Below are 113983 nucleotides of genomic sequence, written 5' to 3'. Positions count from 1 at the left end.
CGAGCTCGGCCTTGTTGAACGGCACCAGCTCCTCGGGCTTCATCGCGCGTTGCTCGACGCCCTGGTCGCGAAGGCGGGTCACGAGCTCGGGCTGCGCGAGCGCGGCCGCGGTGGCGCTGCGCAGGCGCGCGAGCGTGGCGGGCGGCGTCGCGGCCGGCGCGTAGAGCATGAACCACGCGACCAGATCGAAGTCGGCGATGCCCTGCTCCATCAGCGTCGGCACGTCGGGCGCGGCAGTGCTGCGCACCGACCCGCTGCAGGCGAGCGCGCGCAGCTTGCCGGCCTTGATCTGCGGCATCACCGCAGCCGGGTGATAGAACATGAAGTCGACCTGCGACGACATCACGCTGGTCAGAGCGACCGCGCCTTCCTTGTAGGGCACGTGGATCATGCGGCCGCCGAGGCGCTGCGCGAGCAGCTCGCCGGCCAGATGGCCCGAGGTGCCGTTGCCGGCCGAGCCGAAGGTCAGGCCTTCGGGGCGCGCCGCGAGCGCGGCGAGGTCCTTCAACGACTTCGCGGGTGAATTGGCGGCGACCACCAGCAGGGTCGGCGTGTAGCCGACGAAGGCGATCGGCGCGAAATCGCGCAGCGTGTCGTAGGGCAGCTTGCGGAACAGCGCCTGGTTGATCGCGTGGGTGCCCACCGTCCCCATCACCAGCGTGCGACCGTCGGGCGCCGACTTGGCGACCTGGTCCGAGCCGGTCGAGCCTCCCGCGCCGGCGCGGTTGTCGACGATGACGGTCTGGCCGAGGTTCCTGCCGAGCGCGTCGGCGACGATGCGCCCGATCGTGTCGGTGGTGGTTCCCGGACCGAACGGTACGACCATTTTCAGGGTGGCGTCCTGCGCGAGCGCGCGAGCGCCGTGCGCGAGGACGATGGCACCGGCGAACCCGGAGAGGAGATGACGTCGTTGCATGGCTTTCAGGCTCAGGGCGCCGCCGCGTCGGGCTTCTTCTTCAGCGCCGCGCGAATCTCGTCGTTGTGCTCGCCGAGCGTCGGCGGCGGCCGCACGTCGAGCGCGCGCTCGCCGTCGAACGAGACCGGCGAGCGCACCGTGCGGAAGAGGCCCATCGTCGGGTGCACCGCCTGCGTGGTCAGCTGCAGGTGCACGGCCTGCGGGTCGAGCAGCGCCTCGCTGGTGTCGTACATCGGCGCGTTCGGAACGTCCTCGGCCTGCAGGCGCGCGCACCACTCGTCGCGGGTGCGGCGCTTGAACACGTCGCCGAGCAGGTCGATCAGCGCCTCCTGGTTCGCGATGCGCGCCTCGCGCGTGGCGAAGCGCGCATCGCTGAAAAGGTTCGGCTGCTCGATGGCGTTGGCGAGCCCCTGCCAGAACTTCTCGGGCGACGACATGTGCAGCGCGATCCACTTGCCGTCGGCGCATTCGAGCACGTACGACTGCGAGACGCTCGGCCGGCTGTATGGGCCCATCACCTCGTCGACCTGGAAGAAGTGGGTGAACGCATCGAGGTTGAAGTGCGTCATCGCCTCAAGCATCGAGACCTCGACGGTGCGGCCGACGCCGGTGCGGCCGCGTTCGATCAATGCGCCCATCACGCCGTAGGCGGCGTAGAAGCCGGTCAGCGAGTCGGCGATCGCCGGCCCGACGACGCGCGGGTTCTCGGGGTTGACGAGCAGGTTGAGAAAGCCGCTCGCAGCCTGCGCGACGGTGTCGTAGGCCGGGCGATTGGCGGCCGGGCCGGTGGCGCCGAAGCCGCTGATCGCGCAATAGACGAGCTTCGGGTTGAGCGCGCGCAGGCGCTGCTCGCCGGCGCCGAGCCGCTCGGCGACGCCGGGGCGGAAGTTCTGGACGTAGACGTCGGCATCGGCGATCAGCGCATCGAACACCTCGCGGTCGTCGGCGCTCCGGGTGTCGAGGGTGATGCTCCGCTTGTTGCGGTTGTAGGTCTGGTAGTGCGGGCTGTAGAGGCCGTTCTTGAACGCGCGGAACGGATCGCCGGTCTTGGGTGCCTCGACCTTGATGACGTCGGCGCCGAGATCGCCGAGCAGCATGCCGCAGGCCGGGCCGGTGATGAAGGTGCCCTGCTCGATCACCTTGATGCCCTGCAGCACCTTGCTCATCGCTGCACCCCGGTGCGACTGCGAACGCGCGTCACGCGCCGAACCCTTCCGGCAGTTCGCCGTCGTAGACCATCTCGCGCGTCGCCTGGTACGACAGCGCGAAGCCGATCGGCTGCGTCATCTCCTCGTACAGATGGGCGATGAGGCTCGCGGTGCGCGCGAGGATCGGCACGCCCTTCAGCGCGGCCACCGGAAAGCCCGCGCCGAGCAGCACCGACGGGATCGCGCCCGACACGTTGAGCTTGAGCGTCTTGCCGATCACCTGCGGGATCAGCGCCTCGACCGCTTCGGCGATCTTGACGAAGCGCAGATCCGTGCCGGCCGCGCGCGCGACGTCGAACAGCGCATCGACGCGCGCGTCGCGCTCCTTGTGCAACGGGTGGCCGTAGCCGGGGATCGACTTGCCGACTGCACGCCAGTCCTGCATCACCGCCAGCGAGGCGGCCTCGATCGGCTCGCCCCCGGCGATGCGCGTGTCGATCTCGCTGTAGAGACGGCCCGCCGTCTCCGACGCGCCGAGGATCACCGAGCCGCAGCCCAGGATGCCGGCCGCGACCGCACCCTGCATCGCGTCGGGTGCCGCGGCGAAGGTCATGCGCGCGGCCTGGTTGCTCGGCACCAGACCATGCTCGGCGATCGCGACCAGCGTGGCGTTCAGCACCCGGGCCTGCCCTTCGCTCGGCAACGCGCCGGTCAGCAGCAGGAAGAAGTGGTCGACGAAGCCGATCTTGCCGATCAGCTCTTTCGAGAGATCGCGGCCACGCACGACGATGGTGTGTTCATCCGACGTCGAGATCGCGGTGCGCGGAACGGTGACCTTGCCGATCTTCATGAGTAGGCGCGAGCGAAGTGTTGGGGGAATGGCATGCGGCTCAGGCACGCGCCGGCGCAAGCCGGAAGTCGTAGCTCGCCGAGTAGTACGGCACCTTCATCTCGCGGCCGTCGACCGCCTTGCCCGGCGGGTGGCGGTCGAAGTCGACCACCAGGCTGTCGCGCTTGCCGAACACCGCGTCCTGGTCGATGTACTCGCTGCCGGCGACGAAGATGTGCGTCGTCAGCGTCACGTGCCCTGGCGCCGAGACCTGCATGTGGATGTGGCCGGGGCGATAGATGCTGCGGTTGGTCGCCCGCATCATGTCGCCGACCGGACCGTCGTCGGGAATCGGGTAGTAGGCCGGGCGGATCGACCAGAACCAGTAGCGCCCTTCGGCGTCGGTGCGGAAGCGCCCGCGCGCCTTCATCACCGGCTCGGCCGCGAGTTGCACGTCGTACTTGCCGTGCCCGTCGCCCGACCAGACGTCGAGCAGCGCGCCGGCGAGCGGCTGGCCTTCGGTGTCGGTGACGCGGCCCATGTAGAACGTCGGCTCGCCCGGCACGCCTTCGCCGATGTCGCCGCCGAGCGGCATCTCGGGTGCGCCGGGCCAGTAGAACGGGCCTTCGACCGTCGCTTCGGTCGCCTCGGTCGCGCCCTTGGCGGTGCCGCCCGCGCGCGCCTGCGCCAGCGAGACCACCATCATCGAGAGTCCGAGGGTGTCGGACAGCAGGATGAACTCGGGACGCCGCTCGGTCGAGATGTGCCCGACCGCCTCGAGGAACTTGATGCCGGCGAGCCACTCCTCGGGCGTCAGGTCGACCTCTCGGGCGTACGCGTGGATGTGCTTGACGAGGCCGGTCATCAGCTCGCGCAGACGCGGCTCGGGCGTTCCTGCGAATGCCGCGAGCACGTCCTGCGTGAGCTTTTCCTGGTTGTATTCGGACATGGGGTTCCTCGGAGTGCCCTGGCGGACACGGCTCGCGTGGCGGCCGGCGGCACAACGAACGATGGACGGCAGCGATGGAAGGGTTTCCCCTGCCATTCGGCGGCGACGCCATCTGCCGCCCGCCACACGCGAATTCACCGGGCATAGCGCCGACGCGGACGCAACGTTACGCGAAGCCGACTCATTGCGGAAATGACCAATTGCCATTGTTATGATCGATGGCATCGATTCGGCGTCGGGGTTTCCATGGGTCGTGTGCGTTGGAGCTGAGACACCTGCGCTACTTCAAGGCGCTCGCGGACTCGTTGAGCTTCACGAAGGCCGCGAGCCGCGTGCACGTCACGCAGTCGACGCTGTCGCACCAGATCCGACAGCTCGAGGACGAGCTCGGCCAGCAACTGTTCGATCGGATTGGCAAGAAGGTGGTCACCACCGAGGCCGGCGAACTGTTCCTCGCCTTCGCGACGCGGGCATTGAAGGAAGTCGACTACGGCATCGCGATGCTGAAGCCGACCGGCAGCGGTCTCACCGGCAAGGTCAGGATCGGCGCCACCCACACCTTCAACATCGGGCTGATTCCCGAGTGCGTCGCGCACTTCCTGGCCAAGCACCCGACCGTGCAGGTGCGCGTCGAGGAACTCGCCGCCGATCAGATCGCGGCCAAGCTGCATGCCGGCGAGCTCGACCTCGGCATCTCGTATCGCCCGATCGGTCCGACGCCGCTCTGGTTCGAGCCGCTCTACAACGAGGAAATGGTGCTGGTGGTGTCGGCGTCGCACCCGCTCGCCGGCCGACGCCGCATCCGCATGGTCGAGCTGCACCAGCAACGCCTGGTGCTGCTTCCCGAGTACTTCGCCACGCGCACCCTGCTCGACGACTGCTTCAAGGCGAGCGGCGCCGAGCCGGTGGTGGTCGCCGAGATGTCGACCATCGCCCCGATGCTGGGACTGGTGCTGCGCATGCAGATCGCGGCCATCGCTGCCATCAATGCCGTGCCGCCGGAGATGACCGGGCTGCGGATGATCCCGATCGAGAGTCCGACGCCGATCCGCACGCCCGGCATCCTGTGGCGCACCGAGGGCGAAAAGGCCGCTGCGGTCCAGTCGTTCGCGGTCATCGTGCGCAAGACCGCGCTCGGCAACAGTCTTCGCCAGGCCGGTCCGGCCTGATCTGCGGCAGATGGCGCCGCAGCGTTCGCGTGCGGCATTCCCGTGAAGATGCGAGATCGCCAGTCGGGTCGACGCGCGACTCGTGAACCGCGCTCGCCAGCCGCGGCGACACGTCTCGTCATCGACGCGGTGAATCGTTTCGATCGAAATTCTTCGTTGGAGTGCGCTCCTGCCCGCTGCTAGTCTGGTTCGGCGCCACTGCCCGGGTCGCTCTCCGCGGCAGGCGAGCGACTCGATTCCAACAAGGGGAGGAGACATTCCATGGACCGACGCATCTTCATCCGCGCGGCTGCCGCCGGCGCGGCCGCCGTCTCGACATTGAACCTCGCGAGTTGCGGGGGTGGCGACCACGACGATTCCGACGAGGGCACCGGGCCCGACCTGCTGCTGGTCAACGGCCGGATCCACACGATGGACGACCAGAACAGCGTCATCGCGTCGATCGGCATCCACGAGGGTCGCTTCGTGGCCGTGGGCGACATCGATCGCAGCCGGGCCAAGGTCATCGACCTGGGCGGGCGGACGGTGATCCCGGGCCTCGTCGAAAGCCACACGCACTTCGTGAGCCTCGCCAACCGGCCCGGCTATCACGTCGCCGAGTGGGAGCTCGCCAACGACGTTGCCGGGGTGCTCGAGGCGCTGCGTGTACGCCGCCAGCGCGGCGTGCCCGAGGGCCAGTTCATCACCGCGATGGGCGGCGGAACGCCCGGCATGTTCGCCGAGCGGCGCCTGCCGACGCTGGCCGAGATCGACAGCGTGGTGCCGGACCGTCCGGTGTTCCTGTATCAGGGCGGCGGCGGCCCGGCGCGCACCAACACGCTCGGCAAGCAGTTCTTCGGGACCGCGACCGGGCCGCTCGCCGGTCCGGTGACGGTCGGCGCCGACGGCACGGTGGCCGGCGGCAATCCGAACATGGCCAACCGCGCGCTCTACCACCTGCGCATCCGCCAGACCTTCGACGACAAGAAGCGCAGCGCGATCGATGCGATGACCTACGCGGCGTCGCGCGGCATCACGGCCAACCTCGACCAGGTGCTGCCGGCCAAGACCACCGGCACGCTCGACCCGGCGTCGCTCGAGCCGCAGCCGACCGATGCGCTGTTCAACCTGAACCACTTCCGCATGTACGACGCGCTGCTCGCGCTGCATCAGGAAAAGCGCGTCTTCGTGCGTCTGCAGATGAACTTCCTGCACAACCAGGGCTTCATCCCCGAGCTCGGGGACCTGAGCAAGCAGTTGCCGGAGCTGCGCGAGCGCCTGCGCAACAGCCAGCCCTTCTTCGGCGACGACATGGTGCGCACCGGCGCGATCGGCGAATGGGGCGCGCCGTTCGCGCTGCCGACCAACGCCAACGGCTACGCGGTCTGGTACGAATCGCAGCGCCTGATCGCCCGCGCGCGCTGGAGCAACGAGAACGCGCAGGCCAACAACCCGGGCATCGAGCAGGTGATCGCGACCTACGAGGCGATGGACGCCGAGTTCGGCATCAAGGACCTGCGCTGGGGACTGCACCACGTCGAGCAGGTGACGCCGGCGCAGCTCGTGCGGCTGAAGGCACTCAACTGCAGGGTCTCGATGTCGGGCTTCAAGTGGCTCGGCAGCGTGCCGCGCGCCGACGGCGCGCCGATCGGCCCTCCGTTCGCCGACATCGTCGCGAGCGGCATCCACGCGGGGCTGCACGAGGACGGCGTGCACATCGCGCCGCTCAACCCGTGGTTCGCGCTCCACTACGCGACCACCGGGCTCAACGTGTCGGGGCAGCAGATCAACCCGGGCCAGCAGATCACGCGCGTGCAGGCGCTGAAGGCGTACACCCGCGACAACGCCTGGTTCCTCAAGCGCGAGAACGATCTCGGTTCGATCGAGGTCGGCAAGCTCGGCGACTTCGTCGTGCTCGACCGCGACTACTTCACCGTCAGCGATGCCGACATGAGGAGGACCAACCCCGTCCTCACGGTGGTCGGGGGCAAGGTCGCCTACACGACAGGGGTGCTGGCCTAGGCACCGGCTCTCATCTTGTTCCGGGCTTCGGGTCTGCCGCGATCCAAGCTCGGCGGAATGACTCCGCGCGCGCGGCACCACGCGAAACCCTGCGCGGGCGCGCGGGGTCGACCCCTTTGCCCCGGGGGCAGAAGCTCCGATGACTCGGTGGTCGAGGCGGACGGCACGTTGGCTCGCACGGGTCGTTAACGCGTCGCGCCGTGCACGCTTGTCCGCGACCTCGATTCCGGGTCGCGGCTTGCCCTTCGGATCGGCGCGCCGCCTGCTCCGGCCTGGCGCCGGTCGCGACGCCGGCATCGCCGACGCCGCGAGCGCGCCACTCGAATGTCGCCTTTTGTGAAGCAGGCGCAATCGATTGAAAAGCCCGTCGCCCGCGACGACACCCTGCCCTACCCTCGTGGGCTCGCCCGCTGTCGGGCGGCGCCGGGGCCGCACGTCAGCCCCGTGGTTCGGCCGGTTTGTGCGGGGGAAAACATGGATGTGCTGCGGGACCTTGGCATCGCTGGCCTGCTCGCGCTGTCGGTCACGACGTGCGCCGTGGCAGCACCCGCCGTGAAGACGCGAGCGGCTCCGCTGCGCATCGAGGCCGCCGATGTCGAGCAGGTTGGGCGGCTGACCCCCGGCGCCGCGCTGAACTTCAGCGTCTTCGGCGCGCCCGGCGCCAGCGCACAGCTGCAGATCGAGGGCGCCGCCCGGCCGCTCGCGCTGCGCGAGGTCCAGCCCGGGATCTACGAAGGGACCTACACCGTCGGGCATGCCGACCGCATCCGGCCGAGCAGCCCGGTGGTCGCGACGCTTCGGCGCGGCAGCGAGGTGGCCCGGATCGCACTCGCAGAGCCACTGCAGCTCGGCGCGCCCCGTCCGGCGGCCGGCGCGAAGCCAGCGGTCCCCGCGTCCGTGCGTGTCGCGGCGGCCGGGGCCACCGCCGCGGCGCCGCGCGCAGCCGCGGCGAAGGGCGCACGCAAGACCGAGACGGCGGCGAAGCCGCCGCCGGCACTGCGTCGCGCCGATCCCGCACGCACCACGCCGGCCGCGCCGGCAATCGACGACGAACGGCAGCTCGCGGCCCGTCCGCCCGTGCCCGCCACGAGCACGGCGCCGGCAGCGGCACCGGGGCCTGGATCTTCGGCCCTGCCGCCGGGGCAGGAGCGCACCGCCGCTGCGGCGGCTGCGGTGGCATCGCCCCCGCGCGGCGCCGATCACGCGCCGCGCGCTGCACTGCACGCCGGCGCGAAGCTGCCCACCGGCACGGCCCCAAGTGCAGGCGCACCTCCGGCGCCACCGACGCCATCCGCCCGAGCCGAGACGCCGCGCGAGTCCACGGGGATAGCCGCGGCATCCGCGGTGCGCCGCGACGGCCCGAGCATCACCGACGACACCCGGATTTCGCGTGCCGACGCCGCCGGTGTGGCACGCCCGGTCGGCGCATGGGACGACGCGGGTCCGCGCAGCGCCGGCGCGCCGGTGGCGCGTGCGCCCGAGCGCATCGACCTGCCGCCCGCGGTACCCGACGTCGACGCACAGCCGCCTGCGTACGCCGCGCGCCGGAGTGCAGCGGTGCCGCCGCGCGACCGCTGCGCCGACTGCGACGATGCAGAACCCGTTCGCCGCGCGCCCCTCTGTATGGACTGCGCCGTGGTCGAGTCGATCCGCGTCGTCCGCTCGGCAGCCGACCCGCGGCCGGGCGGGTTGCGCGGCTTTCTCGAGCGCCGCATGCAGCACCATCGCGAGATGTTTGGCCGGCTGACCGGCCGCCCCGTGCCGAGCGAGCCCGAACTCGTCGACGCAGCGCCGGGCGTCGCCTACGACGTCGTGTTCCGGCTGCCCGACGGTACCCGCCGCCTGATGCGCTTCGACGAGGCCCCTCCGTTCGGCGTGGGGCAGTCGGTGCGCCTGCTCGAGCGATTGCCGGCGCCACGACCGCGCACGCTGGCTGCGTTCTGAGCGAGGCGCTCACCCGCAGCCCATGATGAACGTTGCCCGTGCCGGCGACGCCTTGCCGCGCGCTGCCGGCGCCTCGCTGCGCCGCGTGCTGCCGGGCTTGATGGAGCTCGCGCTCGTGCTCGCTGCGTTGGCACTGCTGCTGCCGCGCTTCGGCGAACTTGCGGCGCTCGGCGCGGGGCGCGATGGCCGCTTTCTCGACAACGACATGGCGGTCGACGGCCTGCCGGCGCCGCTGCTGCCTGCCGTCTGTGCCGCGCACGGAGCGCTTGCCGAGCCGCTGCTGCACGAGCGCCTTTGCCCACGTGGCGCAGCGGCCGACTCGACCGCAGCGCCTGCCTCGCTGCCCCCGGCGATGGCTGCGGCCCTGGGCCAGGTCGCACGCGCCTTCGCAGCGCCGCTGCGCCGCGCCGACGCGGAGCTGGTTGTTCTCGGCTTGCGGCAACAGGACGACGGCGACTGGCGCGGCAGCAGCAGCGCCCGCGCCGCCATTGAGGCCGCGCTGGAGCCCTACCGGGCGCGCTATGCGCTGGCTGGAGGCGACCTGCCGCGGCCGGTGCGCTGCGCCGCAGCCTGGGCCGAGTCGGTGCTCGGCGCCTCTGCGGTTTCATCGGGGCGGCACGACGCTGCAGCGCGCGCCACAGCGGTGGGCCCGGCGCCGGCGCAGCACGCGCCGGCGTCCGCTCGGGCCGACGCTCTGCTGCTGCTCGCGGGGGCGCTCGATGGCCACGCCGCGGCCGCGGTGGCGGCCGACGCGTCGCTGCTGGCGCGGCCGACGCCACGACCAACCGCGGCACCGGCCGACGCAAACCGCGCGGCGGAAGACTGCAGCGAAGCGCCCGCCACGACGCTCGGCGCCGCCGCGAGCCTGATGGACAGCGCCCGCCAGTCGCTGCCGCGCGCGCGCAAGAACGCCGCGATGCGCGACCTGCTCGAGTCGGCTGGTGCGCAGTGGGCGGGCGCCATGGCGCTCGGCTACGCCGCGGTCGTCGCCAGCCGGCGCCGGATCGCGCCGCTGCTCGGCGCCAGTGCAGCGCTCGCGCTGTGGACGATCGGTGCCTGGGCGGCACGGGTACCGTGGCCCTTCGCAGCCGAGCGCGCCTACGAGCCGGCTCGGCTGGAGCACGCCTTCGACAGCGCGCCGGCGACCTGGGCGCTCGGGCTGCTCGGCGTGGCCGCGCTCGGCATGCTGGTGGCGATGGGGCGCCGAGGCCTCGCGCCCGACCGGCTCGCCGTTCCTGCGCAGACCATGAGCACCCGCATCGGCTACGCCGGCCTCGTCGTCGCCACGGGCGTCGGCTGGCTGGTGCTGCTCGACCTCTCGGCCAACGGCCACCCCGCCAACCGCTATCTGGCGCTCTACCACCAGGGGCATCTCTGGTTCGGCATGACGCTGTTCTCGGTGCTGCTGTTCGCCCGGCGCGGTGTCGCGCGCGCGCTCGGCGCGCTGCTCTCGTGGGCGGGCGAACTCTCGTTCCGCGTGGCGCGCCGCGTCGGCCGCGCCGGCGCCGGGCTCGTGCTGGGCCTGCTCACCGGGGCCGCGCTGCTGGCGTTCGCCCTCGGCCTCGCGCACCAGCGCCAGCTCACGTCCGAGCTCGGTCGCATCTGGCTGATCGTGGGGGCCGCGTGGTTCTTCTTCCTGCGCGGCAGCCCGCTGGCCGAACGGCTGGCGCACGGCCGGTTCGGCGGCTCCTTCGTCCGCTACCTGCGGCCGCTGCTGTTCGTGGTGGCCGTCCTGCTCGCGGCGATGCTGCTGACGCGCGACATGGGCCCCCTGCTGATCGCCGGCTACGCCGGCGGCGCCTTCCTCGCCGCATCGATCGCGATGTGGTGGCAGCGCCGCGGCGCCCGGCTGGCGCCGGCGCTCGGCCTCGCGGTGCTGCTGTTCGCCGGCTGGATCGGCCTGCTCACCGAGGCCCTGTTCGCCGCCGGATCGCTCGACGGCGTCGCCGCCGGGCGGCTCGAAAGCGTCGCCGCTCCGTTCGCGTCGAACAACGACCAGCTGGCCCTCGTCACCTGGTTCCAGCAGGCCGCACCGCCCGGGGGCTTCGGCGTCGGCAGCACGCCGTGGTGCGGGTACGCGCCGGCGCTGGCGTGCAGCGGCGTGCCCGCGCAGATCCACAGCGACTACACGTTCACCGCGATCGCCGGCCTGTTCGGCAGCACCTCCGCGTGGCTGGCCGCGCTCGGCTGTGCGCTCTGGCTGCACCGGCTGATCCGCCACCACGGCCGGGTGACGCGGGGTGAACCGCGCCTCGTCGCGACACGGGCCGCGATCGCCAGCGACGGGCAGGCGCTGCTCAGCTGGGTCGCCCTCACCTGGGTCGTGCTGACCTCGTGCCAGCTCGCGGTGACCGTGGCCGGCAACGTCGCGGTGCTGCCGCTGACCGGCGTGACCTTCCCGTTCGTCAGCTTCGGGATGACCTCGCTGAGCGTCAACCTCGCGTTCCTCGCGCTCTGCCTGAACCTCGACCTGCCGGGAGCGCGCGATGGGTGAGCCGCGCGGTGCGACGCTGCTCGACTTCGCGATCGGCGCCAGCGTGGCGGTGGTGCCGGTGATGTTCGCGATCGTGCTCGGCGTCAGCCTGTTCAAGCCGGCCGATCCCGACGCCGGGACGGCCATCGCCGACGGCCACGTCAGCGTGCGCCAGCTCGCCGCGCTGAAGACCTTCGAGGTGGCGGTAGTCGCGCGCTCCGCCGGCGCAGCGCCGTCGCCGAGCGCGCGCGACGTGCTCGATGGCGTGCCCGCCTGCCGCGCCGAGTGGCGCAACGCGGGCGAGTGGCGCGCATGGGCCGAGCGTCTCGGCCTGGCACGGCCCGTGCCGCGCCCGCCGTCGCCGGCCGACCGCATCGCCGCGCACCTGCAAGCACTCGACGCCGCACTGCGGCGCCTCGTGGCGCGACCCGGCGCACCTACCGCACGACCGGTCGGTCTCGATGCGGCGCGCTGGTTCGCCGCCGCGCGCGACGCACTCGCCGCTCCGGTGCAGAGCGCCAGCTACCCCGGGCAGCCCTTCCGGCTCGGCTGCGCCGACCTCGCGGCAGCGCTGGGTCGCCTGGTACGCGGTGAGGCACGGATGCTGGAGAGCCTTCCCTGGCGCGGCCGGGAGGGACCCCGCGCGCTGGCGACCTGGGGTGCCGAGCAACAGATGCAGGTCCGGGCCCAGCACCTGATGCGGCGCAATCCGTGGCGCGGCATCGCCGGCTGCATCTACTTCGGGCGGCACGATGCGACGGGCGTTCCGGCCTACTACGTCGCCGGCGTGCGCAGCGTGCAGCGGCGGATCTGCGGCATGCCGGCCCTTGCCGCGGCCGGCGCGCTGCCGGGCGAAGGCACGGGCGGGCTCCGGCTCGCGGCGGCCACGCTCGATGCACCCGGCGGCTCGACGGGGCGCTGGGCGGCGATCGATGCGACGACAGCCGAACAGTCCTCGCGTGCCCCGCAACCGATCGCCGGCGCCCCCGACGCCACGACCCCGCCCGGCGACCCGCGCTGGGCGGTGCCGCCGTCTCTCGACGCGATGCTGCAGCCGCTGGAGGCACTGCGTCAGCCGTCGGGACCGCTCTACCGGCTCGCCACCGATCGGGACGCGCCCGCCAGCGGGGCGTCCGACCTGACGCAGCGCGCGCCCGCCCGCCCCAACCGCATCCAGCTCGACGGCGCACCGGTCGACGTCGGGTTCTCGATCGACGTCACGATCGAGCCGCGCCTGCAGGCGCTCGCGCAGCAGACCGCCGCCTGCTACACGGGTCGTCACGACGTGTGCGAGGCGCTCGGGCTGCGCCGTTCCGAGGACGCCGGTCGGCCGCTCGGCGACGCGCTGCTCGAGGGGGCGATGGTGCGCATGGCGGCGATCGCGATCGTCGACGTCGCGAGCGGACGCATCGAGGCGCTCGCCGGTGCACGGTCGCCCTGCGCCCAGGCCGAGGTCGAGGGCCGCGTGCGCGAACCCGGCTGCGACGGGCGGGTGCCGCACGCGGCGCGCACTCCCCCCGACGGGCTGCTGAACCCGGCGCTGTTCCACGACGCGATGCCGGCGTCGACGATCAAGCCGATCATGGCGGCGGCGTTCCTCGGCGCCCCCGACGTAGGGGCGCGCTGGCTCGCGGTCGAGACCGCCGCCATGCAGCGCGACGGCGCCCCGGCGCGCGACAGCCTGCGCGGCCAGCTGCTGCGTTCCGATTCGGCGCGCTTCCTCGATCGCATGTTCTGCCTCGAGAGCGGGTTGTCGAACTGCGCGCGTGCGGCGCACATTCAGGCGGCGGCGAGCGCGTTCGGCTGGAACGCCGGCTGTGTCGACGCGCGGGGTGTGTGCGGCACCCGCGACCTGCTGTTCGGCAGCGCCCCCGGGGCGGCGGCAGGTGCCGGCGCCCTGATGCGCCCGATCGCCTACGGGCGCCTGCTCAGCGAGCCTGCAGGCGGGCGCCCGGGTGCGCCGATGCGCCTGATGGCGCTGCCCGAGCCCGATCGCGGCCGCGTCGCGCGCTGCGCCGCCGGGGCCGATGGCCGCCGTGGCAGCGACGACGATTGGGAGAAATGCCGCGGTGGTGCGCTCGTCGACGTGGTTGCCGAAGGCTGGGGCCAGGGCCACGCCCGCGCCAGCGCGCTCGGCGTCGCCGGGATGATGGCGACGCTGGCGAGCGCGGCGAACGGCGCGCCGACGACGATCCGGCCGCACCTGGTCGACGCGGTGCGCGGCGTCGCCCCGGGGCGTGACGTCGAGCCCGGCGCGCCGTTGGCGAAGGTCGCCGCGTCGCCGGGCGGCGCCGCGGCCGAGCCGCACGGGCTGTCGGCCGAAGCGGCGCGGGTGATCGTCAGCGGCCTTTCGTACAGCCACCGGATCGGCACCGCGCGCAGCGCCTGCCTGCAGGTGCTCGACGCGCCGGCCTGCCAGTCGCTCGACAGCGTCGCCGGCAAGACCGGAACGCCGAGCTTCCCCGCCGACGGCATGACGCTCGACGAGCTGGGCCGCCTCTGCGCGGCAGTGCCCGACGGCCCCGGCGCCGCGCGACCGGCGGCGTGCGGCGGTCTGCGGCCCTACAAGTGGTACGTGGCCGCCTACCGGCAAGGCGCCCCGGGCGCGCCGTGGACCAAGGCGATCGCCGTGCTGACCGAGCGCAACTGGCTGCGGCGCAGCGGCCAGGTCCACGGCACCGGCGACCACGGCCCGAACCCCGCCGCCGAGATCGCGCTGCAGATCGTCGCCCGGCAGATCGGGCTGATCGGACGCACCGCGCCATGACCCACCCGAAACCATTGCGCTCGACACAGCGCCCCGGCCGCGGCGACGAGCCGCTGCCGGCGCCGCTGACCTGGACCTTCGACGGCTCGATCGAGACCTGCCTCGCCGACCTCGAAGACACGCTGCGGCGCGCCATCGTGATGGTCGGCGACGTCGCCCGCATCGCGCTGCAGATCGACCTGTCGCTGCCTGCACTGCAGCGTCGCGTCGTGGCCGGCGACGCCCTGCAACCGGCCTGGGGCGAGTTCCTGGAGCGGCTCGCGGCCTACGGCTTGCCCGCAGCTCCCCGGGTGCGCCCGCTGCGCACCGAAGGCCCCCTGGCCACACTGGTCGTCGCCTACCGCAACTGAACCGGACACGCACACACCATGTCGCTCAAATCGTGGGTTCTCGATCGGCTGCACGGCATCGCGGGAGCGGTCGGCAGGCCCGACCTGCCGCCACGCGAGCCGACCGCCAGCACCTCGTTCGACGAGCTGTCGCAGGGGCCGGCCCCGCGCAGCCGCCGGGCAACGCCGGCCGCCGAGCCGGTGCTTGCGGGCGCCGAGGCGCTCGGCGCCTACGCCTCGCTGATCGCGGCGCTCCGCGACGAACTCGAGCACTTCGTGGCGAGCCAGGTGCGCCAGCACGTCGTCATCGCCGACCGCGACCGCTTCATGCTGACGTCGCTCGGGGTGCGCGCCGCAGGCGAGCCCGCTGCCCGGCAGCTGCTCCACCAGTTCATGCGCGAGTTCAAGCCCGAGCAGATCAAGCGCTACCTGGCGCGCGAGGTGATCGGCGGACTGCCGAACGCCGCCGCGATCGACCTCGCGCAGTTCGCGGGGCTCTTCGATGCCGACGCGATGGAGGCCATCGCCGACCCCGACGACTACGGCGAGCTGATCGCTGCCTTGCGCAGCACGCCGACCGCCGCGCTGCGCCCCTACGAGGTGACGGTGCTCGGACGATGGATCGAGCCTGAGCCGGCCCGCACGCCGGCGAGCCCCGTCAAGGCGGTCGCAGGCACGCCGGCCACCCCGCTCGCCGCCCCGCGCTGCGAGTTCGACGTCGAGGACGCCGGCGGGCCGCGTCGCATCGCGCTGCAGGCGGTGGTTCCAGGCCGCCGCTACGTCATTGGCAAGGGCGACGCTGCCGACCTGCGCGTCGACGGCACCTACACAAGCCGGCGCCACGCCGAGGTCTGGTCGGAGCACGGCGCCTGGTGGGTCGTGGATGCCGGCTCGACCAACGGCACGCGGGTCGAGCCCGCGGGCGCGCACGCCGGCGCGCGGGTGGTCACCGCCAACCAGCCGGTCGAGCTCGCCGAAGGCGCGCGGATCGTGCTGTCGGCGCGCGCCGAAGGTCCCGCGGCCGACTATCCGAGGCTCGCGCTTCGCGTCGCCGCGCGGGCGGCGGCGCCGCTGACCCCGATCGCGCGGCCGTCGCTGCGCACGCCGATGACCGAGGTGCTGCCGCCGCGCGTGGTCGAGCCGCGCTACGAGCTCACCGCCCTGCAGGCGTCCGGTACGCAGTCGCTCGAAGTCGGGCCGAGCGCGCTGCCGCTCTCGGTGGGGCGCTCGCGCAACCAGACGCTGGTGGTCGACCGCCGCCACGAGGGTGTCTCGGGGCATCACCTCGACATCGTGGCGTTCGACGACAGCGGCGCCGAGGCCATCGTGCACGGCGACAACGGCGTCCGGGTCGACGGCGTCGAGCATGCGCCCGGCACGCGCTTCCACTGGCGCTTCGGCGACACCCTGGTGCTCGGCGCCGCGCCTACCGACGCTCCACCCTGCTGGCTGACGCTGATGCGCAGCGAGCCCGTGAGCACGTCGCCGCGATGACGACGCCGCATCCATCCGGCGGGCGCCTGACGACCCCCATCGAGCCGGGTCCGGGCGGCGGGCTGGCGGCGCTCGCAAGCCACGCCGTCCACGCGTCGGCGTTCCGGCGCCTCGAAGCCGCGGTGGTGTCGACCTGCGGCAGCCAGCACGCCGCCAACGAGGACGCCCACAGCGAGCCCGGGGGCGCCGGACAGCTCTTCGTCGTCGCCGACGGGGTGGGCGGCGGCGCGATGGCCGGGACCGCGAGTCGCCTCCTCGTCGCCGAGCTGCATCGCGCGCTCGACGCCGGCTCCATCGACGCGGGCACGGTTCGCGACGCCGTGCTCGCCGCCGACCACACGATCCGCGACGCGATCGCCCGGGTGACGCCACGGCCCGGTGCGGCGACGCTGGTGCTCGCGGCACCCCTCGACGCGTTCGGCGCGCGCTGGCTCGTCGCCTGGGTCGGCGACTGCCGCGCGTATCGTCTCGCCGCCGCGCATCCGCGCCTCGATCTGATCACGCGCGACGAGACCTTCCGCCACCTGGGCGAAGCGCCGCCGGCGGGTGGCTCGCCCGACGATCCGGCGCGGATGGTCGGCAACGGCGCGACCGACGGCCCGAGCGTCGCGACCGTCGATCTCGACGTCGGCGACGTCCTGCTGCTGTGCAGCGACGGCGTTCACAAGTCGGTCGGCGCCGCCGCGATGGTGCAGCTGCTGAGCCGGCCCCTGCCGTTGGCGCGCCAGGGCGAGGCGCTGGTGGCCCTGGCGCGCCGCAACGGCAGCGTCGACGACGCGACCGCGCTGCTGGTGCGGCGCTGCGGCTTCGGCGCGGCAGCGCCGCCCGGCACCCCAAGCCACCGATTCGACGGGAGCCCCCGATGAACCCCGCCGACATCGATCGCGTGTTCGGACGCGGGCGCCTGCGGATGGCGACCGGCGAGCATGTCGAAGTGTTCCGCGAGGCCGCTGCGCCCGGCGAACGGCGCCGCTACACCAAGCGCTTCCTGGCCACGCCGAACGGCGACTTCCGCCCCTGGACCGAGCGCGAGTGGCGCATCCTGGCCCGCCTCGTCGGCCACGGCGTCGCTCCGGCACCGGAGGTGGTGCAGTTCGACCGTGGCGGTCCCGACCGACCGGCCCTGGTGCAGACCTACGACGCCGGCATCACGGTCGACCACTGGGTCACGCTGCTGCCGGTGGAGCGCGGCGGTCGCTCGTTCCCGCATGTCTTCGAGGACTGCGCGCACTGGTGGGCGCTCGCGCGCCACGTGCTGGTCGCGCTCGACGCGATCCACCAGCTGAACCTGGTCCACCTCGACCTCAAGGCCGACAACGTCTGCATCCCCTACGCCCCGGCCGACTTCGATCCGCGGCGCCCGGGGCAGGTACTCGTACCCCGCTTCGACGCGCTGACGCTGATCGATTTCGCGTTCTCGCTGGTGTCCGGCGAGCCGCTGACGAGCCCGTTGCCGATCGCGCGCCAGGTGGATTACGAGTACCAGTCGCCGCGCCTGCTGCAGGCGCTCGCTGCCGGCAGCGCCGGTGACCTGGGGCCGACGCGCGAGCTCGACTGGCGCTGCGACTTCTTCAGCCTGGCGGCGATGCTGCGTCGCCTGCTGCCACCGTCCGGCGGCGCGGGCTGGAACCCGGACCGGAGGGCGCGCGCCGATGGCCTGCTGCAGCGCCTGCTCGAGGTCCACGACGCACCGCGGCAGCCCGAGCGTCCCCATGCCGAGCTGATCGCCGTGGCGACGCGGACGCTGGCCGACGCGGACCTCGCGGAGTCGCTGCCACGCGGCTGGAGCCTTGCCACGCGCGAGGACGCCGGGCCGCTGGCGACCGCGCCGACGCCGATCACGCGGATCGCGCTGCCGCTGCGGCGCCACGAAGCGCGGGCGACTGCCCCTGAATGGTCTGACCACGGCGAAGCGGTTGCCACTGCAGCTGAATGGTCTGGCCATGGAGCGCGCGCGACCGGGCCGGAACGGTCCGAGCGCAGAGAGCCGGCCGCGCCGGCGGCCGGCGACATCGTGACTGGCGGCCGCGCCGCGGAGGTGGCAGCGAGCGCCGGTTCGACGGCGCTGCCGGCTGGCGGCAGTGCGGAATCATCTCGCGGGGCCGCTGGCGCGGAACCGGAACCTGCGGGCGACCGAGGCAGCGGCGCGCCAGCCGATGCCGAGCCGCACGCTGCAACGGCAGCAAGAGAGGTCGATGCGGGCGGCAACCCGCCTGACGCAATCCCGGCGGCGGGTGCCGAGTCCTCGGCCGACGAAAACGATCGGGCTGCCACGCCATGGCGGCAGCCGATGGCGATCGACCCGCTCGTCGCGGCCGGACGCCTCGACGAACTCGATCGCTCGCGCGGCGAGCAGCAGCGCCGGCGGGCCCGGACCTGGCGCATCGCCGCTGCCCTGGCGATCGGCTCCCCGCTCAGCGCCGCTGCGTGGTTCGCCTGGCACGCGGCCGAGCGTCCCGGGGCCGACCGCAATGTCGCGTCGGTCTCGGCGAAGCGGGTCGACGCCGCCCGCGCGCCGGCGGACACCCGGCCGGGCCCGGAGCGCCAAACCCCCGGACCGGAGCGCCAGAGGCCCACAGCGGAGCGCCGAACGCCCGAGCCAGTGACGAACGTGCCCACGGCGAGTGCGGTGACCGCGGCAGCGTCGACGCCCTCGCACATCGGCGCGACAGCGCCGACCTCATCGCACATCGGCGTGGCAGCGTCGACGCCATCGCACCTCGAGACGGCAGACGTCCGCCGCGTCGAGCCGCGTACGGCGGACGCGGCGGCAGCCGACGCCAGCCGGCACGTCGATGCAGGAGCACCCGCCCGTGGCCTGGGTCGCGAGGCGGGGCCCGACGCCGCGCCGCCGACGCGTGCGCCAAGCGCCGCGACGCCCGGCTCCAGCGCATCGATCTCACCCGGAGCGCCGGCAGCAGCCGTTGTGACGAGCCGCTCCAAGGTCGGGCCAGCCGACACCTCGGAAGCGCGTGAAGCACCTGTTCCCGAAGCAGCGCCGCGCGGCGCCGCCCCAGCGCCGCCGCCGGCCGCTGACTTCGCTGCACGCGGCAACGAGCTGCTCGCGCGCGAGATTCCGCGCATCGCGCAGCGCGCCGAGCGCGCCGTGCTGCGCGTGCTGTTCGTCGCCGGGCAGTCCGGCGACGACAGTGACGGCACGGCTGCGATCCGCGCCGCCGCGCGGGCGCTGCCGCGCGCCCATGATCTCGACGGTCGCCTGGAGCGGGCGCCGCGCGAGGCGCGCGCACTCAACGAGGCTGCGCGGCTCGCACTCAACCGCAACGGCGACCCTCAACAGGCGCTGCGGATGCAGCTCGGTGCGTTCGGTGCCAATCCGCTCGATCCCGAGGTCGTCGGCAATACCGCATTCCTGCTGCTGCGGCAGCCGAAGCCCGACCCGGAGCGGGCCCGCGAGCTCGCCCTGCATGCGCTGACGTTGCGCGAACCCCGGTTCCCAGCCGGGCGCCTGGAGGACTGGACGACCTTCGCGATCGCCAGCGCGCTCACCGGGCGCGAGCGCGACGCGCGCAACGCGTGGTTCGTCACCCTCGCGCTCACCCCCGATCTGGAGCGGCATTGCCGCGGCGCGATCCATGCCCGGTCGATCTACGGCGATCGCCTGCGCACCTCGGTCGCCGCCATGCTCGATCGCGCGCAGGGCGCGGCTCGTGCGCGCAATGCGCCGTCGTGCGAAGACTCGCCGCCCCGGGTCGCAAGCAGCCGGTCGCGCTGAGGGGCAGTCGCTCGCGACGTCCTCAACGCGGCGCTGGGCGTGGTCCCGAAGGTGACTGCAAGCCGAGCAAGTCGTGCGCTGGATCTGGAGTCCGGGCGACGGAGCGGGCCAAGGAAGTCGCGGCGGGCTCTTTCCGCACAGGTACGCGACTCACGTGTCGGGTATGAAGGCGGGCCGCGACCTGATCACCGTCGCAGACGTCACGGACCCGCAGGGCGACGAGGTCGCAGCCGCGAAGTTTGCTGTCGATCCCGAGACCGGCACCGAGCGGTGAAGGTCAGCTCTCCGGTACAAGGGCAGACGATCACCGTCGGCCGGAAGCGGCCAGCCACGCGGCACGGCTCTGGGGACGTCAATCGACTCAGGGTTCCAGCTTCGCCGCCGCAGGTCTCGAGCATCCGGACCCAACGGCAGCGAGCCACTGTGTAGGGCGTCGTCTGCGTAAGATCCGCCTCAGCAACGCGTACCGCCGCCCGCGTCCTTCCAGCGATTCATTCCCGTCGTGCCATGCAAGAACCCGACGCTCGAGCGAGTGACCACGCCCTCGGCGCTCTCCTTTCTGGTTCTCGTGTCGCCCGTGGTCTGACCTCGCGAATGTCGGGGCGCGCGTGGATGCTGGAGAGCCTCGCCTCCGGCATCCTCTCGACCGCGCTGCTCGGGCTGCTCGGCCGCCGCGAGAACGGCAGCCTTGCCTCGGCCATCAACGCGCCGAGCCACATCGTGTGGGGCGACGAGGCGCTGAGGTCAGATCGTGCGGACCTCAAGCACACGTTCGTCGGTCAGGCGCTTCATCACAGCTCGGCGTTTTTCTGGGGCGCTCTGTTCGAGGCGCTGCAGGCCCGGCGGCGTCGGCACGGCGTTGGCGCGCTCGTGACCGACGCGGTGATCACCACGGCGGTCGCTGCGGTGGTCGACCTGAAGCTGGTGCCCGAGCGTCTCACGCCCGGTTTCGAGAAGCGGCTCAGTCGGGAAAGCCTTGCGATGGTGTACGCCGGCATTGCAGTGGGGCTGGTGCTCGGGCGGCTTGCGACGCTGCGGCGCCGCTGAGCGTCGCTACTCGCGGATCGTCCGCGTCCGGAGTCGGAATCGCGCGTGCGTTCTGCCCTCCACCGGCTGCTCGGGCGCTCGATCGTCGGCTTGGTGCTCGCGGGCCTCGCTGCCGCATTCTGGTGGGGTCGGCAGCCCTCCGACGAGGTCGCCGCCCTCGCCAGCCGCAACCCAGAGTGGTCCGTCGACAGCCATCTGGGCTGGGTGGTGCTGACCGAGCAGGCGACTCGGAAGCGGGTGGTGATCGCGCCAGAGCAGGTCGGTCCGCACCGCGTGCGCCGCGTGACCTGCGCCGAGGTGGAGCGTGCATTCCCGCGCTGGTTTCGGCTTCCCGCAGACAGTGGCCAGCACGAGCCGCTCGGCTGCGTCCGCGTGTCGGGACCGGCCGAGGATTCGTACGTCATCAACGTGCTTACCGCGCTCGAGATTCCAAAGCTCTGGGACGATCTGTACGGGCCCGTGTTGGACACGGCCGGGCTGCCGTACGCTGGAGGGCACTCGGCACATGGTCGGCGCGGGCGCAAGCTCGATCGCGAGGTAATCGGTGCTGAGGCACGGCCACAGCTCTCTGGCGCGAGCCCGCCGCGAGGCAGCGCCACTCTCGCCTACGTCGTCGACCCGGAGCCAGGCTCCGACGCGTTCGAGACGCGAATCACCGCCGTGCACGTCGGCGACGAGACGCTGCTGATCGCTACGTTTCGCAGGCTCGCATCAGCGCCCGGCCGGATGCCGTGACGAGACAAAGCGAGCGGCAGGTCGTCGGGGAACTCGTCGACGGTGGGGCACGGTCACCGTTGGCCCATACACGTATCCAGTTCGCTGCCGGCGGAACGACTCGGCACGGCAAGCACGCTCCGAACCTCCTTGTGAGCAAACCCGCAGCGGGTTGCTGCCGATCTCGAGAATGCGGGTGGCGAGCCGCGGCCTTGCTTCTGAGTCTTCGTCGGCGCTCAACTACGACCGGCGGCGGGTCGCAAGCCAATACAGCAAGGCTGCGAAGGCGATGAGGACAGCTCCCGAGACACCGGTGGCAAAGGGAACGATGCCCGCCATCTCGTCAAAAGCGAGGCGGCCAGAGGCTGTGCTGAGCCCCCAGTAGGCGAAGGCTTCACAGGCGATCCCGACGACGGCGAACAGAAGGGCAACGGCTTGCATGTGCTTCAAGGATATTCCAGCCATCCTGGTGCGCGAGTGCCCCGATCGCGCATGTGGTTCGGGCTGCGCCGCCGGCCATTCGCGCGGAACGAACAGTCGCAGGTGCGTTTCTTCAACTCGCTTGTGTGTCGATTGCATCCCCTATGCTTTCGCGGGCGATGAGTCCGCTGTACGTTCTGGTGCCCCTGGCCGCGCTGGCCGCCGTCGCGCTGGGCCGCGCCATAGGGGTGTTGGTGCGGCGCGCCAGGCTCGACGTCGCTGCGAGGCTGCCGGTCGTGCCGGAACAATTCGTCGCCCTGCCCGCCGGCAGCCTGGTCCTGCACCTCGACGGTCGGCAGGGGAGCACGCGCTTCGCCGGGCTCTCGTTCGCGTTGGCCGACGCGGCCGACACGCCGGTCCAGGCCATACCGCTGGTGTTCCGCAGCAGGCGGACATCGCTGAGGGGACGGGTGCTGCTCGCCGTGGTGCGCTTCGAAGTTCCGGTAGCCGGCCGCTACCGTTGCGGGTGGCAGGCCTGGACCCTGCGCGCGATGTCAGCGACTGCGGGCTCGTGCTTGCGCAGCCACGGGATGGCGGTCTGGTCCTCGCGATCATCGCCGTCGTCGCTGCGGCGGTGGTAATGGTCGCGTGCACGGTGCTGAGCCTGCTCCTCTGGCTGCCGGCTCGGGCGATGGCATCACCGGCATCCCCGCCCCGGCCGATGAGTCGAGCAGTCGACACTCCCGCTGCCGCGGGAGTTCGGAGGCTCGATGAGCTCGAGCGCCGCGCGCTGCTCGAGACCTTGCGCACGATGCCGCACTCGGACCCCGCGACCGGAGCCGCAATGGTGCCGAGCAGCTGAACGGCTTGCGCAAGAGCAGCTGATTGCCGGCGGTGCCTAGGAACTCATGAACACGTCTCGTTCCGGGTCGTGTCCGAACCGCTCGGTCAAGGCGGTCATCAGCGCACGCAGGCGCGCCGGATGGGTTCGGCGATGCGGGTAGAGAACGAAGATCTTCAGCGCGCCCAGCGAGGCTGAGGACATCACCTGCTGCAGCCGCCCGGAAACCAGATCGGCGCCGACAAGGAACGTCGGCAGCAACGCGATGCCGGCGCCGGCGAGCGCCGCCGTCCGGACAGCCTCTGAACTGCTGGACAGCAACTTGGGGCGGACCTGGATCACGCGCTTGCCGGCCTGCCCGCCGAACGTCCATTCGGGTCCCATGCTCAGCGAGAAGCTGAGGGTGTCATGCGCGATCAGATCGTCGGGCGTGTTTGGTGGCGTGCGCGTGGCGAGGTAGCTCGGTGACGCGACGAGCACGAGACGCGACGAGGTCAGCTGCCGTCCTCTGAGGCTGGTGTCGAGCACCTCTGCAACCCGGATCGCCGCATCGAAGCCTTCCTCGACCAGATCGACCACCCGATTGGAGAACTCGAGCGCGACCGAGAGCCCCGGGTGTCGCTGCATCAGGGGCGGCAGCAACGGCGCGATATGCCCGTTGCCGAGCTCGACCGGCGCCGTGATGCGTAGGCAGCCCACCGGCTCGCGTCCTTCCTCGCCGGCCTCCCGCTCCGCTTCGTCGACGGCCTGAAGGATCTCCTGGCAGCGCCCGTGGAAGCGCCGGCCCGCGTCGGTCGCCGACACGTTGCGCGTGGTGCGAGTGAGCAGGGCCGTACCCAAACGCGCTTCGAGCGCCGCCACGTGCTTGCTGACCATCGTGGTCGACAGCCCGAACGCGCGCGCGGCCGCGGCAAAGCCGCCGAGGTCCACCACCTTCACGAACGCCCGCATGCTCGTAAGTTGATCCATGATCTCGCACCAGTGGTTGATGGTCATTTAAGCGTTTCGAGGATTATCAAGCGATGGTGTTCAACCTACGCTGTCGATCTCAACTACGTGGAGCACACCATGACCCTTGCCTTGCTTCAGATCGACTTCGTCTTCGACGGCCCGTGGGGCGATGCACTCGCGGACGTGTGCCGCGAGCTTGCCGATGACATCGCCCAGGAGCCCGGGTTGCGCTGGAAGCTGTGGACCGAAGACCCGGAGAGCGCGCGTGCCGGGGGCGTCTACCTGTTCGACGACAGGGCAGCCGCGGCGGCTTACCTGACGAAGCACCGGGCACGTCTTGCCGCCTTCGGCGTCAAGGACTCGGACATCGTCGCGCGGGTGCTGGACGTCAACCCGGCGCTGAGCACGCGCACGCGCGGACCCGTCGGTGGCGCAGCGGATTCGTTCACGACGCTCGCGCGCGTGCAGGTCGCCGACACGAAGACATTCCTCGACGTCTTCGCGAGCGCCGGCTTGGCGGCGCGGTCAGCCCATGGAAGCAAGGGCGCACAGGTTTTCGCCGGCGACGAGAACACCGTGCACGTGCTGATCGACTGGGCAGACGAGGCCGCCTTCGACGCCTTCAGAACGGCCCCGGACGTCGCCGCGACCATGAAGCGAGGAGGCGCGGTCGCGCGGCCGGTCTTCCAGTCGGTGCGACGGCTGGGTCAGTTCACGGCGTAAGGGGGGCGGAGCCGGACCAACGCGAATGGCGCGGCTGGCCTGAAGCGAGACGCCATGGAGGTGCTCGCCCGAGCGCATCGCGGCGCTGACACACGGCTGCCCGATGATGGTCAGACCATCGGCTCACTTCGTCAACCGAGACGAAGTGAGCCGCGGCCGACCCAGCCTAGTGGATCATGACCGGTCGACCGGTCCCCACAGTCGAGTTCCTGGCGCGCTGGATGATCTCCTCGCCGTCTTCCTTGAGCAGGAAGCCATCGCGCACGTTGCGGCGCACCGACTGCGTGACGGCACGTTCATACGAACGTTCTGTCGGGTAGAGCTGCGAAAGCTTCGCCTCGCTGAACGGAATGTGCATCCCGTAGTTGCCGGGGCACCCTGGCGTCATGTTGATCTGGATCCCCATGTTGGTCGCGGTCGGTGCCTCGACCTCGGGTTGCCGGATCCCGCCGAGGGCAATGCCGTTCTCGTCACGCGCCAGCACCACCGGGCTCAGCGAGGTGGTCACGAGGTCGGGCGCGCGCGGCGGCTGCTCGTTTCGAAGAACCCAGCGCGCCAGGTGGTGATATCCCGCATTGAGAACGTACCGCAGCGGAACGTGGCTCGCCGGCTCCGGTTGGCACGCCAGGCTCGGGGGAGTGAGTCCGTCCCGCACCGCCAGCGCTTGGCGATACATCACCCACCAGTAGTCCACGTGAGCCGCCCCGGCGACTTCCCAGCGCCGATACGTGCCGCTGTCCGGCTGCCGACGGTTCGCATAACCCCCGGTCTGCACCTCGTTCTCGCTGAGAACCTGGATCAGCGGCGCGTTGATGTCGGTGCGGAACGGACCGCCGGACACCTGCAGCAGGAATCCGTCCACCACCTTGTGGATTGGCTGGATCGAGTTGTAGTACAGCGTCAGACGGCTTGCCGACTGTGATTGGCCGACGGCGAGGAACGCCTTCGGCCGCAGATTGCCGAGCAACTGCGACTGCCCGAAGCCCTTCAGGGCGACCACGACCTGCGAGAACACGTCGTACGACAACGAGTCGTCGAGGATGGTGCCGCCGGCAGTCAGATCCAGACTCGCGTACCGCGTGGGGCTCCACTCCTTGAGCCCGCTGCGGGCCTGATGGACGCCGACGCGCTGCGCCTGCACACGCACATGGACGTAGCCCTCCCGAGTCAGGTACTCGCGCGAGTACTCCCAATGCAGATCGATGCCATAGCCAGAGGTGACGTTGTCCCACTCCACGAGGACAATGCCGTTGAACTTCGCCGGATCGACCGGCCGATGCACGACGATGCGGGTCTTGTAGGGGTGGCCTGTCGAAAGCGCCACGCCGCGCGCAAGCGCCGGCGTTTCGTACCGGGTGGCGAAGCCCTGCACGAAGAACTCTTCCTCGGTATAGCCGACGAGCTTGAGGTCGAAGTACGGCTCCGTGGCCAGTTGCGGGTAGTCGCGCGTCAGACCCGCCCCCGGCGTCGAGTTGAACGGAAGCGGTCCGATCACCGTCGGCGCTGCGGGTGGGGCCGCGTGCGCGATCGACAGGGCGGCGAGGGTCGTCATTGTCGCCAGGGCGATCTGGCGCACGAGACGGAACTCTTTCAGCGATGCGAGCATTGTCTTCCTCTGATGGTGGTTGAACGTCATTCGCTCTCTGCTGCCCCTTGCACCTGGTACAGACGGGACGGAGCGTTGAGGTATTGCTTCTTGGCGCGTCAGCGCTGACGGCATCACGTGGCCGTCACTTCATCTCCTTTCCCGACTCCGACGGAGTCGAAACTCGTTGGCGATGGCGCGGATGTCGGAGCGCAACGTAGGCCCGCCGAGACATCCTCAATAGAGTCTTTCGGGGCGAGGCTTTCCCCGCCGCGCGCTTGCGCAGCGCCGGCCACTGACGGGAGTGGTGGCGGGCCGCTGCCGCCGGCCGATGCCGAGGCTACGAAGCCCCGCGCGATCGATCGGTCATCGGCTCAGGCTGAACATCCAGTCCCGAGCCGACTTGTCGGCGTATCCTGCGATCCACGAGAAGTGCGCATCCGGATAGATGAACGTCCCCGACGGGTAGACCTTCGACTGGAAAGAGATGCCGTTCGCGTTCAGCTGGTTGACGATGTTCTGGTAGTTCTTGAAGAGCACTTGCGGGTCGTCTTCGGCCTGCACCAGGCGGATCCTTCCGCTGAGGTACTGTCTAAGCCCCGCCCAGTTGTAGTTCGTGCCGAGAACCGTGTCGCTGTTGGGCGCGCCGGCCCATGCTGCGTGGATGAAGAGCGCCGCGAACGTCTGCGGGTACTTCTGTGCCATCACCAGCGAGCCGTTTCCCCCGAGTGAAAGACCGGTCAGGTAGACCCGGTTGCGGTTGACGCGTTCTCTCGCGAGAACGTCCTGCAGGAGCTCGTAGGCGGCCTGTCCGTCCGCCGACAGGGTGCCCGCGTTGTCGCCGGCCGCCCACGCCGTGTTGGCTTGCGGCGCGATGACGATCGCCTCCTTCGCCGAGTCCTGTTCCGAATCCTGCGCCCAGATCGTCGCCTGCTTGGTCCGCTTGAGCACCATGTCGGAAGGCTGCCCTCCCGCGGCACGCTGGCCGACGCCGTGCAACGCGAGGACGACCGGATACGTCTTCGTGCTTGCGGTGTAGTTCGGCGGAAAGTAGATGCGGTACTTGATGCTGGCGCCGGCCGCGCTGGTGAACACCTTCTCGGCACCGAACTTCGCGCGGATCGCCGAGTCGTTGTCCCGCACGATGTTGACCGTGTAGCTGGAGCTCGCGCCGGTTCGCGTGTCGGTCAGCACGATCGTCGCCATCTGCGTGTACGCGACGTCGTAGGCGGCGTAGCTCTGGGAGAGCTTGACGAGGTGACCCGACTGCCCGTACACCGTGCCCAGGGGCACCGCTTCGGGCTGGTTCACGTCGGTGTTGGCAATCGTGGTGCTGTACGCTCCTGCCGTGGTCGAAGCCGTCACGGTCACCTGCACGCCGGGGTCGCTTGCCTTGGGCTGCAGCAGCACGCCATAGATGTCGCTCTGCACGTGCAGCGTGTACGAGCGTCGGCCGGCATCGAAGCCGGGCTCGAGGCTCTCACCGCTGTGGGCGCTGGTCTGCACCCCGAGGCTCGACAAGGTCGGACCGTCATCGCCGTCATCGCCGCCGCCACCGCAGCCTTCGAGAGAGGCAGCAGCGAGGGTGATGGACAAGGCCAGCAGGTGGCGGCGCTTCATGTGATCTCCTGACGTTGCAAAGGTGGACGTCGGCGCTGGTTTGCCGGACGCGTGAGAGAGAGCGGTGGTCAGCCCAACCAGCCGCGGATACGCTGGGCCAGCGCCTCGCGGCTGATGCCGTAGCGGTCGTGCAGGGTGGGCAGCGCCCCGGCGTCGAGAAAGGCGTCGGGGAGACCCGCGAACTCGAACCGAGCCGGCTGCACGCGATGCCGCAGCAGCGTGCCGGCGATCGCCTCGCCGAGCCCACCAATCACCGAGTGGTTCTCGGCGACCACCACCAGCCGACTCTTGTAGCGAACGGCTTCGAGGATGGTCAGCTCGTCGAGCGGCTTGATCGTCGGGCAATGGAGCACCGCCACGCCGACGCCATCGGCCTGCAGCGTCTCGGCCGCTTCGAGTGCGCGCATCGTCATGAGCCCGCTGGAGATCACCAGCACCTCATTGCCGTCGCGCAGCAGCTTCGCCTTGCCGAGTTCGAATTCGTAGCCGTACTCGTCCAGGACCAACGGCACCTGCCCACGCAGCAGACGCATGTAGACCGGGCCCTTGTGCGCAGCGATCTGCGGAACCGCCTGCTCGATGTCGAGCGCGTCGCAGGGATCGACGATGGTCAGCCCGGGGACGCCCCGCATCATGGCGAGGTCCTCGGTCGCCTGATGGCTCGGGCCGTAGCCGGTCGTCAGCCCCGGAAGCGCGCAGCAGATCTTGACGTTGAGGCCTTCCTCGGCGATCACCTGGTGGATGAAGTCGTAGGCGCGCCGGGTGCCGAACACCGCGTACGTCGTCGCGAACGGGACGAGCCCCTCCTTGGCCATGCCGCCGGCTGCGCCCATCAGCAGCTGCTCGGCCATGCCCATCTGATAGAAGCGCTCGGGATATGCCTGCGCGAACAGATGGAGGTCGGTGTACTTCGCGAGGTCGGCGGTGAGCCCGACGATCTCCGGGCGATCGGCCGCGTACTCGACGAGCGCCTTGCCGAACGGCGCAGCCTTGACGCGCTGGCCCTCCGAGGCGATCGACGCGATCATGGCAGAGGTGGTCAGACGCGGCTTCTTCTCCACCGCCTTGGCTTCTGCTGAGTTGCCGCTCATGCCGGCGCTCCTTCGTTGGTCGTCTTCGAACGTCGCGCATCGAGTGCATCGAGCGCCTGTTGCCACTCGGGCAAGTCCACGCGGATGAAGTGGTTCTTGTCGCGTTGCTCGAGAAACGGCACGCCCCTGCCCATCTGCGTGTCGAACAGGATGACCCGCGGCTTTGGCTCGGCGAGTGCGCGAGCATGGTCGAACGCCGCCAAGACTCGAGGCAGGTCGTTGCCGTCGACGCGCTGCACGTGCCAGCCGAATGCCGCCCACTTGTCGGCGAGTGGCTCGAAGCCCAGTACCTTGCTCGACGGCCCGTCGGCCTGCTGGTTGTTGATGTCCACCAGGCAGATCAGGTTGTCGAGCCGATGGTGCGCGGCGGCCATCGCGGCCTCCCACGTCGAACCCTCGTCGAGTTCGCCATCCGACATCGAGTTGTAGACAAACGCGGGGTTCTTCTTGTGCTTGAGGCCGAGCGCCACGCCGACGCCGATCACGAGGCCCTGTCCCAGCGAGCCGCCGGAGATCTCCATGCCGGGGGTGTAGGTGGCCATTCCCGACATCGGCAGACGGCTGTCGTCGCTGCCATAGGTTTCGAGCTCGGCCTCGGCGATGACGCCGGCCTCGATCAGCGCCGCGTAGTGCGCGATCGCGTAGTGGCCGTGCGACAGCAGGAAACGGTCGCGGCCTTCCCATTCGGGCTCGGGGGGGCGAAGCCGCAGCGCGTGGCAGTAGGCGACTGCGAGCACGTCGGCCCAACCGAGCGCCTGCCCGACGTAGCCCTGGCCCTGGACTTCGCCCATCCGCACGGCGAAGCGTCGGATGCGATACGCGCTCTCGCGCAAGCGTTGCAGAGTGTCCATGTGTGAAGTCCGGAAGATCAGTGCAGCGTGAGCCACGGCAGGTACGCGAAGCCGAGCAGCAGGCCCACGGCAACCACGTAGAAGGGGATGAGTTCGACCACGACGTCGCCGATGCGCACCTTGGCGATCGAGCTCGTGATGAACAGGGTGGTGCCGATCGGCGGGTGGTAGAGCCCGATCGACAGGTTGACGATCATCATGATCCCGAGCTGGACCGTGTCCATGCCGACCGCCGCGGCGAGCGGAACGAACATCGGCGTCAGCAGCAGCACCGCCGCCGGCAGATCGATGAACATGCCGGTGGCCAGCATGATCAGGTTCATCGCCAGGATGATCAGCCAGGGGGACTGCAAGGTCTCGGTGGCGAAGCGGGTGAACGCCGCAGGCAGCTGCTCGTAGGTGACGATCCAGCCGACGATGCTCGAGGCCATGATGATCAGGAGGACCACGCCGGTCGAGATCCCCGCCTCGACGGCGGCGTGACGCAGCTTGGCGATGGTGAGATCGCGGTAGACCAGTCCCGAGACGACCAGCGCGTAGAGGGTCGACATCACGCTCACTTCGGTGGGCGTCGCGATGCCGAAGCGCAGGAAGACGATGATCAGCACCGGCATCGCGAGCGCGGGCCCGGCGAGCACGAGCTGACGGCCGAAGGCGTTCCAGCGGAACGGCGTGGTGTCGCGCGGAAAGCCCCGGCGACGGCCCTGCACGTAGCACACCAGCATGAAGCCGCCGCACATCAAGAGGCCCGGCAGGATGCCGGCGACGAAGAGCGCGCCGATCGATGCGCCCGACACCAGCGCATAGACGATCATCGGAATCGACGGCGGTATGAGGATGTCGATGGTCGCCGCCGCGGCCAGCGTGCCCGCGGCGAACGGCGCGGGGTAGCCGAGCTTCTTGAGCCACGGGATCAGCATCGATCCGATCGCCGACGCGTCCGCCACGGCCGACCCCGAGACACCGCCGAAGATGGTCGACGACAGCACGCCCACCTGCGCCGGGCCGCCGTGAACGCGTCCGATCATCATCGACAGCAGGTTCACGAGGCTCTGGCCGAGCCTGCCGCTGACCATCAACGCCCCCGTCAACATGAAGAACGGGATCGCGATGAGCGGGAAGCTCTGCATCTGCGAGATCATCTGTTGCACCGCCAAGTCGACCGGCACCCGGCCGAGCGCGAGCAGGCCGCCGACCGACGCGAGCACCAGTGCGTGGGCGATCGGGATCGACGCCAGCGCGGCGACGATGAAGAGACCGATGATGAGAATGGTCATGCCGATGCTCCCGCATGCGCTTCAGGCCCGGGCACCACCTGCGCCTCGGTGTTCAGCATCGAAGGAATGCGGATGAGCGTCGTGATCGCCAGCAGCACGAAGCCACCCACCAGGCAGCCCACGGTCACCGAGCCCGGCACGCGCAGGATCGGGCTGTACTCGTCGGCAGCGATTTCCATCAGCGGAAGCGCGGCCCAGCCCAGGCCGAGATAGAGCCCCGCGACGATCAACGCGCCGGCCGCCAGCACCCAGCGACGCGATGCGCCCAGGCGCTGCGTCAGGATCACGACGGCGATGTGCGATCCGCTCTGCGCCGCGATCACCACGCCGGCCATGATCATCCAGGGGAAAAGCAGTTCCGGAAGCTCCGACGCCCACGTCAGGCTGCTACCCATCGCATAGCGCAGTCCGACGTTCGCGCTCAGGATGAGGAAGGTGACGGCCAGCGTCACGTAAAGGATCGCGCGGCAGAAGTAGCCGATGCCGCGCTCTACCCAGGCGATGAAGGTATCCAAGGTGAACTCCTGCCGACGCCATGACGGCGCCGGCTGCGAGGGGCGGAAGCGCTCAGCGCGCGGCGGCGACGACCTTCTTGAGGTACGGTCCGATGGGCCCGTTGAGCCACTTCTCCGTGACCTTCTCGGTGGCCTTCGCGAAAGCGTTCTTGTCCACCGTCGTCACCTGCACGCCCTGCGCCTTGAGGTCGGCGAGCAGCTTCTCGTCGGCTTCGGCCGAGAGCCGCCGCTGCAGCGTGGTTGCTTCGGACGCCGCGTCCTGCACCGCCTTGCGGTCGGCGGCGGACAGGCGATCCCAGGTGCGCTTGCTCATCAGCAGTGGCGTCATCTGGAACTGGTGGTTGGTCATCGCGAGGTGCTTCTGCACCTCGTAGAGCTTGCTGGCGTGGATGTTCGCGAGGGGGTTCTCCTGGCCGTCGACGACGCCCTGCTGAAGCGCCACGTAGAGCTCGGAGAACTTGATCTGCTGTGCGTCGGCGCCCAGCGCCTGCATGATGTCCACCAGCGTCGCATCGGGCGGCGTCCGCATCTTGAGACCCTTCAGGTCCTCGGCCTTGACGATCGGTCGCTTGCTGTTGGTCATCTGGCGGATGCCGTTGTCCCAGTAGCCGAGCACCACCATGCCCTTCTCGGCCGAGCGGTCGGCGAGCTCCTTGCCCACCGGGCCGTCGAGCACCTTGAACGCCTGAGCGGCGCTCGAGAACATGAACGGCATGCCGAACGCGGCGTACTCGGGAACTGCATTGGCCACCGCGCCTTGCGAGTTGGCCGACATGTCGAGCGCGCCGGTCCGCAAGGCCGTCACCATGGCCGCGTCGTCGCCGAGCTGCGCCGAGTGCGCGACCTGGACTTCGATGCGCCCGCCGGTCTTCGCCTTGAGCAGCTCTGCGAAGCGGACCGACGCCTCATGACGCGGATTGCCGGGAGCGGCGCCATGGCCGAGGGTCAACTTGGTCGTCTGGGCACTGGCACCGAGCGGCACGAGCAGGGTACATGCTGCAGCAAGCAGTGACAGCTGGAGGGTCCTTCGGTTCATCGCGTTTGTCTCCTGAAATGAATGTTCGCGCGTCAGTGGATGAGCATTCCGCCGTTGACGTCGAGCGTGATGCCGGTGCAATACACGGAGAGGTCGCTCGCCAGGAACACGCAGGCGCCGGCCACGTCGTCGGCCCTCCCGAGCCGGTTGAGTGGAATGGTTTCGGTGATCGCGTCCTTGCGCTCCGGGCTGAGCTTGCCCTGCGTGATGTCGGTCTCTATCAGTCCGGGGGTGATGCAATTGACCCGGATCCCCTCGATCCCGAACTCGCGTGCCATGGCGCGTGCCAGGCCGAGCACGCCGGCCTTTGCCGCGGAGTAGTGCGGACCACCGAAGATGCCGCCGCCCCGCTGGGCCGACACCGACGAGATGCAGACGATCGAACCCGCCTGCTGCCGTCGCATCGCGGGCAGCACCGACTGCGACATGTGCAGCGTGCCGCGCAGGCTGACGTCGAGGATGCGGTCGTAGTCGGCGCGGGTGATCTCGAGCGTCTTCACCGGCTGCGTGATGCCCGCGTTGTTCACGAGCACGTCGATTCGCCCGTAAGCCTTCAGCGCCTGCTCGATCGCAGCGTCACACGCAGCCTTGTCGGTGACGTCGCCGACGACGCCGAGATGACCGTCGCCGAGGCGGGACGCCGCCGACGCGGGATCGGCACGTTCGAGATCGACGATCACTACGCGCGCGCCGTGAGCAGCCATCTGCCGCGCCGTGGCGAAGCCGAGCCCGTTGAGCCCTGCCCCACCGGTGATCACCGCGACCTTGTCTCTTAGCAGCATGAAGTCCGTCTCCAGCAAGAAGTACTAATCGGAGCGGACCTTGCGCACTCTCGCGCGCGGCACCCGTTGCGCGACCGCCGAGACATCGACGACCTGCTTGCTCCGTGTTTCTGGTGCGCATCGTCCTGCGGGGACCGGTTGACATCAAGCGATCATTTTTCAAGGTAAGCTGACAAGGCTTCACGTTACGTGGGGGAGAACCCGATGCCTGCATTGCCCTCGGTCGCGAACCTTCTGGCCTTTGAAGCAGTGGCACGTAGACGCAGCTTTGCGCTTGCCGCAGCCGAGTTGCATCTCACGGCATCCGCCATCAGTCATCAGGTCGCGAGACTCGAAGCGGACGTCGGAGTGCGCCTGTTCGAGCGAAGTGCGCACGGCGTGCGCCTCAGCGCAGCCGGCGAGCGATATCTCGAGCGCGTCGCCGGCGCAGTGGGCGCGATTTCCGCGGCCACCGAGGACCTCCGCAAGGGAGTCGGCAACAGCCTCTACGTCCACTCGGCCCCGAGCATCGCGAGCCTGTGGCTGATGCCGCGGCTACGCGGGTTCGCTCAGGCCCATCCCGACATCTCGCTCAACCTTTCGGCCGCGCACACGCAAAGCGACTTCGCGCTGGGCCAGGCCGACGTCGACATCCGCTACGGCGTGCCGCAATGGAGCGACCTCGTCGTCGAGCCGTTGTTCGAAGAACCGATCCTGCCGCTTGCAAGCCCTGCGTTCATTCGAGAGCATCGGCTCAAGCGAATCGAGCAGTTGCTCGAGGTGCCGCTGATTCAGAGCAACGTCAGCGTCGTGCAATGGTCTGACTGGCTGCAACGGTACTCGACGCTTCGGTCCCCGGAACGCTTTGCGCTGCGCTTCGATCGTGCCCAGATGTCCCTTGATGCCGCCGTTCAGGGCTTGGGCGTAGCGCTGGAAAGTGCTGTAAACGCCGAATCGCACCTGGCCCGTGGGTCGCTCAAGCCGGTGTTCAGCCCTGAGAAGGCAATTCGCATCAAGGCCCACTTCGCGGTGTATCCCTCACGGCATTCGACGCGACCGCCCGTCGAGGCATTCCTGGCGTGGATTCACAGCGAAGCTGCAGCTACTACGGCGGCGATGCAGCAGCGGGCGAACCGTGCGACAACCAGGAGAGCCTAGGCGCTTTGCGTCAGGTGAAACACTCGCCGCACGCCTTGGTCCCGCCAAGGCCTGACCTCAGGTTGGGCCGAGATGCACCGACGTCAGGCGGCGACCACGGCTTCGTTCGCCTCGCGGTCCGCCTTCCGCGACAAGCAGATGCAATGGCAGAGGGTTGAAAGCGAAGGCCTCGACCTGGATCCTTGCACGCGGGGTGCCGACCAGCAAGAGTGGCTTGGGGGCAGCGCGCAATTGCACGTCAACGCCGCGACTGAGAGCTGTTGCTGACCTTCCTCGCACGGAGGGAGTCACGGTCCGGCCGGCGGCGACCGGGTGCGGCCGAGCTGATGCGCGTGCGCATCGGTCACCATAATGAGCGGCATGTTCTTTTCTTCTTTCGCGCGCGCGATGCTGCCGTGGCTCCTGATCGCGACCGGTGCGGCCGCGAGCACGCTCGAGGCGCAGGTCACGGCGCCCCGCTGCGGGGCGACGGCCGTCGATGCGCAGACTCCGCCTGCCGCTGCTGCGCAGCGCATCCCCGACAGTCAAGCGGTGAGCGGCTCGCGCAACATCGCCTGGGCGTGGCTGGGAACGCCGAGCAGCCACTATGCGCACGCGGCGCTCGGCTCCACCCTGCACGCGCGCAGCCTGCATGCGTTGGTGACGCACCCCGGCCGCATCCAGCGGCAGCTGACGGTCACTCTACCGGCCGACCGCGTGTTCGAAGACCGAACGCTGCGACTGGCCGACTTGGAGGGGGATGGCGGCGATCAGATCATCGTCGTCGAATCGGACCCGCAGCTCGGCTCGGCTCTGGTCGTCTACGGCCTGCGCACGGGTGCCGGCGCGCGCGAGCCGGTGCTGGCGTCGATGGCGCGCGGCCCCTTCGCCGGCAAGCCCATGCGCTGGCTCAACCCGGTGGGTGCGGCGGATTTCGACGGCGATGGCCGATTGGACCTCGCTGCAGTGACGACACCGCACATGGGCGGTGTACTGACGCTGTACCGCTACGAGCCCCCACGGCTGCAACCCGTCGCAACCCTGCCGGGAGTGTCCAACCACCGCAACGGAACCGTGGAGCAGCAACTGGCGGCGATCGTTCAAAGGCCGGGGCGTCGCCCGGCGCTGATCATTCCGGGCAACGACCTGCGTCGGCTCCATGCGGTGCGCTTGGACGACGCGGGGCAGTGGAAGCAACAGGCCGAGCCGCTGGTGCTGCCCTCGCCGGTGCAGCGCCTGACGCCGCTGCCTTCCGGCGCTTGCGTGCTGATGACCGACGGCATCACCGTGCAGGTGCGCTTCAGCGATTAGGGGAGCCCGCCTGACGTCAAGAGCCGCCATGCCCGCAGAAGCGGCTCGCGAAGCGCGGCCCATTCGGCCAACGGCATCAGCGCGGTGCCGCATCTCGGCCGCCCATTCTCAGCCTCCGCCTGCATGGCCGGAGGTCTCGCCGCGGCATCAAGCCTTGCGTTGCCCGTGTTCGCCGCGTTGGCGAACAAAGCTGACGCATGACAACTCGTCTCGCACGCTGCGAAAGTGGATGTCAGCGCCCTGTGCGCCGCCGCGATCGCCGCGGGGCAGCCGCAGGTTCGACAGTGACGCGCAAGCTATCTACGAGGAACTCTCCAAACGCGTCTGCCGCGGGCGGCAGCGATCGAGTGAGTGAGCGATAGACGCATACCTGCCGGATCGTCTCAGGGTTGACCACGCGGCGCATGACCAACCCGAACTTGTCGGCAAGAACGCTGATGTAGGCAGGGGCGAGTGTGGCCGCGAGCCCCTCTGCCGCCATCCCGAGCGCCGTCGTCACGTTGTCAACCACGGCGACCGCTGACGCCGGACTTCGCCGTCACCGACGCACCCGCTGCTCGGGGGCAAGGCCCGGGCGGACGCCCGCTCCTCGCACCTCGAAGCCGACGCTTTGAATGGTTCGTCCGTCCTCCGCGACGAGCTCGAGCCGGTGCCGCCCGGGCCACGGCGCCCAGCGGACCCGCGCGCCGCGGCCAAGCGGCCGGCCATCGAGCCGCCAGACGCCGCGCTCGCCTTCGAATGTGATGCGCTGGGCCACGGGCGGGATGTCGGGATCGATCGCGAAGATGCTGCCGTCTCGCGGGCTGACGATGCCGTAGCGCCGGTCGCGCGCCACCTCGGCGCTGGCACGGGCGTCGATCGGCTCGGTGCCCCTGACGAACAGCTCGTCTCGCGCCGGCTCGCGACGTTCATCGAACTCGACATGGCGCAGAACCACGCCGGGCGGCTGCCGCGGCGCCTGCGATGGCGCGCCGGCGTGCAGATAGCCGACGATCGAGTGCCAGATCGGCGCCGCGCCGCTGGTCCCGCTGACGTCGTGCATGGGCTCGCCGCTGGCATTGCCGACCCACACGCCAACCGTGTAGCGATCCGTGAAGCCGATGCACCAGTTGTCGCGCAGGTCCTTGCTGGTGCCGGTCTTGACCGCCGCGAAGCCGCGCGTGGCGAGCGCGCTCGACCAGCCGAAGGTGCCGACGCGCGCGTTGTCGTCGGCGAGGATGTTCGAGACGAGGAAGGCCGCGGCCGGGTCGAAGACCGGCCGAGCCGGGGCGCGGGCTGCGCCTACCTTGACGGCAACTGCGGCGTGCCGGCCGCCGTTGGCGAGCGTCCGGTAGGCATTGGTCAGACCGAGCAGCGTCACGTCGGCGCTGCCGAGCGCGAGCGAGGCGCCGTACCAGCCGGCGCTCTGCGACAGCTCGAGGCCGAGCGCGTTGAGGCGGGCGAGCAGCGCGTCGCCGCCGATCATCGTGCCAACCCGCACCGCCGGCACGTTGAGGCTCGAACCCAGCGCGGTGCGCGCGCTCACGAAGCCGCGCCAGCTGCGGTCGTAGTTCTGCGGCAGGTAGAGGCCGGCCGCGGTCGCGATCTGTGCCGGCGAATCGTCGATCAGCGTGGCGGGCGTGATCAGCCGCCGCTCGAACGCCAGCGCGTAGACGAACGGCTTGAGCGCCGAGCCCGGCTGCCGCCGCGCGAGCACCCCGTCGACGTCGGCGGCGCCGGAGAGCGGGCCGCTCGATCCGACCCAGGCGAGCACCTCGCCGGTGGCGTTGTCGAGGACGACCAGCGCGCCGTCGGCGACGTTGCGGCCCGTGAGCTCGGCCAGGTGACGGCGCAGCGTCTGCACCGCGAAGCGCTGCAGGCGGGCATCGAGCGGGGTCGCCTGCACGGCGCCGCCGCGCGGGTCGACGACACGGCGCGCGTAGTGCGGCGCGAGCTGCTCGCCGAGCGGCACGCGGCCGCCGCGCGTCAGCGCGCCGTGCACCAGCGCCTCGACGCCGCTGCAGTCGAGCCGCTGCAGCCCCAGCACGCCGCACGCGCGATCGGTCACCACCGCCGCCGGCGCGTTCGGGCTGCGCACCAGCGCGACGGCGATCGCCGCCTCGTGGGCGTCGAGACCGCTCGGGTGCTTGCCGAACAGCGTCTGCGCGAGCGCGCCGATGCCGACGATCTCGCCGCGCCACGGCACCGCGTTGAGGTACGCCTCCAGGATCTCGCTCTTCCGCCAGCCCTGCTCCAGGCGTGTCGCCGTGACCGCCTGCCCGAGCTTCTGACCAATGCTGCGCCCGGCGCCCGGCCGCGCCAGGCCGGCGTCGAGCAGACCGGCGAGCTGCATCGTCAGCGTCGACGCACCGCGCGTGCGCGTGTTCCAGAGGTTGCCCCACGCGCTCGCCGCCGCTGCCTGCCAGTCGACCCCGGCGTGGGCCCAGAAGCGGCGATCCTCGCTGAGGACGATGGCGGTCAGCAGCGCCGGCGACATCTCCGCGAGCGGCGTCCAGGCAAGACGGCGAACGCTGGGGTCGGCCCGCACCGTCTGCAATGGCGCGCCGCGGCGGTCGACCAGCGTCACGTCCGAAGGCCGGTGCGCCGCCTTCACCTCGGCGAAGGTCGGCAGCGCCTGCGCCGCCGCACCGACGAGGGTCAGCACCAAGGCCGCGGCGGCACGCCTCATGGCGCGATCTCGACCGGCGCGTTCGGCGCCTCGCCGAAGGTCTCGGGCGCGTACATCGCCTCGACGCGCGTCGGCGGCAAGGCGAAGCGCCCGGGGTTGTTGAGGCGCACGGTGTACTCGACGACATGCCGACCACGCGGCAGCTGCTCGTAGTACGCGCGGAACGCCTCGAAGCCGCGCTCCTCGAAGGCCGGCGCCGCGCCGCCCGAACGCTGCTCGCCACGGGTCGCGATCTGCGAGTCACGCCCGAGCCCGCTGCCGAGGATCGTCGCGCCGCCCGGCACCGGGTCGCTGACGACGACCCACGTCATGTCGGCCTGCGCGTCGATCTCGAGCCGCACCTTGACGATGTCGCCGCGCGACCATGCCTGCGGGTTGCGGCGCTCGACCGCGCTGACGCTGCGCGTCACCGCGTAGCCGGCGCGCAGCGGCGCCTGCAGCGGGATCGCCGCGATGCTCTGCACCGTGAGCCACGGCTTGCCGGTCCCGTCCTGCGCGACCGCCAGGGTCGCCGGGCGCTCGGGCCACGCCAGCCGGACCGCGCCACCCGCCGGGCGGGTCGCCCAGTCGGCGACCGGCCGCGCCGCCGTCGTCGCGGCGGCTGCGGACGCCGGCAGCGCGCCCGGCAGCGCGGCACTCGCGGCCGTCGTCGAGCCGGCGCTGAACGAGGCGACCGTGCGGCCCGCGACCTTCTGCAACTCGAACCGGGCCGAGAACTTGTCGAGGGCGAGCGAGCCCCAGAGGTTGGCGGTCGTGGTGAGCCAGGCGCCCCCCTTCTGCCGCGCCAGGCTGCCGACCACCAGGCGCGGCAGCTCGTCCTTCCACGCCGGATCGTCGAGCACCGCCAGCACGAGGCGCGCGGCGTTGGCGTCGGCACTGTCCATCAGCCACCACCAGAAGTCGCTCTCCTCGGTGCTGAAGCGCAGCGTCGTGCCGGCATACGTGAGCCGCGCCCGCACGATCTGCTGCGCCTCCTCCAGGCGCGCCGCGCGGTCGGGAACGCCGTCGACGCGCTTGAGGATGTTCAGCCAGTCGATCAGCGCCGCGGTCGGCCAGGTGTTGGGCGCGAGCGCGATCGAGCCGAGCATCCTGGCGTGCGCCCGCCCGTGCCGCGACAGCGCCTCGATCGCCGCGAGCTTGCGCACGTCGAGGTCGGCGCGCGGCGCCCAGAAACGGCGCTCGATGCGGCCCTCGACGAACGCGGCGAGCCCGCCGAGCATCGCCTCGCGGGCCGGCGCCGGCAGCTCGAAGCCGCTCTCGTGCGCGGCCGCCAGCACATAGGCGGTGAGGCGGTCGCTGCCATGCGGCGGGTCGTCGGCACGCGGCGGGAAGTAGCTCGCGAGGCCGTCGCTGTCGAGGTAGGTGGGCAAGGCGTTGGCGACCCCGGCCCAGAGCGAGGCATCGCGAAGGCCGATCGCCTTCGAGGCCTTCTGCTCGAGGCACGCGAACGGATAGGTCTCGAAGTAGCGCCGGATGCCGGGCAGCGCACCGGTGAGCTTCGGCTGCACCGCGACGTCGACGCCGCCGCGCTTGGTGCCCGTCGCCGGCAGCGCGTCGACCGGCGCTGCCACCGGCAGCGTGAGGCGGCCGTCGAGCTGCGCGATCGTGGCCTGCAGCACGCGCAGCGGCACCGCCGCCGCGACCAGCTGCGTGACCTTGAGCCGGTCGCTGGCGTTCGCCGCGTCGGCCGAGGCCTCCCAGACGATGCTGTAGGCGTCGGCCGGCACGTCGACCGGCCACACGACCTCCTTGGCCTGGCCGGCCGCCAGCGCGACGTCCTGCGGCGCCAGCGCGATCGGGACGCGCACGACGTCGCCAGTCGCGGGGCCCGGCAGGTTGGCGGTGCCGCGCAGCGCGGCCCGCACCGTCATCTCGCGCGCGGTGGTGTTGCGCAGGGTCAGCAAGGCCGCGAAGCGGTCGCCGTCGCGCACCAGCGGCGGCAGCCCGGCGAGCACCTGCAGGTCCTGGCTGACCTTGATGCGGGTGCTGCCGGTGCCGAACTTCTGCACGTCGGCATCCGCCACCGCGACCAGCCGGAAGCTCGTCAGCGCGTCGTTGAGCGGCACCTCGACCCGGGCTTCGCCGTTGGCGTCGAGCACGACGCTCGGCTTCCAGACGAGCAGCGTGTCGAACAGCTCGCGGGTGGCGCCGCGGCCGCCGCCGCCGCCCGGCGCCACCGCCTTCCGGCCGTAGTGCCGGCGCCCGATGATCTCGCTCTGCGCGGTGCTCGTCTCGACGCTCCAGGCGCGCTCGCGCATCATCGCCTCGAGCAGCGCCCACGAGTCGTTGCCACGCAGCGCGAGCAGCCCCTCGTCGACCGCCGCGAAAGCCACCTCGACGCCGGCGAGCGGCTTGCCGGCATGGGTCACCTTCACCGTCGCGATCGCCTTCTGGCGGATCGTGTACTGCGGCTTGTCGGTGGTCACGCTCACCGCCAGCTGGTGCGCCGCGAGCCCGACCTTGAGGTTCGCGACGCCGAGCTTGAACGACGGCTTGGCGAGGTCGACCATCGCCGTCGGCGCCTGGTAGTCCCTGCCTTCGTGCCAGAAGCTCTGCCACCACGCGAGCGGCGCCTTCCAGCCCCAGGTGAAGAACGAGTACCAGCGGGTCTCGTGGATGCGGCCGCGCAGGGCGAGCACGCTGACGTACACGTTCGGCCCCCAGGTCGGCTCGATCTTCAGCGCGATGGTGGGGTCGTCGCCGCGCAGCGCGACCACCTGGGTCGCCAGCACGCCTTCGCGCTCGACCGCCACCAGCGCGGTCGCCTCGCGGAACGGCATGCGCACCTGCAGGCGCGCGGTCTCGCCCGGCTCGTAGCGCTGCTTCTCCGGCAGGACGTCGATGCGGTCGTCGTTGTCCTGCGCGAACCAGAGCTCGCCCTGGCGCGTGATCCAAACACTGGCGGCCGCCTCCGCCGGGTGGCCCTGGGCGTCGGCGGCCTGGGCGATGAGCTCGACCTGACCGGCGCTGTCCAGCCGAGCGTCGCACAGGAGGAGCCCGCGCTCGTCGGTGCTGCCCGAGCAGAGCTTGCCGAGCTCCTTCACCTCGCTGCGGTTGTCGTAGCCGTAAAGGCCGCCGACCAGGCGCTTGCGCGTGGTGACGACCTCGCTGATGCGCCCGTTGACGACGACCTTCTGCCCCCTGATCGGCTTGCCTGCCAAATCGAGCGCGAGCGCGCTGAACTGGACCCGCCCGCGGTTGCTGACCCAGCGGCTCGCCTTGACGCCGAGCACCACCGCGCTCGGCCAGAGGTCGACCCGCGTCGCGGCGGTCTGGGTCTCCCCGTTGGGATCGTTGAAGGTCACCTCGGCCTCGATCTGCGACGGCCGCGTCGTCTTCGGCAGGTCCTTCAGGCGGAACGTCGCGACGCCGTTACGGTCGGTGACGAGCGCCACCTTGTCGGCGATCAGCTTGGCGTCGTTCGCGGGTCGCTCGGCGTCGTCGCCGCCCTCGCCCTCGGCCGCCGCGGCGTTGCGCGGGGGCTCGAAGCTGAACTCGTCGTAGCCGGCGAACGCCAGCGAGCGCGGCTTCAACAGGGCCGATGCGCGCAGCGGCGCTCCGGCCATCGCCCCACCCGCGAGATAGCTCATCTGCACGTCGACGGCGACGCTCGACGCGGCGACCGGCGGCGCCTTCGGGCCGCCGAGGCGCGCGTCGATCAGCGGCACGCGGAACTCCTCGACGCGGAAGCTTCCGCTGGTCCAGCGCCGCTCGCCGGCCTCGCTGTCGAGCGTCGAGGCACTTGCCGGCGCCTCGCGCTCGAGCACCACGTCGTAGACGCCGAGCTTGGCAGCCGGCGGGATGTTCCAGGTGCTGAGTGCGCTGCGACCGCCGGCTGACCACGCGAGCGGCATCACCACCTCCTGGCCGCTGCCCTGGTGCACGATCTTCACCCGCGTCGGCACCCGGTCGGCGCCGGCTGGCGCGAGGCCCGACGACGTTTCGCGACGCACGAAGTGCTTCATCGAGACGGTCTCGCCGGCGCGGAACAGCGTGCGGTCGAACACCGTCGCCGCGCGCAGCTGCGGCTCGCGGCCCTCCCCGGTCGGCACGTGGAAGCGCCATGCCTCGATGCCCTTCTGCCAGCCGCTGAACACGAACGCGACGTCGCCCGACGCGGCGCTGCGCGCGCTGACGAAGTAGCCCGCATCGGCCTCGCAGCGGCTCGGGTTGGCGTCGAGCGGACGCGGCACGACCGCGAGGCCCGCGGCATCGCTGCGACCGCTCCAGAGCAGGCGCCCGTTGCAGTCGCGCACCGCGATGTCGGCGCCGGCGACCGGCTTGCCGCGATCGAGCGTCGTCACCCACACCACGCTGTTCTCGCGCCCTTGCTTGAAGTGAACGCCGAGGTTGGTCACCAGCACGCCGGTGCGGACGTACATCGGCGCGCGCTTGTCGAGCAGCGCCTGGCCGAGCCGCAGCGACTCGATCTCGACGACGTGATAGCCGGGCTCCGCGAGCGGGATGCCGACCACCTCGAACGGCCGCGGGTCGCCGCCGGCCAGCATCGGCAGGTCGAGGCGGCGCGCCCCCGGGTCCCTGGCGAGCAGCGAGACCTCGCGCGTCCCGACCATCCGATCGACGCGCCGCTTGACCACGCGGCCCTCGGCGTCCGACTCCTCGACCAGCGTCGTCCACTCGCGCTGCGGGAAACCCAGCTCGCGCGCCGTCAGCTCGGTCTCGTGGTATTTCTGGACGCGCGCGTACCAGGCCAGGATGTCGAGGTCGCTGACGAGCCGCTTGACGCGCACCTGGCCCGCGGGCCGCGGGGCCGCCGGCGAGCCCGGGCGCAGGTCGGCCTGCACGTGTCGCAGCGTCACCGGCAGCGCGGCTTCCGCCGCGCGCTCGACGATGCCGAACGGCGCGGCGGCGAACTTGGCGATCGGCGGCGTGCTGGCGGTCTGCACCTTCAGCGGGAACGCCGAGGCGTTGGCGAGCGGGCGCCCCGCCACGTCCTTGACGCCCGCCGGCATCTCGATGCTGAAGCTGGCGTTCTCGGGCAGCGGTGTCGGGAACTGCAGTTCGCTGAGCTCGCGCGCCCTGTCGTCGGTGTCCAGCCGGGGCGCGAGCGCGTCGCCGGCGGCCGGGCGCAGGCGCACGCGCGCCGCGAGGTCGCGCGGCACCGGCGCGCTGAAGCGCACCGTCATCGGCCGGATCGGCATGCAGCCGGCATTGGCGCGCTCGCGCTCGCAGCTGAAGTCGGCGGTGAAGGCCGCCCGCACGGTGTACCGGAACGCCTGCTCGACGGTGGTCGGCAGCTTCGGGTTGCCCGGCGCGGCGATGCCCTTGCCCCAGACCAGGCGCATCGCCGCCTCGTTGGGCAGCGGCCGCTCGCACCGCGCCAGCAGCGTGCGGTCGTGCGCGGCCGGCGCGATGCCGCGTGCCTTCAGCACCTGCGCACGGGCGTCGCCGCCGACGATCACCAGCCGCACGCGGTCGCCGAGGCCCTCGACCTCGCACCAGGCATTGCCGGCGACCGTCGCCGCGTCGGCCGCCCCGTTGAGGCGCAGCAGGAAATGCTGGTCCTCCTCGATCTCGGAACCCTCGCCCGGGTCGACCCGCACCACGGCCGGACCGCCAGTGCGGAACGCGAAGCGCGTCGTGCCGGTCACCGCGGCGCCGCCGGTTGCACTGGCTGCCGGATCGGTCGCAGCGGGCTTGACCGCAGAACGCCAGCCCGGCCGCAGGGTTGCCGTGCACGCGATGCCGGGCCCGAGCGGCTCGCGGAAGTCGTAGAGCCAGGTGCGCGGGTCGGCCCAGCGGCCGCTGCCTTCCGGCACGCGCCCCTGGCACGCGATCGCGAACGGGTCCGGGAGCCGCAGGTCCCCGAGCGGGACCACCGCGTCCGAGAACTTGACCGTCACCTGGCGTACCTGCGCCACCTCGCCCTGCGGCGTGGCCGCGACCACTGCGATCGCGTGGGCGGCGCTCGCGAATCCGGCCAGCACGAGGCCGAGGAATGCTCGTCGTCGAGGTGTCATCAAATCTGCGCTCCAGCGCGTGCATGGGTTGGCGCGCAGGGTACCGGCGAATGACGGCGCCACCGCGTCGTCGGCAGCGCCGGGCCGACCAACGGCAGCCTCGTACGGCAGCGGCGGCTCGTGCGGCCAGCGACCGCGAGCGGGCACGGCCGTGGCGCCGCGGCGGCCGCACTGCCGAGACGCCGTCGCGGCAGAAGGGGCTCGGGCGGCACGGGTGACCCGCGGGGAAGCCAGGTCGCTGGGGGCCGGTGCGGCGCGGCGCCGAAGAGCCCTGGCGCCGCAGAACCGCGCACCGGGGGGCGTGAAGCCGAGCGGCGTACGGTGCGCTTGCGCGACGCGCCCATACCCGGCAGGCTCCAGCCATGACCACGCCAGTCAACGTCAGCATCCCCCATCAGCTTGGACGAGCGGAGGCGCGGCGCCGCATCGAACGCGGCTTCGCCAGGATCGTCGACGTCGTACCCGGGAGCGGCACCTGCGACGAACGCTGGGACGGCGACCGGCTCACCTTCCGCGTCGCGGCAATGGGTCAGACCGTTAGCGGCGTGGTCGACGTGCGCGAGACCGTGGTCTTGATGGAGGTGCAGCTGCCCGGTGTGCTCGGCATGGTCGCCGGGAGGCTCAAGGACCACGTCGAGAAGGCGGGACAACGGCTGCTGACCAAGGAGTAGCTGCGGCCGGTAGCTCTTGCGGGCGTGCCGATGTCGGACAGCGAAGGCGTCCATACCTGCTGCACCGCAACGGGTGATTCAAGCTCGCGCTGTGTCGGCTGTTGGCCCTGTGTCCTTCGTCGGCTCTTGGCCGACAGCGCTCGCCGGCGTCATCAGCAGACCCGCAGTCTGGGCCGTGCCCCCTCAGTCACGCCTGCACCAGCCCTGCAGACCACCCTTGACCGAGCGCGGCTGACGCATCCAGGCGGGATCGAGAACAGGACCGTGACGGGACAAGGCCAGCCGGACGAACTCCGGCACGGCGCCGTCGCATGCCGTCTTCGCGGCGCCGCTCGTTCCCGCGGGGTACGCCGCTTGCTGCGACTTCCCACCCGCACAGGAGAAATCGTCATGCAACGTTTTGTCGGAAAGACGGTCGTCGTCACCGGCGCCGGCTCGGGCATCGGGCGCGGCATTGCCGAGCGGTTCGCGGCCGAGGGCGCGAACGTCGTGCTCGCCGGGCGGACGCGATCGAAGCTCGAGGACGTCGCGCGCGGACTCGACGGCGCCCGCACGCTCGTGATCCGTGTGACGTCGCCGACGCCGATGCGGTCGAGCGGCTCGTGCAGGCCGCGGTCGAGCGCTTCGGTGGCCTCGACGTGATGGTCAACAACGCTGGCGTCGCGCCCGAGGGAACGGCGACCGAGACGAGCCTCAGCGACTGGCAGCAGGCGCTCGACGTGGATCTGAGCGGCACGTTCTACGGCTGCCGCGCCGCGCTGCCCCACTTGCTGAAGACACGAGGCTCGATCGTCAACGTCGCTTCGGTCTCGGGACTGGGCGCCGACTGGGCCTTGACGCCGTACAACGCCGCCAAGGGTGGCGTCGTCAATCTCACGCGGGCGCTCGCCCTCGACTACGCGCGCCAAGGCGTGCGCATCAACGCGGTGTGCCCGTCACTCACGCGCAGCAACATGACCGAGGACATGCTGAAGGACGACGAGCTGATGGCTCGCTTCATGGAGCGGCTGCCGCTCGGCCGCCCGGCCGAGCCGGCCGACATCGCCGGCGTGGTCGCGTTCCTCGCGAGCGATGACGCCGTGTTCGTCAACGGGGTCAATCTGCCCGTCGATGGCGGGCTCACCGCGTCCAACGGGCAGCCGCGCATGTGAGCGGCCCCAGAGTCAGTGGCGACCGTCGCCGCGACCCAGAGCAGAGTTCCGAGGATCTCTTCGAGCCCGAGAGCGCCGTTCCTGGGCACGAACACGCTGACGCGATGCCGGGGCGTCAGAGCGCCAGATGGAGGCAAACGCCTTCGGTTCGCCGACGTGCCCGAAGCCGATATGACGCATGCGCGCCGTACCCGCGTCACGATGTGCCCCAGCGAGCGCGCCTCTTGCCAGGCCGCGGGCCCTCCCTAGGCTCGGTCGCCGCGGTGCGGACCTTCGCCGATGGCTGCTCGTGGGCGTCCAGCGCCTCTCATCAGCGACCGCTCCGAGGTCGCTAGCAGTTCGGAGGCCGCCGCACCGCCGAGACCGCGTCGCCAAAGGATGCGCGAACCTCGCGTCGCTTGCCCGCCGCCACGAAGCTTGCTTGCGCTCAGATCAGCCCGAAGATTTTGGGTTGCTGGGCGGCGGAGGATGGAGCCCCAACCCGTCGCGGTACGCGATCAGCATGGCCCTGAAGCGAATCGCCGTCTCCGGCTCGGCGACGGAGCGGGATGCGAGCGCAATGGCGATCGTTGTTCGTTCTCGTGGCGAGCTGAGGCGCTTGAACACCACGTGCCGCGTTGCGTGCCGCGTACAGACCGAGGGCACCAGCGCGACCCCCAGGCCGCTCTCCACGAGGCTGACGATCGTCTGGATCTGAACAGCTTCCTGAACCACGCGCGGCACGAAGCCAGCTGTCTGGCACGCCACCATGACAAGGCCCCTCAGATTCGGTGCAGCGCTCGAGGAATACATGATGAAGGGCTCCTCCCGGAGCTGGGAGAGGCTCACCTTGCCTCGCCCTGCGATCGGGTGAGACGCGGGAACTGCGACAACGAGCTCGTCGAACTCGACCGGCTCGATCCGCGCCGTAGTCGCTTCCAGCACGGGGTGTCGGATCAAGCCCACGTCGAGGTCGCCACTTTCGACCTCTCGAAGGACGTTCGTGGTCGTTCGCTCGCGCATGTCAAGCGTGATCGAGGGGTAAGCCTTCCGAAACTCCGGCAGCACCTTGGGAAACAACGTGTACGTGGCGGAGCCAATGAACCCGATTCGCAGAGTGCCGCCGATTCCGGCGGCCGCATGCGTGGCGGCCGCGCGCACCTGTTCGGCATGGAACACGGCGCGTCGCGCATCCGGCAGGACCGCCTCGCCCATCGCCGTGAGCTGAACGCCTTGACGGCTGCGCACGAAAAGAGGTCCGCCCAGGCTTTCCTCCAGCCGCTTTATGGCGACGGTCAATGGGGGCTGAGCCATGTGCAGGCTCAGGGACGCCTTGCGAAAGCTGCGCGCGTCGGCGACCGCGACGAACTGCTTCAGATGACGAACGTTCATGAGCTTCTGTTGAGCGCCGTGCGACCCGAGGCAGGTTAACAAGAGCGTATCACCTCCGCCGAAATCGGTATTGGACCTGTATCTCTCCGGTGTCTACGATGACCAGACACCAGCCCACATGGACCGGATCCAGATGACTGAACGCGAAGAGACCCTCGAACTGCTCGTCCACGCGGTCCGCCGGTTCACCCGAGAGGTGCTGTTGCCGGCCGAAACCGAAGTGGAAGAGACCGAACAGATTCCCGACCGGGTCATCGAAGGTTTGAAGGAACTCGGCCTCTTCGGCATGACGATCCCGGAAAGCTACGGCGGGCTCGGCCTCAGCATGTTCGAAGAGGCCTCGCTGGTCTTCGAAGTCGCATACGCACAGCCTGCCTTCCGCTCCTACTTCGGAACGACGAACGGAGTGGGGACACTGGGCATCATCAATTTCGGCTCGGAAGAGCAGCGCCAGCGCTACCTGCCCCGGCTCGCTACCGGCGACATGATGGCGTCGTTCTGCCTGACCGAGCCCGATGCGGGCTCGGATGCAGCATCGCTCAGCACCAGAGCCGTGCGCGACGGCGACCACTGGGTCATCAACGGCACCAAGCGCTTCATCACGAACGCCATCCACGCGGGCGTGTTCACGGTGTTTGCCCGCACCGGCCTCAAGGAGGCAGGAGCCGGCGGCATCTCCGCGTTTCTCGTCGATCGCGACACACCGGGACTGACGGTGGCCAAGCCTTATCGCAAGATGGGCTTCGCCGGCTCGCACGAGTCGGACGTCATTTTCGAGAACTGCCGCGTTCCCGCCAGCGCGCTGCTTGGCGCCGAAGGGACCGGATTCAAGAATGCGATGCGATCGCTCGATCATGCGCGTCTGCACATGGCGGCGGTAGCGACAGGCATGTGCCAACGGTTGCTTGACGAGGGGCTGCGCTACGCCACGGAGCGGCGTCAGTTCGGCCAGCCCATCGCCAACTTCCAGCTGATCCAGGCAATGCTGGCCGACAGCCAGGCCGAGGCCTTTGCCGCCCGCGCGATGGTCGAAAAGGCGGCCCGCGCCAAGGATGCGGGGCTGAAGACGACCAAAGAGGCAGCCTGCTGCAAGTACTACGCGACCGAGGCGGCCGGTCGCATAGCCGATCGAATGCTGCAGATCCACGGCGGAAACGGCTACATCAAAGAGTACGCCATCGAGCGGCTCTACCGCGATGCCCGACTGCTCCGCATCTACGAAGGATCGAGCCAGATCATGCAGATCATCACGGCTCGCGAGATGGTCCGGGAAGCCACCAACTGAGCAGGAGACATCGATGAAGTGGTTCGCAGTGTTCGGCCTGGCCGCTGCCGCGTTGTTTTCTTCGCCCGTCGCGCAGGCTCAATCGTGGCCGCAGAAGCCGATCCGGATGATCGTGCCCTTCTCGGCAGGAGGCCCGAGTGACGCGATCGCCCGAGCGCTGGCGAACGCCCTCACGGAGAGCCTTGGTCAGCAGGTCGTCGTCGACAACCGAACGGGTGCCGGCGGCAGCCTCGGCATCGACCTCGTGGTCAAGTCCCCGCCCGACGGCTACACGCTCGGCTTCGCCCATACGGGTTCGATGGCCGTCAACCCTCATCTTTATCGCAAGCATCCTTTCGATCCTCTGACGCAACTGACCGCGATCACACCGGTGGTGGCCTACACGAACGTGCTCGTCGTCAACCCCTCGATACCCGTCAAGAACGTTCGGGAGTTCGTGGCCTGGGCGAAGGCCAATCCCGTCAAAGCCACGATCGCCTCGGGTGGCAACGGTGCCACGAACCATCTGGCGGCCGAACTGCTGAAATCGCTTACCGGTGCGCCGCTCACGCACATACCGTACAAGGGCAATGCGCCCGCCATGAACGATGTCATCGGTGGCTCGGTGGCAGCGATGTTCGATATCCCGACCACCGCCATTCCGCAGATCAACGGCGGAAAGGTGCGTGCGCTCGCGACCGTCTCCGCCAAGCGAAGCGCTTTCCTGCCCGACGTTCCGACCATGGACGAGGCGGGCGTCGCCGGCTATGCCGACGCCGGAAGCGACCTCTGGTTCGGACTGGTCGCGCCACATGCAGTGCCCCAGCCAATCGTCGACCGGATCTACACCGAGGTGGTCCGGGCGTTGAAGACCCCGGCTCTCCGGCAAACGGTGCGGCAGATGGCCTACGAGGTCTGGACCATGCCGCCCGGACAGTTCAAGGCTTTTCTCGAGGCTGACTACGTGAAGTGGGGCAAGGTCGTGCGCCTGTCCGGCGCGACGCTCGAGTGAGCGCGCGGCGATGAGCGGGCCGCTCGAAGGGACACGGGTACTCGACCTGACCAGCGTGGTCATGGGCCCGTATGCGACCCAACTGCTCGCCGACTACGGCGCCGACGTGATCAAGATCGAGCCGCCGGAAGGTGACGTGATGCGGCAGTCCGGCCCCATGCGCAACCCGGGCATGGGTCACTTCTATCTCACGACCAACCGCAACAAGCGGTCCGTCGTGCTCGACCTGAAGAAGCCGGACCAGCGTGATGCCCTGCTGCGCATGGCCGAGCAGGCCGACGTCCTGGTCTACAACATTCGTCCGAAGGCGATGGCGCGGCTGGGACTCTCGTACGAAGAGGTGAGCGCGGCTGCCCCGCGCATCGTCTACGCCGGCGCCTACGGCTTCGGGCGCCACGGCCCGTACGCGGCGCGGCCGGCCTACGACGACCTGATCCAGGGCATGTGCGGAATCCCGTGGCTTTCGCGTGCGGCTGGCGCCGAGCCGCCGCGCTACGCGCCGATGGTGCTGGTCGACCGGATCGTCGGCCTGCAACTCTGCGCAGCGATCAGCAGCGCTCTGGTCTACCGGGAGCGCACCGGGCACGGCCAGCGCCTCGATGTGCCGATGTTCGAAGGCATGCTGTCGCTGGTGCTCGGCGAACACCTCGCCGGCCGTCTCTACGAGCCCGCGGAAGGAGCGGCGGGATACCAGCGCAGCCTCGCGCACGACCGCCGGCCCTATCCGACGAGCGACGGCTACGTGTGCGTGCTCGTCTACAACGACAAGCACTGGCGCAGTTTCCTGACCGCGATCGGACAGGGCGCTCTGTTCGAGACGGACGCGCGCTTCTCCAGCCAGAACGCTCGCTTGGCCGCGATCAGCCATGTCTACGGCTTCCTGGCTGCAACTCTGGCGCAACGGACGACCTCCGAATGGCTCGAGCTGTTCGAGCGCGCCGACATCCCCGCCGCCCGGATGTACAGCATCGAGGACATCGTGGCCGACGAGCATGTCCAGGCGACGGGGTTCCTCCGCAAGGTCCGCCATCCATCTGAAGGCGATATTCTGGAAACCGCGGTTCCCACCGAATGGTCCCGCTCACCCCCGCAAATGCGTCGCCACGCACCGCGCCTGGGAGAGCATACGGAAGAGGTGCTGGCCGAGTTCGGCCTCAGCCCCGCCGGAACCGAGCCGGCCGCGAGCAAACCTTGACGACGCCTCGTTCCGCGCGCCGTGCCGCGCCCCTCCACGGCATTCGCGTCGTTGACCTCACCACCGTCGTGCTCGGCCCCTACGCGAGCCAGCTCCTGGGTGAATACGGGGCTGACGTCATCAAGGTGGAAGCCCCCGGGGGCGACAGCACGCGCCAGATCGGCCCCGCCGCCGAGGAAGGCATGGCAGCCCTCTTCCTCGGCGTCAATCGCAACAAGCGCAGCATCGTGCTGGACCTCAAGAGCCAGGCCGGAACAGCGGCGCTGCTCGAGCTCGTGGCGTCGGCGGACGTCTTCATGCACAACATGCGGCCGGCAAAGCTCGAAGCGCTAGGCATCGGCGCCGCCGAGCTGCGCGCGGTCAACCCCCGCCTGGTGTTCGCCGCGCTGCTTGGATTCGCCTCCGGCGGCCCTTACGAGGGCAGACCCGCATACGACGACGTGATCCAGGGTCTATCTGGCATGGCGGCGCTCATGCAAGCGCAGACCGGGACGGCGCGCTATCTGCCGACCACCATCGCGGACAAGGTGGGCTCGCTCTTCGCGGTCCAGGCCATCATGGCTGCGCTTTTCGAGCGCGAGAAGACGGGAGCAGGCGTCTGCCTCGAGGTGCCGATGTTCGAGGCACTGGTCTCCTTCGGTCTGGTCGAGCACATGCAGGGTGCCCACTTCGAGCCACCGCTCGGCTCGGTCGGCTACGAGCGGGCCCTGATGCCATTCCGCCGTCCCTTCCCCACCCTGGATGGTCACCTCTGCGTCATGCCGTACAGCGACGCGCACTGGCGCGCACTTCTGCGCGAAGCCGGTGACGAGGCGGCTCTTGCCGACCCGCGCTTCGCTGGCATGGCGTCGCGTACCCGACATATCGGCGAGCTCTACGAGCGCCTCTCCCGTCATATTGCGTCGCGCTGCACCGACGAGTGGCTCGCCGTATGCAGGCGCTGCGACGTCCCGGCCGAACGCATGAACCAGTTGCCGGACCTGCTTGTCGATCCTCAACTGCAAGCCGGAGATCACTTCGCCCGGGTCTTGGATGCCCGCATGGGAACGTTGGTGTTCCCGACGAATCCGATTCGATTCGATGGCTGGCGCGCGGAGCCGACGATGCCGCCGAGACTCGGTGAAGACACCTCGGCCGTGCTCGAACACATCGGAAGCGGCGGGTCCAGGGATGCGGGCGGCGCGTGGCGCATCGCGAAGCGATGATGCCGGGCGCACTGGAAGGCATCACCATGCTCGAGCTCTGCCGGGTGTCGCCGGCCGAACTTCCGGGAATGATGTTGGCGGACCTGGGTGCTGACGTGCTCCGGGTCGAGACGCCACAACCCGGAGCGGCCGCCCGGTCGCCCGAAGAAGAGCGGCACATCGTGAGCGCCCACACCAACCGCAACAAGCGTTCGATCGCTCTCGACATGAAAAGGCCCGAGGGCCGCTCGATCTTCCGGCAGCTCGCCGCCAAAGCCGATGTCGTCATCGAAGGGTTTCGGCCTGGGGTGATGGACCGTCTCGGTGCCGGCTATGCGGAGCTCGCCGCAGGCAACCCCCGCCTGATCATGTGCTCCATGTCAGGCTTTGGACAGACCGGACCCTCGCGCAACCGGGCCGCGCACGACCTCAACTTTCTCGCACTGTCGGGCGCGTTGAGCCTGTGGGGAAAGCCGGGCGCTGCGCCCGACATCCCGCTGAACCTGGTGGCGGATCTGGGCGGAGCAGCGATGCACGCCGCCTTCGCCATCATGGCGGCCCTGTTTGCTCGGGAGAAAAGCGGACTTGGCCAACACATCGACCTCTCGTACCTCGATGCCACGGTCGCGCTGCTCGCAGCGACGCCCAACCAGCGTCGATTCGACGAGGCCCGACCTCCTCGGGCTGACGAGGGGGTGTTCTCCGGCACCTACCCCTACTACGGGCTCTATGCAACGGCCGACCAGCGGTGGCTATCGGTCGCCTGCTCCGAGCCGCACCTGTGGCGCAACTTCTGCGACGCGATTGGCACGCCAGAGTTGGCGCCGTTCGCACGTCAGGCGAGCCACTACGGCCGCACAGCCGATCCGGACGAGTCGAAAGCGCGCGCCGCGGTGCAGCGCGTGCTGGTCGCGCATGAGCTGTCGCACTGGGAGGGGATCTTCGCCGACGCCGACGTCTGCGTCGCTCCTGTCGCGAAGCTAGACGAGATGAGGCGGGACCCGCAAGTCGTGCACCGAGGCCTTATCACCACGATCGAACATCCCTCCGTCGGCCCCGTGACGCAGTTCGCATCCGCCGTTCGCCTGAGCGCCACGCCCGCGCGGATCCCCCACGCGGCCCCGCTGCCCGGCGAACACACGGTCGAGGTTCTGCGCGCACTTGGGCTACCCGCTGACGTGATCGAAAACCTTCGAAACGCTCATGTGATCGAGTGACTCGCCCTGACTTCTAAGAACCAGCGCCGTCGCGGCGCACGAGGAGACAAGCATGATCGACTCTCGCCAACGGCGCCGCTTGCTGCTGCTGACTGCAGCAGGCGGCGCAGGCCTGCTCCCCGTGCGGATGGCCATCGGGCAAACGTTCCCGACTCGACCGGTGCGCCTGATCGTCCCTTACGGCGTCGGCACCGTCAGTGACGGGACCGCGAGGCTCTTCGCCGACAAGTTGGCCGCCGTCTGGGGCCAGAGCCTTCTCGTCGAGAACGTGACGGGTGCCGGCGGCGTCATCGGGACGCAGGCCATCGCCAAGGCCGCGCCTGACGGCTACACCCTGGGCATGCTGGCGAGCAATCACGCGATGAATGCCGCTCTCTATCCGCAGCTCCCCTATGACCCGGTCAAGGACTTCCAGGCGGTCCTGCACATCTCGTTCAACCAGTTCGCGTTCTGCGTGCACTCGGCCGTTCCGGCGAGGACCCTGCAGGAGTTCGTTGCGTATGCACGCGCCCATCCGGGTGAGCTCAACTATTCGTCGAGCGGCAATGGTGGCTCGCCGCACCTCGCCATGGCCAAACTGGCCTCGATGGCCCAGATCCAGCTGGCTCATATCCCCTATCGATCGAACGGAGCCGCCATCACGGATCTAGTCGGCGGGCGCGTCACGATCATGTCGACCTCAGTCTCCGCGTTGCTCCCCTTCATCAAGACGGGACAACTTCGGGCACTTGCCGTGTCCGGCGACCAACGCTCACCCTTGCTTCCTGACGTTCCTACGGCTGCCGAGGCCGGAGTTCCTGGCTACGTGATGAAGAACTGGAACGGCTTCGTTGCCCCGGCAGGCTTGCCACAGTCGTTGCTGACCAAGCTGCAAGCGGACCTGATGAACGTGCTGAGGGACAAGGCAGTTCAAGCGCAGTTCGCGGTGCTCGGCGTCGAGCCCGAGGCGCTTGGACCTGCCGAATTCACGCGAAGGCTGGAGGAAGAGATCACGTCATGGAAGAAGGTCGTGCGAGAGGCGCACGTCAAATTGGATTGATCGTCGAGGCGACCTCCGCTGCCGGCCCGAACGACGGCACGAGCACCACGTTCGTTCTCGAGGACCATCGCTCGTGAACAAGGTGTTCGACATGACGGCGACCTGAACTGAGATACGACGGAGCGCCTCGAACGGCTCGCTCGCCTCATGAGACGAGGCATCGTGCCAACGCGTTCGCCAGATTGCCGGGCTCACCTAACGCGGAGGTCTGCTCGGGGTGGAGATTGCCGGTTCGCGGCCGACGAAGCAGCCTTTGGGCGGCTCTGATCCTGACGGCGCCGCGATTGCCACTCATCAGCGGTCGGCGACGGGTGCAGGACCGGCCAAGCTCCGTCCCACCACGTACGCGGGCCCGCCACACGCGAACCGGCGTCGGCACTGAACGCTTCTTGCGCTGTGCGCAAGATTGCGCTTGCAGCGGCCGAGGCGTCGGCGGACACTTCCGCCTCTTGACCGGAGTGACTTCGCGCGTATATGACCACGCGCACGGCGTCCGGACAGCACCCTCCTACCGGCCCGTCCGAGACTAACCATGCAGGAAAGCACCGTCCACTGGCGAAGCCCGGGCTTGACCCGTGTTCCGTTCGACGTCTACAGCGACCCGGTCACGGCGGGCGACGAGCAGGCCCGCATCTTCCATGGCGAGACCTGGAACTACCTCTGCCTGGACGCCGAACTGCCCGAGGCGGGCAGCTTCCGCACCACCTTTGCCGGCGAGACCCCCGTCGTCGTGGTGCGCGACGACGATGGCGAGTTCTACGCGTTCGAGAACCGCTGCGCGCATCGCGGCGCGTTGATCGCACTCGAGAAGTCGGGCGTTGCCAGCGAGAACTTCCAGTGCGTCTATCACGCGTGGAGCTACAACCGCCAGGGCGACCTGACGGGGGTCGCGTTCGAGAAGGGCGTCAAGGGCGTCGGCGGCATGCCGGCCTCGTTCTGCAAGGAGGAGCATGGCCCGCGCAAGCTGCGCGTCGCCGTCTTCTGCGGCCTGATTTTCGGCAGCTTCAGCGAGGACGTCCCGTCCATCGAGGACTACCTGGGCGAGGAGATCTGCGCACGCATCGAGCGCGTGCTGCACAAGCCGATCGAGGTCATCGGCCGCTTCACACAGGCCCTGCCGAACAACTGGAAGCTGTACGTCGAGAACGTGAAGGACAGCTACCACGCCAGCCTGCTGCACATGTTCTTCACCACCTTCGAGCTCAACCGGCTGTCGCAGAAGGGCGGGGTCATCGTCGACGAGAGCGGCGGGCACCACGTCAGCTACTCGATGATCGACGCGGAAGGCGAAAAGGACGCGTCGTACAAGGCGCAGGCGTTGCGCTCGCAGAACGATCGCTACCGCCTGAAGGACCCGAGCGTGCTCGCGGGTTTCAAGGAGTACGACGACGGCGTCACGCTGCAGATCCTTTCGGTGTTCCCCGGCTTCGTGCTGCAGCAGATCCAGAACTGCCTGGCGGTGCGCCAGGTCCTGCCGAAAGGCGTCGACCGCACCGAGCTGAACTGGACCTACCTCGGCTACGCCGACGACACGCCAGAGCAGCGCATGGTGCGCCTGAAGCAGTCGAACCTGATCGGCCCGGCCGGTTTCATTTCCATGGAGGACGGTGCGGTCGGCGGCTTCGTGCAGCGCGGCATCGCCGGCGCGCGCGAGATGGAGGCGGTCATCGAGATGGGCGGCGACAGTGCCGAGTCGAGCGAAGGCCGCGCCACCGAGGCTTCGGTGCGGGGCTTCTGGAAGGCCTATCGGCAGCACATGCGCGCGTGAGCGCCCGACGAGAGACCTGGACATGATCGATCTGCTGGCGCTGTGCGCCTTCAACGCGCGCTACGCGCATGTCATCGACAACGATGCGCTCGAGGAATGGCCGGCCTTCTTCACCGAGCGCTGCCACTACCGCATCACCCATGTCGAAAACGAGCGTGACGGGCTCGCCGCCGGCATCGTCTATGCCGATTCGCGGGCGATGCTGGAAGACCGCGTCGCCGCCTTGCGGGAAGCCAACATCTACGAGCGCCAGCGCTACCGGCACCTGCTCGGCGTGCCGATGCTGAACGGTGACACCGCGCGCACCGGCTTCATCGTCGTACGCATCATGGCGACCGGCCAGAGCGAGTTGTTCGCGAGCGGCGAATACGTCGACCGGCTGGTGCAGCAGCCCGACGGCACGCTGCTGCTGGCCGAACGCGTCGCGGTTTGCGACAGCACCGTCACCGACACGCTGTTGGCGCTGCCGCTGTGAGCCGATGACGACGCACGCATTGTTCGACCCGGAGGTCGCCGGTCACCGTTTCGTCAACATCATCGATGGCAGGGCGGTCGACGGCGAACGCCGCCTGTCGGTGATCAATCCGGCGACCGGCGCGGTGTTCTGCAGCGTTCCGGAAGCCAGCCCTGCCGATCTCGATCACGCCGTCGCCGCCGCGCGCCGCGCGCAGCCGGGCTGGGCCCGTTCGAGCCACGACGAACGTCGCGAGGCGCTGCGCGCGATCGCGGCGCTGCTGACGCAGCATCGCGGCGAGTTGGCCTCGCTGCTGGTGCTCGAGCAGGGCAAGCCGATGGCGGCGGCGCTGGGCGAGATCGACCGCGCCGCGAGCCAGCTCGCCCTGCTGCTCGCGATCGAGCTGCGCGACGAGGAGATCACCGACAGCAGCGGGCGGCGCGTGCGCCTGCACTACCGTCCGCTCGGCGTCGTCGGTGCGATCACGCCATGGAACATGCCGGTCGTGCTGATGGTGCCGAAGGTCGCGCATGCGCTCTACACCGGCAACACGGTGGTGGTGAAGCCTTCGCCGTACACGCCGCTGACCACGCTGCGCCTCGCCGAGCTGGTCGCGCCGCTGCTGCCGCCGGGCGTGCTCAACGTCATCGCCGGAGGCAACGAGATCGGCCGCCTGATGGCCGAGCATTCGGGCATCCAGAAGATCGCGTTCACCGGCTCGGTCGCGACCGGCAAGCGCGTGATGGCGAGCGCCGCCGCAACGCTCAAGCGGGTGACGCTCGAGCTTGGCGGCAACGACGCCGCCATCGTGTTCGACGACGTCGACCCGGTCCGCGTGGCCCCGAAGCTGTTCGCCGGCGCCTTCGTCAATGCGGGCCAGGTCTGCATGGCGATCAAGAGGCTCTATGTCCACGAACGCATCTACGAGCCGATGTGCGAGGCGCTCGCGGCGATCGCACGCACCAGCAAGGTCGGCGATGGCTCGATCGACGGCACGCAGATGGGCCCGCTGCAGAACCGCGCGCAGTACGACATCGTGCGCGAGCTGATCGACGACAGCCGGCAGAGCGGCGGTCGCGTGCTGAGCGGCGGCACGCGCGACAGCGGCGACGGCTACTTCATCGAGCCGGTGATCGTCGCCGACCTCGCCGAGGGCACGCGGCTGGTCGACGAGGAGCAGTTCGGCCCGTTGCTGCCGGTGCTGCGCTTCACCGACACCGAGGACGTGATCGCGCGCGCCAACGCGACCGACTTCGGCCTCGGCGCCTCGGTCTGGTCGGCCGACCTCGGACGTGCCGAGGCGGTCGCGCAGCGTCTGGAGGCCGGTTCGGTGTGGATCAACCACCATGTCGGCACCGACGTGCTGGTGCCCTTCGGCGGCGCCAAGCAGTCGGGCATCGGCCGCCAGTATTCGCTCGAAGGTCTGCGCGGCTTCATGGAAGTGCAGGCGCTGTACGCGCCGGCAGCGCTCGATTGACCGTGGACGACTTCGCCATGCCTGCAATCCCCTGCGCATCGTGACGCCACTGCATCTCCGGGCCGGCGCGCCCCTGCGGCTCGCGCTCGCGCTCGGCGACCCCAACGGCATCGGCCCCGAGATCGCCCTCAAGGCGCTCGCTGCGCTGCCGCCTTCCGAACGTGATCGCATCACCGTGTTCGGCCCTGCCGATGTGCTGGTGCGCGCGGCTGCCACGGTGGGGCAGCACGAGCTGCTGGGCGTGCTGCGGGTGCGCGAAGCGGGCGCCCTGCCCGCCGACGCCGCGGTGCCCGGCACCGTGCATCCGGCGGCCGGCGCCTCCGCGGTCGCTTCGGCAACGGCAGCGTTGCACGCCTGCCAGGCGGGCGAGTTCGATGCCGTCATCGCCTGTCCGCATCACGAGACCGCGATCCACCAGGCCGGCATCGCGTTCTCCGGCTATCCCTCGCTGGTCGCGAAGGTCACCGGCGTGGCGGACGGCGAGGTGTTCATGCTGCTGATCGGCGCCGGACTGCGGATCGTCCACGTCACGCTCCACGAGAGCGTTCGCAGCGCGCTCGACCGGCTGACGCCGGAGCTCGTCGTGCGCGCGGTGCGCGCCGGAGCACGCGCCTGCCGCATGCTGGGCATCGAAGAGCCGTCGATCGCGGCCTTCGGCATCAACCCGCACGCGTCGGAAGGCGGGCTGTTCGGTCCCGAGGACGCGGCGATCGTCGAGCCGGCGCTCGCGCGGCTGCGCGATGAGGGCCAGCCGATCGACGGGCCGTTCGGCGCCGATGTCGTGCTCGCGCGGCGCAGCCACGACCTCTACGTCGCGATGCTGCACGACCAGGGCCACATTCCGATCAAGCTGCTCGCGCCGCATGCGGCGAGCGCGCTGAGCATCGGCGCCGACGTGCTGCTGTCGAGCGTCGGCCACGGCAGTGCGATGGACATCGCCGGGCGCGGCATCGCCGACCCGACCGCGCTGCTGCGCACCATCGCGCTGCTCTCGGGCGTGCGCCAAGTCCAGGGACCGACTGCATGAATCACCGCGTTTTTCTCGCCGGCAGCGAAATCGCCTTCGACTGCGCGCCCGACCAGAGCGTGCTCGACGCCGCGCTGCGCGCCGGCATCGAGCTGCCGTACTCGTGCCGCAAGGGCGTGTGCGGCAATTGCGCTGGCGGCGTCGCGTCGGGCGAGGTCGCCGGCGTCGGCGGTGCGTCGATCCGCAACGAGACCTGCACGCCCGATCAGGTGCTGTACTGCATGTGCGCGCCGGTCACCGACGTGGTGCTGCAGCCGACCGAATGGAAGCGGGCCGACCCGTCGGCCCGCAAGGCCTTCACCGGCAGGGTCTACAAGAACCAGCGGGTAGCGCACGACGTGTCGCTGCTGCAGCTGCGCCTGCCGGCCGGCCAGCGCGCCAAGTTCAGGGCCGGCCAATACCTTCAGGTGCTGCTCGACGACGGCAGCGCGCGCTGCTATTCGATGGCCAATCCGCCGCAGGAAAGCGATGCCGTCACGCTGCACATCCGCCACGTCGCAGGCGGCCGCTTCAGCACGCAGGTCGGCCAGCTCGCACCGGGCGACACGCTGCGCGTCGAGCTGCCGTTCGGCAGCGTCGCGCTGCAGGACAGCGAGCGGCCGATCGTCTTCGTCGCGGGCGGGACCGGTTTCGCGCCGGTGAAGTCGATCATCGACGACATGGCCAGGCGCAAGCTGGTGCGGCCGATCACGCTGATCTGGGGCGCCCGCACGCCCGACGGTATCTACCTGGCCGCGGCGGTCGAGCGCTGGAAGAAGCAGTGGCCGCAAAGCTTCCGCTTCATCCCGGCGCTGAGCGACGTGCCGGCCGAGGACGCCGGCGACGCGTTCTGCGGCCGCGTCGACGAGGCCCTGGCGGCGTCGTGCGGCGAACTGGCGGGCCATGAGGTGTACTGCTGCGGTTCCCCGCCGATGGTCGCGGCGGTGCGCGAGGCGGCACTCGCCAAGGGGCTGGCGCACGCCGACTTCCATGCCGACGTGTTCGTGCCCGGTCCGTCCGGCACGCCGAGCGCCGAGCTGGCGGCGATCGCCAGCCATGCCATCTGAACCGCGCGACCTCGAGCACCGCGGCGGCCGCTCCGTCCGAACAAGGATTCCCATGAACCCGCAGGACCCACTGCCCGCCCCGCCGACCGCTGCCCGCCGCCTGCTCGAGGAAGCCGGCCGGCTCGGCGTCGCGACCATCTTCACCAACCTCGGCAGCGATCACCCGGCCTTCATCGAGGCGTTCGCCGCGATCGAGGCGCGCGGCGGAACGATGCCGGAGATCATCGTGTGCCCGCACGAGATGACCGCGCTGAGCGCCGCGCACGGTTACGCGATGGCGACCGGGCGCGCGCAGATGGTGCTGGTGCACGTCGACGTCGGCACCCAGAACCTCGGCTGCAGCATCCACAACGCCGCGCGCGGCCGCGTGCCGGCGATCGTCGTCGCCGGCCTGTCGCCGGTCTCGACCAGTGGCGAGCGCACCGGGGCACGCACCGAGTTCATCCACTACACGCAGGACAGCACGCGCCAGCACGAGATCGGCGGCCAGTACATGAAGTGGTCGTACGAGGTGCGGGCGGCCGAGATGATCGACCAGGTGCTGCTGCGCGGCCTGCAGATCGCGACCAGCGTGCCCGCAGGTCCGGTCTACCTCACCGGCGCGCGCGAGGTGTGGGAGGAGCCGGCGGGCGCCGCGCCACAGGCGCCCGAGCATTGGCGTCCGCCGGGAAGCACCTGCCTGCCGGACGATGCGGTGCGGACGCTGCACGCCGCGCTGTGGGCGGCCGAGCGGCCGCTGCTGATCACCAGCTACCTCGGGCGCCAGCCGGAGGCCGTCGACGCGCTCGCCGAGCTCGCCGAGCGCATCGGCATCGCGGTCTGCGAGGTCAACCCGCAATACGTCAACTGCCCGGGCGACCACCCGCACCACGTCGGCTACCGCCGCAACAGCCTGGTCGACGAGGCCGACCTGATCCTGATGATCGACGTCGACGTGCCGTGGATCGTCGCACGCGTGCAGCCGCGCGCCGACGCGCGCCTGTTCCACATCGATTGCGACGTGCTGAAAGCGAGCATGGGCTTCTGGCACTTCCCCGCCGAGGCGAGCTGGCAGGCCGACAGCCTGGCGGCGCTGCGCCAGTTGCTGGCGCTGCCATCGCCTGCAGAGGCCGGGCAGGCCCGCGGCGCGCGCACCGCGTGGATCGCCGATGCACGGCGCCGTCTCGTCATGCCCGACATGCCGACGCCCGCCAACGACGCGATCAACATCCAGCAGCTGAGCGAAGCCATCGCCGCGCTGCTGAACGAACGCAGCATCGTGGTGTTCGAGGAGCCGACCGCGACCGACCGCGTGCTGTACACGCTGCGCATGCGGCGCCCGGGCAGCTACTTCGCGAACGGCGGCAGCGGCCTCGGCTGGAGCATCAACGCGGCGATCGGTCTGAAGCTCGCGTGCCCCGATGCCGAGGTGATCACGCTGGTTGGCGACGGCAGCTACGTGTTCGGCGTGCCGAGCAGCACCTACTGGGTGACCGAAACCTATCGCACGCCCCAGCTCACGATCGTCTTCAACAACGGCGGCTGGAACGCGCCGAAGGCGTCGACCCTGCTGGTGCACCCGGACGGCACCGCCAAGCGCAACGACCGCTACTGGATCACGACCAGCGCGAGGGCGCGGCTCGCCGACATCGCGGCCGCAGCCGGCGGCGCGGCCGCGTTCCGCGTCGAGCGCGCCAGCGAGCTCGCCGCCACGCTTGCCGAGGCGCTCGCCTGCGTGCGCGCCGGCCGCAGCGCGGTGGTCGACGTCGTCACGCTGCCGATCTCGGCCCAGGTGCTCGGCGAGGCCCAATCGAGCGCGCGCCGCGTCGGCCACGACCCCTCTCCGACCCACGCATCAAGGACCCCCGCATGATCCGCCGTCGCCTCTTCGCCACCCTGCTGCTGGCCGGTCTTGGCGCGTCCAGCCTCTCCGCCCTGGCGCAGGACCCCGCCGCGAGCTATCCCTCGAAGCCGATCCGCATCATCGTCAACTTCCCGCCGGGCGGGACCGTCGACACGCTGGCCCGCATCGTCGGGCAAAAGCTCAACGACAAGTTCGGGCAGCCGGTGATCGTCGACAACCGGGCCGGCGCCGGCGGCAACATCGGCGCACAGGCGGTGGCGGTTGCCGAACCGGACGGCTACACGCTGCTGGCGTCGCCGCCGGGGCCGCTGACGATCAACGAGAACCTCTACAAGAGCCTGCCGTTCGACCCGTCGCGGCTGACGCCGGTGATCATGCTCGCCAGCGTGCCGAACGCGGTCACCGCACGCGCCGACTTCCCGGCCAACTCGCTGAAGGACCTGATCGCCTATGTCAAGGCCAACCCCGGCAAGGTGAGCTACGGCTCGCAAGGCAACGGCTCGACGTCGCACCTTACCGGCCAGATGTTCGCGAGCATGATCGGCGGCGACATGCTGCACGTGCCGTTCAAGGGCGAAGGCCCGGCCTTGAACGAGTTGCTGAGCGGCCGCATCGACCTGTTCTTCGGCAACGTCTCGGCGGTGCTGAAGTTCCAGCAGGCCAAGCAGGTCAAGCTGCTGGCGCTGGCGTCGCCGCAGCGCGGCAGCATGGCGCCCGACGTTCCGAGTGCGACCGAAGGCGGGCTGCCCGACTTCATCGCCTCGGCCTGGTTCGCACTGGCCGCGCCGCCGGGCACGCCCGCTTCGATGGCGCGCAAGCTGAACGCTGCGGTCGCCGAAGCGATGAAGTCTCCCGAGGTGATCCAGAAGTTCGCCCAGCAGGGCGCCGAGGTGGTCGGCGGCTCGCCCGCCGACATGGCGAAGTTCCTGCTCGCCGAGCGCAGCCGCTGGAAAAAGGTGATCGACAGTGCCAAGGTGACGCTGGACTGAGTCGGCACGGAGCCGACGCCGCATCGCGTACGAGTCACCAGAGGCGCCACCCGCGTGCGAAGCAACCCACCTGTCTGAAGGAAGAACATGTCGAAACCAACACGTCACCGCGCTTCGCTCCACCCCACGTCCGGCGCCGATGCCGATCTCGGCAATGCCGCGGATGCTGTGTCGACGGCCCCTGCGCGCGCGACGCGCCGCGTCCACCGGCGCGATGTGCTGGTCGGCGCCGCGCTGACCGCGCTTGTGGCATCGCCGCTGCGGGCCTTCGGGCAACCGACGCCCACGGCACTGCGCCTCGTCGTGCCGTTCTCGGCCGGCGGGACCGCCGACGTGCTGCCGCGCATCGTCGCCGAGAAGCTGAACGCGCATTACCCGGGCGGCATCATCATCGACAACCGCGTCGGCGCCGGCGGCAACATCGGCGCCGACGCGGTGTTCCGGGCCCCGCCCGACGGCAGCATGCTGCTGGCGTCGCCGCCCGGTCCCCTGGTCATCAACCAGTACCTTTACCCGAAGCTCTCGTTCGATCCGAACCAGTGGGTGCCGGTCACGGTGCTGGCGACGGTGCCGAACGTGCTGGCGGTCAGTGCCAAGCTGCCGGTCAAGAACGTGAAGGAGTTCGTCGCCTACCTGAAGGCGAGTCCGGACAAGGTCGCGTTCGCGTCGCAGGGCAACGGGTCGACGTCGCACCTGACCGCCAACCTCTTCATGGCGCTGACCCAGACGAGCATGACGCACGTGCCGTACAAGGGCACGGCGCCGGCGCTGAACGACCTGCTCGGCGGTCAGATCGACGTGTTCTTCGACAACCTCAGCTCATCGGCGCCGCACCATATTTCGGGGCGAATCCGGATCCTCGCCGTGGCGGACGAGCAGCGTTCGGCGGCCCTGCCGAACGTACCGACCTTTGCCGAGGCCGGCCTGCCGGCGATGCAGGCGGTGACCTTCTTCGCGGTGGTCGCGCCGCCCGGGACGCCCGGCGCCCTGGCGGCCACCCTGCAGCGGCAGATCGCCGAGGTGCTGCAGGACGCCGACGTGAAGAAGCGCTTTGGCGAGCAGGGCGCTCAGCCACGCGGCTGGACGCCCGAGCAGACCGCCCAGTTCTTCAAGGGCGAGCGCGACAAGTGGAGCAAGGTCATTCGCAGCGCGAACGTCAGGCTCGAGTGAGCTGAGGGCCGGCCGCGGTCTCCATCCGCGCCCGACCGCCAGCGGCGCACCGCACATGTCACCACGCAACGACCTGGCAGGGCCCGACCGCGACTTCGTCGAAGCCCTGAGCAAGGGTCTCGACGTCCTCACCTGCTTCGGCCGGAAGCACAGCCGTCTGACCCTCTCCGAAGTGGCGCGGCTGACCGGCGCCTCGCCGGCGTCGGCGCGCCGTTCCTTGCACACCATGGTCGTGCGGGGCTTCCTTGAAACCGACGGGAAGCGGTTCTGGATGACCTCGCGCTCGTTGCTGATCGCGCACGCCTTCCTCGCCTCGCAGCCGATGGTGGCGCTGGCTCAACCGCTGCTCGACCGGCTGGCCGAGCAGACCCGGGAGTCGGCGTCGCTCGCCCATCTGCTGGACGACGATGCCATCATCGTGGCGCGCGCCACCGCGCGTCGCACCCTGAGCACCGGGCTTGGCATCGGGTCACGACTGCCGGCGCATGCCTCGGCGCTCGGTCGCATGTTGCTGGCGGGACTCGAACCGGGTGCGATGTGGAGCCGGGTTCGAGCCATGTCGCTTGCGGCTCTGACACCTGACACTCCGACTTCCGCAGCCCAGGTGATCGCGATCGTCGATCACTCGCGGAGCACGGGGCATGCGGAATGCGACAACGAGTTGGAGGTCGGAGTCCGTTCGCTCGCCGTCGCCTTGCGTCACCCGTCCGGCGCGACTGTTGCAGCGATGAGCATCGCCGTGCGGGCGGAGCGGATGTCGATGCAGACGTTCCGTAGCGAACTTCTGCCCCAACTGACCAATGCGCGCGACCGCCTGTCTCGGATGCTATTTCCGAGCTGACGAAAGTGGACCGGGAGACGCTACAGCGCAGCGTTGAAGGCGCAGGGCCGAGGCTCGACCTTGCTGACCGTGAGCACTCTCTCGGCACGGACCCGCGCGCCAGTCAGCGCCCTTGGGAGCCCTCCAGCGGCTCGCGTGGAGCGGCGCGCGAGTCGCCCGCTCACGCGAGCCGCCGGCCGTCTTCCCGAGCCCGCGTCAACCCGGCTCGCGCGCGCGAAGCAGCGTCGGGAACGACTTCACTTGCTCAGCGACCAGCCGCGTCGCCAGCTGCAGACCGAGCTGCGTGCCTCGGTCGATCGCCTTCAGGGCCGCTGCATCGTCCCTGTCCGAGACCTTGTCAGGAGGGAACGGGAACTGCTGCCGCATCGCGACCAACGCGGCGCCGAGAGCGACGTCGACGACCGGCATGGGATCGATCACGGGGAGGGGCGGATCACCCTTCTGGAGCCGGACCTGCGTGATCGGATCCCACGGGTCGAGCCAAGCGACTTCGATAAACCGCCTCGACCAGTCGATCAGCCATTGAAGCGACTGGCACTGGCTTGCCCGGCGGTCGAAGACGTCGCGGGCGTGGATGCCGATCTGCATGAGCGCCGGCGCCGGGATCTTCTCGAGGGCGATCTCGGGGCTGGTCAAGGTCGCCTCGACGATTCGCTCGGAGAAGACGACCTCCCACCAGGCGAGGCGGTTGAAGCACTCGTGCTTGGCCGGCGGCGAGATCCAGACGCCGATGTTGGTGTAGTAGTTCTTGATCTTGCTCAGCACGGTCAGCCCGGCCGCCGAGCTGAGAAAGCCGTCGTGCTTGCTCGCGTGCTCGCCCGGGACGTCGAACTCGTCGAAGCCGCCGCCCTCGAGCACGCCGATCAGGTTGACGTTGACGAAGTGGTGCCAGGTCGAGTCGCAGACGACTCGGCCCTTCCCGCCTGCGCGGTGTCCGTCATAGGTGCTGACCACGCCGAAGGTCTGGGCGATGGTCGGTGACTTCGTCCCGCGGGCGTTGTTGCCGGCCCTCACCCGCCCCCAGGCGATCACCTCCGGCACGACGCGCGTGCCGCCGGCATCGGGTGGGTACTCGTCCGCGCCTCCAAAGGTACCGGTCACGTCAGGCGGCAGCCGGCACTCGCCCTCGTGCGGGTGGTCGGGAAAGACGTCGATCCGGCCCGTGCGGCCGCATAGCACCGGATGCGGATAACGCGCGTTGCGCAGGAAGCCAGCGTAGGAGCTGTAGAGAAGCAGGTCGAGCGGCTGCGGAACGTCGTCGCTCTGGTCGCTGAACGAGCTTCCGGGGTCGTGCCCTTCCTGGTTGCTGTCGTTGCGGCGGGGGCCACCCATGCTGACCTGGTTCTGGTTGTTGTCGGCGCTCGGGAAGTCGCCCCAATGGCGCATGCCGCGGACGCGCGGCAGCCCGCCGCAGAGCGCCTGCCCGAGGTAGCCGTGGTCGCCGGTGGCGAAGACGCCGCCGCCCCGTTGCATGTGGGCATGGATAGCGTTGATCTCCGCCGCAGCGAGGAAGGGGCCCCGGCCCGCCGTCGCGGGGTATGTCGTTTGAATACCGAACAGCCAGATCTGGTCGTACATCTCCGGCGTGAAGTGGGCGGTGTTGTCGAATCGAAACGTTTGAATGCGATTCGCGATGCCCGGCTCGGACGCCAGCATGGCGGCATCCCCGACGTTTCCGATGTGCGCCAGCGTGATCTGAAACGCGACCCGTCCGGGCGCCTCGTTCTTGAGCGCCCGTACGAAGGTCGAGAGCCCAAAGTCGCCCTCGCCGAAGTTGAGGGAGCCGTCGGCCACGATCAGCGTCTTGACGGTACAGCGGCGCCACCACGGGTAGAAAATCTCGGGCGTTCTCTGGAACTCGAGCCGCCGCTTCACGTTCAACTGGATGAGCTCGCGGGCGCCGGGACTGATGGTCGTCAGCGTGGGGTGCCCGTCCGACAAGGATCGGCTAGGGGTCAGGGTAGCGGGTCTCTGGGTGGCCATGGTGATCTCCTTCCATCGTGTCGCGTCAAGCGGCGTGGAAGCATGGATCGTCCCCTTCGCGTGGCGTTACCCAATCCCTCTGATTGAGGACGGTGCGGCAGCCACTGCATGTCGTCGCCTCGTTCGTCTTGATTGCACGTCGTGTTCACGCGAGCAAATCTGGCCACAGGCTGAGGCAATCGTCGTGGGTTGCCCAACTTCGGTTGGCCTCGCGTCCCATCGTTCAAGGAGGGCGCGGCTACCTGACAGAGCCGCAGGAGCGAAGCGAGCCACGTGAAGGCGCAAGCGAGGGCGCCGTTCCGTGCTGCCCTCGCATTCTTCGTAAAGGCTCATGAAGGCTGTCCTCCCTCGCGGCCCTCGTTCTGAGCGAAAGGCCAACGTCGACGGCACATGACGTGTTGCTGCGGACGGCCTCTTCGATGCCTCATCTTGACGAGATCTTGATGGCGGCGCCGCCAATCTTGGCAACCTCTTGACGCCGTACGCCCGAGCATTCGAACGTACGAATCGGAGGGTGCATGGACATCGCTTATCTCATCGCTGCAGGCGCCTTCTGGGCGGCCATCGTCGCCCTCGCAAGGGGTTGCGAGCGCCTGCGGAGCCGCAAGGGGGCAGCATGACCGGCTGGGATGTCGCGGGTGGCCTGATCGCCATCGGCCTGCTGATCTACCTGCTCGCCGTGTTGCTGCGGCCGGAGGACTTTTCGTGAACGCGCCCGCCTGGATTCAGTTGATCGTCTATCTGGCGATCCTGCTGCTGCTGGCCTGGCCGCTTGCCCGGCTGATCGAAGCGGTGATGCAAGGCCGCTTCGCCTGGGGCCGGCGCATCGAGGCCCCGCTGTTCCGTGTGGGCGGTGTCGACGCCGAGCGCGAGCAGCCGTGGCTTTCCTATGCCATCGGGCTGCTCGTGTTCAACGGCATCGGCGTGTTCGCGGTCTATGCGCTGCAGCGTCTGCAGGCCGTGCTGCCCCTGAACCCCCAAGGCATGGCCGGGGTGTCGCCGGACTTGGCCTTCAACACCGCGATCAGCTTCGTCACCAACACCAACTGGCAGGGCTACGGCGGCGAGTCGACGATGAGCTATCTGACGCAGATGCTGGCGCTGACGGTGCAGAACTTCCTGTCCGCGGCGACTGGCATCGTCGTCGTCGTCGTCCTGATCCGCGGCTTCGCGCGCCACTCGGCGCGGGCCATCGGCAATGTCTGGGTCGATCTGACGCGCGCCACGCTGTGGATCCTGCTGCCGCTCTCGTTCGTTTTCGCGCTCGTCCTCGCCGGTCAAGGCGTGATCCAGAACTTCAAGCCCTACGAGACCGTGCAGACGATCGCGGTGCAGGCGTGGCAAGAGCCGAGGCTCGGCGCCGACAGCCAGCCGATGAAGGACGCCGCGGGCCAGCCAGCGATGGAGAACAAGGCGGGACAGACGCAGACGCTCGCGATGGGGCCGGTCGCGTCGCAATTGGCCATCAAGATGCTGGGCACCAACGGCGGCGGCTTCTTCAACGCCAACTCCGCGCACCCGTACGAGAACCCGACCGCGGTCAGCAACTTCCTGCAGATGCTGTCGATCTTCCTGATCCCGGCGGCGCTGGTGTTCGTGTTCGGGCGCGTGGTGGGTGATCCGCGCCAGGGCTTCGCGGTGCTGGCGGCGATGACGCTGGTCTTCGTCGCCGCCGTGGTCGCCACCACCATGGCCGAGCAGCAGGGCAACCCGGCCCTCGCCGCGCTCGGGGTCGACGCCTCGGCCGGCAACATGGAAGGCAAGGAGGTGCGCTTCGGCACCAACGCCTCGACGCTGTTCGCCGTCATCACCACCGCCGCGAGCTGCGGCGCGGTGAACTCGATGCACGACAGCTACACGCCGCTCGGCGGCCTCGTGCCGATGGCGCTGATCCAGCTCGGCGAAGTGATCTTCGGCGGTGTCGGCGCGGGCCTCTACGGCATGCTGGTGTTCGCCATGCTGGCGGTGTTCATCGCCGGCCTGATGATCGGCCGCACGCCCGAGTACCTCGGCAAGAAGATCGAGACGTACGAGATGAAGATGGTCTCGATCGCGATACTGGTCACGCCGCTGCTCGTGCTGGTGGGCACCGCAGTCGCGGTCATCGCCGATCCCGGCCGCGCCAGCATCCAGGATCCGGGGCCGCACGGCTTCTCCGAGGTCCTGTACGCCCTCTCGTCGGCGGCCAACAACAACGGCAGCGCGTTCGCCGGCCTGTCCGCCAACACCCCGTTCTACAACATGCTGCTCGCCGTCGCGATGTGGTTCGGCCGCTTCGGCGTGATCGTACCGGTGCTCGCGATCGCCGGTGCGCTCGCCGCCAAGAAGCGACTCGAGGTGACCGGCGGCACGTTGCCGACGCACGGCCCCTTGTTCGTGCTGCTGCTCGTCGGCACGGTGCTGCTGGTCGGCCTCCTGAACTACGTGCCGGCCCTGGCCCTGGGACCCGTCGTCGAGCACCTGATGCTGCACGCCGCCAAGTGAGACACGCGCCATGACCCGCAAGACCCTGACCCTGTTCGACCCGGCGCTGATGGCCCCGGCCGTCGCCGACGCCTTCAAGAAGCTCGACCCGCGCGTGCAGTTGCGCAACCCCGTGATGTTCGTCGTCTATGTCGGCAGCGCCTTCACCACGGCGCTGGCCGCGGCCAGGCCCGACGTCTTCACGATCGGCGTGGCGGTGTGGCTGTGGTTCACCGTGCTCTTCGCCAACTTCGCCGAGGCGCTGGCGGAGGGCCGCAGCAAAGCGCAGGCCTCGTCGCTGCGCGGCTTGAAGAAGCAGACCTGGGCGAAGAAGCTCGAAGGCGAGTACCGCCGCGGCGAGCCGCGCACCTCGATGCACTGGCACCCGACCGAGGCCGACAGCCTGCGCAAGGGCCACATCGTGCTCATCGAGGCCGGCGACACCATTCCCGCCGACGGCGAAGTGATCGACGGCGTCGCCTCGGTCGACGAAAGCGCGATCACCGGTGAGTCGGCGCCGGTGATCCGCGAATCGGGCGGCGACTTCTCGGCGGTGACCGGCGGCACCCGGGTGCTGTCGGACTGGATCGTCGTACGGGTCGCCGTCAACCCGGGCGAAACCTTCGTCGACCGCATGATCGCGATGGTCGAGAACGCGAAGCGACAGAAGACGCCCAACGAGATCGCGCTGACCATTCTGCTGGTCGCGCTGACCATCGTCTTCCTCGGGGTCGTCGTGACGCTGCTGCCGTTCTCGGCGTTCGGCGTGCAGGCCGTCGGCGCCGGCCAGCCGGTCAGCCTCGTGATTCTCGTCGCCCTGCTGGTCTGCCTGATCCCCACGACGATCGCCGGGCTGCTGAGCGCCGTCGGCGTGGCCGGCATGAGCCGGATGATGCAGGCCAACGTCGTCGCCACGTCGGGCCGCGCGGTCGAAGCCGCCGGCGACGTCGACGTGCTGCTGCTCGACAAGACCGGCACCATCACGCTCGGCAACCGCCAGGCCAGCGCGTTCATCCCCGCCGCAGGCGTCAAGGAAGCGGCCCTTGCCGACGCGGCGCAGCTCGCGTCGCTGGCCGACGAAACTCCCGAGGGTCGCAGCATCGTCGTGCTGGCCAAGCAGAAGTTCGAGCTGCGCGAGCGCGACGTCGCCGCACTCGGCGCGAGCTTCGTCCACTTCACCGCACAGACGCGCATGAGCGGTGCGGACCTGCAGGACCCGGCCGGCCGCGCGCGCCTGCTGCGCAAGGGCGCGGCCGACGCGATCCGCAAGCACGTGGAATCGCTCGGCGGCAGCTTTCCGCCGGCGCTGCAGGCCACCGTCGACGACGTCTCGCGCCGCGGCAGCACGCCGCTCGTCGTGGCCGACGATGCGCGCGTGCTCGGCGTGGTCGAGCTCAAGGACATCGTGAAAGGCGGCATCAAGGAGCGCTTCGCCGAGCTGCGCCGCATGGGCATCAAGACCGTGATGGTGACCGGCGACAACCGTCTCACGGCCGCGGCGATCGCGGCCGAGGCCGGCGTCGACGACTTCCTCGCCGAAGCCACGCCCGAGGCCAAGCTCAAGCTGATCCGCGAGCATCAGGCCGCTGGCCGGCTGGTCGCGATGACCGGTGACGGCACCAACGACGCCCCGGCGCTGGCGCAGGCCGACGTCGCGGTGGCGATGAACACCGGCACCCAGGCCGCCAAGGAGGCCGGCAACATGGTCGACCTCGACAGCAACCCCACCAAGCTGATCGAGATCGTCGAAACCGGCAAGCAGATGCTGATGACGCGCGGCTCGCTGACGACGTTCTCGATCGCGAACGACCTTGCGAAGTATTTCGCCATCATCCCGGCAGCCTTCGTCGCCACGTACCCGCAGCTCGGCGCGCTCAATGTGATGCAGCTCGCGAGCCCGACGTCGGCGATCCTGTCGGCGGTGATCTTCAACGCGCTGATCATCGTCGTGCTGATCCCGCTCGCCCTGAAAGGAGTGGCCTATCGCGCGGTCGGCGCGGCCACGCTCCTGCGCCGCAATCTGCTGGTCTACGGACTCGGTGGCGTGATCGTGCCGTTCATCGGAATCAAGCTGATCGACCTCGTGCTCGCCGCACTCGGCCTGTCGTGACGGCGCGCTCCCCGCTCGACCCAGGTTCGGCGTCGTGATCGGCGTCAAGGTCACGTTCTGATCGACCCAAGGAGGCTCCAGCCATGAACACCACTCTCGCAACCCCTTCCCCCGCGGCGGCGACCGCTGCCGAACCGGCCGAACGCCGCTCCGCACTGCTGCGGCCAGCGCTCACGCTGTTCGTCGTGCTCTCGGCCGTGACCGGATTGCTGTACCCGCTCGTGACCACCGGCGTCGCGCAACTCGTGTTTCCCCACGCGGCCAACGGCAGCCTGATCGTCCGCGACGGCAAGGCCGTCGGTTCGGAACTGATCGGCCAAGCGTTCAACGACCCGGGATTCTTCTGGAGCCGCCCGTCGGCCACGGGGCCGATGCCGTACAACGCCGCCAACTCCAGCGGCTCGAACCTCGGCCCGAGCAATCCGGCGCTGGCCGATGCGGTCAGGGCGCGCGTCGAGGCGCTGCGTGCGGCCGATCCGGGCAACGCCGCGCCGGTGCCTGTGGACCTGGTCACCGCCTCCGCCAGCGGGCTCGATCCGCACATCAGCCGTGCCGCGGCGGATTACCAGGTCTCCCGCGTGGCGCGCGTACGCGTTCTGCCCGCCGCACGCGTGCGCGCGCTCGTGGAGCAGCACACCGAGCGGCCGCTGCTCGGTTTCATCGGCGAGCCGCGCGTGCACGTGTTGAAGCTCAACCTCGCGCTCGACAGCGTGCGCGGCACGGCCCGCGGACCGGCCGCATCGAGCGCCCGTACGCCCGCACCATGAACGACTGGATCGGCGTCCTGCTGTCGCTGCCGGCAACCTCGGCACCGCTGCACATGGCGCGCGCGAGCGGCAGGCCCACGACGCCGGCCGCCGCCATGGCACTCGCGGTACGCACGATGCTTCTTGAAACGCACGGCGCTCGCGCCCCTCCAAACGCGGCGACGGCGGAGCCGTCGCCAGACGATCAAGAACGCGTCAAGTCGGCGCCGTTGGTCCTGCCGGCGCCGGAGCGGCCATGGGAAGATGCCGCGCGTTCCGCTTCGGCTCACCACTTGGCCCCTTGCGCATGCTGATCAACTGCGTCGCCTACGAGGACGGCCGCAAGTTGGCCGACATCCCCATCGACGACATCGAGGAGTGGGTGGCGAGGCCGCGCTGCTTCGTCTGGGTCGCACTGCGCGATGCCACCGATGACGAGCTGCGCCAGCTGCGGCACGAGTTCGACCTGCACGAGCTCGCGATCGAGGATGCGCGGCACGGACATCAGCGGCCCAAGATCGAGGAGTACGGCGACACGCTCTTCGTCGTGATGAAGCTGCGCGAGGCTCGGTCCGATGGCCTGGAGATGGGCGAGGTGGCCATCTTCGTCGGCGCCAACTTCGTGCTCTCGGTGCGCAATCACAGCGCCCACGGCTTCCTCGGCGTACGCGAGCGCTGCGAGCGCGAGCCGGAGCACCTGAAGCAGGGCTCCGGCTTCGTGCTTTATGCGCTGATGGACTCCGTGATCGACCGCTACTTTCCGCTCATCGATGCGATGGATAGCGACCTCGAGGAGATCGAGGGCGCCATCTTCGATCGTGGAGCGGCGCGCTGGAACATCCAGCGGCTGTACGCGCTGAAACGGCGCGCGACGGTGCTGCGCCATGCGGTGGCGCCGCTGCTGGAGGTGACGGGCAAGCTGCACGGCGGCCGTGTGCCCGCGGTCTGCGCGCACAGCCAGGAGTTCTTCCGCGACATCGAGGACCACCTTGCGCGCATCAACACGGCGGTCGACGCGATCCGCGACACCATCGCCACCGCCATCCAGGTGAACCTGTCGATGGTGACGATCGAGGAGTCGGAGACCACCAAGCGGCTGGCGGCCTGGGCAGCGATCTTCGCGATTTCGACCGCCCTGGCCGGCATCTGGGGCATGAACTTCGAGCACATGCCCGAGCTGAAGTGGGCCTGGGGCTATCCGATGGCGCTGAACGCGATCGGCGGCGCCGCGGGCTTCCTGTTCTGGCGCTTCAAGCGCGCGGGTTGGCTGTAGGAATGACCGGCGACGACCGCCCCGACCCCGACCAGCTCCTGCAGCAGGTCCAGCGAGACGAGGCCCGCGAGCGGCGCGGCCGGCTGAAGATCTTCTTCGGCGCGTCGGCGGGCGTCGGCAAGACCTACGCGATGCTCGCTGCGGCGCGCGCCGCCCGGAGCCAGGGCGCCACGCTGATCGTCGGGCTGGTCGAGACCCACGGCCGCGCTGAGACCGAGGCGATGGCGCGCGACCTGCCGCGCTTGCCCCTGAAGAGCGTGACCTACCGCGACCGCACGCTGCAGGAGTTCGACCTCGATGCAGCGCTGGCATGGGCGCGCGCCGAGGCCGATCCGCTGGTGCTGCTCGACGAACTCGCGCACCACAACGCGCCCGGATCGCGGCACCGCAAGCGCTGGCAGGACGTGGAGGAACTGCTGGCCTCCGGCGTCGACGTCTGGTCGACGATGAACGTCCAGCACCTGGAGAGCCTGAACGACATCGTCAGCGGCATCACCGGAATCCGCGTCTGGGAGACGGTACCCGACCGGCTGTTCGACGAGGCCGACGAAGTGGTGGTGGTCGATCTGCCGCCCGACGAGCTGCTCGCGCGGCTCAAGGCCGGCAAGGTCTACATCCCGCAGCAGGCCGAGCGCGCCTCGGCCAACTTCTTCCGCAAGGGCAACCTGCTGGCCTTGCGCGAGCTGGCCCTGCGCCGCACCGCCGACCGGGTGGACGACCAGATGCAGGCCTGGCGCCGCCGCAGCTCGGTCCAGGCGGTGTGGCCCAACCGCGAGGCGCTGCTGGCCTGCGTGGGCGTGGGCGAGAGCGGCGAGAAGGTGGTGCGCGCCTGTGCCCGGCTGGCGGCGCAGCTCGACGTGCCATGGCATGCCGTGCATGTCGAGACACCCGCTGTCCAACGTCTCCCTACCGCGCGTCGCGAGCAGGCCTTGCGCGTGCTCAAACTGGCCGAGGAACTGGGGGCGAGCGTGGCGACTCCGTCCGGCCCCGAGGCGCCCGCCGCGCTGGTGCGCTATGCCCGCGAGCACAATCTCGCGAGGCTCGTGATCGGTCGTACCACCCGGCGCTGGCCATGGCAGCGCTCGACGTCGGATCGCATCGGCGCGCTTGCCGAGGACCTCGACGTGGTGCAGGTGGCCCCACCGGCCGGCGCCCGCGACCGTGCACCGCTTGCCGCCACGGCCGCCGCCACCGGCGACTTCCCGTGGCGCGGGTACGCCACCGCGGTGCTCGCCTGCGGTGCCACCGCCCTCCTGGCGACGCCGCTGCTCGGCCGGCTGGAGTTGACCAACATCGTGATGATCTTCCTGCTCGCCGTGGTCGGCGTCGGGTGGGTCCATGGGCGCGGACCGGCGGTGGTGGCGGCGTTCCTCGGCGTCGGGCTGTTCGACTGGTTCTTCGTGCAGCCACGTTTCTCGTTCGCGGTGAGCGACGTGCAGTACCTGGTCACCTTCGCGGTGATGCTGGTCGTGGCACTGGCCATCGGCCAGCTCACCGCCGGGCTCAAGGTACAGGCCCAGGCGGCAACGCAGCGCGAGCACCGCATGCGCGGCCTGTACGAGATGTCGCGTGACCTTTCGGCCGCGCTGCTGCCCGCGCAGGTGGCCGAGATCGGCGCCCGCTTCCTCGCGGCCGAGTTCAAGGCACGCGCCACCTTGCTCGCGGCCGACGAGCACGATCGGCTGGTTGCTCTGCCCGGCGGCAGCGCGGCGGTGGACAACGCGGTGGCGCAGTGGTCGTTCGACCGCGGCGAGCCGGCCGGCTTCGGCACCGACACCCTCGCGGCAAGCGCCTGCCTGGTGCTGCCGCTGAAGGCGCCCATGCGGGTGCGCGGCGTGCTGGCCGTGGAGCCGGAGAATCGCGCCACCTTGGGACCCGACCAGCGCCGGCTGCTCGACACGTGCGCCTCGCTGCTCGCGATCTCGCTGGAACGCATCCACTACATCGACGTGGCGCAAGAGAGCACGGTGCAGATCGAATCGGAGCGGCTGCGCAATTCGCTGCTGTCGGCGATCTCGCATGACCTGCGCACACCGCTCGCGGCGATGGTCGGGCTCGCCGACGCGCTGACGATGACGGCGCCGACGTTGCCGGCACCACAAGCCGAGGTCGTCCGTGCCATTCGCGATTCGGCGATGCGCATGAACGAGATGGTCGGCAATCTTCTCGACATGGCCCGGCTCGAGGCGGGTGCAGTGCCGATGCGTCGCGAGTGGCAGCCGCTGGAAGAGGTGGTCGGCAGCGCGCTCGCCGCCTGCGCTCCGGCGCTGCAGGCTCGCCCCGTGCGGGTGGCTCTTGCCGACGACCTGCCGCTGGTCCAGGTGGACGCGGTCCTCCTGGAGCGCGTGCTCGTCAACCTGCTCGAGAACGCCGCCAAGTACACACCGTCGGGCAGTCCGATCGAGCTGACCGCATCAGCCTCGTCTTCGACCGTGACGATCGCCATCGACGATCACGGCCCCGGCCTGCCACAGGGGCGCGAGGAAGCGCTGTTCGACAAGTTCGAGCGCGGCAGCAAGGAGAGCGCGACGCCGGGCGTCGGCCTCGGGTTGGCGATCTCGCGCGCCATCGTGCAGGCCCATGGCGGCACGATCCGTGGCGAGAACCGTTCGGGCCCCGCAGGCATCGAAGGCGCGCGCTTCGTGATCGAGCTGCCGCGCGGCGAGCCGCCCGCCGACGACGGCAGCACGACAGCCACCGGCGCGGTCTAGGATGCCGCCATGGAACTGCGCGCCCGCATCCTTGTCGTCGAAGACGAGCCCCAGATCCGACGCTTCGTGCGGATGACGCTCGAATCGGAAGGCCACGACGTCTACGAGGCGTCGACTCTGCAGCGTGGGCTCATCGAGGCAGGCAGCCGGCGCCCGGACCTGGCCGTCGTGGACCTCGGTCTGCCGGACGGCGATGGGGTCGACCTGATCCGCGACCTGCGTGGTTGGTCGCAGGCGCCTGTCATCGTGCTGTCGGCCCGCAGCGGCGAGGCGGAGAAGGTCGCTGCGCTCGACGCAGGGGCCGACGACTACCTCGTCAAGCCGTTCGGCGCGGCAGAGCTGCTGGCGCGGGTGCGGGCCCAGCTGCGGCGTCAGGCGCTTGCCCCGGCCTCGGCGAACGCGGTGCTGCGATTCGGCCGCACGACGCTGGATCTGGCGAGGCGTCTGGTGGAGCGCGATGGCGAGCCGCTGCACCTCACCCCGATCGAGTACCGGCTGCTCACGCTCCTGGCCTCACAGCCCGACCGCGTCGTGACTCACGAGCAATTGTTGAAAGCGGTGTGGGGTCCGGGGCATGCGGATGACACGCATTACGTGCGCGTGCACATGGCCAACCTGCGCAAGAAGGTCGAGGACGACGCGTCGATGCCGCGGCACTTGCTGGCCGAGCCGGGGATCGGTTACCGCTTCCGCCCCTGACCTGTCCGCGTCGCCGGCGCGAAGGCCGCTTTGTCGACTCGGATCGCTGAAGGCACCGTCGGCAATGACTCTGGACGACAAAGCTTGCTGTCGATGCCGAGGTTGAGCAGCGCCAGGCTCCCGCGTACGGCCCTGCATCTGCAGCGTGAGGCGAAGCGCCCAAACGTCTGTTCGACGGCTCGCGATGCGTGGTTGCCATGACGGTCTCCACAAGGCGACGGCCGGTTCCCGAGCCGCATTCCGGGCCTGCACGGCTTGTCTGGTCGCCGCCGTGATCTCGGACTGCACAGGCGCCGCAAGCGCTTGAGCGCGCTCCGAAGCGCAAACCACGGCGCGCCGCACCTGGGCACCCGTCATCGAAGTTCATTCGATGTCGGGAACGCGTTATCATCTGTGCCGTCCTCTTGCCTTCTACGTCCATCAAGCCCGACCGACCGTGAGTGAAGCGATCCAGATGAAGCGGTCTTGGAAGGACGGCGCGCCGGACGGCGATCTTTGCAACCCGCGATCGCCTCGGCGCGCGACGCGTGATCCGGGCGGCCATTCAGCTGGCGATGTGCTCCGGCCCGAAAGCGCTGTCGCCTACCGGCAGAACCGATGACGGGGTCGCTGCGCCGTCGCCGCAGAAGGTCCGCGTTCCGCTCGGCTGCTGCCGTACGGTGCGTGGTGGCCCTCTTGCTTGCCGTGATCTGTGCCCAGGTCCTCGGGCTGATGCATGGTGTGGCGCACCCGGCATCTCGCGCGAGGCATCAGGCACAGCCGGTTGGTGAAGGGCCAGGGCGAGCGCTCGTTGACGAGGCGGCCTATCCGGCTGCGGAACCTGGTTGGGTGGAGGCCTTGTTCTCGGCTCACGAGGACTCCGATGACTGCCGGCTTCTCGACGGTCTGGGGCACGCGTCGCCCGCGCCGCCTGCTCCCGACATGCCTGCGGCACCCGCGCCCTGCGCCGGCCGGCAGCGGCTGCTTGCCGGTGCGTTCGTCGCGCGCTGGGCGGCTCTTTTCGACGCGCGGGGGCCGCCCGAAGCTCACTGAAGCCATCGTTTGCAGACCCGTGCGTGACGCGCCGGGCGTATTGATCCTTCTGTGAGTAAGCAACATGAGAACTTCGTTTCATTGGGGTGGCCTGACGCTGGCCGTTGCGTTGGCATTGACGGCATGCGGCGGGGGTGGTGGTGATGACGGCGACGAGCGGGACGAGGGCGCGACCCTCGACACCGCAGGTCGCCTCGCGATCAGCGAGGACGCCGCAACGTCGCTGCGCATCTACGACCTGGACAGCGGCAGCGTCGTCTCGAACTTCGCGTTGGCCAATTCGCCGTCTGCCGTCTATGCCAGCCCCGGGCGTCGCTATGCGCTCGCGTTCCAGCGCGCGCAGGACACCGTGCAGGTCGCCGATGGCGGCGTATGGCAGGAAGACCACGGCGACCACCTGCACGACTACAAGGAGGCGCCGAAGATGCTCGCGTTCCGCATCGACGGACCCCAGCCAACTCACTACGACGACCGTCCGGGTCAAGCCAGCATCTACATGGACGGGCGCGCTCCCGGCGTACCTTCAGCCGCTCTCGTGTTCAGCGACACGGATCTGGCGGCCGGGCGCTTCGCCGCCAGCGCGACGTTCGCGAACGCGATGCACGGGTTCGCCGAGCCGAACGGAAACGCTCTCGTGGCGACGTACCGGGCCACCGAGGCGAGCGGGCCGACCCAGGCGGAAATCTGGAACCGGCAAGGATCGCAGTACACGTTCGTGAAGCGCCTGGAGACGCAGTGTCCGGGCATGCACGGGAGCTTCACGCGCGCCAACGTCACGGTTGCCGGCTGCTCGGATGGCGTCCTCGTGGTCTCTCCGCAGGGCGCGAACGACTTCCAGGCGCGCAAGATCACGACTGCCACGGGGGTCAGCACGATCGCCGGCCATCCCGACGTGCCCCGCTTCGTCGGCATCGGCAACTCCGGTACGCCTTCAACCACACGCTTCTACGACATCGACGCGGCAACCGGGACGGCGACTCCGATCGCGATCAGCGGATGGACCGAGGGCCGTCTGCGCCGGGCTCACGGATTCGACCGTGCGGGCCGCTACTTCTTCGTGCTCGACGACCTGGGAGCGCTGCACGTGCTCGAGCGCAGCGGCTCGAGCTGGACCACGCGGAAGTCCATCGCAGCAAGCATCCCGGCCATGCCCGCCGCCGCGCCGTTCCCGGCGTTCGCCACCAACGAGGCGCGCGACGAGGTCTACCTGTCCGATCCGGGCGCCCGACAGCTCGTGGTCGTCAACACGTCGTCGCTGGAGATCGCTCGACGAGCCAACCTCGATTTCCGACCCAGCTACCTGGCCTGGCTCGGAATCGCTCGCTGAGGGGTCTCGGCTCCAGCCGCCGCGGTCGACCCAGGCCGCGGTGGTCGAGCAAGCGGTTGCGAGCGCAGCGCCATTCGAGCGGCGAACGCGAGTGACTGGGTCCCGTCTCAGCCGTGGGTGAGTAGGCCTCAGCGCCAGGTTGCGAAGGCTCTCGTCGGGACCCATCCGCTCGCAAGCCGACGGACCTGCTCTGCCGCATGAACACGGCTCATCCGCAGGTTCACTCGGCACAGAACTGCGCGCGGCAACTTGAATCTGCGCTTGCGTGCCGTCAAGACGACCGCCGCGAGGCTGGGTGATCCCTTCTCCAGGCTCGCCTCGGTGCTCGTCGCAGCGAGCTGCAGGCGTATGACATTCGTCGTGAGGTTCGCCGCCTCCGGCCAGGCGGACTCGCTGCGCCTTTCTCTTCACCGATGGAGCGGGCGAGGACCGCCGACGATCTTGCCAATGCAGAGCAGCTCATCGGGCGGCTGCAGCACGCCACGCCGTCACGCCGGCCGTATCGCAGCGAGCGACCGGAGGGCGGACGATGGTCGAAGCGCGATCGCCGCGAGTGGATCGCTTACCTCCGGGGCTCCGGGATGCATCGCCTTGTGTGAGACGGACGCGCCTCGACGGTGCTTGTATTCGCGGGGCGGCAGCAACGTGACGACGGGGGCCACTCAGGCAGCCTCACGGGCCCTCTGTGACGACCTACCACCCCGCTACCGAGCCTGGCGACGTCGGCGGTACGCATCAGGAACAAGGCGGAACGAGTCGCACGAACCGCCCAAACATCAACGGCCCCGAAGGGCCGTCTGCAAAGGGCGTTAGGTGGGGTGGCTGATGGGATACAAAACGGCGACCTAAGCTGTTGATCTCATTGGGAAAAGCGCCGGGAAAAACTGATCTGTTCCCCCGTCTGTTCCCCTTGTCCGCATGGGACGTCTTGAGACCGTCAGCCACGACATTCTGGCGGTCCTGCCCGTCGCCCGCAACGTCGCGGTGCTCATCGGTCCTTCAACGCGGAAAGGTAGGCGGTGGCAACCTCGACGCAGTGCTCCAGGCTCGGCTGATACCCGGTCGCAGCGATCGCCTCGAAGGTCGCCACAAACCCTGGCCCGGGTCGTCCGATCTGCTCGAGGAACCGGTTCCGGTGCCGCATGAGGAATGGCCCGGCTGCCGCCAGCGCATCCGGCTCCCGCTCGACCACCATCGCGAGGTCGAACAGATCACGCGCCGTCGCACGGTCCCCGCGGTGGTACATCTTCTTGGCGATCACCTCCGCGGCCGTCTCGACGCGCACTGGCCGACCCTGGATGTCCCACTGCTCCCAGGCCCCGTCGGTGAGGTTCGGTGCGGCCACGAAGTCGATCTCGCCTTCCTCGAACTGCAGCTTGACGAACGAGCCCGGCATCTCCGTGTACTCCTCGGTCAGTGATGCAGCCGTGTCGCTGAGTCGGGGCGTCACATAGCCGAGGTATTGCGGGTCCGGCACGAAGATGTCGATGTCCTTGCTGAGGCGGTGTCCGTACCTGAACATCAGGACGGTTCCGCCTCCGAAGGTCCAGAACGGGTCCGCAAGCCCGCCATGGCGCTGGATGTCGTCGACCAGCCGCAGCGCTCGCTGGAACAGCACTTCCCAGGGGCCGGATGGCAGCGACTTCATCACGCTCTCATCACGCCCACAGGCCCTGCCGGTGCACCGCCAGTGACCTGGCGAGCTTCGCGACGTTGCGCCACACAGCCTTGGGGGCCACGCCCTCGTTCGCGGCGGCTTCCTCCACGGCCATCACCACCAAGGGCACCGGCGCCTCGTCGAGCAGGTGCGTCAGGTGGGCCGCGTAGCCCTTCGGTACGCTGCCGCTGACCAGCGCGTGACCGAGCGTGTCAGGCGGCACCTCCTGGACGTAGCTCACGCTGGCGTTCTTCGCCGCCATCCACAGGCCCCGCTTCCGGGCGCGCGCTGCCTGGCTGGGCGGATCTAGGTCCAGCCCCAGCACGGCCAGCACCTGGGCCACCCGGTTGAATCCCAGATCGCTCAGGGCGCCCGCTTCCAGGCCGACCAGCGTCTGCCGCGAAAGCCCGCTCAGTTGCGCAAGCCGGGACTGCGTCAGTCCCAGCGCCTCGCGCCGCTCGCGGATGATGGTGCCCAGGTTGGAGAGGTCCACAGCTTGGCCTGAAGAATTGTCGAATATTTTGGACATTCTAGCGCCTCCGGGCCACACCCGCCAGGCGCTCGCCAGCGGCGCCGCAGGCCTCTCGCTGCCCACAGCCGTGACATATGCGCTCGCTGTCGGGCCACTGCGGGCGATCGAGTCCATCGATCAGTCGACGGTGTCGCGCTACAACGGCTTCGACTTGCTCCCGCGACATCAAGCGGACCGCTCGTGAGGTCGGTGGCGCTGAGTGCCGGCCGGGGAAGATCACGAACGCCTCGTCAGACACACAAACACGGAGTTCGTCCTCCACGGCCACCCGCTGCGCCGAGAGCTGGATGACATCCGACGTCTTCACCGCTGGGGCCGACCGCGTCTTCAGTTCGACCAGCACGACCAGACCGGTCGGCAGCCGATAAGCCCTGTCTACCCTCGCCACGATGGGCCAGCGGCTCTTCGACCTGAACTGCGCCTCCACGCAGATCAATTCGGCATCCCGCAGAGCGGCCGGTCGGTCCCTCCACTCTGCAACGCGTGCGTGGTGACGCCGAAACAGATGCCACACGACTGCCAAGGCGACAGCCAGGAGCAGCACCCACGGCCACATCGGCTCGAACCTCATGGTCGACGCCTTGCCGACCATCGCCGCCAGCCATGCGCCACGAAACCCAGGATCCACCTGGTCAACCCTAGCAGTGGCGGACAGTGCTGCAGAACTGTGCAAAGTCGGGGCCCGGCCGCATAGTAGGCCGCCACCAGGCGGCGCCCCCAAGGCCGCGGCCGCAGGACCGTGTCCCTGAAGTCGCGCAGCGCATCGGTCTGCCATGCGTACCCGAAGACCATCGTTGCGATGAAGCACCGCTCCCCTGATCGTCGAGCCGAACCGCCACCTGGCGCTGAGGCGCGCCGCCCCTGCACTTCGAAACGCGCATGGGCAGCGATACCCCTGCGGCGGGCCTCTTCCTGCGATGGGCTTCGACGCGGCCCGTGGGCGGATTCGAGAACCACCAGGCGTTCACACCGTCCCATCTTCGCCAGCTCGGACGCCCCAACAGCGCCGTCACCGCGCCGTGCCTTCCCGGTCTTCATTCCGTGATCGCCGGCTGGAACACGCCGTTCGTCACCGCAGCGGCCTGCTGCACGTCAGGCTCCTTCGGGACCTTGATCGTGTCGGGCGTCTTCAGGCTAGCCATCGCAAACACGCCGTGCTGCGCCAGCAGACCGTCGTAGGCCAGCAGTCGCAGACGGTTGACCCGCTTGCGCCCCTGCCGAAACTGGCTCAGTTCATCGAACAGGCGGGGGTTCTCCTCGCGCGAGAGCTCGAACACCAGCCGGATCGGTCGAAGGGCTCCGCGTTCCTGCGCGCTCATGCACCACCCCCTGGTGCACGATCCGAAGGCGCCGGCGTCGCGAGCGACGTCATCGCGTAGTTCTGCCCGGCCAGCTGGAAGCCCCTCACGTTCGCGTACAGGGGCTCCTTCACCTCGTGGATCCGGTGCTTGGGGAAGGCTGCCTTGACGGCCTTCTTGAAGAGGAACGCGCCGCCGCCGACGAGGATGATGTTCTGCAGGCTCTCGGGCGTCTCGATCCACTGGCGCATCGTCGACACGGCCTGCTGTGCCACGCTCTCGGCGATGGGCAGGTGTCGCTTCATGTCGTAGGGTTTCTGGAAGATGACCGGCGCCTTGCCGGTCCGCAGGGCGAGGTCGATGGCGTCGTAGTCGCGGTAGGGTGTCCCGATGTCCTTCGAGATCTCGGCCGCCATCAGCCGCAGCACATCGGACATTCCCCGGTTGATCGAGTGCGACTGCTTCTGGACCAGCCGCATGCCGCGGCAGACCAGCCAGTCGAAGGTCCTCGATCCCGGATCGATGACCAGGCTCTGCTCCGTGCCGATCGAGGCCATCTTCTCGTGCTCGGCCGCGTAGTGGACGAGCGCACCCTGCGGCTGCGCCACCGCCAATGCCTTGCGGACCGTGATGGTCCGTCCCGCCCCAATCTCGTGGCTGCCCGTCATCGCCTTCTCGAGTGCCGCCTTCTTCAGTGCCAGCAGCGCGACGGGCAGCCCGACGACGAGCAGGTCGATGTGCGGCACCTTCATCATCGACAGCGCCCCGCGCAGCAGCGCCATGTACTCCGGCGACTCGGTGTACTCGTCGTGCAGCTGCTTCGCGCGGAACGTGTCCGCGGCCAGGTGAATGTCAGGACCCACCTCATAAAACAGGGAGCCGACAGGGATGCAGACCGTCTTGCGCTTCTCCGCTGCAGGCACGGCCGACGTGTCGGCGCTCGACGGATAGGCGACCGAGGGGAAGCTGGCACATCGGATGTCGGCTCCCGAGATGCCGGTGACGAATTTCGTGTTGCCCGATCCGACATCCACGGCTCTGACGATGAATTCCATGCAGTTGCTCCTTGGCGCAGTTGACTGCCTTGAAAGGCTGATCAGCGTCGCCGCACCAGGCCGCGTTCTCCACGCTCAATGGCCTCGAATCGGCGCGTCTTTCGACTTCAGTGCCAATGCAGGATCAGCGGAACTGCATCGCAGCGACAGAAGGCGCCCCGCGGCTCGCCATGAGCCTGTTCGCAGGGCGCACTTCTGTCACCACGGTCTCACCTCGCGCGGGCCTTTCAACCCCTGTCCAGTTCGGCGCGCGCGGACAGGCTGCGGACGCGCCAGCCAGACCGACGGCCGCGCGAGGTACCTGAGGCGGCAGCCTTGCCTGTCAACCCCGCGCCGATGCTGGCGATCCGGGCCATTGCGACGCTAGATGGGCCCTGCCGCCGAATCTCCTGCCGTCAACTGCCTGCCCCAAGGGCCCGCCGATCAGGGGTCTTGCGGCAGGCGCTGCGCACGCGGCCTTGACCGCGGATGGCGTCGCGGTTTCCACTGTGGGCTCCCGAGGGCTCCTGGCCCGCTCCGTCCTCTCGAAGAAGACGAGCATTGCAGGCGTCGCAGTCGTTACCTGCCTCGTGCCTTCAACCGAAGTTCCCGTCCCGAACGGGTGGCGCGACCGGCCTCGACCTCCAGAAGGATCGACGCCGCGAGCGTGCCGAGTCATCTCACCAGCAGTGATCTGCCCGGTCCTTGCCTTCCGCATCCCCGCGATGACGGCAGGGCGCTCCTGAAGCGCACCGGCGCACCAGAACCCCGTGGCGGCACCTGATGCCGCGCACCGTTCCCGCCAGCCCATGAGCACGCGCGCATGACGCGCATCGCGCGGCGTGATGGCCTCCTTGAGGCTCCCCGCACGACCCTCGCTCATCAACTCGACACCGCCCTGGACTCTCGGTCAGGGGTGGACCCATGCGAGCGGCCGGCGCTGCACACCAGGCCTGATCCACCGAATGACCCAGGGCTCGACCCTGGCGTCGATGTCGCACCCAGCCCCGAGCGGGGTGGACATCACCCCTGTCGTCGCGTCGCAGAAATGCGCAGACGGCCTGGATCAACGTGTTCCATTTTTAAGTCTGACCGAGCTGTCCCAGGCCCCTCGACAAAGACCACGAGGAGCCCGGACAGCAAAGCCATGGGTGGGTGTGGCGCTGCAGAGATCGACCGCCGCACCGACGTTGCACACGATCTTCATCGCCGTGGGCTTGCCAGGAATCGGCCCCGGGGATGTCCAGATGGATTCCTCCAACTCCGGTCCCCCGGACCGTTCATCCACCGGCGTGCTGTTCGGGCAGTCCGCCACCTCACAGAAAGCCCACCATGTCCCGTATCCGCCGTGAAGAACCCTCGCGCCGCCGCCGGCAGGCACCGCTCTCCCTCAACGATCGCCGGAACGACCCGCGCAAGGGCTCCACCCTGCCCTCCTCATCCACCCGCCCTTCCAGGAACTCCTCGATGACCTCGGCCAGCCCAGGCCGACTGCATGGCCAGGACTCGCCACGCCGCCAGAACTGGGCCGGCAAGTCGCCCCAGCAGGTGCTGGACATGTACCCGCCGGGCAGGACGCCCGTGAACCGGGTGGTGGACGTGCTGATCGAGCTGTTCAACCCGCTGCACACCGCGCTGGAGAAGACCGTGTCGCACAAGACGCGCTACGAGCGCGCGCACTTCCTGCGGCGCTTCTTCCGCGAGCTGCACACGGACGCCGGCTTCAAGCTGGCGCCCGATCCGCGCAACCTGGGCCAGCGGCATGTCCAGTCGATGGTGAAGGTCTGGCAGCGCCGCAAGCTCTCGCCGGGGACGATCCAGACCTACCTGAGCTTTCTGCGTGGCCTGGCGATGTGGCTCAACAAGCCTGGCTTCATCCGCAGGCCCGAGCACTACGGCCTGACGCCTGACGAGTACGAGCGCCACGAGAACGCCCAGCGCGACAAGAGCTGGAGCGGCAACGGCATCGACGTGGAGGCCTTGCTGGCCCAGGTCTCTGCCTACGATGCCCGCATCGGCGCGTCGATGCGCCTGATGGTGAAGGTCGGCCTGCGGCGCAAGGAGTCGGTGATGTGCCGCCCCTACGCTCACGTCCACCCCTTCGAGGAGACGGGTCTGCCCGACGAACAACGGGAGGCGGATCGGTATCTGTGGACAAAGGGCAAGGGAGGCCGTGCGCGCTGGCTGCCGCTGGCCACCGAGGAGCAGCAGTCGGCCATCGCGCATGCCCGCAGCGTGGTCAGCGGCCATGACGCACACATGGGAGCGCCGGATCGGGACCTGAAGTCCAACCTCCGTCGCCTGGACTATGCGCTGCGCAAGTTCGGCCTCACAAAGCGCGAGAGCGGCACCACCGGGCACGGGGCGCGGCACGACCACCTTCAAGGCCAGTACCAGGACACGACGGGCACGGCCGCGCCGGTGCGTGGCGGTGGGCCTGTCGATCAGGACCTCGACCGCCAGGCGCGGCTGCGTGTGGCCCGTATCGCGGGCCATGCCCGCGTGCGCTCGGCCGGCGCCTATTTAGGTTCGTCCGCGGTTATGCGCAGCCAGGCCCTCAAGCCGAGCGAACCACCTATGACGTAGACGACGCAGATCTACGCCCGGGCGAACCTGGAGATGAAGCGGCGCGCATTGGAGAGGGTGGCCGGCGAGTCTCCTTCGGCGGCGTTGCCCTCCTGGCAGCAGAGTAAGTGGCTGCTGGACTGGCTTCGCTCGCTGTAGCCGCGCTGAGTAGCTTGTCAGTCGGCGGCCAGGGCATGGAGGATCGGGCAACTGCCCGTGGCCGCCCCCGTATCGCATTGGCGCAGCAGCGCCAACAAGGCCTTGCGCATCGCCTTCAGGTCGGCGAGCTTCTCTTCGATGACCTGCAATTTGTGCCCGGCCAACTCACGCGTTTCGGCACAGGCGCAGGCCTCGTCGAGCTCCAGCATGCTGGCGACTTCCTCCAGCGTGAAGCCCAGCACCTGCGCGCGCTTGATGAACCGTACACGCTTGATCGCCGCCGGGCCATAGCGGCGATGTCCGCTCGCCGGTTTGTCCGGTTCAGCCATCAAGCCGCGGCGCTGGTAGTACCGGATCGTCTCGACGTTCACGCCGGCCTCGTCGGCCAATCGCCCTATCGTCAGCTCGCTTGTCATCTGGATCCCTTGACTCCGTACCATGGTACGGACTCTAGACTTTCTGCGATCGAACAAGTTCACCTGGTGTATGGCCACGTTCAAAGCAAGAGGTTCACTGCTCGCCGGCGCGTTGGCTGCCGTCGGCGCGTCGGTGTGTTGCGTCGGTCCGCTCGTGCTACTGACGCTGGGCATCGGCGGCGCCTGGATCTCCAACTTGACCGCGCTGGAGCCTTTGAGGCCCTGGTTCATCGCTGCGACACTGCTGTTTCTGGGTCTGGCGTTCCGGCGTCTTTACCTTCAGCCACAAGTCTGCGAGCCCGGCGCGGCGTGCGCCGAGCCGATCGTCCTCAAGCGTCAGCGGCTGATCTTCTGGCTTGTCGCGCTGGGGCTGCTCGCGTTGTTGTCGGTGCCCTGGTTGGCGCCATTCTTTCTTTGAAGGACCTACCCATGCGCAACTTGATTGCCGCTGCGCTCGTCGCGCTGATGCCCTTGGCTTCGCTGGCTGCGCCGCCGCATACCGCCGTGCTCGACGTGCAGAACATGACCTGCGGGCTGTGCCCCGTCACGGTAAAGAAGTCGCTGGAGAAGGTGGCCGGTGTGAGCCAGGCTCAGGTCGACTTCGCAAAGAAGACAGCAACCGTCACGTTTGACGCCGATAAGACAAACGCAACGGCACTGGCGAAGGCCACGACGGATGCAGGCTTCCCCTCGACGGTGAGGAAGTGATGACGGCCGCACCAGAACTGCAATCGGTGCTGACATGCCCGGAGTGCGGTCACATCAAGCCTGAGGTCATGCCGACCGACGCGTGCCAGTTCTTCTACGAGTGCGAGCGCTGCAAGACGGTGCTGCGGCCCAAGGCGGGCGACTGTTGCGTGTTCTGTTCGTACGGCTCGGTCAAGTGCCCGCCGGTGCAGATGCAGCGCGGGTGCCCGAGCTGTAGCGCCTGAAGGCCAAGAGCCGCGCGGCAGTACTTCACTCGCGGCGGCGCACCTGCGCGTTCGACATCAGCCGGCCAACGTTTCGCTGAGCCGACTCACTGCGTTCGGACTGCTCCGACAGCCGGGGCGCCTCGCGCGCCGATCAGCAGAGTTATGTTGAGTCAGGCGCGACCTCTCTCACGTCGGACGTGCGCGCAGCGGGCTTTCTGCGCATAACGGCGGACTGACCTAAATACGCAATATGTGTAGCTGCACATATCGCGTACATCGGTGCGATCCGGCGCTCGCCCGCAGGGAGCCGCGACCCGGCCCAGGGCGAGACCGGCAAGCCCGGGCCGCGGAGCATCGGGGACGACGGTGACACGTCTGTCCCAGTCGCATGAGCCGGCCGGGACCGGGCCGGCCCTGCGTTCAGGCGCAGGCGGGCGCCTCGGTCCGTGCTGGATCGTTGGCGTCGCCCTCCTCGCCACCCGTCGCCGGGGCATCGGCGTGCGGCTGCGCGCGCAGGCAGTCGGGCAACCAGCCACGCCCGGCGAGCAATTGTTCGGCCTGCGCCACCGCGGCATCCTTCTTCAGCGCCGCGAGCGGACCTGCCGCCTTGGCGCCGGCCACGGTGTGCACCACCTCGACCACCCTCGCCTTGGACACGTGCTGAAGGTAGGCCTTCCCCGTCGCCGACCACCATCGCGTCATGTCCAGGCCGAGAGCGAGAGCCAGACCATCATTGACCGGTCGGCCGGCGTCGGTGCCGGTGATGCCGTTCACGGTGGACGCGACCAGGAAGGTCAGCAGCCGCTGCACCGTCTGCGGCGGCTGCCGCAGCATCCAATCGAACACCGCGTCGGGTTCCTTGGGCAGGTGCTCGATCCAGGCGATGCGGTCGGCTTCGATGCGCTGGGCCGCCGGGCTCGCCTCGATGTCCTCGGCCGCGCCCCGCAGCTCGTGCTGGTTGCCGGTCGCGCTGATCGCCAGCAGGTTCGGCAGTCGGTAGGCGCCATGGAGCGGGTCGGCCAGCAGCTTCAGTGTCAGGTGGGTCGTCAGTGCCGCCAGCGCAACCTCGGGTCGGTCCAGCAGCTCGGCCTGGATCGCGGCGACGCGGTGGGCCGTGAGGCGGCGCATGAGCTTCTCGGAGTGCACGGGCCGTGTCGTGGCGCCGGCTGCCGATGGAAGCGACTGCAGGGCCGGGAGCCCCGAGCCGCGCGCAGGATCCGCGTCGTCTTCCGAGCCGCCTCCACCGGCCGACTTCTGTTCGGCAGCCTTGGTGATGGCCTGCGCCAGATCGGCCCGATCCTCGGGACGGATGAGCCCTGCCTTGATCGCGGCACGGCCGTCCGCGCCCACATGCAGCACGCACCCGGCCAGCGCCATCCAGGCCGCGGGCCATTCGGTCAGCGCTTCAAGCCTGGCCTTGCGCTCTTCCTCCAGCCCCTCGGCCTCGGACTCCAGGGCGAGGAAGGCACGGTCGCGCGACGCGTCGTCCTCGTCGGCGGCGTCGTTCGCCTCGCTGGCGCCGCTGACGCCCTCGCCGGCATCGCCATCGCCGTCGCGGTCCACCAGCGCTTCCATCTGCTCATGCAGGGCAGCGATGCGCGTGTCCAGCGCCTTCAGCGTCTCGGCTTCCTCGGGCGTCGGAGCGCGGCGGGGCTTGCGCAGTTCGCCGTGCTTGACGTACTCGTCGTAGGCGAAGCGCGGACGGATGTCGACCCACTTCCAGCCTTCAGACAGCAGTTGCTTCGCGCGCTTGCCCAGCTTGTCGGCGGCGAGGCGCTCCAGCAGGGCCGGGGCCAGCAGGTAGGCCTTGCGGTCGTCGTCGCTGAACAGGTCGCGGCGCAGTGGTCCGCCGGCCTTCTCGTAGGCTTTGACGGTGACGAAGCGGGCCAGCGGGTCGGCGTCCGATTCGATCTCGCCCCGGGTCAGCAACTGCCGCAGATGCTCCGGGCGCTGGTTCCAGCTCGGCAGACCAGCCCAGGCCTGCTCCTGGCGCTGGTGATCGTCGACCGAGGCCAGCACCATGAGGCAGTCCAGGCCGATGCCGCCTTCGCGGTACAGGGCCATCAGCCGGGGCGAGACGGTGGCGAGCTTCATGCGTCGCTTGACGACGAGCGGCGTCACGCCGAAGGCTGCGGCCACGTCGTCGACGGATTTGCCCTGCGCGAGCAGCCTGGCGAAGGCGGCGAACTCGTCGGCCGGGTGCATCGGCACGTGGAAGCAGTTCTCGGCAAGGCTCGCGATGAGCGCCTTGTCGGCCGGCACGACGAGCACCGGCACGGGGTAGTTGTCGGCGATGTCGCCCTGCTGCACGAGCAGCGTGAGCGCGGCGAGCCGCCGTCCGCCTGCGCAGACCTCGTAGCGCCCGCGCGCCGCCTGGACCACGACGAGGTTCTGCAGCACGCCGCTGTCCTTGATCGACGCGGCCAGTTCCGGCAGCGACATCACGGGCGCCGTGGCGCTGCGGGCCTGGTGGTCCTCGGACAGCACCAGCTTGTTGAAGGGAACGAAGGTGCGTGGGGACGCCTCGATGATGGCGTCGACCTCGGCTTTGGAGAATTTCATGAGGGACTCCTGATCGGTTGCATGGCAGGCCGGCGGCCCACCATGCAGTCAGGATCCCATCGAGCCCGTGCACTTCAAGGGTGGCGAGGCGCGCTCGCCGATGGTCCGGTCAGGGCGCCAGACCGGGCGCTGGCTCGCCTACGACTGCTCGCCCGACTTCAGGGCTGCCAACCGCTCCACCACCTCGCGCTTGCCGACCCCGCGCAAGGCAGCGATGGCCGCGAGGTTCTTCCCTCTGGGGCGTGCCTTGCCCTGCTCCCAGGCATAAACGCTCTGTCCGGATGCGCCGACGAGCAACCCGAAATCCGCAGCCGACAAGCCCAGGCGCTTGCGATTGCTGGCCATGCCGGAGGCGCGGAACCGGAATTTGTCGGCCCCGTCCCCTTCCTCGGCCCGAGGTGGCGATGGCGGCCGAGCGGGGGCGGCGCGCGCGGACTGCCGCACGGACCGCTCCAATTCGCTGACCCTGCGCTTCAACGCGGCGCTTTCCGCGCGCGCTGCCGCGAGCGCCTTTCTGATCGAATCGACCTCGCCGCGCGATTCCTTGCGAGCCAGACGAACGATCTCGGCCTTGAGCAGGGATGCAATGTTCGGCATTGGCCGATTGTGCCAAGGGCCCGAGGAAGGTCGGGGATCAGCGCTGTGCGGGTGGAAGCCGTCAGGAGCCGTGTCGCACTTCAAGGAGCGACCGCTTTCCGGCGTTCAAATCAGCGGCGTCGCTGAACCGCACCGGGAATCGAGGAGGCCTGTTGGCTTGAGTCAGACCGCTGTGGTCTGACGGTTCTTGGGTTCAGGCTTTCTCTCTATCAGCCCCCCGCAGGGGCCGCCGGAGGCCCTCCGGTTGGGCCATGTATTCGTGGTTCAACCTTCCTGCGGCGCTGCCGTCGAAGCAGGTTCTGTTGCGGCCAGTGCCTGCTGCCGACGCCAGTAGTTTGCCTCGGCTTCGGCCGGCGGGATGTAGCCGATGGGTTCGAGCAAGCGATGGTGGTTGAACCACGACACCCACTCCAGCGTCGCCAGTTCGACCGCCTCTCGTGTCTTCCACGGCCCGCGCCGGTGGATGATCTCGGCCTTGTACAGCCCGTTGATGGTCTCGGCCAGCGCGTTGTCGTAGCTGTCGCCGGTGCTGCCTACGGACGGTTCGATGCCCGCCTCGGCCAGCCGTTCGCTGTAGCGGATGGACACGTACTGCGAGCCGCGGTCACTGTGGTGCACCAGGTCGCCTTCGCGCTCGGCCCGCCGCGCGTACAGCGCCTGTTCCAGCGCGTCGAGCACGAAGTCGGTCTGCATGGAACTGCTGACCCGCCAGCCCACGATGCGCCGTGCGAAGACGTCGACCACGAAGGCGACGTACACGAAGCCCTGCCAGGTCGAGACGTAGGTGAAGTCCGCCACCCACAGCTGGTTCGGCCGCCGCGCCTTGAATTGCCGGTTCACACGGTCCAGCGGGCAGGCGGCCTTGGCATCGCGCACCGTCGTGCGCACGCCCTTGCCGCGCCTGGCTCCTTGCAGGCCCAGCCTGCGCATCAGCCGCTCCACGGTGCAGCGTGCCACCGCCACGCCTTCGCGCAGCAACTGCCGCCACACCTTGTCGGCGCCGTAGACGCGCAGGTTCGCGTCGTACACGCGTTGCACCTGCGGCATCAGGGCCACGTCGCGCTGCGCCCGCGCGGGCAGCAACGCAGGTTGGCGCTGACGTGCCACGTGACGCCGGTACGCCGACGGGGCGACCTGCAGTGCGTGGCAGATCGACTCGACCCCCAGGCGAGCGCGATGCTCGTCGATGAAGGCGTTCACTTCTTGTGGTGGCGGTCGAGCTCCGCCTGGGCCAAATTCGCGCTTGCCAGCTTCAGGATCTCGTTGGTCTTGCGCAGCTCACGGACCTCGCGTTCGAGCTCCTTGATGCGCTGCTGCTCGGCCGTCGTGGCGCCCGGCCGCACGCCGCTGTCGCGCTCGCCTTGGCGCACCCACTTGCGCAGCGTCTCGGCCGTGCAGCCGATTTTGCCGGCGATCGACTCGATCGCTGCCCACTGCGACGGGTACTGGTCCTTGGCGTCGAACACCATGCGCACCGAGCGCTCGATCACCTCGGGTGAAAACTTCGGGGACTTCCGCATCTTGGCTCCATTCTCAATCGAAGGAGCCTCCTCGAAAGACGGGGCGGTTCATCGCTGTCCCTGAACGACCCGGAAGAGACATAGGCCGTCCCGATCTCACCGCCCTGAAGCTGCCGGTCGGGCAACCTCCCAGTCACCCGTAAGAGGCCCCGAGACCAAGGGAACACGCCGGCTGGCCGTACTCAAGGACATTGAGGCACGGAGCGCGGCTTGAGACCGTGCGGCTCACCCACCGGGAGCCCATCGTGCGAGCCACGGCGCAGCAGCCCCAGCGGGCTCCCGATGGCACCCTGGTCGCGATCCATGCTCACTCGATCCACTTTCGATCTCCACTTTCGCGGCGCAGACGACGACCGCGAGCACGACGTTATCGACCGGCGCATGCATCCGGGCCGGCGCGACGCAACAGGAAGTACGCGACTGGCGATGGCGGGCGCGGCGGTTGCGTCGGGTACCAGCCGATCGTTTGCGTGAAGGACGGCATGCAAGTCCGCAAGGTTCAGACATGGTTCGCGCGGGGCGGGTGGAGCGGAACGGATACGCCAGTTGCTCGGCATAACTGTGGGGGACCCGGATCACCCTCAATGCCGACCGGACCAAGCGCCGCGTCGGGCCGATAGAAGGTTCGGAAGCAGTGGTCCCAGACCAGCCAGAACTCGCCAAAGTTGACCTGGGCGGCCTTGAAGCGCTCCCGATGGTGCCAGCGGTGGACTTCGGCGACACCGACGAGGTAGCTGCGCGGCCCCAAGCGGTAGTCCAAGTTGGCATGCTGGAACGCGAGGTGCATAGCGAGGATTGCCAACCACCCGCCCAGAACTTCGGCAGGGGTGCCGAGCAGGCCCAGCACCAGCAGCCCCGGGCCGGCCATCAGCGCCGCGTGGATTGGGTGCCGACGCTCACCGTTCAGCCAATAGAGCCGGCGCGGTGAGTGGTGGATGCTGTGCAGCCGCCACAGCACACCGTAGCGGTGGCTTAGGCGGTGCATGACGTACAGAGACAGGTCCAGCGGCAGGCCGGCCAGGAACACCTGTGCCAGATACGGCCACTCGGTCGGCCACCGAACGCCTTCCCGCTCCACCGAGGCCCGGAGCAGGACAAAGCCCATCACCGCACCGTGCATGACTGCAAGGTTGACGATGGCGTGAGCAACGTCGGCCGGAAAGTCGCGGTCCCGCACTTGCCACTGCAATTCGAAGGGGAACCAGCGCTCGAGCAACGCCACGGCCGCTAGGCCGCAAACGACCAGCGCTATCAGCCATGCAATCGGGTTGCCCATGGACGGCGCCCAAGCCACTCCGACGATGACCGACGCCATCAGGGCGGGATACGCCACGTACCGGACCGCTAAACCAAGCCATCGCAACCCCCGTTCGTTGCCGGGAGTGTTGCCAGGGGGCCCGGTGCGGGCGCTTGAACAAACCTGCTACGGAGGGGCAGCTTGACTCTGTACTTGCTGCAGGGTTTCCAATGGGGGTCGTTGAAGGTGTCCTGCTGTGCGCGGGATCGCAAAGGAGACGAGTGAGCTGCGACGATGAGCACGACCTCGACGCCAGCCGGGCGGCCGACCGCCGCATCCTGTGGTGGGTGCTGCTGATCAATGTCGGCCAATGCGTGGCCGGCGTGGGCGTCGGGTTGTGGGCGGCCTCCACGGCGGTGATCGGCGCCGCGCTCGACAACCTCGCCGACGCGTCGGTCTATGGCGTCAGCCTGTACGCGGTCGGCCGCGCGGCATCGATCAAGGTGCGGGCCGCGCGCTTGTCTGGATGGCTGTTGATCGGGCTGGCGGCGATGCTGGCAGTAGAAGTGCTGCGCCGCTTCTTCGGCGGCGAAGCGCCGATAGGCCCCGCGATGATGGCGATGGCCGCCGTCAACGCCGCGCTGAACATCGTCTGTTTGCGCCTGCTCAAGCGTCACCGCGGGGAGGACGTCAACTTCAAGGCGTCCGCCATCTTTACGAGCAACGATTCGATCGTGAACCTGGCGATCGTGCTGTCGGGCGCGCTCGTGATCTGGTGGGGATCGAACCTGCCGGACGTCGTGCTCGGCCTGGTGGTGGCCGCCATCGCCGCCAACGGCGGCCGGGAGATCCTGGCCGAGGCTCGCGAGGCCGCGGAGAGAGCGGACGCCAAAAAAGCGTGACGATCGTCAGACGATGCCGGATGGGCACTTGACTCTGTAGTCACTACAGGCGGTTAAATCGAACTCCGAAGCGAGTGAAAGTCGAGCGATGCAGACCGAACAAGTTCAAGACACAGGTGCGCCACTGCGCTCCGATCAAAGCCATCCCGTGCCCTCGCCAAGCTTGCGGACCACGGCCTTCCGCGTTGCCAACATGGACTGTCGCAACGAGGAAGCAGCGATCCGGGCCCGGTTGTCCCAGCTTCCCCAGGTCGGGGCACTCTCGTTCGACCTGCCTGCCCGCAGGCTCGTTGTCGAGCATGAGCTGCCCGATCCCCGGCCCCTGCTTCAGGCCTTGACCGAGATCGGCATGTCCACTTCGTTGGAAGCCGAAGGCACGGTCGCCGGGGGCGACGCATGCGGCTCCGCTTGTTCTGCGGCCTGCGGCGGCAGCGTCGTGAGCTTGCCTTCGACGCATGTCTTCACGGTGCCGGACATGGACTGCCGCAACGAGGAAGCGGCGATCCGAGCCCGGCTGGAGCCACTGGACGGGGTCAACTTGCTGGAGTTCGACCTGCGAGCGCACCGGCTGTCGGTGGTGCACACCTTGCCCTCCGCCGAGCCGATCCTGCAGCAGTTGCGGGCGCTAGGCATGTGCGCGCACCTGGGCAACACCACGGAGGTGGCACCACCCTCGAGCCCCGACGCGGACGCCGCTTGCGGCCCCTGCGGCAAGCCCGAACCGTCGCTGGTGTCGGTGCCTGCGGCAAGCGGCAACACCACGCAGTTCCTGATCACAAACATGGACTGCCCGACCGAGGAGGCGCTGATCCGCAAGCACCTGGGCAAGCTCGACGCGATCGACCGGCTCGACTTCGACCTGATGAACCGCCGGCTGGCCGTGCAGCACCGCCTGGGCGATCCCGCACCCGTGCTCGATGCGCTGCGCGAGATCGGCATGCAGGCCACCGTCGAACGCGAGGCCGGGGCCAGCCCGCAGGGACAGGCCACCTATCTGATCGAGAAGATGGACTGCCCTACCGAGGAGGCGCTGCTGCGCAAGGCCCTCGAAGGCCTGCCTGGCGTGGCAGCGCTGCAGTTCGACCTGATGAGCCGCACGCTGACCGTCAGCCACTCGCTCGACGACGCGTCGCCCATCACGGCGGCCATCGAGCGCCTGGGCATGGCGCCGGTCCTGCGCGACAGCAGCCGGCCCGCGCCGGCGGTGACAAGCGAGTTCGGCAGCGGCATCTCGAAGAGCCAATGGCTGCGCATGGCCGCCGCCGGCGTGCTGGCGATCGGTGCCGAAGTAATGGCGTTCTCCGGCATGGGTGAATCGTCGCTGCCGGTGGTGGGCGCATCGCTCGCGGCCATCGCCCTGGGCGGGATCGAGACGCTGAAGAAGGGCTGGATCGCGCTGCGCACCCGGTCGCTCAACATGAACCTGCTGATGACGGTGGCCGTCATCGGCGCCGCGCTGATAGGCCAATGGCCGGAAGCCGCGGTCGTGATCTGGCTGTTTGGCATCGCCGAGATGATCGAGGCGCTGAGCCTGGACCGCGCCCGCAACGCGATCCGCAAGCTGATGGACCTGGCTCCCGAAACGGCGCTCGTGAAGCAGCCCGACGGCCGCTGGGAAGAGGTCAAGGCCGAGACCGTGCCGCTCAGCGCACTGGTCCGCGTGCGCCCCGGCGAGCGCATCGCGCTCGACGGCGTGGTCGTCTCGGGCGCCTCGGCGGTCAACCAGGCGCCCATCACCGGCGAGAGCATGCCGGTGGAGAAGAACCCCGGCGACACCGTCTTTGCCGGCACGATCAACGAGCGCGGCACGCTCGAGTTCGAAGTGCGCTCGCGCAAGGGCGAAACCACGCTCGACCGCATCGCCCGCTCGGTGCAAGACGCGCAGGGCCAGCGCGCGCCGACACAGCGCTTCGTCGACCGCTTCGCGAGCGTCTACACACCGGTGGTCTTTGCGCTCGCGATCGCCATCGCCGTGATCCCGCCGCTGTTTTTCGGCGGCGGCTGGTTCGACTGGGTCTACAAGGCGCTGGTGATGCTGGTGATCGCGTGCCCCTGCGCGCTGGTCATCTCGACGCCGGTCACCGTGGTCAGTGGCCTGGCGGCGGCGGCAAGGCGCGGCATCCTCGTCAAGGGCGGCCTGTACCTGGAACAGGGTCGCATGCTGCGCTCCGTGGCGCTGGACAAGACCGGCACCTTGACGCACGGCCGGCCGTCACTGACCGAGACGGTGCCGGTGGCCTCGATGCCGCGCGAAGAAGTGTTGCGCGTCGCGGCGAGCCTCGACGCCTTGTCCGAGCACCCGGTTGCCACCGCGATCGTCAATGGGTATGGGGACCGGCCGCACGCCACCGTGCAGCGCTTCGAGGCCTTGGCCGGTCGCGGCGTCAAAGGAGACATCGACGGCCAGACCTACTACATCGGCAACCAGCGGCTGGCCACCGAGCTGGGAGTCGCGACCGAGCCGGTGCGCACGCTGCTGGAGCAGTTCGAAGCCCAGGCCAAGACCGCCGTGGTCCTTGCCACGGCCCAGCAAGCGCTGGCCGTACTGGCGGTGGCTGACACCGTGCGCAACAGCAGCAAGCAGGCGGTCGCCGAGTTGAAGCGGCTCGGCGTGGAGCCGGTGATGCTCACCGGCGACAACAGCAAGACGGCCCAGGCCGTGGCGGCGCAGGTCGGCATCACCGATGCACGCGGCGAGCTGCTGCCGCACGACAAGCTGGAGGCCATCGAGAAGCTGGCGGCCCAGGGCCCCGTGGGCATGGTCGGCGACGGCGTCAACGACGCGCCTGCGCTGGCGAAGTCGAGCATCGGGTTCGCCATGGGCGCCGCCGGCACCGACACCGCGATCGAGACCGCGGACGTGGCGCTGATGCAGGACGACCTGCGCAAGCTGCCCGAGTTCATCGCGCTGTCCCGCAGGGTCGGCGGCATCCTGAAGGCCAACATCACGTTCGCGATCGGCACCAAGGCGGTCTTCATGGTGCTCGCCTTCACCGGCCATGCCAGCCTGTGGCTGGCAATACTCGCGGACATGGGCGCGAGTCTGCTCGTCGTCTTCAACGGACTGCGCCTGTTGGGCCGTTCGGCACCCACCGATGGCCGTGCTGCCGGCTGAGCGCGGCGTGCGCCTGGGCTTCGCGCTGGCAGGCCTGGTGCTGGCCGCCGACGTGGCGACGAAGGCCGCGATCGTCGCGTGGGTCGAGTACGGCGCGGTCCACGAGTGGCTGCCGATTCTCAACATCGTGCACGTGCTCAACCGCGGCGCGGCCTTCAGCTTCCTGCACGATGCGGGCGGCTGGCAGCGCTACTTCTTCATCGTGATCGCAATAGCGGCGTCGGTCTTCCTGATCTGGATGATCCGGCGGCCCGGTACGTCGATCATGGAGCGCACGAGCTTCGGACTGATCCTCGGGGGCGCCTTGGCGAACATGGTCGACCGGCTCGTGCGCGGCGCCGTGGTGGACTGGATCGACTTCCATTGGGGCCCGCACCATTGGCCGGCGTTCAACATGGCGGACGTCAGCATCAGCATCGGCGCGGTGCTGCTCGTGGTCCACGAGGTATTCGGCAGGAAGCGGCTGCGCGAAGCGAATGGATGAACTCGGCGCATCCGGCCGGCCGTTGTTGGTCATGGGCCGAGGTTGGGCCGTCTACGCCGGTCCAGTGGAGCCCGGCCGGCTGCACCGGCACCAGGCGACGCAGCTGGCATGGTGTTCGCACGGCACCTTGCAACTGGAAGGCGCGTGGGGCGTGATGGACACTCCGGGGCACTTTCTGCCCGCCCCCGTACCGCATCGGCTCGTGGCCGCCCAGCCCTTGCGCATGGTGTTCCTCGATCCGACCGTGCTGGGGCACGAGCCTGCGCGGAACCTCCCCGCGGGCGCGGCGGCGCTGACCGCCCTGCAGGTCGACGTTCTGGAAGACGAGCTTGACCGCTGGTTGCGAGGCGAGGACTTGGCCGGCGTGCACCACCCGCCGGACTCTCGCACCGACAACGATCCGCGCTGGGAGGCCGTCCTCGCTTGGCTCGAGCAGGCGCTCGAAACGTCGGTGCGCGTCGAGGACGCAGCCGAAGCGGTGGGCCTGTCGTCCTCGCGCTTCATGCACTGGTTCGCCGAAGCCTCCGGCCTCACGTTTCGCGCCTACATACGTTGGCTGCGCCTGCAACGTGCCGTGCGCACCCTCTCCGATGGGTCAACACTCACCGAAGCAGCGCACTTGGCCGGCTTCGCCGACAGCGCCCATCTGACACGCACCTTCGTCGCCACGTTTGGCGTGCGCCCGGCGCCATTGCGCGGGGCACGCATCGTTTGCGCGGACCACGTCACGCCGCCGCTCACGCCGCACGGGCTGGCACTTGTCGAAACGTCCTGAGCATCGCTCGAACTGAACATGGACTTGATGCTGCTGGCCAAGGCGATCGCGCTGGGCATCGTGGAAGGTCTGACCGAGTTCCTTCCTATCTCTTCGACCGGTCATCTGATCCTCGCGTCGTCGTTGCTGCGCTTTGATCACCATGCCGCGCAGGTGTTCGAGATCACGATCCAGGCCGGCGCGATGCTCGCCGTGGTCTGGCACTACCGGGCGCCGTTGGCGGCCACCGCTTTCGGCCTGACTTCCGATCCTGCGCGTCGGCGGTTGGCGCTGAATCTGTTGGTCGCCTTCGTTCCGGCGGCCGTCCTGGGCCTGCTGTTCGGTTCGTTCATCAAGGGCCACCTGTTCAACCCGACCACGGTCGCCATCGCGTTTGTGCTTGGCGGAGTGGTCATCCTGCTGGTGGAGCGTTCGCAGCGAAGGCGTCCTCGCGGCACCTCGCGACGCGCGGACATCGGCACCGTGGACGATCTAACTCCGAGAGACGCATTGCGCATCGGTCTCGTGCAATGCGCGGCACTGATCCCGGGCACCAGCCGATCCGGGGCGACGATCATCGGTTCGATGCTGCTCGGGCTGCCGAGACAGGTGGCCACCGAGTTCAGCTTCTACCTCGGCATCCCTACCCTCTTCGCGGCGGCTGCCTACTCGACGTGGCAGCACCGCCACGCGCTGCGCCTCGACGACGTCCCGCTGTTCGCCACGGGGACCATGGTGGCATTCGTCAGTGCGCTCACGTGCATCCGCTGGCTCATCCGTTATGTCTCAACGCACGACTTCAGCCCGTTCGGCTGGTACAGGATCGCCTTCGGTGCACTGATCTTGTTGAGCTCGGCCGCGGGCTGGATGTCTTGGCCGGGGTCGTGATTAACTCTTTCACCGCACAGGGGGCCGAACGTCAGTGACTCGCACGCTTGCAATTGCACTTGGCTTTTGGGCGCTGATGGCTTCCTCCGGCGCCGAGGCGCAGGCAGTCGGAAGCAGCGCGCCTGCATTCGAGCTTCCCACCGCCGACAAGCCGGTTCGTCTGGCCGATCTGAAGGGTCAAGTCGTGTACGTCGACTTCTGGGCCTCGTGGTGCGTTCCGTGCAAATTGTCGTTTCCGTTCATGAACGACATGCACGCCAAGTACGGGCCGCTGGGCTTGACGATCGTCGCCATCTCGGTCGACCGCAAACGCGAGGATGCAGACAGGTTCCTACGCGCAACGCCCGCCAGGTTCGTCATCGCATACGACGCGGAAATGAAGGTCGGGACCTGTACCAGCCGAAGGGCATGCCGACCTCCTACCTGATCGGCACGGACGGCAAGGTGCGCGCCGTTCACGTCGGCTTCCGCTTGGACGATCGAGAGAAGATCGAGAAGGAGATTCGGGCGGCTCTCGGTGTCGCTCGCAAGTAAGTGGAAGCGGCGACGACCTTGCACGGCGCTGCCGAGGCCGTCAACTGTCGGCGGCAACCGTGCCTGCCGGAACTCCGTTGACAGGGGGACCCATACCCGCTTTCAGGTGCGCCGCTTTGCCAGGCGCATCAGATGCTCGGCCACCTCCAACGACTTGGGGTTCGAGCCCGCCATCGAGCCCGAGGTGAGCCAGCGGCCGTCGACGCCTATCGACGGCGTTCCCTGGAAGCGGTAACCGTTGGCCAGGGTGGTGGCCTGCGTCACCTTGGAAGCAACCGAGAAAGAGTTCACCGTGCTGACCAGACGGCCGGCATCGACGCCGTTCCTGGTTGCAAAATCCGCAACGTGCTCGACCGTGTCGATGCGCCTGCGCTCCTCGTGCAGGGTGGTGAACACTTTGCGATGCAGTTGCTCCACGAGCCCCAAAGATTCGATCGCGAAGTACAGCCTCTGGTGCAACACCATGGGGCCTGCTCGAAAGGCGACGGGAATGCGCCTGAATCGCACGTCGCTGGGCAGCTTCTTCTGCCAGGCATCGATGGTCGGCTCGAACGCATGACAGTGCTCGCAGCCGTACGCGAAGAACTCCAGAACCTCGACTTGGTTGGGGTCCAGTGTGGGCTGGCGGGGCGACACGGCCACGTAGTGCTTGCCTTCCACAGGCCACGGTTCGGCTAGAACAGATACCGAGGCGCCGGCAAGGGATACGGAGGCGATCTTGGAGAAGCTGCGACGGTTCATCTCAACAACAGGCTATCGACGGGCTGCGAATGCTCAGGCATGAAGTCCGTTCAGAGTCAAGCCCCTACTCGGCTGGCAAAGCGCCTCGGGCACGCGCAGCAGCGCGGTGGATGCCGGCAGTGCTGAATCCATCGAAGCAAGGGTCCACGGCGGCAACTTGCAAGGCGGGGCGGTCAAGCCGGACCCGTTCCGGCATCCGGTGCACTTTCCGATCAGGCTGCATGAAGCGCCATGTCGACCGAGCCTGGCGCCCGTCGCAGCGCGTTAAGTCTCACGCGCAAGCGTCGTGGCAGGCGTGCCGTTCACCGTCACCGCCGGCAAAGCCTTGTTGCCCATGGTCCCGCCTCAATGTGCACCTGGCACGTGCCGCCGCTTCGCCCGCGTGGCCGGTACGGCGGGCGCGCCGTCCAGGCGACTGAGGATGCCGCACTCCGCCAGCGCTCGTGCTCCCGCGCAGCGCGCGCGCAGCGCCTTCAGGTCCCTTTCGAGCTGCCGGAGTTCGCGGATGCGGTGCACCACGTGGCCGATGTGCTCGTCCAGCAGCGCGTTGACCTCGCCGCAATCCTTTGCTGGCGCATCCCGCAACATGATGAGGGCCCGGATCTCGTCGAGCGTCATGTCCAGGTTCCGGCACTGCCGAATGAAGGCAAGCCGCTCGGCGTGCTCCGGCAGGTACATGCGGTAGTTGTTGTCCGCCCGCGCCGGCGGTGGCAGAAGACCTTCGCGCTCGTAGAAGCGAATCGTCTCGACGGGGGTTCCGGTGGCTTCGGCCAAGGCTCCGATCTTCATGGCACTCTGACGGGTTGCGGTTGGGAAAGTGCCCAATACTTTACATCCGCTACAGGCTTTACCCATTCGCAGGGGTCATCGAGATGTTGTGGCAACAGCACTTATGTCTGGGCCATCACAGCGTAGGGACGGGTGCGCAAACTCGATCCGGGCCTGGACGGGCGGTCGTAGAGCCTAACCGGGAGCGGCGCTGCGCCGCAGATAGGTGCGGCCGGTGTCGCGCGGGTAGACGCCTTCCAAACGACTCGATGCTGACGGGACGCCGAGCGGGCCACGCTGGTGCCCGCTCCGCGGGGAGATCGCGGCACGCGGGGTGGAGCTCCGCCATCGGCCGCCTGCATCAGCGCCTTGATTCTGCGCAAGCCCTGAAGCGGCCGCCGCGTGCACCATGACCCACGGTGTCGGTACGGCACGCCACTCAGGAGCCAAGACATGACAAAGACCTTTATCGCGCTGGCTGTCGCGCTGGCCGTCCCGTTCTCAATGCCCGTCGCCGCCCAGCAGGGCCCTGCGGCCGACAAGGCCGCAGCGTCGAAGGTGGCCGCCCCGAACACCGCCGAGTTCGACAAGCAGCTGGCGCAGGTGCAGGAGCACATGAAGCTGATGCAGGCCCAGATGGAACGGATGCGCGCGACGCAGGATCCCCAGGAGCGACAGAAGCTGCTGCAGGAGCACTGGACGAGCATGCAGTCGGCGATGACGGCGATGCACGGCATGTGGGGACCCGGCGGCGGCATGGGCTGCTGCATGGGCGGCCCGGGCATGATGATGGGCGGCCCGATGATGGGCTGGGGCCACATGCGCGGCTACTACTCGAACCTCACGCCCGAGCAGCTCAAGCAGCGCCAGTACATGATGGACCAGTACCTGCCGATGCAGCAGATGATGATGAACCACATGATGTGGCATCAGCAGTGGATGAACCCGACGCCGGCGCCAACCAAGTGAGGGCAGGCATGGACGCCAAGTACGGCTTCGGCAAGACCGTCGGGCTGTCGTTCGCGGACGCGCTGGCTCGTGTCACGCTGGCGCTGCAGGCAGAGGGCTTCGGCGTGCTCACCGAGATCGATGTACAGGCGACGCTGAAGAAGAAGCTCGGTGCGGACATGCCGCCCTACCGGATCCTCGGGGCGTGCAACCCGGCGCTGGCCCACCGCGCGCTGACGGCAGAGCCCTCGATCGGGGTGTTGCTGCCATGCAATGTGGTGGTGCGCGAAGACCCGTCCGGAAGCGTCCGAGTCGAGTTCATGGATCCCAGCGCCGTGCTCGACCTGGTAGATCGGCCAGAGATCGCGCAGCTTGCCGGCGAAGTGCGACAGCGCCTTGAGCGGGTGATGGCGGCGCTGTAGAAAGGCTGTCAGACGCACGCCCGAGTCATCGGATCGGCACGGCCGCCACCGGTCGTCAGATCCCAGCCGGCTGCGACCTCCGGGCGGTGATGGCGTCGACGGCGAAGCCGACCTTCCTTCTTTCGAAGCCGCTCGATCCTGATGTTGCCATCGCAGAACGCCCTGAGTGCCAGCAGGTACCGCTGCGCCCACTGTGATGAGGGCGTTTCGAGCAACCGCTCAAGACGGTGTGCCCGGATGTGGGCCTGGTAGGCCAGTACCTCGGCATGTTCACGGAGCTTGTAGCGCAGCACGGCACGGCGGGTTCTCAGCGCAGGGTGGTGCAGCCACTGCTTCCCGTCCGTTCCATCCACGACCAGCTTGCGCAGACCGTCGAGCGTCAGGCGTCCGCCCATCGAACCGAGGTCGATCTCGAGTGTCGGCAGATCGATTTGCCGGATCTTCCGCAGCTTCTCCTCATCCACCTTGTGCGTGACCGCCACTTCGATCAGCACCGCCTCCGACCAGTGCGCCGGGAACTCATCGTGCTGCTCGTCCTCGTCCTCGTCGTCGCCCCGTTGAACCCGGGTGGCCATGCCGCCGAGGATGCGCGGTCGAGGCTCCGCCAGACGCCCGACAACATCCGGAACGATGTGGCCGAGGCGCCGTTCCAGCTCCACCGCCTCGAAGCTCAGTTCGGCGGGCGCGCTCCACCACAGGATCTCGACGCGATGGTCGTCCCAGCCGTCGCCGTAGCCATCAGGTGCGTCACGCTGCATGGCGACATGCAGGCCCGGTGCTCGGATGCGCCTCGCGTCTTCGAGGATCGACTTGACGGTTCGGTGCAGCAAGGTCTCGCGACGCATCGTCGCGGTCGCCTCCGGGTCCGTGCCCGGCGGCAGTTGCGCCTGGAACCCCGCCTCGTCCTCGTCGGTCCATGCGTCAAGCGCCTGGCGCGCTTGGTCCGCGGCCCGGCTCCGCGCCTGCGACGTCAACTCGCGATCACGCCAGTGGGAGCACCAACTCGCGGGAGGCAGCAGCCGAAGTCGCGCACGCAGCTCGTCCACGTCCAACTCCGCCAGCGCCGGGTCCGAAAGATTGATCGTGATGACCGCGCGGCCCGCCTCGCCTTCGACGCGCTCGCCGGTCAGGTCCACCAGGATGGTCCTGCCATCGTCCAGCGTCAGCTCCGCCGCGGCCGGATCGACCATCCGAACATCGCTGATCCGAACACGCTGCGCCGGCTCCTCCCCCCATCCCTCGTAACCTTCACCGCTGAAACCCGTCGAGACGGCGGTCACCCGCCGTCGCGGCAGGTCGATGTAGCCCAGCGACACCAGGCGGTGCGAGGCGGCAAGACGCGCTGCGACGACAACGCACGCGGTGCGCGGCGTGCCGGCCACGTGGCGGAAATGCGCCGTCGGTCGAACGCGCTGCGGCTGACCCGCCAGGACCGTCCACAACTTGCTGCCACAGCCGGGACATACAGCACTCGCGGCTGCCGAGACGATGTCCGGGTCGTGGATGTACCGGGGAGCACCCGTCGCCGCGTCGCTGGCCCACTTGAGCGGCACGGGTCCGGGGGTCGCCGGGATCTGGCGATCTGAGTTCCCGGCACGGACGGTCCACTCTGCCTTCGCCACGGTGCGCGCCTCAGCGAGGATGGGTGTCGCCGGTCCCCTGCGGATCCGCGACCACGACGGAGATCGGCCCGACACCGCCCGCGTGCAGCAGGCGTTCCCACTCGGCCAGGGTCAGATCGAGCTCGCGTCCCCCGAGGCGCACGCGAAACACCAGCGATCGCCGCTCGACGTGGTGAACGCCAGCAGGAATGCGCAGCGGCACCCCTGCCGCGGTGGTGGCTTCGCAGTCATTGAAGGCATAGCGTTCGACGGTCATGGATAGCGCGGAACCGGTCTGCTGGAGAATTTGATCCGCCCACTATACGAACCGTCAGCCGGCCCGCACGCCCTGCAACCGTGCGGCGCCGTATTCCCGGCCACCGTCGTGGAGGACTCGGAATCGATTGCCCGCCCAAGCGTCGGCCGAGCCGGTCGCTTGGGCGGGCATTGCCGCGATGAGACCTCGGGTCCGTTGCCGACCGAGGGACCCCGTCCGATACTGATGTGGCTTCCTGCGGACATCGCGTCTGCTCAGCCTTCATCGGTGGCTTTGGTCGCCCTGAAGTCCAGCCCAGCTGGCGTCGCAGTCGTTACCTGCCTTGTGGCCCGTCCGGCACATCCGTGTGCCGGGCCGATTCAGATCCATCCGGATCCGAAACCAGGAGCCGGCCATGACCCTGTGTCGTGGCCCCTCCTCGCATGCGCCGACCACGACCTCTGCGTCGTGACGCGCCCTGCGTTCACCAGCCCGGCCTGATCTCGATCAGAAGCCTGGCCTGACGCACGCATCTGCCCTGGCCCCGTCCTCTCGGACGCGGACCTCTGCAGCTCGCGCACGCACCGGTGCGCGACGAAGCGCCTTGCCTTCCCGGCAAGGCATCCCAGACGGGGAACCCCAGTTCCCCGCCAGGGATGGGCGTTCCCCTTCACCCCTGAAGGAGAACCCCCATGAGTCCCGTTCCCTGGAACCGCGCTGTCGCGCCGGTGTGTGCACTGCTGGGTGGTACCGGGCTTGCCCGTGTGCCCGCCCGGCGGCCTGTCACCCTGCCGGCGCTGCTCCGGTCCCGGCCCTGCACGCCCCACGCGTCCATGCGCATGGTGTGCGAGACCGCGGACCCTCTGGCGTCCGAGCGCTGCACGACGGTGTGCTGACCATGACGGTCGACACCTACCGCAGGCGCATCGCCTCGACGGCCATCGTGCTGGCCCGGGAGGATCCCCTCCTGGTCAAGGAAGTCATCGCCCGGCTCCGCGCCTCGGGCGAGATCGCGGCCGACGACCTGGTCTACCTGGACCGGATCGCCGACCGCTGGATCGGCATTGCCGAGGGCCTGCGCCGAGGCGCCGCTCGCGTGCTCACGACCTGATGGTCGCGGGCATCGAGTCGTCCGTCACGGCACCGCCGGCGGCTCGACCTCGTGCCGATCGAGTCCTCGGGTCTCGGGGATGGTGAACCGACCGCCAGCGATGGCATCGGGACGCCATCACCCGACACCCCGTTTCCCTCGGCTTTCAGCCGTCCTCGCCATCCACCCTCCGGGAGTCACCGTCTCCCGTCGGGGCCGGGGTTCCCTCGCATTCTTGGAGAACCCCATGAGTCATGCTTTCCCAGACAGATCCTTCCAGAGCCCGTCACCGCGCCGCAGCACCATCGACATCGAGGAGCAGCGCGCCTGGGTCGGCTTCTACAGACGCGTCGGCCGTGACGTCGCCCTCGCCGCCGAGGTGATGGCGCAGCTCGACGGCGACGCCGACATGAAGCGCCGCCACCTGGCGCTGTACCTGTCCTGCAAGCAGTCGCTGCGCGTCCACAAGGCGCGCCAGGCCCGCGACAAGCGCATCGGGCAATGGCTGCGCCTGCTGGTCCAGTGGACGCTGCAGCGACCCGCAGCCTTCGTCGGCGGAATCACGCAGAAGGCGTACCACCGCACTGCGGACGTCCTCGACGAGGCCATTGCCGCCGCACCGCCGGCCTCGCCGGCAACATCGAAGCGGGGCGCGCGCCCAGCCGCGGCCCGTGACGCCGACAGCAGGCCCGAACCGGCCGCCGCGCAGGTTCGTCAGCTGCTGGGCGATGCCGAGTTCGCCGACGCGCACGCCCGCTTCCAGCACCAGGCCGGCATGTCCCCGGCGTCGCCGGTCAGTGGCTCCGAAGGCCGCTCCGAGCGTGCCCCGGAACCTCCCGTCGACGGCCCCGCACCCGCCGTGCAGATCAGCCGGCGCTGATCCGAAAACCGAACCCCGGCGCAGCCCCATCGGCTGCACCGGGTTCGATCGCTGACGTGACTCGGCCAAGGACTGACGTCCAGCGGCCTGGGCTCACCGGCACCCCATCCAACCGCCCGCGGGCCCGTCCCGCCAGGGCCGGTGTCCGCCCTCCCAACTTCGAGAGTTCCCCATGCGAGACATCACCCTGAATCCCGAGCAACGCCTGTATGTGATCGCCACCGAAGGTGGCGTGACCTGCTTCGGCTTCGACAACGCCCGCGATCATGCACGGCAGATCGCACAGCGGCTCGATCGTCCCGACCTGATGCCGACCGCCGATGACGCGGGGAGCCTCACCGGCTACGAAAAGTACCTCGCTGCCGTGCGTGCCTGGGGCGAATCCGCCCAGGGTCACAGCACCTACTTCGACCCCGGCACGGACCCTCGCCTGGCGAGGGTGCTGGAGACCTGCCGCCGGGACGGCCGCAAGGTGCGGCTGGTGCTGGGCGACACCGGCACCGGCGCGAGCTGGCTCGACGAGTTCGACGTGGTCGGCACGGTCGGCCGCTCGACCGGCCTGCTGAAGGTGCCCCTGCTCGTCGAGCCGGGCGAGGCGGCCGGTACAGCCATCCTCTGTGCGCATGTGCTGGCACTGATGGCCTGGGACACCGGCCTGCCCCTGTACCGCCACCCGCGCTGGCAGCCGCCGGAACTGCGCATCCGCGCCAGTGATGACGATGTCCGTCCCTGGGCCGTCGTGCTGCACGAGCAGCCCGTGGCGACCTTCGACGACATCGGCAAGGCCGGTGCGTACCTCGCGTTCATGCGCGGGGCAAGCGTCGAGCCGCGCGTGTTCCGCTGAGCCGTCCGGTCGAACGTTCGAGACCCTTCAGTCGGCGCGATCCAGATCCACTCCAGGCCGTCACCCAGCACGCCCCCGGTCCAGCACCGGGGGCGTTCCTGTTTCCGCAACTGCGAACGGGGCGACGGGCGCTCAGCGTCCGGTCAGGGACTGCACCTCACGCTCGATCAGCCAGTGCAGGAAGCGGGTGTCATCGGAGTGGCCCCAGTAATGGGCCTTGCACCGGCGGACGTAGGCCTGCAGGTCCGCGACGCTGCGGATGGACCCCGGCTCGATGGCGGTGATGCGGGCCAGCCGCGTCCGTTCGGGTCGGGTCAGTCGAAGCTGGTTTCCGGTGCGCAGCATGTCGGGTCGGCCTTGTCGGGAAGCCGCGCATCTTCGCGTGCCCGCGCAGGTCTGTGCACATCCACTGCGGCCCGCGACGAAGAAATTTCTGCAGTGACAGCGTAGTGCCTCTGCGGTGTCACTTTTGCAGTCTGCCCGCCAAGACATCCGCGCAGGCCGTGGCCCAGCCACAACGGCGCGGCCACGCGCAGTGCGGTCACGCGAACCGTGCCACCTCCCCGCGTACCGATGCCCGACCAAGGCACGGACCCTGGCGCCCTTTGCGCGGGCAAGCGCGGCAAAGGCTCTGTCGCTGGCACCACCCCGGTTGAATCCACGGCGCCGATGGCGCAGACTTGCCGGGCTCACACCCACTCCCGACAGGAGTGTTTCCGATGCCGACCGAACCGGCGGCAGCGGCGTCGCAGTCGTTACCTGCCTCGGATGATCATCTGAGCCACCGTGCCGGCCACGTTCCGTCGTGTGTCTGCACATCCTTCCCTTGCGGGGACACCAGTCCCCACCGGGAACGGCGTTCCCGTCTCCCTTTTCGCCACGAGAGGAGAACGCCATGAACTTCCACCCTTTCCAGGGTCTTCAAAATCTGCCGGACCTGCCCGATGCCGCCCATGCGTCTCGGGAGGACCTGGTGGCAGAGATGCTGGGCCTGCAGGCCCACCCATTGCCAGGCCCGACGCCGGCTGCGCTGCGCGTCAGCGACCGGGAGACGCCCCACGAGGACCCGGCCACGCAGCAGCTCCTGACGCGCCGACTCGGTGTCGCCCGCGAGCTGCTGATGCGCGAGCTGCGTGACCAGATGGCGCAGGGGCCGGTGATGTCGTCGCCCCAGGTCCTTCGGGACTGGCTGCGCCTGCGCTGCGCAGGCCTGCAGCACGAGGTCTTCCTCGCGCTCTACCTGGATGCCAACCACCGGCTGATCGCCCACGAGGAGGTGTTCCGCGGCACGCTCACCCAGACCTCGGTGTACCCGCGGGAACTGGTCAAGAGCGCCCTGGCCCGCAACGCCGCCGCGATCGCGGTGGCCCACAACCACCCGAGCGGCCAGGCCGAGCCGAGCCGCGCGGACGAGTTCCTGACGCAGACGCTGAAGTCGGCGCTGGCGCTGGTGGACATCCGCCTGATCGACCACTTCGTCGTCGCCGGCGACCAGTGCGTCAGCTTCGCGGAGCGCGGACTGCTTTGACGCCATGCGCGGCCGTCACGCTCTGCACGACCCAGCCGCGAGAAGGGCGCCGCCGAGGCGGTGCCCCTCCCGCCGATCCCACCCCAACCAAGGATGCCCATGTCGGAGAGAAGACCCCCGACCTGCCCCTGCTGTGCCGGCCACGGCGTGCCTCTGGGCGCGCTCGGTCGCCTGCACTGGTTCCGCTGCCGCGACTGCGGCATGACGTTCGCCCGCGCCGGACGTTCGAAGCGCACGCCCCGTACGCTCTCGACCAGAAAGCCAGCGGCTGAATCCCCCACATCTCCCAGTTCATCCCGAGGAGGAAGCCACGATGCACACCCTGCCCGCCACCGGCCTGCGACAGCAGGCCGAGATGCTGGCCAGCCTGTCCCTGAAGCATCTGAGTTCGGCAACGCGCAACAAGCTCGCCGATGACGACCTGTCCGTGAACGCCTACCCGACCGACTGCGGCGGGTTCGTCTATGTCGGGGCACCGAAGTACCGCGTGCCCTCGGAGCCCGATCTGGCCATGCTGTTCGAGGTGGCCGAGTCCGCCGGCGTGGCCTGGCTGATGTTCGACCGCGAGGCGGCCGTCATCGACGGGCTGCCCGTATTCGACAGCGCGGAGCCCGGACCATGAGCCAGCACCTCGCGACGGCGACGCTCGACGGACGGCCCGTCGAAATCGTCGCCGGCTTCGATCGACGCCTGGGGGACTACTTTCTCCAGGTCCTCGACGAGCGCAGCGACATGCTCTACACCAGCCTGCAGGAGCCCCTGCTGGACTGGACGGACATCGCGACCTTGCGCGCCAAGGTCGCCGAGCTCGGCCTTCGACTTCCCGCGCAGCTGGTCGACGAGGTCGAGGGCGATGGCCGCCGGCACGCGGGCAACCGCATCGTCCGTCACCTGGCAGACGGGCCGCCGGTCACGCTGCTGGCGGGCTGACCCTGCCCACTGATCGACCCCGGCGCCGCGCGCCCATTCCGGCAGGGATGGGGCCGGCGCCCTTTCTCTTTCTGCCAAACCAGATCACGACTGCACCGCTCGTTCGCGTTGACGCTGGCGGAGGCGCTTCACGTACGGCGCATCAACCGCCTCGTCCGGCCCCAGGCCCAGAGCGCAGCTCAGCAAGCTGGCGACGCAGCGATCACTGAGTTCGAAGGAACGCGGCAGGAACCCGAAGTTCCGACTGCTCTGCTCGTCGATAGCGACGAAGAACGCCCTGAACGTGTCCGCCAGGCTCGCACGCGGCCCTTCGGTACCGGCGGCGGTGAGCGCATCGTGCGGAAGAGGGGCCGCTCGCGCGGCATCATCGGCAATGGCCTGGACCACCGCGCTCAACGGCGGCCAGTACTTGAGATCGAACTGTCCTGTCAGGGCTTCGAGTCTCGCCTTCACCCACTGTTCGTAGCTGTAGTTCCGTGCGGCCGCAGCGTGAATCGCGTCCACCGGGTGGTAGAGCGTGTCACAAGAGAACCCGGAATGGTTCTTCAACTCGGTGCGCTCGTCCAGCAGCTCGGCCAGGTGAGCCGCAACACTTCCGATCTCCTGGTTGACCTCGACCAGCCTGGCCCTTCCTCTGCGAGCCTCCTGATTCGACTCAGGACTCCAGAACGCCGCCGTGCTTTGCACCAGATCGAAGAAGACCTTCAGGGCCTGCGGATGCTGGTCGAGCTTGCCATGGATCTCGGCATAGGCGTCCTCCAGCTCGAGGCCTCGTTCAAGCAGTCGGTCGATCACCCTGACTTCGCTGGGCAGGATCGACTTCTCTGTCTTGTCGGCACGGTCGGCCTTCAACAGCTGCTCGCAGGCGTGGCGGGCCTGCTTGGGTGTGATCGGATGCGTCGTCATCGTGAATCCTCGTTCGGTGTCCGAAAGAGTACTCGTGGTGCCGCGAGCCGTCGGTACCTGAAGCCGTGAGTTGCGCTGGCGCTTCAGGTACCCGGCCGTGTTCACCAGAGATGCCGAAACCGCGCCATTCCGCCCGCGTACGTTGCTCTACTCGACCGTCGAGGTTGAGTGCAACGCCGCCATCGCGTCCAGATCGATCACCGCATCCGCCATCGCTGTCAGCTCCGGCGTCTGCGACACGAAGTACTCCCGCGCGTAGCCACCCAGTTCCAGCACCCGCCGCTTCATCGCCATGAACATGCGCTTGCGATCAGGGTCCAGCGGCCCGTCGGTCTCGTCGGAGAACAGGGTGTCGTAGCGCCGGCCGGTGTTCTGCGCCAGGTACAGCGCCACGGCCCGCACAAGGCACTCGTTGATCCAGACCCTTTCGCCGCCGCTCATCGCCGTGACGCTCTTGTCCTCGCTCGACTCTGCGTCGTAGACGCGGATGTCGAAGCCCTCGCGCTGCTCGCCCTTGGCCGTCTCCTGCAAGGTCTCGATGGCCACCGTGAAGCGCGGGCCATAGCAGGCCAGCAGCAGGTCGTTCACCAGTCCGGACAAGGTCGGCCCCGCATCGTCGATGGCCAGCGCGATCAGGCCATCGTTGCCCATGCAGCGGGCGAACAGCAGCCAGTTGGCGAGTTCCTGCTCCACCCGTGCCGTGCGAGCCGCGGCTGCGTCGCGCCGCCGGCCGTGCTCCTTCAACTGGTCCGACAGGGCGGCAAGCGCCTGCGCGTCGCGGACAGCGGCCAGATGCGAGCGCTCCGCCTCGTCCAGGACACCTTGCCAGCGCTCCACCTGGGCTCGGGCTTGTGCGAGCCGCGCGGCGTCCAGCGGCGACGGCAGTGCGTCGATCGCCGTCTGGAGTCGCTGGATGGCCGTCTGGGTCTGAGCGTCCAGCAGCGAGACACGCTCGGCAACGCGCATCCGGCTGGCGATGATCTGCTGGCGCTCGGCCGCTTCGGAGTCGGAGTCGATCGCGATGCACGACTTGGCCGACACGTCAGTCGCTGGGGCTGGCGGCAGCAAGGCCAGTTCGTCCTCCGCTTCGACAAGACCCGCGCGCGCCTGGCGCATCTCCGGCCCTCGCGCGGCCCAGGCAGCATAGGCCGTCTGACGGGCCAGGGCTCGCCTCGACTGGCACTCGGCCCGGCTCAGGCCCTGCGGTGCGTCGACGTTGAGGCCCACCGCCTCTTGCAGGGCTTGCAGTTCAAGCCGAAGACTGTCCCGCTCCGCAGCGAGTTGACGGATGCGCTGCTGGGCGCTCGGCGCCAGCGCGGCCGCTTCGCGCGCGTCCGACAGCAGGGAGCATTGCCCCTGCATGGTCATGCCGCTGCAGGGCACCCGGTCGCTCAGGGCCAGGCGGCGACTCAGGTCCTCCGCTTGGAGCGCGGCCTGCCCCGCCTCGCGCTCGAGCGATGCCAGCCGCTGCCCGAGCCCTGCGACGGCATCGCGACGACGCGCAAGGTCCTGGACGGCATCCCGAAGCGCGAGCACTCGGTCCTCGCGGCGACGCACCACCTCTGTAGCGAGCGGCAGACGGCGGCTGGCTCGAGCCACCGCGCCCTCGTCCGCCAGCACCCGCTGCAGGGACCGGATGCGGACCTCCAGTCGTTCGCGCTGCGCCCTGGCCTGCGCGACACGCTGCGCCACACGGCTGTCGAGCCGTGCGAGCCGATCCGCTGCCTCCCGATCCTGCGCGCGCAGGTCCTGCAGGGTGCGATCACGTTCGGCACGGGCGCCCGCCAGTTCCTCCACCAACTGCGCTCGCCGGCTCTCGGCAGCCTTGGCCTGCTCCTGCAGGGCCATCAACGACGCCTCTTGCGTTCGCGCAGCTTCCCGTTGTTCATGGGCCGCCTGCCGGCTGGCTTGCGCCGCCTTGACCCTCTCATCCGCGCCCTGCCATCGACGGGCGTCATCCTCCAACCGCTGGCGCTCGGCATCGAACGTGGTCGCTTCAGCGCGCAACGCCGCCAGCGCCGCCTTCAACTGCCGCGCCGTCTCGCCCGCCTTCTGACCGAGCGCTCGGATGTCCTCCTGCCCCAGTAGATCGGCCAGCAGGGCCTTGATCTCGCCATTGCGGTAGGTGCTGAGTTGCCGCTTCCCCTGTGCCGAGAAGACCGACGTGAAGAAGGTGTCCGCCGGCCCGCAGATGGCCTCGACGCATCGCGCATAGGTCTCGACCTTGCCATCGGAGACGGTGCCGTCGGGCAGCGCGGCGGGAGACCACGTGCTGGCGTCATCCAGCATCAGCAGATAGGCCTCGGTCCTGCGGCGGCTCGCGGTGCGGCCGTTCATGCGGATGACCACCTGCGAGCGGTAGCAGCGCCCGGCGTGCGCCCAGTGCAGGTCCTTCTCGTTCTCGGCCAGACAGACCTGGTCGTAGTACGAGAAGCCGCCCGGCCCGGCCTGCGCCGCCCGCGACGGCATGGTCAGGTAGGGATGTTAGGTTGCATTCGCGAGTGTCAACAGAGTTGGCTCGCTCGACGCCACGACCTACAGTTGTTCATGCCCGAGG

The 113983-nt window shown here is 69.3% G+C and carries 95 protein-coding genes, 4 pseudogenes and 1 other annotated feature (1 of these 100 cut by a window edge); of the genes and pseudogenes, 61 read left to right on the top strand and 38 right to left on the bottom strand.

All coding sequences use genetic code 11. The annotated features are described in order from the left end of the window. The 4 genes in view from HQN59_RS19645 to HQN59_RS19630 are tightly spaced (at most 40 nt apart) and all read right to left on the bottom strand, a layout consistent with a single transcriptional unit that may run on beyond the window. Window positions 1-916: the 5' portion of a Bug family tripartite tricarboxylate transporter substrate binding protein gene (locus HQN59_RS19645; RefSeq protein WP_176070824.1), read on the bottom strand. It extends 47 nt beyond the left edge of the window; 916 of the gene's 963 nt are visible here — the first part of the coding sequence; the start codon lies at window positions 914-916; the stop codon falls past the left edge of the window. 11 nt (window positions 917-927) lie between these two features. Then, window positions 928-2082, bottom strand: a complete 1155-nt coding sequence (locus HQN59_RS19640) for a CaiB/BaiF CoA transferase family protein (protein ID WP_176070823.1) — start codon at window positions 2080-2082, stop codon at window positions 928-930. 31 nt (window positions 2083-2113) lie between these two features. Further along, a complete protein-coding gene (locus HQN59_RS19635; RefSeq protein ID WP_176070822.1) occupies window positions 2114-2914 on the bottom strand; it encodes a citryl-CoA lyase in 801 nt (266 codons plus the stop codon). Between the two features lie 40 nt (window positions 2915-2954). Then, the gene (locus tag HQN59_RS19630) at window positions 2955-3842 is read right to left on the bottom strand and encodes a dioxygenase family protein (RefSeq protein WP_176070821.1); all 888 of its coding nucleotides are present in this window, start codon (window positions 3840-3842) and stop codon (window positions 2955-2957) included. 260 nt (window positions 3843-4102) lie between these two features. Here HQN59_RS19630 and HQN59_RS19625 point away from each other — a divergent pair, with 260 nt between their 5' ends. From HQN59_RS19625 to HQN59_RS19585, 9 genes are all read left to right on the top strand, one after another. Further along, on the top strand, window positions 4103-5011 hold the full coding sequence (locus HQN59_RS19625) for a LysR substrate-binding domain-containing protein (protein WP_176070820.1): 909 nt from the start codon (window positions 4103-4105) through the stop codon (window positions 5009-5011). 261 nt (window positions 5012-5272) lie between these two features. Further along, complete coding sequence (locus HQN59_RS19620; protein ID WP_176070819.1) at window positions 5273-7012, top strand: amidohydrolase; 1740 nt, start codon at window positions 5273-5275, stop codon at window positions 7010-7012. Window positions 7013-7549: 537 nt separating this feature from the next. Continuing rightward, a complete protein-coding gene (locus HQN59_RS19615; protein WP_176070818.1) occupies window positions 7550-8956 on the top strand; it encodes a hypothetical protein in 1407 nt (468 codons plus the stop codon). Between the two features lie 25 nt (window positions 8957-8981). Further along, window positions 8982-11450 carry an FtsW/RodA/SpoVE family cell cycle protein gene (locus HQN59_RS19610; protein ID WP_176070817.1) on the top strand — a complete coding sequence of 823 codons (2469 nt, stop codon included), beginning with the start codon at window positions 8982-8984 and terminating at the stop codon, window positions 11448-11450. Next, complete coding sequence (locus HQN59_RS19605; protein WP_176070816.1) at window positions 11443-14196, top strand: hypothetical protein; 2754 nt, start codon at window positions 11443-11445, stop codon at window positions 14194-14196. The genes HQN59_RS19610 and HQN59_RS19605 overlap by 8 nt, the downstream gene beginning before the upstream one ends. Then, entirely contained in the window at window positions 14193-14546 is a 354-nt protein-coding gene (locus HQN59_RS19600) for a hypothetical protein (protein ID WP_176070815.1), read from the top strand. Before HQN59_RS19605 ends, HQN59_RS19600 begins: the two co-directional genes overlap by 4 nt. A gap of 18 nt (window positions 14547-14564) precedes the next feature. Next, the gene (locus tag HQN59_RS19595; protein WP_246295040.1) at window positions 14565-16019 is read left to right on the top strand and encodes an FHA domain-containing protein; all 1455 of its coding nucleotides are present in this window, start codon (window positions 14565-14567) and stop codon (window positions 16017-16019) included. After that, complete coding sequence (locus HQN59_RS19590; protein ID WP_176070814.1) at window positions 16016-16885, top strand: PP2C family protein-serine/threonine phosphatase; 870 nt, start codon at window positions 16016-16018, stop codon at window positions 16883-16885. The genes HQN59_RS19595 and HQN59_RS19590 overlap by 4 nt, the downstream gene beginning before the upstream one ends. Further along, window positions 16882-19752, top strand: a complete 2871-nt coding sequence (locus tag HQN59_RS19585; protein WP_176070813.1) for a protein kinase family protein — start codon at window positions 16882-16884, stop codon at window positions 19750-19752. Before HQN59_RS19590 ends, HQN59_RS19585 begins: the two co-directional genes overlap by 4 nt. Before the next feature lie 169 nt (window positions 19753-19921). Here the strand turns inward: HQN59_RS19585 and HQN59_RS26270 are convergent. Further along, window positions 19922-20008, bottom strand: a pseudogene (locus tag HQN59_RS26270) (integrase); the annotation flags it as partial. 356 nt (window positions 20009-20364) lie between these two features. Here HQN59_RS26270 and HQN59_RS19580 point away from each other — a divergent pair. Then, window positions 20365-20799 (top strand): hypothetical protein, encoded by a 435-nt coding sequence (locus tag HQN59_RS19580; RefSeq protein ID WP_176070812.1) that lies wholly within the window; start codon window positions 20365-20367, stop codon window positions 20797-20799. Between the two features lie 90 nt (window positions 20800-20889). After that, the gene (locus HQN59_RS19575) at window positions 20890-21534 is read left to right on the top strand and encodes a hypothetical protein (RefSeq protein ID WP_176070811.1); all 645 of its coding nucleotides are present in this window, start codon (window positions 20890-20892) and stop codon (window positions 21532-21534) included. Between the two features lie 219 nt (window positions 21535-21753). Here the strand turns inward: HQN59_RS19575 and HQN59_RS19570 are convergent, their stop codons facing one another. Further along, entirely contained in the window at window positions 21754-21963 is a 210-nt protein-coding gene (locus HQN59_RS19570; protein ID WP_176070810.1) for a hypothetical protein, read from the bottom strand. A 149-nt stretch (window positions 21964-22112) separates the two neighbouring features. Between HQN59_RS19570 and HQN59_RS19565 the strand changes: the two genes are divergently transcribed. Beyond that, on the top strand, window positions 22113-22574 hold the full coding sequence (locus HQN59_RS19565; protein WP_176070809.1) for a hypothetical protein: 462 nt from the start codon (window positions 22113-22115) through the stop codon (window positions 22572-22574). A gap of 257 nt (window positions 22575-22831) precedes the next feature. On the opposite strand, the gene HQN59_RS19560 is transcribed toward HQN59_RS19565, so the two are convergent. Beyond that, window positions 22832-23770 carry a LysR family transcriptional regulator gene (locus HQN59_RS19560; protein WP_176070808.1) on the bottom strand — a complete coding sequence of 313 codons (939 nt, stop codon included), beginning with the start codon at window positions 23768-23770 and terminating at the stop codon, window positions 22832-22834. Here HQN59_RS19560 and HQN59_RS19555 point away from each other — a divergent pair. Then, window positions 23735-24448, top strand: a complete 714-nt coding sequence (locus tag HQN59_RS19555; protein WP_246295039.1) for a monooxygenase — start codon at window positions 23735-23737, stop codon at window positions 24446-24448. The genes HQN59_RS19560 and HQN59_RS19555 overlap by 36 nt on opposite strands. A gap of 166 nt (window positions 24449-24614) precedes the next feature. Here HQN59_RS19555 and HQN59_RS19550 read toward each other — a convergent pair whose 3' ends face one another. The 8 genes from HQN59_RS19550 to HQN59_RS19515 form a co-directional block, all read right to left on the bottom strand. Then, window positions 24615-26084 (bottom strand): alpha/beta hydrolase domain-containing protein, encoded by a 1470-nt coding sequence (locus HQN59_RS19550; protein WP_176070807.1) that lies wholly within the window; start codon window positions 26082-26084, stop codon window positions 24615-24617. Between the two features lie 315 nt (window positions 26085-26399). Beyond that, window positions 26400-27653, bottom strand: coding sequence for a carboxylesterase family protein (locus HQN59_RS19545; protein ID WP_176070806.1), 1254 nt, complete (start codon window positions 27651-27653; stop codon window positions 26400-26402). A 68-nt stretch (window positions 27654-27721) separates the two neighbouring features. Next, window positions 27722-28744, bottom strand: coding sequence for a transketolase family protein (locus HQN59_RS19540; RefSeq protein WP_176070805.1), 1023 nt, complete (start codon window positions 28742-28744; stop codon window positions 27722-27724). Further along, on the bottom strand, window positions 28741-29595 hold the full coding sequence (locus HQN59_RS19535) for a transketolase (RefSeq protein WP_176070804.1): 855 nt from the start codon (window positions 29593-29595) through the stop codon (window positions 28741-28743). Before HQN59_RS19535 ends, HQN59_RS19540 begins: the two co-directional genes overlap by 4 nt. A gap of 17 nt (window positions 29596-29612) precedes the next feature. Next, window positions 29613-30872 carry a TRAP transporter large permease gene (locus tag HQN59_RS19530; protein WP_176070803.1) on the bottom strand — a complete coding sequence of 420 codons (1260 nt, stop codon included), beginning with the start codon at window positions 30870-30872 and terminating at the stop codon, window positions 29613-29615. Beyond that, on the bottom strand, window positions 30869-31387 hold the full coding sequence (locus tag HQN59_RS19525) for a TRAP transporter small permease (RefSeq protein ID WP_176070802.1): 519 nt from the start codon (window positions 31385-31387) through the stop codon (window positions 30869-30871). Before HQN59_RS19525 ends, HQN59_RS19530 begins: the two co-directional genes overlap by 4 nt. 52 nt (window positions 31388-31439) lie before the next feature. Beyond that, window positions 31440-32423, bottom strand: coding sequence for a TRAP transporter substrate-binding protein (locus HQN59_RS19520; protein ID WP_176070801.1), 984 nt, complete (start codon window positions 32421-32423; stop codon window positions 31440-31442). 32 nt (window positions 32424-32455) lie between these two features. Continuing rightward, the gene (locus HQN59_RS19515) at window positions 32456-33205 is read right to left on the bottom strand and encodes an SDR family NAD(P)-dependent oxidoreductase (protein ID WP_176070800.1); all 750 of its coding nucleotides are present in this window, start codon (window positions 33203-33205) and stop codon (window positions 32456-32458) included. 204 nt (window positions 33206-33409) lie between these two features. On the opposite strand from HQN59_RS19515, the gene HQN59_RS19510 reads away from it, so the two are divergent. Together HQN59_RS19510 and HQN59_RS19505 are read left to right on the top strand one after the other, a co-directional pair. Next, window positions 33410-34342 carry a LysR substrate-binding domain-containing protein gene (locus HQN59_RS19510; protein ID WP_176070799.1) on the top strand — a complete coding sequence of 311 codons (933 nt, stop codon included), beginning with the start codon at window positions 33410-33412 and terminating at the stop codon, window positions 34340-34342. A gap of 351 nt (window positions 34343-34693) precedes the next feature. After that, on the top strand, window positions 34694-35632 hold the full coding sequence (locus HQN59_RS19505) for an FG-GAP repeat domain-containing protein (protein ID WP_176070798.1): 939 nt from the start codon (window positions 34694-34696) through the stop codon (window positions 35630-35632). A 232-nt stretch (window positions 35633-35864) separates the two neighbouring features. Here HQN59_RS19505 and HQN59_RS19500 read toward each other — a convergent pair. From HQN59_RS19500 to HQN59_RS19490, 3 genes and pseudogenes are all read right to left on the bottom strand, one after another. After that, window positions 35865-36149, bottom strand: a pseudogene (locus HQN59_RS19500) (LysR substrate-binding domain-containing protein); the annotation flags it as partial. 21 nt (window positions 36150-36170) lie between these two features. After that, on the bottom strand, window positions 36171-38300 hold the full coding sequence (pbpC, locus tag HQN59_RS19495) for a penicillin-binding protein 1C (protein ID WP_176070797.1): 2130 nt from the start codon (window positions 38298-38300) through the stop codon (window positions 36171-36173). Further along, complete coding sequence (locus tag HQN59_RS19490) at window positions 38297-44281, bottom strand: alpha-2-macroglobulin family protein (protein ID WP_176070796.1); 5985 nt, start codon at window positions 44279-44281, stop codon at window positions 38297-38299. The genes pbpC and HQN59_RS19490 overlap by 4 nt, the downstream gene beginning before the upstream one ends. A gap of 362 nt (window positions 44282-44643) precedes the next feature. On the opposite strand from HQN59_RS19490, the gene HQN59_RS19485 reads away from it, so the two are divergent. Together HQN59_RS19485 and budC are read left to right on the top strand one after the other, a co-directional pair. Continuing rightward, window positions 44644-44952 (top strand): polyhydroxyalkanoic acid system family protein, encoded by a 309-nt coding sequence (locus HQN59_RS19485; protein ID WP_176070795.1) that lies wholly within the window; start codon window positions 44644-44646, stop codon window positions 44950-44952. A gap of 390 nt (window positions 44953-45342) precedes the next feature. After that, window positions 45343-46103, top strand: a pseudogene (gene budC, locus HQN59_RS19480) (meso-2,3-butanediol dehydrogenase). 432 nt (window positions 46104-46535) lie between these two features. On the opposite strand, the gene HQN59_RS19475 reads toward budC, so the two are convergent. Continuing rightward, window positions 46536-47474, bottom strand: a complete 939-nt coding sequence (locus HQN59_RS19475; RefSeq protein WP_176070794.1) for a LysR family transcriptional regulator — start codon at window positions 47472-47474, stop codon at window positions 46536-46538. 133 nt (window positions 47475-47607) lie between these two features. Here HQN59_RS19475 and HQN59_RS19470 point away from each other — a divergent pair, with 133 nt between their 5' ends. The 15 genes from HQN59_RS19470 to HQN59_RS19400 all read left to right on the top strand — a co-directional run bounded on the left by HQN59_RS19470 (window position 47608) and on the right by HQN59_RS19400 (window position 65000). After that, window positions 47608-48759, top strand: coding sequence for an acyl-CoA dehydrogenase family protein (locus HQN59_RS19470; protein ID WP_176070907.1), 1152 nt, complete (start codon window positions 47608-47610; stop codon window positions 48757-48759). Between the two features lie 13 nt (window positions 48760-48772). Next, window positions 48773-49750, top strand: a complete 978-nt coding sequence (locus HQN59_RS19465) for a Bug family tripartite tricarboxylate transporter substrate binding protein (protein WP_176070793.1) — start codon at window positions 48773-48775, stop codon at window positions 49748-49750. 10 nt (window positions 49751-49760) lie between these two features. After that, on the top strand, window positions 49761-50945 hold the full coding sequence (locus tag HQN59_RS19460; protein WP_176070792.1) for a CaiB/BaiF CoA transferase family protein: 1185 nt from the start codon (window positions 49761-49763) through the stop codon (window positions 50943-50945). Further along, window positions 50942-52150: a CaiB/BaiF CoA transferase family protein gene (locus tag HQN59_RS19455; RefSeq protein ID WP_176070747.1), complete on the top strand. Its 1209-nt coding sequence runs from the start codon at window positions 50942-50944 to the stop codon at window positions 52148-52150. The genes HQN59_RS19460 and HQN59_RS19455 overlap by 4 nt, the downstream gene beginning before the upstream one ends. Further along, window positions 52129-53346 carry a CoA transferase gene (locus HQN59_RS19450; RefSeq protein ID WP_176070791.1) on the top strand — a complete coding sequence of 406 codons (1218 nt, stop codon included), beginning with the start codon at window positions 52129-52131 and terminating at the stop codon, window positions 53344-53346. The genes HQN59_RS19455 and HQN59_RS19450 overlap by 22 nt, the downstream gene beginning before the upstream one ends. Before the next feature lie 52 nt (window positions 53347-53398). Next, on the top strand, window positions 53399-54385 hold the full coding sequence (locus tag HQN59_RS19445; RefSeq protein WP_176070790.1) for a tripartite tricarboxylate transporter substrate binding protein: 987 nt from the start codon (window positions 53399-53401) through the stop codon (window positions 54383-54385). A gap of 532 nt (window positions 54386-54917) precedes the next feature. After that, complete coding sequence (locus tag HQN59_RS19440; RefSeq protein ID WP_176070789.1) at window positions 54918-56153, top strand: aromatic ring-hydroxylating dioxygenase subunit alpha; 1236 nt, start codon at window positions 54918-54920, stop codon at window positions 56151-56153. A gap of 22 nt (window positions 56154-56175) precedes the next feature. Then, complete coding sequence (locus HQN59_RS19435; RefSeq protein WP_176070788.1) at window positions 56176-56628, top strand: aromatic-ring-hydroxylating dioxygenase subunit beta; 453 nt, start codon at window positions 56176-56178, stop codon at window positions 56626-56628. 4 nt (window positions 56629-56632) lie between these two features. Beyond that, window positions 56633-58084, top strand: coding sequence for an aldehyde dehydrogenase family protein (locus HQN59_RS19430; RefSeq protein WP_176070787.1), 1452 nt, complete (start codon window positions 56633-56635; stop codon window positions 58082-58084). A gap of 40 nt (window positions 58085-58124) precedes the next feature. Further along, complete coding sequence (locus HQN59_RS19425; RefSeq protein WP_176070746.1) at window positions 58125-59111, top strand: 4-hydroxythreonine-4-phosphate dehydrogenase PdxA; 987 nt, start codon at window positions 58125-58127, stop codon at window positions 59109-59111. After that, the gene (locus HQN59_RS19420) at window positions 59108-60157 is read left to right on the top strand and encodes a 2Fe-2S iron-sulfur cluster-binding protein (protein WP_176070786.1); all 1050 of its coding nucleotides are present in this window, start codon (window positions 59108-59110) and stop codon (window positions 60155-60157) included. Before HQN59_RS19425 ends, HQN59_RS19420 begins: the two co-directional genes overlap by 4 nt. 52 nt (window positions 60158-60209) lie before the next feature. After that, window positions 60210-62009, top strand: coding sequence for a thiamine pyrophosphate-requiring protein (locus HQN59_RS19415; protein WP_176070785.1), 1800 nt, complete (start codon window positions 60210-60212; stop codon window positions 62007-62009). Then, window positions 62006-62989 carry a Bug family tripartite tricarboxylate transporter substrate binding protein gene (locus tag HQN59_RS19410; protein WP_176070784.1) on the top strand — a complete coding sequence of 328 codons (984 nt, stop codon included), beginning with the start codon at window positions 62006-62008 and terminating at the stop codon, window positions 62987-62989. Before HQN59_RS19415 ends, HQN59_RS19410 begins: the two co-directional genes overlap by 4 nt. Before the next feature lie 87 nt (window positions 62990-63076). Then, window positions 63077-64159 (top strand): Bug family tripartite tricarboxylate transporter substrate binding protein, encoded by a 1083-nt coding sequence (locus HQN59_RS19405; protein WP_176070783.1) that lies wholly within the window; start codon window positions 63077-63079, stop codon window positions 64157-64159. 55 nt (window positions 64160-64214) lie between these two features. Beyond that, window positions 64215-65000, top strand: a complete 786-nt coding sequence (locus HQN59_RS19400; RefSeq protein WP_176070782.1) for an IclR family transcriptional regulator domain-containing protein — start codon at window positions 64215-64217, stop codon at window positions 64998-65000. 195 nt (window positions 65001-65195) lie between these two features. Here the strand turns inward: HQN59_RS19400 and HQN59_RS19395 are convergent, their stop codons facing one another. Continuing rightward, complete coding sequence (locus HQN59_RS19395) at window positions 65196-66983, bottom strand: hypothetical protein (protein WP_176070781.1); 1788 nt, start codon at window positions 66981-66983, stop codon at window positions 65196-65198. Between the two features lie 616 nt (window positions 66984-67599). Between HQN59_RS19395 and kdpF the strand changes: the two genes are divergently transcribed. From kdpF to HQN59_RS19350, 9 genes are all read left to right on the top strand, one after another. After that, window positions 67600-67692 carry a K(+)-transporting ATPase subunit F gene (gene kdpF / locus HQN59_RS26260; RefSeq protein ID WP_176070780.1) on the top strand — a complete coding sequence of 31 codons (93 nt, stop codon included), beginning with the start codon at window positions 67600-67602 and terminating at the stop codon, window positions 67690-67692. Then, window positions 67689-69467 (top strand): potassium-transporting ATPase subunit KdpA, encoded by a 1779-nt coding sequence (gene kdpA / locus HQN59_RS19385; RefSeq protein ID WP_176070779.1) that lies wholly within the window; start codon window positions 67689-67691, stop codon window positions 69465-69467. The genes kdpF and kdpA overlap by 4 nt, the downstream gene beginning before the upstream one ends. Window positions 69468-69477: 10 nt before the next feature. Continuing rightward, window positions 69478-71556, top strand: coding sequence for a potassium-transporting ATPase subunit KdpB (gene kdpB, locus HQN59_RS19380; protein ID WP_176070778.1), 2079 nt, complete (start codon window positions 69478-69480; stop codon window positions 71554-71556). Window positions 71557-71639: 83 nt separating this feature from the next. Next, window positions 71640-72323 carry a potassium-transporting ATPase subunit KdpC gene (kdpC, locus tag HQN59_RS19375; protein ID WP_176070777.1) on the top strand — a complete coding sequence of 228 codons (684 nt, stop codon included), beginning with the start codon at window positions 71640-71642 and terminating at the stop codon, window positions 72321-72323. Next, entirely contained in the window at window positions 72320-72616 is a 297-nt protein-coding gene (locus HQN59_RS19370; RefSeq protein WP_176070776.1) for a hypothetical protein, read from the top strand. Before kdpC ends, HQN59_RS19370 begins: the two co-directional genes overlap by 4 nt. Continuing rightward, window positions 72610-73575, top strand: a complete 966-nt coding sequence (locus HQN59_RS19365; protein WP_176070775.1) for a magnesium and cobalt transport protein CorA — start codon at window positions 72610-72612, stop codon at window positions 73573-73575. Before HQN59_RS19370 ends, HQN59_RS19365 begins: the two co-directional genes overlap by 7 nt. Before the next feature lie 2 nt (window positions 73576-73577). Then, on the top strand, window positions 73578-76286 hold the full coding sequence (locus HQN59_RS19360) for a DUF4118 domain-containing protein (RefSeq protein ID WP_176070774.1): 2709 nt from the start codon (window positions 73578-73580) through the stop codon (window positions 76284-76286). Between the two features lie 9 nt (window positions 76287-76295). After that, complete coding sequence (locus tag HQN59_RS19355) at window positions 76296-76985, top strand: response regulator (protein WP_176070773.1); 690 nt, start codon at window positions 76296-76298, stop codon at window positions 76983-76985. 1096 nt (window positions 76986-78081) lie between these two features. Next, window positions 78082-79344, top strand: a complete 1263-nt coding sequence (locus HQN59_RS19350; RefSeq protein ID WP_176070772.1) for a hypothetical protein — start codon at window positions 78082-78084, stop codon at window positions 79342-79344. Between the two features lie 988 nt (window positions 79345-80332). Here HQN59_RS19350 and HQN59_RS19345 read toward each other — a convergent pair. From HQN59_RS19345 to HQN59_RS19325, 5 genes are all read right to left on the bottom strand, one after another. Continuing rightward, window positions 80333-80992, bottom strand: coding sequence for a nucleotidyl transferase AbiEii/AbiGii toxin family protein (locus HQN59_RS19345; protein WP_176070771.1), 660 nt, complete (start codon window positions 80990-80992; stop codon window positions 80333-80335). Between the two features lie 10 nt (window positions 80993-81002). Then, window positions 81003-81530 carry a helix-turn-helix transcriptional regulator gene (locus HQN59_RS19340; protein WP_217427559.1) on the bottom strand — a complete coding sequence of 176 codons (528 nt, stop codon included), beginning with the start codon at window positions 81528-81530 and terminating at the stop codon, window positions 81003-81005. Between the two features lie 570 nt (window positions 81531-82100). Then, window positions 82101-82511: a CFI-box-CTERM domain-containing protein gene (locus HQN59_RS27095; RefSeq protein ID WP_425342753.1), complete on the bottom strand. Its 411-nt coding sequence runs from the start codon at window positions 82509-82511 to the stop codon at window positions 82101-82103. Window positions 82512-82567: 56 nt separating this feature from the next. Continuing rightward, complete coding sequence (locus tag HQN59_RS19330) at window positions 82568-82852, bottom strand: hypothetical protein (protein WP_173806257.1); 285 nt, start codon at window positions 82850-82852, stop codon at window positions 82568-82570. Beyond that, on the bottom strand, window positions 82849-83886 hold the full coding sequence (locus HQN59_RS19325; protein ID WP_176070769.1) for a PRTRC system protein D: 1038 nt from the start codon (window positions 83884-83886) through the stop codon (window positions 82849-82851). The genes HQN59_RS19330 and HQN59_RS19325 overlap by 4 nt, the downstream gene beginning before the upstream one ends. 1311 nt (window positions 83887-85197) lie before the next feature. On the opposite strand from HQN59_RS19325, the gene HQN59_RS19320 reads away from it, so the two are divergent. Next, on the top strand, window positions 85198-86451 hold the full coding sequence (locus HQN59_RS19320; protein WP_246295038.1) for a phage integrase N-terminal domain-containing protein: 1254 nt from the start codon (window positions 85198-85200) through the stop codon (window positions 86449-86451). Window positions 86452-86606: 155 nt separating this feature from the next. Here HQN59_RS19320 and merR read toward each other — a convergent pair whose 3' ends face one another. Beyond that, window positions 86607-87005, bottom strand: coding sequence for a mercury resistance transcriptional regulator MerR (merR, locus tag HQN59_RS19315; protein WP_176070768.1), 399 nt, complete (start codon window positions 87003-87005; stop codon window positions 86607-86609). A gap of 70 nt (window positions 87006-87075) precedes the next feature. Here merR and HQN59_RS27175 point away from each other — a divergent pair, with 70 nt between their 5' ends. The 3 genes from HQN59_RS27175 to HQN59_RS19300 are packed head-to-tail and all read left to right on the top strand — an operon-like array spanning window position 87076 to window position 87937. Next, a complete protein-coding gene (locus HQN59_RS27175) occupies window positions 87076-87423 on the top strand; it encodes a mercuric transporter MerT family protein (protein ID WP_176070767.1) in 348 nt (115 codons plus the stop codon). Between the two features lie 11 nt (window positions 87424-87434). Then, complete coding sequence (gene merP / locus HQN59_RS27170) at window positions 87435-87713, top strand: mercury resistance system periplasmic binding protein MerP (RefSeq protein WP_176070766.1); 279 nt, start codon at window positions 87435-87437, stop codon at window positions 87711-87713. Continuing rightward, the gene (locus HQN59_RS19300; protein ID WP_176070765.1) at window positions 87713-87937 is read left to right on the top strand and encodes a GDCCVxC domain-containing (seleno)protein; all 225 of its coding nucleotides are present in this window, start codon (window positions 87713-87715) and stop codon (window positions 87935-87937) included. Before merP ends, HQN59_RS19300 begins: the two co-directional genes overlap by 1 nt. A gap of 402 nt (window positions 87938-88339) precedes the next feature. Here HQN59_RS19300 and HQN59_RS19295 read toward each other — a convergent pair whose 3' ends face one another. The 4 genes from HQN59_RS19295 to HQN59_RS19280 all read right to left on the bottom strand — a co-directional run bounded on the left by HQN59_RS19295 (window position 88340) and on the right by HQN59_RS19280 (window position 93913). After that, window positions 88340-90481, bottom strand: coding sequence for a ParB/RepB/Spo0J family partition protein (locus HQN59_RS19295; protein WP_176070764.1), 2142 nt, complete (start codon window positions 90479-90481; stop codon window positions 88340-88342). A gap of 138 nt (window positions 90482-90619) precedes the next feature. Then, window positions 90620-91078, bottom strand: coding sequence for a helix-turn-helix domain-containing protein (locus tag HQN59_RS19290; protein ID WP_176070763.1), 459 nt, complete (start codon window positions 91076-91078; stop codon window positions 90620-90622). Between the two features lie 264 nt (window positions 91079-91342). Beyond that, a protein-coding gene (locus HQN59_RS19285) for an IS3 family transposase (RefSeq protein ID WP_176070762.1) occupies window positions 91343-92598 on the bottom strand; the annotation gives its coding sequence in 2 pieces (ribosomal slippage) (window positions 91343-92316 and window positions 92316-92598; 1257 coding nt in all). Further along, window positions 92204-92320 (bottom strand) — a sequence feature (AL1L pseudoknot). It overlaps the preceding gene by 117 nt. 499 nt (window positions 92599-93097) lie before the next feature. Continuing rightward, window positions 93098-93913, bottom strand: a complete 816-nt coding sequence (locus tag HQN59_RS19280) for a sterol desaturase family protein (RefSeq protein ID WP_176070761.1) — start codon at window positions 93911-93913, stop codon at window positions 93098-93100. Between the two features lie 203 nt (window positions 93914-94116). On the opposite strand from HQN59_RS19280, the gene HQN59_RS19275 reads away from it, so the two are divergent. Then, window positions 94117-94737: a cation efflux transmembrane domain-containing protein gene (locus tag HQN59_RS19275; protein WP_342451257.1), complete on the top strand. Its 621-nt coding sequence runs from the start codon at window positions 94117-94119 to the stop codon at window positions 94735-94737. An 88-nt stretch (window positions 94738-94825) separates the two neighbouring features. After that, window positions 94826-95026: pseudogene (locus tag HQN59_RS27085) on the top strand (heavy-metal-associated domain-containing protein); the annotation flags it as partial. A gap of 38 nt (window positions 95027-95064) precedes the next feature. Here HQN59_RS27085 and HQN59_RS27080 read toward each other — a convergent pair. Next, window positions 95065-95214, bottom strand: a complete 150-nt coding sequence (locus HQN59_RS27080; RefSeq protein WP_425342755.1) for a hypothetical protein — start codon at window positions 95212-95214, stop codon at window positions 95065-95067. Here HQN59_RS27080 and HQN59_RS19270 point away from each other — a divergent pair. From HQN59_RS19270 to HQN59_RS26580, 6 genes are read left to right on the top strand one after another with little or no spacing between them, the layout of a single operon-like run. Further along, on the top strand, window positions 95213-97852 hold the full coding sequence (locus HQN59_RS19270) for a heavy metal translocating P-type ATPase (protein ID WP_425342752.1): 2640 nt from the start codon (window positions 95213-95215) through the stop codon (window positions 97850-97852). The two genes, HQN59_RS27080 and HQN59_RS19270, sit on opposite strands and share 2 nt — an antisense overlap. After that, window positions 97833-98336: a signal peptidase II gene (gene lspA / locus HQN59_RS19265; RefSeq protein WP_104302796.1), complete on the top strand. Its 504-nt coding sequence runs from the start codon at window positions 97833-97835 to the stop codon at window positions 98334-98336. The genes HQN59_RS19270 and lspA overlap by 20 nt, the downstream gene beginning before the upstream one ends. Then, window positions 98329-99111, top strand: coding sequence for a helix-turn-helix transcriptional regulator (locus HQN59_RS19260; protein ID WP_104302797.1), 783 nt, complete (start codon window positions 98329-98331; stop codon window positions 99109-99111). Before lspA ends, HQN59_RS19260 begins: the two co-directional genes overlap by 8 nt. 18 nt (window positions 99112-99129) lie before the next feature. After that, complete coding sequence (locus HQN59_RS19255; protein WP_176070758.1) at window positions 99130-99978, top strand: undecaprenyl-diphosphate phosphatase; 849 nt, start codon at window positions 99130-99132, stop codon at window positions 99976-99978. Between the two features lie 34 nt (window positions 99979-100012). Further along, window positions 100013-100405 (top strand): TlpA family protein disulfide reductase, encoded by a 393-nt coding sequence (locus HQN59_RS19250; RefSeq protein ID WP_342451256.1) that lies wholly within the window; start codon window positions 100013-100015, stop codon window positions 100403-100405. Then, window positions 100387-100512 (top strand): hypothetical protein, encoded by a 126-nt coding sequence (locus HQN59_RS26580; protein WP_259371316.1) that lies wholly within the window; start codon window positions 100387-100389, stop codon window positions 100510-100512. Before HQN59_RS19250 ends, HQN59_RS26580 begins: the two co-directional genes overlap by 19 nt. Window positions 100513-100614: 102 nt before the next feature. Here HQN59_RS26580 and HQN59_RS19245 read toward each other — a convergent pair whose 3' ends face one another. Beyond that, entirely contained in the window at window positions 100615-101253 is a 639-nt protein-coding gene (locus tag HQN59_RS19245; RefSeq protein ID WP_176070757.1) for a thiol:disulfide interchange protein DsbA/DsbL, read from the bottom strand. Between the two features lie 345 nt (window positions 101254-101598). Continuing rightward, a complete protein-coding gene (cadR, locus tag HQN59_RS19240; protein ID WP_176070756.1) occupies window positions 101599-102042 on the bottom strand; it encodes a Cd(II)/Pb(II)-responsive transcriptional regulator in 444 nt (147 codons plus the stop codon). A 432-nt stretch (window positions 102043-102474) separates the two neighbouring features. On the opposite strand from cadR, the gene HQN59_RS19235 reads away from it, so the two are divergent. Together HQN59_RS19235 and HQN59_RS19230 are read left to right on the top strand one after the other, a co-directional pair. After that, complete coding sequence (locus tag HQN59_RS19235) at window positions 102475-102990, top strand: hypothetical protein (RefSeq protein WP_176070755.1); 516 nt, start codon at window positions 102475-102477, stop codon at window positions 102988-102990. Window positions 102991-102998: 8 nt separating this feature from the next. Further along, on the top strand, window positions 102999-103391 hold the full coding sequence (locus HQN59_RS19230) for a DUF302 domain-containing protein (protein WP_176070754.1): 393 nt from the start codon (window positions 102999-103001) through the stop codon (window positions 103389-103391). A gap of 8 nt (window positions 103392-103399) precedes the next feature. Here HQN59_RS19230 and HQN59_RS19225 read toward each other — a convergent pair whose 3' ends face one another. Together HQN59_RS19225 and HQN59_RS19220 are read right to left on the bottom strand one after the other, a co-directional pair. Continuing rightward, window positions 103400-104944, bottom strand: a complete 1545-nt coding sequence (locus HQN59_RS19225) for a hypothetical protein (RefSeq protein WP_176070753.1) — start codon at window positions 104942-104944, stop codon at window positions 103400-103402. A 79-nt stretch (window positions 104945-105023) separates the two neighbouring features. Continuing rightward, window positions 105024-105269 (bottom strand): hypothetical protein, encoded by a 246-nt coding sequence (locus tag HQN59_RS19220; RefSeq protein ID WP_176070752.1) that lies wholly within the window; start codon window positions 105267-105269, stop codon window positions 105024-105026. An 877-nt stretch (window positions 105270-106146) separates the two neighbouring features. Between HQN59_RS19220 and HQN59_RS19215 the strand changes: the two genes are divergently transcribed. The 3 genes from HQN59_RS19215 to HQN59_RS19205 all read left to right on the top strand — a co-directional run bounded on the left by HQN59_RS19215 (window position 106147) and on the right by HQN59_RS19205 (window position 108062). Further along, entirely contained in the window at window positions 106147-106359 is a 213-nt protein-coding gene (locus tag HQN59_RS19215) for a hypothetical protein (RefSeq protein WP_054018420.1), read from the top strand. A 226-nt stretch (window positions 106360-106585) separates the two neighbouring features. Further along, on the top strand, window positions 106586-107218 hold the full coding sequence (locus HQN59_RS19210; RefSeq protein WP_104301983.1) for a hypothetical protein: 633 nt from the start codon (window positions 106586-106588) through the stop codon (window positions 107216-107218). A 172-nt stretch (window positions 107219-107390) separates the two neighbouring features. After that, window positions 107391-108062, top strand: a complete 672-nt coding sequence (locus tag HQN59_RS19205) for a hypothetical protein (protein WP_104301982.1) — start codon at window positions 107391-107393, stop codon at window positions 108060-108062. Window positions 108063-108194: 132 nt separating this feature from the next. Here the strand turns inward: HQN59_RS19205 and HQN59_RS19200 are convergent, their stop codons facing one another. After that, entirely contained in the window at window positions 108195-108407 is a 213-nt protein-coding gene (locus tag HQN59_RS19200; protein ID WP_104301981.1) for a hypothetical protein, read from the bottom strand. 637 nt (window positions 108408-109044) lie between these two features. Here HQN59_RS19200 and radC point away from each other — a divergent pair. From radC to HQN59_RS19185, 3 genes are all read left to right on the top strand, one after another. Continuing rightward, a complete protein-coding gene (gene radC, locus HQN59_RS19195) occupies window positions 109045-109590 on the top strand; it encodes a RadC family protein (protein WP_104302023.1) in 546 nt (181 codons plus the stop codon). Between the two features lie 313 nt (window positions 109591-109903). Continuing rightward, complete coding sequence (locus HQN59_RS19190; RefSeq protein WP_104301980.1) at window positions 109904-110212, top strand: DUF5983 family protein; 309 nt, start codon at window positions 109904-109906, stop codon at window positions 110210-110212. After that, complete coding sequence (locus HQN59_RS19185; protein ID WP_176070751.1) at window positions 110209-110520, top strand: hypothetical protein; 312 nt, start codon at window positions 110209-110211, stop codon at window positions 110518-110520. Before HQN59_RS19190 ends, HQN59_RS19185 begins: the two co-directional genes overlap by 4 nt. A gap of 84 nt (window positions 110521-110604) precedes the next feature. Here HQN59_RS19185 and HQN59_RS19180 read toward each other — a convergent pair whose 3' ends face one another. Together HQN59_RS19180 and HQN59_RS19175 are read right to left on the bottom strand one after the other, a co-directional pair. Then, on the bottom strand, window positions 110605-111426 hold the full coding sequence (locus HQN59_RS19180; protein ID WP_176070750.1) for a hypothetical protein: 822 nt from the start codon (window positions 111424-111426) through the stop codon (window positions 110605-110607). A gap of 147 nt (window positions 111427-111573) precedes the next feature. Continuing rightward, window positions 111574-113895: a coiled-coil domain-containing protein gene (locus HQN59_RS19175; protein ID WP_176070749.1), complete on the bottom strand. Its 2322-nt coding sequence runs from the start codon at window positions 113893-113895 to the stop codon at window positions 111574-111576. Window positions 113896-113983 lie beyond the last annotated feature (88 nt).

Origin of the sequence: Rhizobacter koreensis (genome assembly GCF_013366375.1) — a bacterium.
Classification (GTDB): Bacteria; Pseudomonadota; Gammaproteobacteria; order Burkholderiales; family Burkholderiaceae_C; genus Schlegelella_A; species Schlegelella_A koreensis.
This window is presented reverse-complemented; position numbering and strand designations above follow the sequence as displayed.

Coding starts and splice junctions, on each gene's coding strand:
- HQN59_RS19320 (WP_246295038.1), top strand. CDS start 85,198: ATGTCCCGTATCCGCCGTGAAGAACCCTCGCGCCGCCGCCGGCAGGCA.
- lspA (WP_104302796.1), top strand. CDS start 97,833: ATGGCCGTGCTGCCGGCTGAGCGCGGCGTGCGCCTGGGCTTCGCGCTG.
- HQN59_RS19280 (WP_176070761.1), bottom strand. CDS start 93,913: ATGGCGTCGGTCATCGTCGGAGTGGCTTGGGCGCCGTCCATGGGCAAC.
- HQN59_RS19420 (WP_176070786.1), top strand. CDS start 59,108: ATGAATCACCGCGTTTTTCTCGCCGGCAGCGAAATCGCCTTCGACTGC.
- HQN59_RS19200 (WP_104301981.1), bottom strand. CDS start 108,407: ATGCTGCGCACCGGAAACCAGCTTCGACTGACCCGACCCGAACGGACG.
- HQN59_RS19330 (WP_173806257.1), bottom strand. CDS start 82,852: ATGAGCGCGCAGGAACGCGGAGCCCTTCGACCGATCCGGCTGGTGTTC.
- HQN59_RS19465 (WP_176070793.1), top strand. CDS start 48,773: ATGAAGTGGTTCGCAGTGTTCGGCCTGGCCGCTGCCGCGTTGTTTTCT.
- HQN59_RS19610 (WP_176070817.1), top strand. CDS start 8,982: ATGAACGTTGCCCGTGCCGGCGACGCCTTGCCGCGCGCTGCCGGCGCC.
- HQN59_RS19430 (WP_176070787.1), top strand. CDS start 56,633: ATGACGACGCACGCATTGTTCGACCCGGAGGTCGCCGGTCACCGTTTC.
- HQN59_RS19185 (WP_176070751.1), top strand. CDS start 110,209: ATGAGCCAGCACCTCGCGACGGCGACGCTCGACGGACGGCCCGTCGAA.
- HQN59_RS19440 (WP_176070789.1), top strand. CDS start 54,918: ATGCAGGAAAGCACCGTCCACTGGCGAAGCCCGGGCTTGACCCGTGTT.
- HQN59_RS19290 (WP_176070763.1), bottom strand. CDS start 91,078: ATGCCGAACATTGCATCCCTGCTCAAGGCCGAGATCGTTCGTCTGGCT.
- HQN59_RS27175 (WP_176070767.1), top strand. CDS start 87,076: ATGGCCACGTTCAAAGCAAGAGGTTCACTGCTCGCCGGCGCGTTGGCT.
- HQN59_RS27080 (WP_425342755.1), bottom strand. CDS start 95,214: ATGTCCGGCACCGTGAAGACATGCGTCGAAGGCAAGCTCACGACGCTG.
- HQN59_RS19175 (WP_176070749.1), bottom strand. CDS start 113,895: ATGCCGTCGCGGGCGGCGCAGGCCGGGCCGGGCGGCTTCTCGTACTAC.
- HQN59_RS19365 (WP_176070775.1), top strand. CDS start 72,610: ATGCTGATCAACTGCGTCGCCTACGAGGACGGCCGCAAGTTGGCCGAC.
- HQN59_RS19540 (WP_176070805.1), bottom strand. CDS start 28,744: ATGAGCGGCAACTCAGCAGAAGCCAAGGCGGTGGAGAAGAAGCCGCGT.
- HQN59_RS19620 (WP_176070819.1), top strand. CDS start 5,273: ATGGACCGACGCATCTTCATCCGCGCGGCTGCCGCCGGCGCGGCCGCC.
- HQN59_RS19515 (WP_176070800.1), bottom strand. CDS start 33,205: ATGCTGCTAAGAGACAAGGTCGCGGTGATCACCGGTGGGGCAGGGCTC.
- HQN59_RS19190 (WP_104301980.1), top strand. CDS start 109,904: ATGCACACCCTGCCCGCCACCGGCCTGCGACAGCAGGCCGAGATGCTG.
- HQN59_RS19630 (WP_176070821.1), bottom strand. CDS start 3,842: ATGTCCGAATACAACCAGGAAAAGCTCACGCAGGACGTGCTCGCGGCA.
- merR (WP_176070768.1), bottom strand. CDS start 87,005: ATGACAAGCGAGCTGACGATAGGGCGATTGGCCGACGAGGCCGGCGTG.
- HQN59_RS19520 (WP_176070801.1), bottom strand. CDS start 32,423: ATGAACCGAAGGACCCTCCAGCTGTCACTGCTTGCTGCAGCATGTACC.
- HQN59_RS26580 (WP_259371316.1), top strand. CDS start 100,387: ATGCCGACCTCCTACCTGATCGGCACGGACGGCAAGGTGCGCGCCGTT.
- HQN59_RS19600 (WP_176070815.1), top strand. CDS start 14,193: ATGACCCACCCGAAACCATTGCGCTCGACACAGCGCCCCGGCCGCGGC.
- HQN59_RS19585 (WP_176070813.1), top strand. CDS start 16,882: ATGAACCCCGCCGACATCGATCGCGTGTTCGGACGCGGGCGCCTGCGG.
- HQN59_RS19415 (WP_176070785.1), top strand. CDS start 60,210: ATGAACCCGCAGGACCCACTGCCCGCCCCGCCGACCGCTGCCCGCCGC.
- HQN59_RS19205 (WP_104301982.1), top strand. CDS start 107,391: ATGCGAGACATCACCCTGAATCCCGAGCAACGCCTGTATGTGATCGCC.
- kdpB (WP_176070778.1), top strand. CDS start 69,478: ATGACCCGCAAGACCCTGACCCTGTTCGACCCGGCGCTGATGGCCCCG.
- kdpF (WP_176070780.1), top strand. CDS start 67,600: ATGACCGGCTGGGATGTCGCGGGTGGCCTGATCGCCATCGGCCTGCTG.
- HQN59_RS19460 (WP_176070792.1), top strand. CDS start 49,761: ATGAGCGGGCCGCTCGAAGGGACACGGGTACTCGACCTGACCAGCGTG.
- HQN59_RS19350 (WP_176070772.1), top strand. CDS start 78,082: ATGAGAACTTCGTTTCATTGGGGTGGCCTGACGCTGGCCGTTGCGTTG.
- HQN59_RS19635 (WP_176070822.1), bottom strand. CDS start 2,914: ATGAAGATCGGCAAGGTCACCGTTCCGCGCACCGCGATCTCGACGTCG.
- HQN59_RS19255 (WP_176070758.1), top strand. CDS start 99,130: ATGGACTTGATGCTGCTGGCCAAGGCGATCGCGCTGGGCATCGTGGAA.
- HQN59_RS19325 (WP_176070769.1), bottom strand. CDS start 83,886: ATGGAATTCATCGTCAGAGCCGTGGATGTCGGATCGGGCAACACGAAA.
- HQN59_RS19235 (WP_176070755.1), top strand. CDS start 102,475: ATGACAAAGACCTTTATCGCGCTGGCTGTCGCGCTGGCCGTCCCGTTC.
- HQN59_RS19395 (WP_176070781.1), bottom strand. CDS start 66,983: ATGGCCACCCAGAGACCCGCTACCCTGACCCCTAGCCGATCCTTGTCG.
- merP (WP_176070766.1), top strand. CDS start 87,435: ATGCGCAACTTGATTGCCGCTGCGCTCGTCGCGCTGATGCCCTTGGCT.
- HQN59_RS19530 (WP_176070803.1), bottom strand. CDS start 30,872: ATGACCATTCTCATCATCGGTCTCTTCATCGTCGCCGCGCTGGCGTCG.
- HQN59_RS19640 (WP_176070823.1), bottom strand. CDS start 2,082: ATGAGCAAGGTGCTGCAGGGCATCAAGGTGATCGAGCAGGGCACCTTC.
- HQN59_RS19410 (WP_176070784.1), top strand. CDS start 62,006: ATGATCCGCCGTCGCCTCTTCGCCACCCTGCTGCTGGCCGGTCTTGGC.
- HQN59_RS19215 (WP_054018420.1), top strand. CDS start 106,147: ATGACGGTCGACACCTACCGCAGGCGCATCGCCTCGACGGCCATCGTG.
- HQN59_RS19370 (WP_176070776.1), top strand. CDS start 72,320: ATGAACGACTGGATCGGCGTCCTGCTGTCGCTGCCGGCAACCTCGGCA.
- HQN59_RS19435 (WP_176070788.1), top strand. CDS start 56,176: ATGATCGATCTGCTGGCGCTGTGCGCCTTCAACGCGCGCTACGCGCAT.
- HQN59_RS19180 (WP_176070750.1), bottom strand. CDS start 111,426: ATGACGACGCATCCGATCACACCCAAGCAGGCCCGCCACGCCTGCGAG.
- HQN59_RS19490 (WP_176070796.1), bottom strand. CDS start 44,281: ATGACACCTCGACGACGAGCATTCCTCGGCCTCGTGCTGGCCGGATTC.
- HQN59_RS27095 (WP_425342753.1), bottom strand. CDS start 82,511: ATGGGACGGTGTGAACGCCTGGTGGTTCTCGAATCCGCCCACGGGCCG.
- HQN59_RS19590 (WP_176070814.1), top strand. CDS start 16,016: ATGACGACGCCGCATCCATCCGGCGGGCGCCTGACGACCCCCATCGAG.
- HQN59_RS19400 (WP_176070782.1), top strand. CDS start 64,215: ATGTCACCACGCAACGACCTGGCAGGGCCCGACCGCGACTTCGTCGAA.
- HQN59_RS19295 (WP_176070764.1), bottom strand. CDS start 90,481: ATGAAATTCTCCAAAGCCGAGGTCGACGCCATCATCGAGGCGTCCCCA.
- HQN59_RS19345 (WP_176070771.1), bottom strand. CDS start 80,992: ATGAAGTCGCTGCCATCCGGCCCCTGGGAAGTGCTGTTCCAGCGAGCG.
- HQN59_RS19405 (WP_176070783.1), top strand. CDS start 63,077: ATGTCGAAACCAACACGTCACCGCGCTTCGCTCCACCCCACGTCCGGC.
- HQN59_RS19220 (WP_176070752.1), bottom strand. CDS start 105,269: ATGACCGTCGAACGCTATGCCTTCAATGACTGCGAAGCCACCACCGCG.
- pbpC (WP_176070797.1), bottom strand. CDS start 38,300: ATGAGGCGTGCCGCCGCGGCCTTGGTGCTGACCCTCGTCGGTGCGGCG.
- HQN59_RS19485 (WP_176070795.1), top strand. CDS start 44,644: ATGACCACGCCAGTCAACGTCAGCATCCCCCATCAGCTTGGACGAGCG.
- HQN59_RS19260 (WP_104302797.1), top strand. CDS start 98,329: ATGGATGAACTCGGCGCATCCGGCCGGCCGTTGTTGGTCATGGGCCGA.
- HQN59_RS19445 (WP_176070790.1), top strand. CDS start 53,399: ATGATCGACTCTCGCCAACGGCGCCGCTTGCTGCTGCTGACTGCAGCA.
- HQN59_RS19550 (WP_176070807.1), bottom strand. CDS start 26,084: ATGACGTTCAACCACCATCAGAGGAAGACAATGCTCGCATCGCTGAAA.
- cadR (WP_176070756.1), bottom strand. CDS start 102,042: ATGAAGATCGGAGCCTTGGCCGAAGCCACCGGAACCCCCGTCGAGACG.
- HQN59_RS19605 (WP_176070816.1), top strand. CDS start 11,443: ATGGGTGAGCCGCGCGGTGCGACGCTGCTCGACTTCGCGATCGGCGCC.
- HQN59_RS19510 (WP_176070799.1), top strand. CDS start 33,410: ATGCCTGCATTGCCCTCGGTCGCGAACCTTCTGGCCTTTGAAGCAGTG.
- radC (WP_104302023.1), top strand. CDS start 109,045: ATGCTGGGCCTGCAGGCCCACCCATTGCCAGGCCCGACGCCGGCTGCG.
- HQN59_RS19270 (WP_425342752.1), top strand. CDS start 95,213: ATGGACTGCCGCAACGAGGAAGCGGCGATCCGAGCCCGGCTGGAGCCA.
- HQN59_RS19360 (WP_176070774.1), top strand. CDS start 73,578: ATGACCGGCGACGACCGCCCCGACCCCGACCAGCTCCTGCAGCAGGTC.
- HQN59_RS19230 (WP_176070754.1), top strand. CDS start 102,999: ATGGACGCCAAGTACGGCTTCGGCAAGACCGTCGGGCTGTCGTTCGCG.
- HQN59_RS19245 (WP_176070757.1), bottom strand. CDS start 101,253: ATGAACCGTCGCAGCTTCTCCAAGATCGCCTCCGTATCCCTTGCCGGC.
- HQN59_RS19210 (WP_104301983.1), top strand. CDS start 106,586: ATGAGTCATGCTTTCCCAGACAGATCCTTCCAGAGCCCGTCACCGCGC.
- HQN59_RS19300 (WP_176070765.1), top strand. CDS start 87,713: ATGACGGCCGCACCAGAACTGCAATCGGTGCTGACATGCCCGGAGTGC.
- HQN59_RS19535 (WP_176070804.1), bottom strand. CDS start 29,595: ATGGACACTCTGCAACGCTTGCGCGAGAGCGCGTATCGCATCCGACGC.
- HQN59_RS19340 (WP_217427559.1), bottom strand. CDS start 81,530: ATGTCCAAAATATTCGACAATTCTTCAGGCCAAGCTGTGGACCTCTCC.
- HQN59_RS19560 (WP_176070808.1), bottom strand. CDS start 23,770: ATGACCATCAACCACTGGTGCGAGATCATGGATCAACTTACGAGCATG.
- kdpC (WP_176070777.1), top strand. CDS start 71,640: ATGAACACCACTCTCGCAACCCCTTCCCCCGCGGCGGCGACCGCTGCC.
- HQN59_RS19595 (WP_246295040.1), top strand. CDS start 14,565: ATGTCGCTCAAATCGTGGGTTCTCGATCGGCTGCACGGCATCGCGGGA.
- HQN59_RS19565 (WP_176070809.1), top strand. CDS start 22,113: ATGAGTCCGCTGTACGTTCTGGTGCCCCTGGCCGCGCTGGCCGCCGTC.
- HQN59_RS19580 (WP_176070812.1), top strand. CDS start 20,365: ATGCTGGAGAGCCTCGCCTCCGGCATCCTCTCGACCGCGCTGCTCGGG.
- HQN59_RS19545 (WP_176070806.1), bottom strand. CDS start 27,653: ATGAAGCGCCGCCACCTGCTGGCCTTGTCCATCACCCTCGCTGCTGCC.
- HQN59_RS19505 (WP_176070798.1), top strand. CDS start 34,694: ATGAGCGGCATGTTCTTTTCTTCTTTCGCGCGCGCGATGCTGCCGTGG.
- HQN59_RS19470 (WP_176070907.1), top strand. CDS start 47,608: ATGACTGAACGCGAAGAGACCCTCGAACTGCTCGTCCACGCGGTCCGC.
- HQN59_RS19355 (WP_176070773.1), top strand. CDS start 76,296: ATGGAACTGCGCGCCCGCATCCTTGTCGTCGAAGACGAGCCCCAGATC.
- HQN59_RS19475 (WP_176070794.1), bottom strand. CDS start 47,474: ATGAACGTTCGTCATCTGAAGCAGTTCGTCGCGGTCGCCGACGCGCGC.